The 115,343-nt window shown below is 31.8% G+C and carries 97 protein-coding genes, 1 tRNA gene and 1 other annotated feature (2 of these 99 only partly in view); of the genes, 89 read left to right on the top strand and 9 right to left on the bottom strand.

Translation table 11 applies throughout. The features are described 5' to 3' along the window. The 4 genes from rpoC to B5X49_RS03550 all read left to right on the top strand — a co-directional run. A protein-coding gene (rpoC, locus tag B5X49_RS03565; RefSeq protein ID WP_045750090.1) for a DNA-directed RNA polymerase subunit beta' crosses the window boundary here: on the top strand, positions 1 to 1,686 show its end. The gene continues 2,439 nt to the left of window position 1, outside the view; 1,686 of the gene's 4,125 nt are visible here — the last part of the coding sequence; its start codon lies off the left edge, out of view; it ends in the stop codon at positions 1,684 to 1,686. Positions 1,687 to 2,112: 426 nt separating this feature from the next. After that, positions 2,113 to 2,802 carry an InlB B-repeat-containing protein gene (locus B5X49_RS03560; RefSeq protein ID WP_045749785.1) on the top strand — a complete coding sequence of 230 codons (690 nt, stop codon included), beginning with the start codon at positions 2,113 to 2,115 and terminating at the stop codon, positions 2,800 to 2,802. A gap of 113 nt (positions 2,803 to 2,915) precedes the next feature. Next, positions 2,916 to 3,518, top strand: coding sequence for a hypothetical protein (locus B5X49_RS03555; RefSeq protein WP_045749784.1), 603 nt, complete (start codon positions 2,916 to 2,918; stop codon positions 3,516 to 3,518). 174 nt (positions 3,519 to 3,692) lie between these two features. Continuing rightward, positions 3,693 to 3,962 carry a GNAT family N-acetyltransferase gene (locus tag B5X49_RS03550; protein ID WP_045749783.1) on the top strand — a complete coding sequence of 90 codons (270 nt, stop codon included), beginning with the start codon at positions 3,693 to 3,695 and terminating at the stop codon, positions 3,960 to 3,962. A gap of 28 nt (positions 3,963 to 3,990) precedes the next feature. Here B5X49_RS03550 and B5X49_RS03545 read toward each other — a convergent pair whose 3' ends face one another. Continuing rightward, complete coding sequence (locus tag B5X49_RS03545) at positions 3,991 to 4,509, bottom strand: hypothetical protein (protein ID WP_045749782.1); 519 nt, start codon at positions 4,507 to 4,509, stop codon at positions 3,991 to 3,993. A 237-nt stretch (positions 4,510 to 4,746) separates the two neighbouring features. On the opposite strand from B5X49_RS03545, the gene rpsL reads away from it, so the two are divergent. The 22 genes from rpsL to B5X49_RS03435 all read left to right on the top strand — a co-directional run bounded on the left by rpsL (position 4,747) and on the right by B5X49_RS03435 (position 24,361). Next, a complete protein-coding gene (gene rpsL, locus B5X49_RS03540; RefSeq protein WP_045749781.1) occupies positions 4,747 to 5,190 on the top strand; it encodes a 30S ribosomal protein S12 in 444 nt (147 codons plus the stop codon). A gap of 58 nt (positions 5,191 to 5,248) precedes the next feature. Then, entirely contained in the window at positions 5,249 to 5,719 is a 471-nt protein-coding gene (rpsG, locus tag B5X49_RS03535) for a 30S ribosomal protein S7 (RefSeq protein WP_045749780.1), read from the top strand. 17 nt (positions 5,720 to 5,736) lie between these two features. After that, the gene (gene fusA, locus B5X49_RS03530) at positions 5,737 to 7,809 is read left to right on the top strand and encodes an elongation factor G (RefSeq protein WP_045749779.1); all 2,073 of its coding nucleotides are present in this window, start codon (positions 5,737 to 5,739) and stop codon (positions 7,807 to 7,809) included. A gap of 86 nt (positions 7,810 to 7,895) precedes the next feature. Continuing rightward, on the top strand, positions 7,896 to 9,080 hold the full coding sequence (gene tuf, locus B5X49_RS03525; protein WP_045749778.1) for an elongation factor Tu: 1,185 nt from the start codon (positions 7,896 to 7,898) through the stop codon (positions 9,078 to 9,080). Between the two features lie 90 nt (positions 9,081 to 9,170). Continuing rightward, positions 9,171 to 9,926 carry a TatD family hydrolase gene (locus B5X49_RS03520; RefSeq protein WP_045749777.1) on the top strand — a complete coding sequence of 252 codons (756 nt, stop codon included), beginning with the start codon at positions 9,171 to 9,173 and terminating at the stop codon, positions 9,924 to 9,926. 1 nt (position 9,927) lies between these two features. Beyond that, the gene (locus B5X49_RS03515) at positions 9,928 to 10,683 is read left to right on the top strand and encodes a hypothetical protein (RefSeq protein ID WP_079560655.1); all 756 of its coding nucleotides are present in this window, start codon (positions 9,928 to 9,930) and stop codon (positions 10,681 to 10,683) included. Next, positions 10,680 to 11,768: a S1C family serine protease gene (locus B5X49_RS03510; RefSeq protein ID WP_045749775.1), complete on the top strand. Its 1,089-nt coding sequence runs from the start codon at positions 10,680 to 10,682 to the stop codon at positions 11,766 to 11,768. The genes B5X49_RS03515 and B5X49_RS03510 overlap by 4 nt, the downstream gene beginning before the upstream one ends. A gap of 1 nt (position 11,769) precedes the next feature. Beyond that, positions 11,770 to 12,219 (top strand): CinA family protein, encoded by a 450-nt coding sequence (locus B5X49_RS03505; protein WP_045749774.1) that lies wholly within the window; start codon positions 11,770 to 11,772, stop codon positions 12,217 to 12,219. Between the two features lie 106 nt (positions 12,220 to 12,325). After that, a complete protein-coding gene (gene rpsF, locus B5X49_RS03500; protein WP_045749773.1) occupies positions 12,326 to 12,613 on the top strand; it encodes a 30S ribosomal protein S6 in 288 nt (95 codons plus the stop codon). A 2-nt stretch (positions 12,614 to 12,615) separates the two neighbouring features. Further along, a complete protein-coding gene (ssb, locus tag B5X49_RS03495) occupies positions 12,616 to 13,044 on the top strand; it encodes a single-stranded DNA-binding protein (RefSeq protein ID WP_045749772.1) in 429 nt (142 codons plus the stop codon). A gap of 14 nt (positions 13,045 to 13,058) precedes the next feature. Further along, on the top strand, positions 13,059 to 13,298 hold the full coding sequence (gene rpsR / locus B5X49_RS03490) for a 30S ribosomal protein S18 (RefSeq protein WP_045749771.1): 240 nt from the start codon (positions 13,059 to 13,061) through the stop codon (positions 13,296 to 13,298). Between the two features lie 92 nt (positions 13,299 to 13,390). Beyond that, positions 13,391 to 15,850: a 50S ribosomal protein L9 gene (rplI, locus tag B5X49_RS03485; protein ID WP_052670126.1), complete on the top strand. Its 2,460-nt coding sequence runs from the start codon at positions 13,391 to 13,393 to the stop codon at positions 15,848 to 15,850. A gap of 1 nt (position 15,851) precedes the next feature. Beyond that, entirely contained in the window at positions 15,852 to 17,201 is a 1,350-nt protein-coding gene (dnaB, locus tag B5X49_RS03480) for a replicative DNA helicase (protein ID WP_045749770.1), read from the top strand. Positions 17,202 to 17,391: 190 nt separating this feature from the next. Continuing rightward, a complete protein-coding gene (locus tag B5X49_RS03475; RefSeq protein WP_045749769.1) occupies positions 17,392 to 17,964 on the top strand; it encodes a chromate transporter in 573 nt (190 codons plus the stop codon). Further along, a complete protein-coding gene (locus B5X49_RS03470) occupies positions 17,945 to 18,511 on the top strand; it encodes a chromate transporter (protein WP_045749768.1) in 567 nt (188 codons plus the stop codon). Before B5X49_RS03475 ends, B5X49_RS03470 begins: the two co-directional genes overlap by 20 nt. A 14-nt stretch (positions 18,512 to 18,525) precedes the next feature. After that, complete coding sequence (gene prfA, locus B5X49_RS03465; RefSeq protein WP_045749767.1) at positions 18,526 to 19,590, top strand: peptide chain release factor 1; 1,065 nt, start codon at positions 18,526 to 18,528, stop codon at positions 19,588 to 19,590. Beyond that, positions 19,587 to 20,435, top strand: coding sequence for a peptide chain release factor N(5)-glutamine methyltransferase (gene prmC, locus B5X49_RS03460; RefSeq protein ID WP_045749766.1), 849 nt, complete (start codon positions 19,587 to 19,589; stop codon positions 20,433 to 20,435). Before prfA ends, prmC begins: the two co-directional genes overlap by 4 nt. Further along, complete coding sequence (locus tag B5X49_RS03455; RefSeq protein WP_045749765.1) at positions 20,432 to 20,977, top strand: L-threonylcarbamoyladenylate synthase; 546 nt, start codon at positions 20,432 to 20,434, stop codon at positions 20,975 to 20,977. The genes prmC and B5X49_RS03455 overlap by 4 nt, the downstream gene beginning before the upstream one ends. A gap of 69 nt (positions 20,978 to 21,046) precedes the next feature. Next, on the top strand, positions 21,047 to 22,867 hold the full coding sequence (gene typA, locus B5X49_RS03450; RefSeq protein WP_045749764.1) for a translational GTPase TypA: 1,821 nt from the start codon (positions 21,047 to 21,049) through the stop codon (positions 22,865 to 22,867). A 209-nt stretch (positions 22,868 to 23,076) separates the two neighbouring features. Next, positions 23,077 to 23,523: a ribose 5-phosphate isomerase B gene (rpiB, locus tag B5X49_RS03445; protein WP_045749763.1), complete on the top strand. Its 447-nt coding sequence runs from the start codon at positions 23,077 to 23,079 to the stop codon at positions 23,521 to 23,523. Beyond that, positions 23,520 to 24,146: a uracil phosphoribosyltransferase gene (gene upp, locus B5X49_RS03440; protein ID WP_045749762.1), complete on the top strand. Its 627-nt coding sequence runs from the start codon at positions 23,520 to 23,522 to the stop codon at positions 24,144 to 24,146. The genes rpiB and upp overlap by 4 nt, the downstream gene beginning before the upstream one ends. After that, positions 24,146 to 24,361 (top strand): DUF1146 family protein, encoded by a 216-nt coding sequence (locus B5X49_RS03435; protein WP_045749761.1) that lies wholly within the window; start codon positions 24,146 to 24,148, stop codon positions 24,359 to 24,361. The genes upp and B5X49_RS03435 overlap by 1 nt, the downstream gene beginning before the upstream one ends. Here B5X49_RS03435 and B5X49_RS03430 read toward each other — a convergent pair. Beyond that, positions 24,344 to 24,946: an IMPACT family protein gene (locus B5X49_RS03430; protein ID WP_052670125.1), complete on the bottom strand. Its 603-nt coding sequence runs from the start codon at positions 24,944 to 24,946 to the stop codon at positions 24,344 to 24,346. The genes B5X49_RS03435 and B5X49_RS03430 overlap by 18 nt on opposite strands. 101 nt (positions 24,947 to 25,047) lie before the next feature. On the opposite strand from B5X49_RS03430, the gene B5X49_RS03425 reads away from it, so the two are divergent. Both B5X49_RS03425 and B5X49_RS03420 read left to right on the top strand, forming a co-directional pair. After that, the gene (locus B5X49_RS03425) at positions 25,048 to 26,196 is read left to right on the top strand and encodes a CCA tRNA nucleotidyltransferase (protein WP_045749760.1); all 1,149 of its coding nucleotides are present in this window, start codon (positions 25,048 to 25,050) and stop codon (positions 26,194 to 26,196) included. Between the two features lie 2 nt (positions 26,197 to 26,198). Beyond that, entirely contained in the window at positions 26,199 to 27,098 is a 900-nt protein-coding gene (locus B5X49_RS03420) for an HD domain-containing protein (protein ID WP_052670124.1), read from the top strand. A 102-nt stretch (positions 27,099 to 27,200) separates the two neighbouring features. On the opposite strand, the gene B5X49_RS03415 is transcribed toward B5X49_RS03420, so the two are convergent. After that, positions 27,201 to 30,413: a hypothetical protein gene (locus tag B5X49_RS03415; RefSeq protein WP_045749758.1), complete on the bottom strand. Its 3,213-nt coding sequence runs from the start codon at positions 30,411 to 30,413 to the stop codon at positions 27,201 to 27,203. Positions 30,414 to 30,584: 171 nt separating this feature from the next. On the opposite strand from B5X49_RS03415, the gene B5X49_RS03410 reads away from it, so the two are divergent. The 12 genes from B5X49_RS03410 to B5X49_RS03355 all read left to right on the top strand — a co-directional run bounded on the left by B5X49_RS03410 (position 30,585) and on the right by B5X49_RS03355 (position 40,595). Then, positions 30,585 to 31,355, top strand: coding sequence for an MBL fold metallo-hydrolase (locus B5X49_RS03410; protein ID WP_052670123.1), 771 nt, complete (start codon positions 30,585 to 30,587; stop codon positions 31,353 to 31,355). Next, complete coding sequence (gene rlmH / locus B5X49_RS03405) at positions 31,352 to 31,795, top strand: 23S rRNA (pseudouridine(1915)-N(3))-methyltransferase RlmH (protein ID WP_045749757.1); 444 nt, start codon at positions 31,352 to 31,354, stop codon at positions 31,793 to 31,795. Before B5X49_RS03410 ends, rlmH begins: the two co-directional genes overlap by 4 nt. A gap of 82 nt (positions 31,796 to 31,877) precedes the next feature. Beyond that, positions 31,878 to 32,417: a large conductance mechanosensitive channel protein MscL gene (gene mscL, locus B5X49_RS03400; RefSeq protein WP_045749756.1), complete on the top strand. Its 540-nt coding sequence runs from the start codon at positions 31,878 to 31,880 to the stop codon at positions 32,415 to 32,417. Continuing rightward, a complete protein-coding gene (locus tag B5X49_RS03395) occupies positions 32,404 to 33,252 on the top strand; it encodes a DegV family protein (protein WP_045749755.1) in 849 nt (282 codons plus the stop codon). Before mscL ends, B5X49_RS03395 begins: the two co-directional genes overlap by 14 nt. 266 nt (positions 33,253 to 33,518) lie before the next feature. Next, positions 33,519 to 34,541 carry a 3-deoxy-7-phosphoheptulonate synthase gene (gene aroF, locus B5X49_RS03390; protein ID WP_045749754.1) on the top strand — a complete coding sequence of 341 codons (1,023 nt, stop codon included), beginning with the start codon at positions 33,519 to 33,521 and terminating at the stop codon, positions 34,539 to 34,541. After that, a complete protein-coding gene (locus B5X49_RS03385; RefSeq protein ID WP_045749753.1) occupies positions 34,538 to 35,368 on the top strand; it encodes a prephenate dehydrogenase in 831 nt (276 codons plus the stop codon). Before aroF ends, B5X49_RS03385 begins: the two co-directional genes overlap by 4 nt. Continuing rightward, positions 35,352 to 36,350 carry a 3-dehydroquinate synthase gene (aroB, locus tag B5X49_RS03380; protein ID WP_045749752.1) on the top strand — a complete coding sequence of 333 codons (999 nt, stop codon included), beginning with the start codon at positions 35,352 to 35,354 and terminating at the stop codon, positions 36,348 to 36,350. The genes B5X49_RS03385 and aroB overlap by 17 nt, the downstream gene beginning before the upstream one ends. 1 nt (position 36,351) lies before the next feature. After that, complete coding sequence (gene aroA, locus B5X49_RS03375; protein WP_045749751.1) at positions 36,352 to 37,593, top strand: 3-phosphoshikimate 1-carboxyvinyltransferase; 1,242 nt, start codon at positions 36,352 to 36,354, stop codon at positions 37,591 to 37,593. Next, positions 37,590 to 37,844 carry a chorismate mutase gene (locus B5X49_RS03370; RefSeq protein WP_045749750.1) on the top strand — a complete coding sequence of 85 codons (255 nt, stop codon included), beginning with the start codon at positions 37,590 to 37,592 and terminating at the stop codon, positions 37,842 to 37,844. The genes aroA and B5X49_RS03370 overlap by 4 nt, the downstream gene beginning before the upstream one ends. Then, entirely contained in the window at positions 37,841 to 38,620 is a 780-nt protein-coding gene (locus B5X49_RS03365; protein WP_045749749.1) for a shikimate dehydrogenase family protein, read from the top strand. Before B5X49_RS03370 ends, B5X49_RS03365 begins: the two co-directional genes overlap by 4 nt. After that, positions 38,617 to 39,603: a chorismate synthase gene (locus tag B5X49_RS03360; RefSeq protein ID WP_045749748.1), complete on the top strand. Its 987-nt coding sequence runs from the start codon at positions 38,617 to 38,619 to the stop codon at positions 39,601 to 39,603. Before B5X49_RS03365 ends, B5X49_RS03360 begins: the two co-directional genes overlap by 4 nt. 14 nt (positions 39,604 to 39,617) lie before the next feature. After that, positions 39,618 to 40,595, top strand: coding sequence for an aromatic acid exporter family protein (locus B5X49_RS03355; RefSeq protein ID WP_045749747.1), 978 nt, complete (start codon positions 39,618 to 39,620; stop codon positions 40,593 to 40,595). A gap of 61 nt (positions 40,596 to 40,656) precedes the next feature. On the opposite strand, the gene B5X49_RS03350 is transcribed toward B5X49_RS03355, so the two are convergent. Then, complete coding sequence (locus B5X49_RS03350) at positions 40,657 to 41,883, bottom strand: hydroxymethylglutaryl-CoA reductase, degradative (RefSeq protein WP_045749746.1); 1,227 nt, start codon at positions 41,881 to 41,883, stop codon at positions 40,657 to 40,659. Between the two features lie 105 nt (positions 41,884 to 41,988). Between B5X49_RS03350 and B5X49_RS03345 the strand changes: the two genes are divergently transcribed. The 19 genes from B5X49_RS03345 to B5X49_RS03255 all read left to right on the top strand — a co-directional run bounded on the left by B5X49_RS03345 (position 41,989) and on the right by B5X49_RS03255 (position 66,441). After that, on the top strand, positions 41,989 to 43,134 hold the full coding sequence (locus B5X49_RS03345; protein WP_045749745.1) for a hydroxymethylglutaryl-CoA synthase: 1,146 nt from the start codon (positions 41,989 to 41,991) through the stop codon (positions 43,132 to 43,134). Positions 43,135 to 43,365: 231 nt separating this feature from the next. Further along, the gene (locus B5X49_RS03340) at positions 43,366 to 44,487 is read left to right on the top strand and encodes an ABC transporter ATP-binding protein (RefSeq protein WP_045749744.1); all 1,122 of its coding nucleotides are present in this window, start codon (positions 43,366 to 43,368) and stop codon (positions 44,485 to 44,487) included. Continuing rightward, entirely contained in the window at positions 44,471 to 45,310 is an 840-nt protein-coding gene (locus B5X49_RS03335) for an ABC transporter permease (RefSeq protein ID WP_045749743.1), read from the top strand. Before B5X49_RS03340 ends, B5X49_RS03335 begins: the two co-directional genes overlap by 17 nt. After that, entirely contained in the window at positions 45,307 to 46,161 is an 855-nt protein-coding gene (locus B5X49_RS03330) for an ABC transporter permease (RefSeq protein WP_079560650.1), read from the top strand. Before B5X49_RS03335 ends, B5X49_RS03330 begins: the two co-directional genes overlap by 4 nt. Next, complete coding sequence (locus tag B5X49_RS03325) at positions 46,158 to 47,297, top strand: extracellular solute-binding protein (protein WP_045749742.1); 1,140 nt, start codon at positions 46,158 to 46,160, stop codon at positions 47,295 to 47,297. The genes B5X49_RS03330 and B5X49_RS03325 overlap by 4 nt, the downstream gene beginning before the upstream one ends. A gap of 175 nt (positions 47,298 to 47,472) precedes the next feature. Next, the gene (locus tag B5X49_RS03320; protein ID WP_045749741.1) at positions 47,473 to 48,645 is read left to right on the top strand and encodes an aminoacetone oxidase family FAD-binding enzyme; all 1,173 of its coding nucleotides are present in this window, start codon (positions 47,473 to 47,475) and stop codon (positions 48,643 to 48,645) included. A 44-nt stretch (positions 48,646 to 48,689) separates the two neighbouring features. Beyond that, complete coding sequence (locus tag B5X49_RS03315; RefSeq protein WP_052670122.1) at positions 48,690 to 50,633, top strand: ATP-dependent DNA helicase RecG; 1,944 nt, start codon at positions 48,690 to 48,692, stop codon at positions 50,631 to 50,633. A 26-nt stretch (positions 50,634 to 50,659) separates the two neighbouring features. After that, on the top strand, positions 50,660 to 51,664 hold the full coding sequence (gene plsX, locus B5X49_RS03310) for a phosphate acyltransferase PlsX (RefSeq protein WP_045749740.1): 1,005 nt from the start codon (positions 50,660 to 50,662) through the stop codon (positions 51,662 to 51,664). Beyond that, positions 51,657 to 52,331 (top strand): ribonuclease III, encoded by a 675-nt coding sequence (rnc, locus tag B5X49_RS03305; protein ID WP_045749739.1) that lies wholly within the window; start codon positions 51,657 to 51,659, stop codon positions 52,329 to 52,331. The genes plsX and rnc overlap by 8 nt, the downstream gene beginning before the upstream one ends. Continuing rightward, positions 52,312 to 52,923 (top strand): hypothetical protein, encoded by a 612-nt coding sequence (locus tag B5X49_RS03300; protein WP_045749738.1) that lies wholly within the window; start codon positions 52,312 to 52,314, stop codon positions 52,921 to 52,923. The genes rnc and B5X49_RS03300 overlap by 20 nt, the downstream gene beginning before the upstream one ends. Beyond that, complete coding sequence (gene nth / locus B5X49_RS03295; RefSeq protein ID WP_045749737.1) at positions 52,923 to 53,576, top strand: endonuclease III; 654 nt, start codon at positions 52,923 to 52,925, stop codon at positions 53,574 to 53,576. Before B5X49_RS03300 ends, nth begins: the two co-directional genes overlap by 1 nt. A 182-nt stretch (positions 53,577 to 53,758) precedes the next feature. Next, positions 53,759 to 54,982 carry a helix-turn-helix domain-containing protein gene (locus B5X49_RS03290; RefSeq protein ID WP_045749736.1) on the top strand — a complete coding sequence of 408 codons (1,224 nt, stop codon included), beginning with the start codon at positions 53,759 to 53,761 and terminating at the stop codon, positions 54,980 to 54,982. Between the two features lie 259 nt (positions 54,983 to 55,241). Beyond that, the gene (locus tag B5X49_RS03285; protein ID WP_052670121.1) at positions 55,242 to 57,074 is read left to right on the top strand and encodes an ABC transporter ATP-binding protein; all 1,833 of its coding nucleotides are present in this window, start codon (positions 55,242 to 55,244) and stop codon (positions 57,072 to 57,074) included. After that, positions 57,067 to 58,905, top strand: coding sequence for an ABC transporter ATP-binding protein (locus B5X49_RS03280; RefSeq protein WP_045749735.1), 1,839 nt, complete (start codon positions 57,067 to 57,069; stop codon positions 58,903 to 58,905). Before B5X49_RS03285 ends, B5X49_RS03280 begins: the two co-directional genes overlap by 8 nt. A 99-nt stretch (positions 58,906 to 59,004) precedes the next feature. Beyond that, on the top strand, positions 59,005 to 61,077 hold the full coding sequence (locus tag B5X49_RS03275; RefSeq protein WP_045749734.1) for a hypothetical protein: 2,073 nt from the start codon (positions 59,005 to 59,007) through the stop codon (positions 61,075 to 61,077). A 39-nt stretch (positions 61,078 to 61,116) separates the two neighbouring features. After that, positions 61,117 to 61,542 carry a flavodoxin gene (locus B5X49_RS03270; protein ID WP_045749733.1) on the top strand — a complete coding sequence of 142 codons (426 nt, stop codon included), beginning with the start codon at positions 61,117 to 61,119 and terminating at the stop codon, positions 61,540 to 61,542. Between the two features lie 60 nt (positions 61,543 to 61,602). Further along, positions 61,603 to 64,539 (top strand): DNA polymerase III subunit alpha, encoded by a 2,937-nt coding sequence (gene dnaE, locus B5X49_RS03265; RefSeq protein ID WP_045749732.1) that lies wholly within the window; start codon positions 61,603 to 61,605, stop codon positions 64,537 to 64,539. Positions 64,540 to 64,541: 2 nt separating this feature from the next. Then, positions 64,542 to 65,777 (top strand): aminopeptidase, encoded by a 1,236-nt coding sequence (locus tag B5X49_RS03260; protein WP_045749731.1) that lies wholly within the window; start codon positions 64,542 to 64,544, stop codon positions 65,775 to 65,777. A 103-nt stretch (positions 65,778 to 65,880) separates the two neighbouring features. After that, entirely contained in the window at positions 65,881 to 66,441 is a 561-nt protein-coding gene (locus tag B5X49_RS03255) for an NADPH-dependent FMN reductase (RefSeq protein ID WP_045749730.1), read from the top strand. A gap of 47 nt (positions 66,442 to 66,488) precedes the next feature. Here the strand turns inward: B5X49_RS03255 and B5X49_RS03250 are convergent, their stop codons facing one another. Continuing rightward, positions 66,489 to 67,412, bottom strand: coding sequence for a lactonase family protein (locus B5X49_RS03250; protein ID WP_045749729.1), 924 nt, complete (start codon positions 67,410 to 67,412; stop codon positions 66,489 to 66,491). Positions 67,413 to 67,610: 198 nt separating this feature from the next. On the opposite strand from B5X49_RS03250, the gene acpP reads away from it, so the two are divergent. From acpP to B5X49_RS03230, 4 genes are all read left to right on the top strand, one after another. Beyond that, positions 67,611 to 67,844, top strand: a complete 234-nt coding sequence (acpP, locus tag B5X49_RS03245; protein ID WP_045749728.1) for an acyl carrier protein — start codon at positions 67,611 to 67,613, stop codon at positions 67,842 to 67,844. Positions 67,845 to 67,957: 113 nt separating this feature from the next. After that, entirely contained in the window at positions 67,958 to 70,375 is a 2,418-nt protein-coding gene (leuS, locus tag B5X49_RS03240; RefSeq protein ID WP_343285819.1) for a leucine--tRNA ligase, read from the top strand. Between the two features lie 195 nt (positions 70,376 to 70,570). Continuing rightward, on the top strand, positions 70,571 to 73,159 hold the full coding sequence (gene adhE / locus B5X49_RS03235; protein ID WP_045749726.1) for a bifunctional acetaldehyde-CoA/alcohol dehydrogenase: 2,589 nt from the start codon (positions 70,571 to 70,573) through the stop codon (positions 73,157 to 73,159). A gap of 129 nt (positions 73,160 to 73,288) precedes the next feature. After that, positions 73,289 to 74,038, top strand: a complete 750-nt coding sequence (locus B5X49_RS03230) for a hypothetical protein (protein WP_045749725.1) — start codon at positions 73,289 to 73,291, stop codon at positions 74,036 to 74,038. A 40-nt stretch (positions 74,039 to 74,078) separates the two neighbouring features. On the opposite strand, the gene B5X49_RS03225 is transcribed toward B5X49_RS03230, so the two are convergent. Genes B5X49_RS03225 through mnmL form a run of 3 tightly spaced genes read right to left on the bottom strand, consistent with a single transcriptional unit; the run spans position 74,079 to position 76,256 of the window. Beyond that, positions 74,079 to 74,810, bottom strand: a complete 732-nt coding sequence (locus B5X49_RS03225) for an epoxyqueuosine reductase QueH (RefSeq protein WP_045750083.1) — start codon at positions 74,808 to 74,810, stop codon at positions 74,079 to 74,081. Beyond that, complete coding sequence (gene mnmM, locus B5X49_RS03220) at positions 74,804 to 75,334, bottom strand: tRNA 5-(aminomethyl)-2-thiouridylate-methyltransferase MnmM (RefSeq protein WP_045749724.1); 531 nt, start codon at positions 75,332 to 75,334, stop codon at positions 74,804 to 74,806. Before mnmM ends, B5X49_RS03225 begins: the two co-directional genes overlap by 7 nt. Next, on the bottom strand, positions 75,312 to 76,256 hold the full coding sequence (mnmL, locus tag B5X49_RS03215; protein WP_045749723.1) for a tRNA modification radical SAM protein MnmL/YtqA: 945 nt from the start codon (positions 76,254 to 76,256) through the stop codon (positions 75,312 to 75,314). Before mnmL ends, mnmM begins: the two co-directional genes overlap by 23 nt. Positions 76,257 to 76,412: 156 nt before the next feature. Here mnmL and B5X49_RS03210 point away from each other — a divergent pair, with 156 nt between their 5' ends. The 9 genes from B5X49_RS03210 (at position 76,413) to B5X49_RS03170 (ending at position 89,459) form a co-directional block, all read left to right on the top strand. Beyond that, a complete protein-coding gene (locus B5X49_RS03210; RefSeq protein ID WP_045749722.1) occupies positions 76,413 to 77,177 on the top strand; it encodes a DUF1189 family protein in 765 nt (254 codons plus the stop codon). 9 nt (positions 77,178 to 77,186) lie between these two features. After that, a complete protein-coding gene (locus B5X49_RS03205) occupies positions 77,187 to 81,698 on the top strand; it encodes a PolC-type DNA polymerase III (RefSeq protein WP_045749721.1) in 4,512 nt (1,503 codons plus the stop codon). A gap of 53 nt (positions 81,699 to 81,751) precedes the next feature. Then, positions 81,752 to 82,531: a Bax inhibitor-1/YccA family protein gene (locus B5X49_RS03200; RefSeq protein WP_143228537.1), complete on the top strand. Its 780-nt coding sequence runs from the start codon at positions 81,752 to 81,754 to the stop codon at positions 82,529 to 82,531. Beyond that, positions 82,527 to 82,734, top strand: a binding site (T-box leader). Its footprint overlaps the gene before it by 5 nt. Before the next feature lie 51 nt (positions 82,735 to 82,785). Next, entirely contained in the window at positions 82,786 to 83,799 is a 1,014-nt protein-coding gene (gene pheS, locus B5X49_RS03195) for a phenylalanine--tRNA ligase subunit alpha (RefSeq protein WP_045749719.1), read from the top strand. Further along, the gene (gene pheT / locus B5X49_RS03190; RefSeq protein ID WP_045749718.1) at positions 83,799 to 86,156 is read left to right on the top strand and encodes a phenylalanine--tRNA ligase subunit beta; all 2,358 of its coding nucleotides are present in this window, start codon (positions 83,799 to 83,801) and stop codon (positions 86,154 to 86,156) included. Before pheS ends, pheT begins: the two co-directional genes overlap by 1 nt. Before the next feature lie 69 nt (positions 86,157 to 86,225). Then, complete coding sequence (gene rlmN / locus B5X49_RS03185; RefSeq protein WP_045749717.1) at positions 86,226 to 87,242, top strand: dual-specificity RNA methyltransferase RlmN; 1,017 nt, start codon at positions 86,226 to 86,228, stop codon at positions 87,240 to 87,242. 15 nt (positions 87,243 to 87,257) lie between these two features. Further along, on the top strand, positions 87,258 to 88,211 hold the full coding sequence (gene rsgA, locus B5X49_RS03180; protein WP_045749716.1) for a ribosome small subunit-dependent GTPase A: 954 nt from the start codon (positions 87,258 to 87,260) through the stop codon (positions 88,209 to 88,211). 13 nt (positions 88,212 to 88,224) lie between these two features. Next, complete coding sequence (gene rpe / locus B5X49_RS03175; protein WP_045749715.1) at positions 88,225 to 88,857, top strand: ribulose-phosphate 3-epimerase; 633 nt, start codon at positions 88,225 to 88,227, stop codon at positions 88,855 to 88,857. After that, on the top strand, positions 88,857 to 89,459 hold the full coding sequence (locus tag B5X49_RS03170; protein ID WP_045749714.1) for a thiamine diphosphokinase: 603 nt from the start codon (positions 88,857 to 88,859) through the stop codon (positions 89,457 to 89,459). The genes rpe and B5X49_RS03170 overlap by 1 nt, the downstream gene beginning before the upstream one ends. 45 nt (positions 89,460 to 89,504) lie before the next feature. Here the strand turns inward: B5X49_RS03170 and rpmB are convergent, their stop codons facing one another. After that, positions 89,505 to 89,693, bottom strand: coding sequence for a 50S ribosomal protein L28 (gene rpmB / locus B5X49_RS03165; RefSeq protein WP_045749713.1), 189 nt, complete (start codon positions 89,691 to 89,693; stop codon positions 89,505 to 89,507). A gap of 306 nt (positions 89,694 to 89,999) precedes the next feature. Here rpmB and B5X49_RS03160 point away from each other — a divergent pair, with 306 nt between their 5' ends. The 17 genes from B5X49_RS03160 to B5X49_RS03080 form a co-directional block, all read left to right on the top strand. Then, on the top strand, positions 90,000 to 91,688 hold the full coding sequence (locus B5X49_RS03160; RefSeq protein ID WP_045749712.1) for a DAK2 domain-containing protein: 1,689 nt from the start codon (positions 90,000 to 90,002) through the stop codon (positions 91,686 to 91,688). 84 nt (positions 91,689 to 91,772) lie between these two features. Further along, a tRNA-Leu gene (locus tag B5X49_RS03155) sits at positions 91,773 to 91,858 on the top strand. A gap of 657 nt (positions 91,859 to 92,515) precedes the next feature. Beyond that, positions 92,516 to 92,956 carry a hypothetical protein gene (locus B5X49_RS03150; protein WP_045749711.1) on the top strand — a complete coding sequence of 147 codons (441 nt, stop codon included), beginning with the start codon at positions 92,516 to 92,518 and terminating at the stop codon, positions 92,954 to 92,956. Between the two features lie 544 nt (positions 92,957 to 93,500). After that, entirely contained in the window at positions 93,501 to 94,064 is a 564-nt protein-coding gene (locus tag B5X49_RS03145) for a hypothetical protein (protein ID WP_045749710.1), read from the top strand. 217 nt (positions 94,065 to 94,281) lie between these two features. After that, positions 94,282 to 94,899: a hypothetical protein gene (locus B5X49_RS03140; protein WP_045749709.1), complete on the top strand. Its 618-nt coding sequence runs from the start codon at positions 94,282 to 94,284 to the stop codon at positions 94,897 to 94,899. Between the two features lie 11 nt (positions 94,900 to 94,910). Next, positions 94,911 to 96,476 (top strand): phosphodiester glycosidase family protein, encoded by a 1,566-nt coding sequence (locus tag B5X49_RS03135; protein WP_045749708.1) that lies wholly within the window; start codon positions 94,911 to 94,913, stop codon positions 96,474 to 96,476. A gap of 7 nt (positions 96,477 to 96,483) precedes the next feature. Beyond that, positions 96,484 to 97,881 carry an FAD-binding oxidoreductase gene (locus tag B5X49_RS03130; protein ID WP_045749707.1) on the top strand — a complete coding sequence of 466 codons (1,398 nt, stop codon included), beginning with the start codon at positions 96,484 to 96,486 and terminating at the stop codon, positions 97,879 to 97,881. Positions 97,882 to 97,978: 97 nt separating this feature from the next. Beyond that, positions 97,979 to 98,824, top strand: coding sequence for a MurR/RpiR family transcriptional regulator (locus B5X49_RS03125; protein WP_045749706.1), 846 nt, complete (start codon positions 97,979 to 97,981; stop codon positions 98,822 to 98,824). A gap of 144 nt (positions 98,825 to 98,968) precedes the next feature. Then, entirely contained in the window at positions 98,969 to 100,117 is a 1,149-nt protein-coding gene (gene anmK / locus B5X49_RS03120) for an anhydro-N-acetylmuramic acid kinase AnmK (RefSeq protein ID WP_045749705.1), read from the top strand. Between the two features lie 12 nt (positions 100,118 to 100,129). Further along, entirely contained in the window at positions 100,130 to 101,425 is a 1,296-nt protein-coding gene (locus B5X49_RS03115; protein WP_045749704.1) for a family 4 glycosyl hydrolase, read from the top strand. Next, positions 101,426 to 102,637 carry a glycoside hydrolase family 10-like protein gene (locus B5X49_RS03110; protein ID WP_045749703.1) on the top strand — a complete coding sequence of 404 codons (1,212 nt, stop codon included), beginning with the start codon at positions 101,426 to 101,428 and terminating at the stop codon, positions 102,635 to 102,637. Positions 102,638 to 102,639: 2 nt separating this feature from the next. Continuing rightward, positions 102,640 to 106,638, top strand: coding sequence for a glycoside hydrolase family 10-like protein (locus B5X49_RS03105; RefSeq protein ID WP_052670120.1), 3,999 nt, complete (start codon positions 102,640 to 102,642; stop codon positions 106,636 to 106,638). Between the two features lie 4 nt (positions 106,639 to 106,642). Further along, positions 106,643 to 107,683 carry a serine hydrolase domain-containing protein gene (locus tag B5X49_RS03100; protein ID WP_052670119.1) on the top strand — a complete coding sequence of 347 codons (1,041 nt, stop codon included), beginning with the start codon at positions 106,643 to 106,645 and terminating at the stop codon, positions 107,681 to 107,683. Between the two features lies 1 nt (position 107,684). Beyond that, the gene (locus B5X49_RS03095; protein ID WP_045749702.1) at positions 107,685 to 110,699 is read left to right on the top strand and encodes an Ig-like domain-containing protein; all 3,015 of its coding nucleotides are present in this window, start codon (positions 107,685 to 107,687) and stop codon (positions 110,697 to 110,699) included. 146 nt (positions 110,700 to 110,845) lie between these two features. Continuing rightward, a complete protein-coding gene (locus tag B5X49_RS03090) occupies positions 110,846 to 113,257 on the top strand; it encodes an Ig domain-containing protein (protein ID WP_045749701.1) in 2,412 nt (803 codons plus the stop codon). Positions 113,258 to 113,458: 201 nt separating this feature from the next. Continuing rightward, positions 113,459 to 115,039, top strand: a complete 1,581-nt coding sequence (locus B5X49_RS03085; RefSeq protein WP_045749700.1) for an extracellular solute-binding protein — start codon at positions 113,459 to 113,461, stop codon at positions 115,037 to 115,039. A gap of 81 nt (positions 115,040 to 115,120) precedes the next feature. Next, positions 115,121 to 115,343, top strand: the start of a protein-coding gene (locus tag B5X49_RS03080; protein WP_052670118.1) for an extracellular solute-binding protein. The gene runs 2,693 nt beyond the window's last position; the window shows 223 of its 2,916 coding nt (coding positions 1-223); the start codon lies at positions 115,121 to 115,123; the stop codon falls past the right edge of the window.

The raw sequence follows: 115,343 nt of genomic DNA, 5'->3' as shown, positions 1-115,343 counted from the left end.
CTTAAGAACTTAGGATTTAAATACTCTACCGTTGCAGGGATTACGATTTCATTTGCAGATATCAACGTTTATACTAAAAAGGCAGCATTAATGGAAGATGCATTAGAATCTGTTAACCAAATTGAAGAACTTTATGATGAAGGTATCTTATCAGGTCCTGAACGTAAACGTAAAGTTATTGAAGTTTGGACAAACGTTAGAAATGATATCCAATCTGGTATTATGAAGGAATTCGATAAGGATAACAATATCTTTATGATGAGTGACTCTGGTGCCCGTGGTAACGTCTCTAACTTCACGCAATTAGTTGGTATGCGTGGTCTGATGAGTAACCCTAAAGGGGAAACCATTGAAGTACCTGTCCGTTCATCATTTAGAGAAGGTCTAACCGTTTCTGAATTCTTCATCTCAACGCACGGAGCTAGAAAAGGTTCTACCGATACAGCGTTAAAAACAGCTGAATCTGGTTACTTAACACGTCGCTTAGTCGACGTTTCACAAGACGTGATTATAGTTGAGGAAGACTGTGGTTCAAACCATGGTGTCTATGTTGAAGCAATTACTGATGAATCTGGTAAAGAAGTTGTTCCATTATACGATAGAATTTATGGTAGATTTGCAGCTAAAGATTTAGTTCATCCAAAAACTGGTGAAGTATTAGTTTCTAGAAACGAATTAATCACTGAAGAAATTGGACAAGCAATTATTAAAGCAGGTATTGATAAAGTTGAAATTAGAAGTATTATGACATGTAACTCAAGTCATGGTATTTGTGCGAAAGACTATGGTATTAACCTAGCAACGAATAAACACGTTGAAGTAGGGGAAGCTATTGGGGTTGTTGCAGCTCAGTCTATTGGTGAACCTGGTACTCAGTTAACCATGCGTACATTCCATACCGGTGGGGTTGCTGCTGGTGCCGATATTACACAAGGTCTACCTCGTATTCAAGAATTATTTGAAGCACGTAATCCTAAAGGTAAAGCATCTATCTCTGAAGTAAACGGTAAAGTCCGTGATGTTTCTAGAAGAGGTGGTTCTACAATCCTTACAATTACAGATGCAGCAGATAATGAACATAAATATACACTTGATCCAAACATTGAATCCTTAGTTAAAAAAGGACAAGATGTTGTTGCTGGTCAAAAATTATCCAGTGGTTCTATTAATCCTAAAGAACTCTTACGTGTTACAGATGTTATGACTGCTTCTAATTATATTTTAGAAGAAGTTCAAAAAGTCTACCGTGCACAAGGGGTTGAAATTTCTGATAAACACGTTGAAGTTATTATTCGTCAAATGCTAAGAAGAATTGCTATTGTCTTAGAAGGTGATACAAATATGCTTCCTGGAACTGAGGTTTCAGTCGATGAATTCAGACGTGAAAATAAAGAAGTCTTAAGAAACAGAAAGAGACTTGCTGTAGGTAGACCAATCTTACTTGGTATTACAAGAGCATCTCTAAGAAGTGATTCCTTCTTATCTGCTGCATCCTTCCAAGAAACAACTCGTATCTTGACTGATGCTGCAATTAAAGGTAAGACAGATGAATTACATGGATTAAAAGAAAACGTCATTATCGGTGGATTAATCCCTGCTGGTACAGGTATCTTACAAGAGAAGTATTTCGATTATGATAAACCTGAAACAAAAGAAGTTGTTTATGATGATTTCGATCAATTTTAATCAATAAAAACAGATTTGAGACCTAGGGTTTAAACGACCTAGGTCTCATTTTTTATGATTTTGTTTGACTTATATCCGTTTTATCTTATATAATGAGGGTGAACTTAAGTTAAAAGGACTTTAACGAAGGTTTAAAAAAGGATACTTTATGTGAGGGAGACATATAAAGAAACCGTTACTGGTTTTTTTGTCTCCTTTTCTTTTGTTGGAAAAGGTGTATCCATTTGAATTGTTAATAGATATAAATTTATATAAATATATTACTAAAAAAGATTTAATAGGTTTTAAAAAATATAGATATTAGACATCTAGAAGTTGTTCCTCATAGTGAAATATTATAAAAATTTTACACTAGGAGGAATGTTTATAGATTAAAAAAATAATTATGCGATTTATACATACTAATAAGTACCGGGGGATATGTTTATGAAGAAGATAATGATTTTGTCGTTGATTGTATCGATATTTAGCTTGGTGGGTTGTTTTAATCATGAGCAGGTTTTTGAATCTGATTATTTTACGTACTCCATCTATTCTAATGAAGTTGTTATATTGGGATTAACTAATTTAGGTATGGAACAAGAAACATTGATTATACCTAAAGAGATTGATGGATATGCAGTAACATCATTAGGAACGGAATCCACTCTAACATCTAGAGCTAAAGGCCATATATATAGTTTAAACTTAAAAAGGATTTATTTACTAAATCCTATTTATATTTCTACCTACGTTTTTGATTTACCTGAGTTAGAGTATATATTTAGTTTATATTATATGCCTGTTAGTTTATATTTGGTTTATGCTGGGGAAGAGGCTAAGTATTTGGATATTACATACTCAAGTCATATTCAAAAAGAGTTTGAACTGAATTATGCCGATTTGAGATATCGTTTGAATATCCATTCTGATCAACTTATGGATACTTACTTAATAGATTATTATGAGAATGAAATCATTGGTTATAAACCATTAGACCCGAGCCTAGATGGACGTGTATTTCTAGGGTGGTATAAGGATGTAGAATGTACGATACCTTGGAATTTCGAAGAAGATATCGTCATTTTTGATGACTTAAATACAGAAACACAGCTATATGCAAAATGGGATAAGTAAAAAAATGATTCAACTATCTAGAGTAAAGGTCATTGACCTTCTAAGTGGTAAGATAAACTAAGATTATGAAGGAGTTAAGCATATGCATGATATAATAATGAAGAGGTGACATGATGAAAAAAGACACATTAGGATTTATCCTTTTAGGAAGTGCATTTATATTATCCATCATTGCAAGAATATTATGGATGAGTGGATTAGGGTTTGTGGTAATAATGAGTAGTGAAGCCCCATATTTATTAACGTATATTGATAAGTTTTTATTAATATTTGAAGTCATAGGTATTATCCTTATACTGATAGAGCATCATAAAAATTCATGGGTACTTATCATGGGTTTATTACTCTTACTCTCAATTCCTATGAGTGCAGCTTTTGGATGGTGGCAATTAAGAGATATCACATTTGACAGTGAAGTTAAAAACAATTTAATGATTTCTTATATTGATTATTTAGATTTATTGATGGTGGCATTTGTATTTACATTCTTTAAAAAGGTGACACCTTTTGGAAGAATTGTGATGTATATTTATTTAGGAGCAGCAATCATGGTACGATTTATGTCTTTAGTCCTACCAAACTTATTGAGTCAGACCCAATTGGTTCAGCAAATTTATATGATTAATTCCGTCTCACATTTAGTGATATATACCATATTAACAATACTCATGGTTGTGTTATTTGATATGTCACTTGACCCAGATAAAGTCAAATAAGTTGAAATAACTCAATAAATGTATTAAAATAAGGTTATCAACTCGTGATATTGTCAGATACATCGACTACAGGGGAGAGAGTTCGGTGTATCTATTATCAATGAAAAGAAGCGATTCATGCTTCTTTTCTCTTTTTAGTGAAGTATAATAGAAGTATAGAAAGGTGTGATGAACATGTTTTTATTTGAAGAAGGTAGATTTTATCAATTAAATCAAGAGGATAAAATGATCGCAGAAGTAACATATCAAACAAAGGGTCATGTATTCTACTTAGATCATACATTTGTAGACCCAAGTCTTAGAGGGCAAGGTATTGCTAGAAAACTTGTCGATGAGGTGGTCTCATTAGCAAGAAGTAAAGGTTATAAAATTAAACCTGTTTGTCCATATGCATTAAAATTATTCATCGAAGATCCATCATATGGAGATGTTTGGGATAAATAAAAACATAAGGGAAGCCATTGGCTTCCCTTTACTTTTTAGATTGAGTAACAGTTATTCGACCATCAAGTAGATAATTGATATAAGGAACTAAATCGTCTTTATCCCCTTCAAATAAGCAACTGATTGGTAAAATAAGTAAATTGTTGAAATGTGTATGAATAATCAGATGAGTATTAAATGAATCAACTTTATATATTCTATCATAGTAATACAGTGTATCATTTAAACGTCCATCATCATCTTGATGAACACGAATATAATCTTTTTCAAAAGTGATTGTATATATGGATGTATAAATATGCTTTGCATGTAGTAATGACTGCTTGAGATTGTTTTTAGGTGATTGTATAATCAAATATGGAAATAGTATTCCAAATGCTATCCATAAATATCCAACTATGGAAGTTAAATCATCTTTGAGTTCTAAAAAAGCAAGTAAGCCAAAGATAACAATAAAAAATATGCCTACTTTGATTGAGTTTTTTCTTAACTGAGATAAAGCTAATAGGTGTGCTTGATGTAAATCTGTAATAATAAACTTAAACATTAAAATATCCCCTTATATAATATCTTATATTATAACATGCATGTATCTAAAGATATGTTATTTTTTGTAAGGTAAAGTAAATTTTAGTATAATTTTATTGACAAAAAGCAATCAAAAATATATAATAGAACAGGTGTAAAAAATATTTACATTTCAACGATAACATCTTGGCTTCACAAAGCCAAAATATCAATAATGAAACACCTGGAAATGTGTTTCAAGAAAGGAAATTAGAAAATGCCTACCATATCACAATTAATTACAACTCAACGTTCTGACAAGAAGTATAAGAGTAAATCACCTGCTTTACAATACGGTTTTAATACCTTAAAGAAAGCTGATTCAAATTATGCATCTCCTCAAAAACGTGGTGTATGTACTCGTGTTACAACTATGACTCCTAAAAAACCTAACTCTGCATTACGTAAATATGCTCGTGTTAGATTATCTAACGGAACTGAAGTAACAGCTTATATCCCAGGCGTAGGACACTCACTACAAGAACACTCCGTAGTGCTTGTTCGTGGTGGACGTGTGAAGGACTTACCAGGGGTAAGATACCATATCGTACGTGGAACCTTAGATGCTACTGGTGTTGCAAACCGCATGCAGGGTAGATCCAAATACGGTGCTAAGCGTCCAAAAGCTGGTAAAGCTGCTGTACCTGCAAAGAAAAAGTAATTTAAATATTACAAACAAAATCTAAACAAGAAAAAACGAAAGGAAGAAGGTGAACAATATGCCACGTAAAGGACACATCGTAAAGCGTGATGTATTACCAGATCCGATTTATAATTCCAAATTAATTACTAGAATTGTTAACACAATTATGGAAGATGGAAAAAAAGGAACTGCACAAAGTATATTATATGGTGCGTTAAATCGCATTAAAGACCAAACAGGTCGCGAGCCAATTGATGTTTTCAATGAAGCTTTGAATAATATCTCACCAATCTTAGAAGTAAGAGCTCGCCGTATCGGTGGTCAAAACTATCAAGTTCCAGTTGAAGTTAGACCAGAAAGACGTCAAGCACTAGCTTTAAGATGGTTAGTACAATATGCAAAACTACGTCATGAAAAAACAATGGAAGAAAGACTTGCAAAAGAAATTTTAGATGCTTCACAGGGACAAGGTGCCTCTGTTAAGAAGCGTGAAGAAGTACACAGAATGGCAGAGGCGAATAAAGCATTCGCTCACTACCGCTGGTAAGAAGGGATTGTGAAATTATGCCACGTCAATATTCATTAAAAATGACTCGCAATATCGGTATCATGGCTCACATTGATGCTGGTAAAACAACAACTACAGAACGTATTCTTTATCATACTGGTAAAATCCATAAGATTGGAGAAACACATGATGGTGCTTCTCAAATGGACTGGATGGAACAAGAACAAGAACGCGGGATTACAATTACTTCTGCGGCTACAACTGCTGTTTGGAAAGAACACAGAGTAAACATTATCGACACTCCAGGACACGTCGACTTCACAGTTGAAGTTTCTAGATCACTTAGAGTTCTAGATGGAGCTGTTACTGTAATTGATGCACAAGCGGGGGTAGAACCTCAAACAGAAACTGTTTGGAGACAAGCTACCGAATATAAAGTACCAAGAATTGTTTATGTTAATAAAATGGACAAGATTGGTGCAGATTTCAAACATGCGATTAAAACTTTACACAGCCGTTTAGGTGTTAAAGCAAACGCAATTCAATTACCTATTGGAACTGAAAATGATTTCAATGGTTTAATTGACTTAGTTACAATGAAAGCTTATCACTACCAAGGTGATGCAGATGAGACAACAACTGAAATTGAAATCCCTGCACACTTACTTGACCAAGCTAAAGCTATGAGAATTGAATTAATTGAAGCTGTTGCTGAATATAATGATGACTTAATGAACATCTATTTAGAAGGCGAAGAAGTTTCAGTTGAATTACTTAAAAAAGCAATCCGTACAGGTGTTTTAAAAGTAGAATTCTTCCCAGTTGTAGCAGGATCAAGCTTTAAAAACAAAGGTGTTAGAAAAGTATTGGATGCAGTTATTGACTATTTACCATCACCACTTGATATTCCTGCAGTTGTAGGACATACATCAGAAGGTGTTGAAGTACTTCGTCATGCAGATGACAGTGAACCATTCACTGCATTAGCATTCAAAGTTATGACAGACCCATTTGTTGGTAAGTTAACATTCTTTAGAGTATACTCTGGTACAATCAAGAGTGGATCATATGTACAAAATACAACAAAAGATACACGTGAAAGATTCGGACGTATCTTACAAATGCATGCGAATAACCGTCAAGAAATTGATGAAGTATACGCAGGAGATATTGCAGCAGCAGTTGGTTTAAAAGTTACTACTACAGGTAATACATTAGCACTTGAAAATGATGATATTATTTTAGAGTCTATGAACTTCCCTGAACCAGTTATTGAAGTTGCAGTTGAACCAAAAACTAAGAATGACCAAGATAAGATGGGACAAGCTTTAGCGAAATTAGCTGAAGAAGATCCAACATTTAGAACATATACAAATACTGAAACAGGTCAAACGATTATTGCAGGTATGGGTGAATTACACTTAGATATCTTAGTGGATCGTATGAGAAGAGAATTTAAGGTTGAAGCAAACGTTGCTGAACCTCAAGTATCTTACAGAGAAACAATTACAGTTCCTGCTGAAATTGAATCTAAGTTTGTTCGTCAATCAGGTGGACGTGGACAATATGGACACGTTGTCATTGATTTCGAACCAAACCCTGGTAAAGGATTTGAATTCGTTGATAAAATTGTTGGTGGTGTTATTCCAAGAGAATACATTCCATCCGTTCAAAAAGGATTAGAAGAAGCATTAGGTGGTGGTGTTTTAGCTGGATTCCCTATCGTAGACATTAAAGCTACATTAAAATTCGGTTCATACCATGATGTTGACTCATCTGAAATGGCATTCAAAATTGCAGCAAGTATGGCGTTAAAAGAAACTAAGACTAAAGCGCAAGCTGTTATCTTAGAACCAATCATGGACGTTGAAGTAGTAACTCCAAATGACTATGTTGGTAACGTTATTGGTGACTTAACTTCCCGTCGTGGACGTTTAGAAAGCCAAGAAGGAAGAGGAAATGCGATTGCAATTCGTGCATTCGTACCACTTTCTGAAATGTTTGGTTATGCAACAAGCCTTCGTTCAAATACTCAAGGACGTGCTGTATTCGTGATGCAATTTGATCATTACGAAAGAGTACCTAAGAGCATTCAAGAAGAAATCATTAAAAAACGTGGTTCTAACTAATCCACTTCACAAAAAATTAGTTATATGATAAAATAAAAAATAATAGATTATTATGTAAATAATAAATTATAGGAGGATTTTGCGTCATGGCAAAACAAAAGTTTAACAGAACAAAACCCCATGTTAACATTGGTACTATTGGCCACGTTGACCATGGAAAAACTACATTAACTGCTGCTATTACTTCTGTATTAGCAGGTAAAGGTTTAGCTGACAAGAGAGACTATAGTCAAATCGATGCTGCACCTGAAGAAAAAGAACGCGGTATTACAATTAACGCGTCACACGTTGAGTATGAAACATTAATCAGACACTACGCACACGTAGACTGCCCAGGACACGCTGACTATGTTAAAAACATGATCACTGGTGCTGCGCAAATGGACGGAGCTATCTTAGTTGTTTCTGCTGCAGATGGTCCAATGCCTCAAACTCGTGAACACATCTTACTTTCACGCCAAGTTGGTGTTCCAAAGTTAGTTGTATTCTTAAACAAATCTGACTTAGTTGATGACGAAGAGTTACTTGACTTAGTTGAAATGGAAGTAAGAGAATTACTTTCAGAATATGATTTCCCAGGAGATGACATTCCAGTTATCCGTGGATCAGCTTTAGGTGCTTTAAATGGTGAACCTCAATGGGTTGCTAGAGTAGAACAATTAATGGAAGCTGTAGATACTTATATCGACAATCCAGTTCGTGCTACTGACAAACCATTCATGATGCCAGTTGAAGACGTATTCACAATTACAGGTCGTGGTACAGTTGCTACTGGACGTGTAGACCGTGGTATCGTTAAAGTTGGTGACCAAGTTGAAATCGTTGGTATCCGTGATACTCAAACAACTACTGTAACAGGTGTTGAAATGTTTAGAAAATTATTAGACCAAGCTGAAGCTGGGGATAATATTGGTGCTTTATTACGTGGTATCGACCGTGCAAACATCGAACGTGGACAAGTATTAGCAAAACCTGCTACTGTTAAACCACATTCTAAATTCACTGCTCAAATCTACGTATTATCAAAAGAAGAAGGTGGACGTCATACAGCATTCTTCTCAAACTACCGCCCACAATTCTACTTTAGAACAACAGATATCACAGGTATCATCACTTTAGGTGAAGGTACTGAAATGGTTATGCCAGGTGATAACGCTGAAGTTACTGTTGAATTAATTCACCCAATTGCACTTGAAGAAGGAACTAAGTTCTCTATTCGTGAAGGTGGAAGAACAGTTGCATCAGGATCCGTTGTTAAAGTTCTTGAATAATTTCACATTTTAGCAAATTCGAAGGACTTCTTTAAGAAGTCCTTTTTGTTATATGATATAATTTATCAATAAGGATATGGTGAATGATCAATGATTGATACACATGCTCACTTAAATACGATCGAATACATCAATGATTTAGATGAAGTCATCCATCGTGCTAAAAATGTTGGAGTAGAAAAGATTATTTTGGTTGGTATGGATTTAAAACATAATCAAAAAGCATTGGAACTTTCTTTAGAATATCCAATATTTTATCCAACAGTTGGGATACATCCTTGTTCAGTTGATGAAGAATCATTAGATGATTTATATGAACTTGCAAAAAATCCTAGAGTTGTTGCAATTGGAGAAACAGGAATTGATTTATACTGGCGACAAGATAACTTAGCGCTACAACAAGAAGTATTTAAGAAACAAATAGAATTAGCGATTCAACTGAATAAACCGATTATTATTCATACAAGGTCCTCATTTAATGAAGCATATGAAGTGATAAAACCTTATAAAGGTCAAATTAAAGGTGTATTTCATTCATTTTCATCGACATTAGAGGATGCATTAAAAGTGATTGAGTTAGGTTTATATATTGGAATTTCTGGTGTTGTCACCTTTAAAAAAGCACTTGAAATTAAACAAATTGTTGAACATATTGATTTAAAACATATCCTATTAGAAACGGATTCACCTTATTTATCTCCAAGTCCTTACAGAGGTAAAAGAAATGAATCTGCATATACGCATCTGATCTTAGAAGAAGTTGCAAGAATCAAACAAATAGATCCTAAAATTGTAGAAGATATCACAAATGAGAATGCTAATAAATTATTTAGATTGGAGTCATAATATGAAAAAAATAACAACCTTATTACTTGTTTTATTACTAGGATTCGTACTGGTTGCATGTGATGCAATTAATGAATATGTAGAATCCGTTAGACCTGAAGTTTTTGCGCCTGAGGTAACATTAGCTGAAGCTGAATTTATGGCGATGATTGATATATTAGATGATGCATCGGTTGCTATTAGCAATCAACGTATGTTTGATAGTACGTTTGAAGATCGAAAAGCGTCAGGTGTTGTTGTTAAAAAAACAACAGGACAGTTAAATCAAACATACTATGCCCTCACATCTGATTATGCTGTTAAAGATTCATTAACAGTTACAGTTTTTGTAAGTCCAACGGAAAGTGTTACAGGTAATGTTTTAAATCCGGATTCACTTATCTATGAATCCAGTATCAAAGTGATTTCATTTCAAACGAATAAAGCATTAGAAGTTGTTGAGTTAAAGAGTTTTGATGAAGATATTTTAAGTTTAAAATCTAGAACTATTTTCTCTATTGCAACACCGATATCCAATGCGTATTATAATATTGTTACCAATCCAGCAAGTATCATGGGTATTCAAGGTGAAATGATTATTCATGGAACCAATTTAAATCAAGGTACATTAGGTTCACCACTTTATTTAAAAGAAACCGGTGAATTAATTGGAATCAATGTAAAATATTCAACCACTGCAGGAGGTCGTCCTGAGGTCTTAATTAATGAAGCACTCTTCATTAATCATGTTATAGAAATCGTGGAATCCTTCTTATGAAAAAGATAAGTATGGTGATTCTTGCCTTACTCATCATCTTAATTCAAGGTTGTGCAGTGGGTCGGATAGAGCATGAAATCAGAGATGTTCCAACAGAAACAAGTTACCATGAGTTAGTAAGCTTATTAAGTGAAAGTACAGTTGCACTTCATGGTTATGATATGGAATTTTATTTAGGTTTAGGTAGTGGACTCATCTTCGAACAAGAAGATTTAGGAGACGGGTCTTATATGTATTATGTATTAACCAATTTCCACGTTGTTGACCGTATGAGCCATGTTAAGGTTCATACTGCAAAAAACACCGTAGAAATGGGTGATATTTATGGTATTCCTACGGAAACACCTAGGGATTATGATGATGTAGCAGTGGTTAGATTTATCAGTCAAGAAGTATATCCTACAGTTGATATACTACCATTATCAGAAGATAAAAATATTTATGTACAGTTAACGAAGGGTCAATATGTCTTTGGATTAGGAACTCCAGTCGATGAAGATAACTTTAATCTATTAACCAATTTAGGTGTCATAGCAGATTTAAGTGACCGCTTCATTACGCATACTGCAAATATTAATCCAGGTAATTCAGGTGGACCACTATTTAGTTATGATGGTACATTCATTGGTATGAATACACAAAGAGTAGAAGTTATTAATCAAGAAACAGTTTATTTGGTGAGTGAATCAATTCATGTCAATCATATTGCTAAAGTGATTAAGAGTTTACTAAAAAGCATCAAACCAAGATTAGGCATTCAAACACTTCCATATGAAGTATTTACAACTGTTAATTATCAAGAAGCCTACGGAGAACGTGCAGCTGGTTTTGATCCATTTGATAAAGTACCAAGAAATGAAGTCGGTATTGTCGTTGCAGACACTTCAAGTACGAGATCAAGTTATGGTAAGTTATTACAATACGATTTAATTAAAAAAGTAAATGGCAGTTCGATCACGACAACTGAGGATTTATTAAGAGAACTTGGGACTATTCAATATGGTAATGTATATACATTTGAAGTTATCAGAAAGAATTCAGATACGGGAAATTTTGAAAATATTGAGGTTGAAATAACAATATAAAATGAATGAACTCATTGAGTTATTAATTCAAAAAAACTTAAAAATAGCAATTGTTGAATCCATGACAGGTGGAAGACTAGCTTATGAATTTGTGAAACATAAAGGCGCATCCTCTATTTTTCAAGAAGGATTTATTCTTTATAGTAATGAATCTAAATCCAAGTATTTAGAGATTCCTTTAAAGGATATCGAAAATTATGGGGTTGTATCAAATTATATTGCACAAAAAATGGCAGAGCGTATGCATCAATTAACCAACCGAGATATTTCAATATCTGTTACAGGTTATGCCAGCGATAGATCGCCTAATGAAGCCTATTTCTCAATTTATTATAACAATGCAATCACAACAAAACATATTGTATTTAAAAGCACTGATAAACGTGAAGAAAACATTTTAAAAACAGTTCAATTGATTACTGAAAACTTAAAGGTTTTAATTAAAAAATAATTGAATTTTTAGATGCATCATGATATAATAGGAAAGCATGTAAAAATGCATAAAAAAATAGATCCTTGTCAGAAATGACCAAGAAGACCAAAAGGAGGAAACAAAGATGAAAAAGTATGAACTCATGTATATTGCTAATCCTCAATTAGACCCAGAAGCGCTTAAGACTTTGATTGCTGATTTAAACAACGTTGTAACAAACAACGGTGGCACAATCTTAGCTTTAAAAGAAATCGGTTTAAAAGATTTAGCATATGAAATCAACAAGCATAGAAAAGGTTACTATGTTTGGATGTTAGTTGAGACTACACCAGAAGGTATTGCTGAATACAAACGTGTTATTCAGATTACTGAATCAGTGATTCGTCATATTGAAATTAAAGAAGGTGAATAATTATGATTAACAGAGTAGTTCTTATCGGAAGAATTACAAAAGACGTAGATGCAAGATCCACAACAAGTGGCATTTCTGTTGTGCAATTTACTGTCGCAGTCAATCGTAATTTTAAATCAGCTAACGGTGAAAACGAAGCAGATTTTGTTCAATGCGTTGCATGGAGACAAACTGCAGATTTCATGAAAAATTATGTTAGAAAAGGCGCTTTATTAGGCGTTGAAGGTCGTATCCAAACTAGAAATTATGAAGATACCAACGGCAGAACAGTTTATGTTACTGAAGTTGTTGCAGATTCTGTACAATTATTAGAATCTAAGGATGCTTCTACTAGAAGAGGATATGAAGATACCAGTAGTCCATCAGAACCACAAGATGATTTCTTTGAAACATCTAAAAAATTGGTTGCTGACGATGACTTACCATTCTAGAAAGGATAAATAATATGCAAGATAAACAAAGACGTGGTGGATTTAGAAAACGTAAAAAAGTATGTTTCTTTACAACAAACAAATTCACTCATATTGACTTTAAAGACGTAGACTTACTTAAGAAGTTCATTACAGAACGTGGTAAAATCTTACCAAGACGTGTAACAGGTACTTCAGCTAAATGGCAAAGACCTTTAGCACAAGCAATTAAACGTGCGCGTCATATGGCATTATTACCATTTGTAAAAGAATAATTAGATATAAGTTATCCCCAAATAATGGGGATAACTTTTTATTTATAATCTTAGATTATATGATATAATTTTATATAAAGTGAGGTAGTTTAATGAAAAGAATATATCTACTTGTTACTTCGATCATCTTATGGGTTATCTTTTGGATCGGTTGTTTCCTATATTTATTTACCGATCTCCTAGATTCTATTGAAAGCATTGAACTTATTTTAATCCTTGGTACATTCACATTTTCAATCATTGTCGTTGGCATGATTCTTTTTGTCTTAATATCACAATATAAGTCTCAAATTAAAAATTTAACCAACCGTTTAGCAAGATGGAGCAAATTAAGTCCTAGAGTCAATCAAGTAGGAGACGATGCATTCCATGAACTACCTATTGGTATTTTAATCTTAGATGATGATCAACTTGAGATAAAATGGGTCAATAACTATGCTAAAAAGATATTTGAAACAAAACTTGTCGATAAGCAAGTTTCTGAAATTTCTGAAAGCATGGCTGAATTTATTAAGACGAACCCTAAGGACCCTGTAACTATTTCAGTTAAAGACCATAAATTTGAAGTCATTTATAAACAAGAATTAAAGGTTTTATATTTATTTGATGTATCTAGCCGTGAAAAAGCTAAAGAAGAATATATCAGTCATTTACCTGCAATTGGTATTATGAACTTAGATAACTTCGAAGATAATATGGCGAACTTTGATATTTCAGAACAATCGAGTATTAAGGGTGAATATTTATCCACCATTGCAGATTGGGTAGAAAATTATAATGGATATTTAAAACCGTATGGTGATAACCGTATGGTCATGTTAGTTAAAAGAAAAAAATTAGAAGAAATGATGAGTAAACGTTTTGATATTTTAGAACGTATTAGAGATATTTCTTTAAAATATAATATTCGAGTTACAATCTCTATAGGGATTGCATCTTGGGATTTAGATTATGATGAGTTATCAGATTATGCACAAAATGCGATTGAACTTGCTGAAAAACGCGGAGGGGATCAGGCGGTTGTAAATATTCAACATCAAAAAATTGCTTATTTCGGTGCGAAACTAGAATCCATTTCTAAATCAAGTCGAGTTAATGCGAGACAGTCTGCTCAAACGATTAAAGATTTATTTGATCATGCGGATCAAGTCTTTATTATGGGTCATGACCAAACAGATTTAGACTCCTTTGGATCGATGATTGCAACCTTAAAGATGAGTTTATCATCTCCGGATGTTGCAAGTTATTTAATTATAGATGAAGAGAAACTAGACCCAACAACAAGTGATGTTTATAAGATTTTAAAACAAAATAAGAGTCAGGCATTAAAACATGTGATCACCACAGAGTCTGCTTTAAATAAAGCAACCAAAGATACTTTATTAGTCATTTTAGACACTCAAAACTCAGACATTGTTCATAGCCGTGAACTCTTGAGTTTAAACCTAAAAACAGCTATTATTGACCATCACCGAGGAAATGAAAACTCTATTGATGGAGACTTTACGTTTATTGATCCAGGTAGTTCATCAACAGTAGAACTCTTAATGGAACTCCTAAGTTTTTATCCAAGAGAAGTTTTAATTGATCCACTAGAAGCATCCATCATGTATGCAGGACTCATTGTAGATACCAATACATTTACATACCGAACCAATGCACGTACATTTGAGGTTGCATCTAAGTTAAAAGACTTTGGTGCAGATACCATCATGGTTAAAACTTGGCTAAGAAGTGATTTAAACAGAATCATTTCACAAAACAATTTATTAAGTGGTATTGAAGTATATTTAGACCGATTCGCAATCGTTAAAACCAACCAAATTTATGAAGATAGAGCATTTATTGCTCAAGTATCACAAGCATTATTAGAAGTTAAAGATATCGATGCAGCATTTACAATTGTTAATTTAAGTGATCATCTTGTTGGTATTTCAGCAAGAAGTTACGGCGGGATTAACGTACAAGTGATTATGGAAGAAATGGGTGGTGGTGGTCACTTAAACAGTGCTGCAACCCAGATTAAAGATGTAACAGTAGAAGATGCATACAAGCAATTAAAACATATATTAGAGTTAGAGTACGGAGGAGACAATACACCTATGAAAGTTATATTATTAGAAGATGTGAAGGGTAAGGGTAAGAAAGACCAAATTATTGAAGTTGCAGGAGGATATGCAAATTATTTAATTTCTGCAAAACAAGCACTACAAGCAACTGAAGAAAACTTAAAACAACTTGAAAAACAAAAAGAAGAACTTCGTAAAGAAGAAGAAAAGTTGATTGCTTTAATGAAAAAGATTGCATCTGAAATTGAAGGTAAATCTGTAACATTAACCATTCAAGTAGGTCAAGATGGTAAACGTTTTGGTTCTATTACTTCTAAACAAATTGTTGAAGCGTTTGAACAAAAACACCATATAGCTATTGATAAGAAAAAACTAGAATTACAAACAGATATTACATCAGCAGGTATATATCCTGTTGTAGTATCTTTAGATAAAGGTATTAAAGCAACATTTGAAGTCAATATTATTGAAAGAAGAGATTAATATGGCCAGTCGTATTCCAAATGCTGTTGATGCTGAAAAATCAGTATTAGGAGCAATATTTCTAGATAGTAGAACCGCTCCAAATATCTTTGATCAAATTCATGAGTCTGATTTTTTCTTAAGTCAACATGCAGTAATTTATCAAGCGATGAAGGATCTTTTTAATAGTCGTAAAGATATTGATTTGACTTCTGTTAAATCAACCTTAGAACATAAAGGTCAATTAGATACAGTCGGTGGTTTGACCTATATTTTAGAGTTATCTGAATATACAGTATCTGTTTCTCATATTGATACTTATATTGAAATTGTTAAAGACTTATCCTTAAAAAGAGATGTCATTAAAATTACTCAGGAACTTGCAACTAAAGGACTTACAAGTGATATTGAATCGGCTGAGTATTTAGATGCTGTTGAAACTGCTGTTTTAAGTTTGTCTCAAAGAAGAAAAGTAGGTGCATTTAAACCTATTCCTGAAATTGTTCAAGAAGTTCGAGAAAAGATGCATCATCTACATAACAATAAAGGCGATGTGACTGGTTTAAAGACAGGATTTACAACACTGGATAAATTTACAAATGGTTTTCAACCTGAAGAACTTATTATTATTGCAGCAAGACCTGCTGTAGGTAAGAGTGCTTTTGCGATGAATCTAGCTTTAAACTGTGCGACTAAAAATAAAAACGGTAAAGCAGGTGTTGCAATATTCTCACTTGAAATGAGTAATGAACAACTTGTTACACGTATGATTTCTAGTATGTCTAATATTGAAAACTCAAAATTAAGAACAGGTTTTTTAACACCACAAGAGTGGAGAAATTTTGAAACATTCACTGATATATTAAATGAGTATCAAATATTTTTTGATGATTCATCATCATCCAATATTAATGAAATTCGTGCGAAATGTCGCCGTCTATCACAAGAAGGTAAACTAGATTTGGTCGTTATTGATTACTTACAACTGATTCAAGCAGATATGAATAAAGGATCGAATAGACAAGAAGAAGTTTCAAAAATATCTAGAGCTTTAAAACAAATGGCAAGAGAATTAAAAATTCCTGTGGTTGCATTATCTCAATTATCCAGAGACGTCGAAAAGAGTGCAGATAAAAAACCTACACTTGCACATTTAAGAGAATCTGGTTCGATCGAACAGGATGCCGATATTGTTATGTTTATTCACCGTGATGAATACTTTAATCCGAAACAAGAAGGTGAACAATCTGGACATACTGAGTTATTGGTTCGAAAAAATAGACAAGGTCAAATTGGGGATATTAAATTTATATTCTCACCACAGTACTCCAGATTCCAAGAACAATCCTCAGTGGATGAGTCTCAAAACTAATCCATATGCATGAACTTTTAAAGGAGGTATTTAAGACACATATTGTGTATCAAAATACCTCCTTTTATTTTATTCATAGAGTCAAGTTATCTCAATATATAAAGACGAGATTATCTTTCAAAAAATATACCAAAAAGAGTCGGTTTATGGTAAAATAGTCAAGCATTATGGCATCAGGAAGGGTGTATTTATGATTAAAAACCCATATTTAGATATTTTTATCACATTTTTTAAAATTGGTCTCTTCACGTTTGGTGGAGGGTATGCAATGATTCGTGTGATGGAAAAAGAAGTGGTTGAAAATAAGAAATGGATCGATGAAAAAACAATGCTTGATTTGGTTGCAATAAGCCAGTCCACACCAGGACCATTTGCAATCAATGGCGCAACATTTATTGGTTATCAACATAAGAAGTTTTGGGGTTCAGTACTCGCAACATTAGGTGTTGTATTACCATCCATGACAATTATTATTCTGATTTCTATTTTCTTAGTTGCATTTAATGAAAATATGTATATTCAAAATGTTTTAAAAGGTATTAATGCAGGTGTATCTGTGTTAATTTTTAATGCATGGTTTCGTTTAACGAAACAAGCAGGACTATCATTTACAAATATCGTGTTAATGATCTTAGGGTTTGTAATATCTTTCTTCTTCCCTGAGTTTTCAATTATTTACCTGCTCATATTAACTGCAATTTCAGCAATTGTATTTGGATATGTTTTTAAAGGAGTCATTAAAGATGATACTAGAACTCCTTAAACTATTCTTCATATTCTTTAAAATAGGTATTTTCACATTTGGTGGTGGATATGCAATGATTCCACTCATTCGTACGGAGATTGTTTCTAACGGATATTTAACCATTCAGCAAGTCGATCAATTCATCGGTATTGCAGAGTCCACTCCCGGACCTTTCGCAATCAATATTGCAACATTTGTGGGGTATAATTCATATGGGTTCTTGGGATCTATTCTTGCAACCTTAGGTGTTGCACTGCCATCATTTATTATTATTTTACTAATTGCATATTTTAGTGCTAAAATATTAAAGTCCAAGCCTGTTCGATCTGCATTAAACTGGATTAATCCACTAACCATAGGGCTCATACTTTCTGCAGGATTACAAGTGTTTTTAGAAGCGAATTTCAAGGGACTCTTACATTCAACAGAGATTGAAATTGATTATATTGGCTTAGGTATATTCTTCGTTGCACTCACACTTTCACTCATCTTTAAAAAGGTGAGCCCAATTATATTAATTGTTATTTCAGGAATTCTTGGACTCATCTTTTATTCCATCTTATAAAAAGAGGTACATATATGTTTGATAGACTAAAATTAATTAAAGAAAATTATTTAAAACTTCAAGAGAAACTTTCATCAGGTATTTCTGATATTAAAGAACTTACTAAGTTAATGAAAGAATCTAAAGGTTTAGAAGAAACTGTAGAAACATTTGATATCTATGAATCTGTTTCAAAAGAACTTGATGATCTTAATGAAATGATTGATATTGAAGATGACCCAACACTTCTTGAAGAAGCTAAAAATGAGTTAAATAAGTTAGAAGTTAAAAAAGATGAATTAATTGAAAAGTTAAGAATTTTATTGTTACCTAAAGACCCAAATGATGATAAGAACGTTATTATTGAAATTAAAGGTGCTGCAGGTGGTGATGAGGCAAACATCTTTGCTGGAGATTTATTTAGAATGTACTCTAAATTAGCAGAAGCTAAAGGATGGAAAATTAGTGTTACAAATATCTCTCATGGTAGTAGTGGTGGTTTTACAGGTATTGAGTTTGTTGTATCCGGTGAAAATGTGTATAGTTTCTTAAAATATGAATCTGGTGTACACCGTGTACAAAGAGTACCACTTACAGAATCTCAAGGACGTATTCATACCTCAACAGCTGTTGTACTTGCATTACCTGAACAAGATGAGATTGAATATGATGTCAAATGGGAAGATATTCGATTTGACACATATAATTCATCCGGTGCAGGTGGACAATCTGTTAATACCACGTATTCTGCAGTAAGATTAACACATATACCAACAGGTGTTGTTGTAACATCACAAGAGGAACGTTCACAACACGATAATAAAGACCGTGCATATAAATTATTAGTATCTAGAATTTATGATCAAATCATGCAAGAGCAATTAGAAAAAGAAGGACAAAATAGAAAAGCTTTAGTTGGACGTGGTGAACGTAGTGAAAAAATTCGTACGTATAACTATCCACAAAATAGAGTAACAGACCATAGAATTGGTTTAACTCTGAATCGTTTGGATGTCATTATGGAAGGTCGAATTGATTTAATTATTGAACCACTGATTAATGAATTCCAAAAGGAAGCTTTAAAGGGTGAACAAAGTTGAAACTCCAAGAGTTACTGAAAAAATATGAGAAATTAGCACATAAATATCAATTAGATGAACATGCAGTTTCTTGGATGATTATGGAGTTAAGCGAGATGCAAGCATCCGAATTTTACTTAAACATGAATCAAGAAGTCAGTTTGAGTCTAGAAAAAAAGATTGAGGATGCATTTAATCAATATCATCAAGAAGAAATCCCTGTTCAACATATTTTAGGTTTTTCATACTTTTACGGATATAAATATATTGTTAATAATCAAGTTTTAATTCCAAGAAGAGAAACTGAAGAGTTGGTTGAAGAAGTCCTCATGATTTATGATACATATTTTAATGATCAAAATGTGGATATACTAGACCTTGGAACAGGAAGTGGAAACATTTCTGTTACATTATCACTTGAAACTAAAGATGCATCTGTGGATGCAACAGATATTTCAGAAGAGGCATTAGAGGTTGCTAGAAAGAATAATCAAGTGCTTGGTGGAAATGTTGAGTTCTTCATATCAGATTGGTTTTCAAATGTTCAAAAAACTTATGATATCATCGTTGCTAATCCGCCTTACATACCACAAAATGAGGCCGTAGAACGCACTGTTTTAAATGAACCACATATTGCACTATTTGGTGGTACAGACGGTTTAAAACCTTATGAAATCGTTTTAAGTCAAGCAAAAAATTATATGAAGGATAAGGCTTTGATTGCATTTGAACATAGTATGTATCAAAGTGAAAATATTAAAGCTTTAGTTGAAAAATATTTTACGGATGCAGTCATTATTCAAAAGAAGGATTTACAACAAAGAGATCGTATGACATTTGTTGGCATAGGTGGTGTACTTAAATGAATGTAATTATATTTCCTACAGATACAGTTTATGGGATGGGAACATCTTATAAAAATAAAGTAGGCATTAAAAGAATTTATGAGATAAAGGGTAGAGACTTTAATAAGCCTCTAGCCATACTAATTAGCGACCTAGATCAAATCAAAGAGGATGCATATATTCATGAAAGTGCATATAAGCTAGCATCTAAATTTTGGCCAGGTGGACTTACAATGATTTTAAAAAGTAAAGAAGCATATGCATTAGAATCAGGTGAAAAAACGATTGCTGTTAGAGTTCCTAACCATCCAACAGCAATAAATTTAATCCATCAATATGGACCACTTAAAACAACATCGGTGAATTATTCAAATGAAGCACCTATGAATGATTATGAATCTATTGTTAAAGTTTTTGGAAATCAAGTGGATAAAGTTTATGTGAATCATGAAAAAATTTCCACAGTCTCATCAACCGTTCTTGATTTAACCCAAGAAGAACCTGCTATTATACGCTTAGGAGAAATAACTTTAGACGATATTCAACAAGTTCTACGAAAGTAGGACTTTTTTTTAGGGAAATAAAAGGAATTATGATAAAATGATAAAGGCTTAAAAAAGGATGATAAAAATATGGAAATTAGAAATGTCGCAATTATTGCACACGTTGACCATGGTAAAACTACTTTAGTTGACAAATTATTACAACAATCAGAAACGTTTAGAGAAAACCAAAGCATGCAAGAGCGTGCAATGGATAACAATGATATCGAACGTGAAAGAGGAATTACAATTTTAGCAAAAGCAACCTCTATTCAATACGGAGATTATCGTATTAATATTATGGACACACCAGGTCACGCGGATTTTGGTGGAGAAGTTGAACGTATTATGAAACTTGTGGATGGTGTTTTACTTTTAGTCGATGCTAAGGATGGGGTTATGCCTCAAACGAAGTTCGTTTTAAGAAAAGCATTAGAAGAAAAGTTAAAACCGATTGTTGTTATTAACAAAATCGATCGACCTTTTGCAGACCCTAGAAAAACAGTTAATCAAGTGTTTGACTTGTTTATTGATTTAGGTGCTACAGAAGAACAACTCGAGTTTCCTATTGTTTATGCATCTGGTTTATTAGGTTTATCTAGTTTTGATATCGAGTTTTCAACGGCTAAAAATATGAAGCCATTACTGGATACAATCATTAACCATGTTCCAAAACCGAATGTGGAATTAAATGGACCATTATTATTCCAACCAGCATTAATCGATTATAACGAGTATGTTGGAAGAATGGGTATTGGTAAAGTGTTCCAAGGTACATTAAAAGTTAATTCTTTTGTATCTTGTATCAGACATGACAAATCTGTTGAAAACTTTAGAATTCAAAAATTATTTAGATATAATGGATTAAACAAAATTGAAACAGATGAAGCTTATGCAGGCGATATTGTTGCAATTGCTGGGTTAGCAGACATTCATGTTGGAGATACCATTACTGAGGTTGGTCAAACATATCAATTACCTTTACTACATATTGATGAACCAACTGTTCAAATGATGTTTTTAACGAATAACTCACCACTTGCTGGTAAAGAAGGTAAATTCGTTACAGCAAGTAAGATTGATGAAAGACTTTATAGAGAAGTTCAAAAGGATGTATCTTTAAAGGTAGATCGTTCAAGTGGTTCAGAAACATGGATGGTTTCTGGTCGTGGAGAACTTCATTTGGGTATTTTAATTGAATCCATGAGAAGAGAAGGTTTTGAGTTTGCAGTATCACGTCCTAAAGTTATTTTTAAGGAAGTCGATGGACAAACACTTGAACCATTTGAAGAAGTTCAAGTAGATACACCTAATGATTATGTAGGTTCTGTAATGGAATTACTCGGTAACCGCCGTGGTGAAATGATTAAAATGATTCAAGGTGTACATGAATCCAGATTAATCTATCATATGCCATCACGTGGTTTAATTGGTTTAATGACTCAGTTCCTAACTGCTACTAAAGGATATGGTGTTTTATCTCATATGTTCTTAGATTATAGACCAATGATTCAATTACCAGTGGGTAATAGAGAAAATGGTGCATTAATTTCTATGAGCCAAGGTTTAACAACAGCATATGCGATTGGTCATTTAGAAGATAGAGGACAATTCTTTGTTGAACCTCGTGTTCAAGTCTATGAAGGAATGATTGTAGGTATTCATAATAAAGATAATGACTTGGTCATTAACTGTATTGAAGAAAAGAAATTAACAAACATGCGTAGTGCAGGTAAGGATTCAACAACTGTATTAAAACGTCCGATTGATATGAGTTTAGAGGCTTGTATGGATTTTATCAATGATGATGAGTTAATTGAAATCACACCTAAATCAATTCGTTTAAGAAAACGTTACTTAACTGTACAAGAACGTAAACGTCAAACAGTTAAAGAAAATTTAAAAGCTTAATATTAAAAATGGAAGATTTTAAACATCATATATGGATGTTTATACTTCCATTTTATTTAAAGAAGATTGAATTGAAATGAATCATGAACTTAAAGATTTTAAATATGTAAGAATCTTTCTACGATGTAAAATTTATAATCTTTTTGTTATGTAATGCTTACTTATCAACCCTATAAATGGTATAATTTTAGAAAAGGAGACTGTAGAAGATGAAAATTGTAATTGGTGCTGACCATGCAGGATTTGATTTAAAATCTGAATTAGTTGAATATTTAACAAAAAAAGGACATGAAGTTGTTGATTATGGAACAGATTCTGTTGACAGAGTGGATTATCCAGATTATGCACGTATTGTTTCAATGAATGTTGCATCAAAAACCGTTGATTGCGGAATTTTGGTTTGTGGAACTGGTATTGGAATGAGTATTGCTGCAAACAAGGTAAGAGGTATCAGAGCTGCATTAGTCTATAATGAATTAACAGCAAGACTTGCTAAAGAGCATAATCACGCAAATGTAATTGCATTAGGTGCTAGAACACAATCACTTGGAGAAGCAAAACTGATTGTTGATACATATTTAAATGCGCATCACGAATCTAGACATGAAACAAGAGTATCAAAAATTGCTAAACTAGAAGAGGAAAACAAACGATGAATAAAGTAGTTATATTAAATCACCCATTAATTGATCATAAGATGTCAATCATTAGAGACAAGAACACATCATCTAAAAATTTTAGAGAAAATGTTGGAGAAGTTGGTGCTTTAATAACCTACGAACTCACCAAAGATTTAGAAACTGTTGATAAAGAAATCGAAACACCGATTCAAAAAATGACAGCTAAAGAATTAAAAAAACCAGTCATTATTGTACCTATTTTAAGAGCTGGATTAGGTATGGTGGATGGTATTCATAATATCATACCAAGTGCTAAAATCGGACATATTGGTTTATATAGAGATGAAAAAACACTACAACCCGTTGCATACTATGCTAAATTTCCAAATGAAATTACAACAGGTGTTGTCATTGTTGTAGACCCGATGCTTGCAACAGGTGGTTCTGCCTCTGCTGCAATCAAAACACTTAAAGAGCGTGGAGCAACAGATGTTAGATATGTTGGGTTAGTTGGATGTCCAGAAGGTATTGAAAGACTTCAAAAAGATCACCCTGATGTACCTATATTCTTAGCAGCACTGGATGAAAGATTAAATGAGTTAGGGTATATAGTTCCAGGTCTTGGAGATTGTGGAGATAGACTCTTTGGTACAAAATAATGAATGACGTGACCAAATATATTATATTTTGGATTGTATTCTTAAGTTCATTCTTTGTAACATTTAAAACACTTCAAGCCATCGAGCTTGAAAGAATATTTAAAAAATACCGCATCTTTGAAATCAATGCGGCATACTTAATTCTAACGATATTAACCAGTTATTTATTGGGTAAGTTTATATTAGATATAATAGAATTATTTCCAGGGAACTAAAACTTCTTTAGTTCCTTTTTTTTGTATTTTTTTAAATAAGTATTCATGAGTTTCTAAAAGGGAGAAGTCATCTTCAAAGGATAACTCATAGATACAATCCTCTAAATAGACTTTATCGGTAATAAGGGATTCAAAAAGCTGATCAATTTTAGCAATTTTTTCATAAGTAAATACGACTTCATAAATGGTTTTAGTGACCTTTTTAGAGAGTTTGGCATCATTTAGCGCTTCTTTGGTTGCTTTAGCATATGCACGGATTAATCCACCGGCACCAAGCTTAATACCACCAAAGTATCTTACAACGACTGCAAAACAATTCGTTAATTGATGATGGTTAAGAATCTCAAGTATTGGAACACCCGCTGTTTTGCTGGGTTCACCATCATCATTAGAACCTTGAGAGTTTTCAAACACATAAGCAGTACAATAGTGTGTCGCTTTAGGGTATTCTTTTTTGATTCTTTTTAAAATAACATCCATATCTGATAAAGAATGAATAGGTTCTATAAAAGATATAAAAATAGATTTATCAATTTCTATTTGAGATTGTACCAATTCATTTAAATAATACATGTAATCACCCATAAAAAGTATAACATAATTCGTGGTAACCTTTTAGAAAATCATATAATTTGATATAATATGTTAGATATAGATTATGTTTTTAAAATAGAAGAGGCGATGTCATGAGTTTAAGTATAGCAAAGAATATTATTAGAGATTTAAAAAGAAACGGATATGATGCATATCTAGTAGGTGGCGTAGTTCGTGATTTTTTAATGAAACAAAAATTCAATGATATCGATATTACAACAAAAGCAAAACCATTTGAAGTTATGAAATTATTTAAAGCAGTTCCAAGTGGTATTAAATACGGTACGGTAACTGTTTTATATGATAATGTTCCATTTGAAATTACAACATTTAGAAAAGATGGTCCAACAACAGACTTTAGACACCCAGATTCTGTGATATATTCCGATGATGTTAAAGATGATGTTTTAAGAAGAGATTTTACGATTAATGGTATTTTAATGGATGAAAGACAAAACATCTATGACTATGTAGGTGGTCAAGATGATATTCATCACGGAATCATTCGTACCATAGGTAATCCGGATGAACGTTTTAATGAAGATGCATTAAGAATATTAAGAGCTTTATATTTTGAATCCAAATTAGGATTTGTCATTGAAGAAGAAACGAAGCGTTCGATGGAAAGAAATAGACATCTAATTGAAATGTTAGCAATGGAACGTGTTCATACTGAAATGATTAAAATTCTTAAAGGTAAACATGCTAAAAAAGCACTACAAACAATGATTGACACTGGTATACATCAAATGTTACCTGGTCTTGAAAAAGGAATCTTACATACAGTAACACTTCCTGAGATGCCATTTGTTGATACGTTTTTTGCAATGGCATTTACTTTAAATCAAGGTGTGATTCCAAGTTCATGGACTTTCTCAAATGTCCATAAACATAAATATTTAAAAGCAAGTGAAGTTGCATTAAAGTACCCGAACCATATACCAGATGAAGCACTCTATCAATATGGTTTAGAGATTTGTCTTTTAGCAAACAAAGTTAATTTCAACTTAGGTAAAGTAAAATACTTGTCCAAAAAGATTACGGAAACTTATGAATCATTACCTGTAAAATCTGAACTGGATTTAGCTCTTACATCCAACGATATATTAAATGTTCTAAATAAAAAACCTGGTGCTTGGTTTGGTCAGTTAAAAAAAGAAATGGTTCTTGAAATACTAGGAAAAAGATTAAAAAATACTAAAGAAGACCTTATAAAGTATTTAGAAAGTAAGAAGGTATGATGATGGAACAAGTTATTGGAAAAATTGAATCTATCAATAAAGGGCCTAATTATTGTAATACATCCATTACATTAGAAGATAAATCACATTTTAATGTAAAACTTAATTTAAATGATGATTTATTACTGACGATTGGGAAAATCTATGTTTTTGAATTAGATCAAGTCATTAAAGATGAAGTGACTCAATATAAAGCTAAGAGCTTTAAACGAATTGAAGAAACATCCATGGATAAAGATGAGTTAAACCGTTTATATTCAGTTTTCTATGAATATGCACCAATCCCATTAAAAGAAATTAAAACTCAAATCGAAAGTTACTTAGATGCAATTAAAAATCCTATACTAAAAGCAGTTACCCATGAAGTATATGAGGCTTTTAAAGGAAGATTCTATATTCATCCAGCAGCAACCAAATTCCACCATGCATATGTTGGAGGACTTGCATATCACACCTTAACCATGTTACAACTTGTAGATGCAATGTTAAAGGTATATGATTATTTATCAAGAGATCTCTTATATGCAGCAACACTATTACATGATGTTTCTAAAATAGATGAAATGACTGGTGTGGATGGTGAGTACACAACAGAAGGATTACTGCTTGGCCATTTAGTTATGGGAAGCATTGAAGTAGAAAAAGCAGCTGAGAAATTAGGATTTGAGAAGAGCGAAGAAGTATTATTACTGAAACACTTAATAGTATCGCATCATGGACAATTAAATTTTGGTAGTCCTAAGAAACCTCAAACAGGTGAGGCATTACTACTTTGGTATATTGATTCCATTGACTCTAAGTTTACAGAACTAAAAACTTCATTAGAAGCTACAAAACCAGGCGAGTTTACACAAAGTGTCGCAGTACTGGATAAAATGCGTTTCTATAAACCTAAATTATAATAAGAAACTAGAGCAATCTAGTTTTTTTATTGCCAAATGAGGTTGAAATCCATAAAAAAAACCATCCAGTTTTAAATTGGATGGTTTAGATTGTTTAGTAAATTATCCGTGTAATACTGTGAAGAAGTCGCCATATACTTTAGCATATTCTTCGTTATAAGCACGGTCATAGATTGTTGTACCAGTTCCATCTACACCTTCGAAGTAAGCATAGTTGAAGAATTGGTTAAAGTTAGCTTGACGTAATACTTGTAATCTTGTATCCATTGCACCTGTGAGTTGAACATCATTTTCAAAAATGTATAAGAATGCAATTTCAAGTTGTACATAAGAAGAGTTATACATTGTATTTGAGTTGATTGTTGCAAAATACTTAGTAATTGTAGTTTGTACAGAAGTAGGTAATGTTACAACACCTGTTTCTTCTTTAGACTCTTCAAGGTAAATCATGATTTGTTCCCAAGTGATGTCACTTGAATCATTATTGTAACCAACTAATTTCTTGTCAGTTTCATATGGATTGTCAATCTTAGAAGTATATTCTGCTTGTTCAGAAGTAGATACTGCTTCTAATCTTGCTGATTCTGGGTGTACATAGCTTGTAGCAACGATTAAGTGATAACCAAATCCAGAACGTACAGCTGAATTACCATCAGCAACGATTGTGTTGTCTGTTGTAATTAATGCTGGTGCGTATAATGGTAACATTGCATTTGCACGTGCAACCATTTCTTCTTTAGTTGGTTCTTCACCACCAACCACTTCAGTTACTTCAGCCTTAATATAATTTGCAAGTTTCATTGCATATTCATAGAAATCTACATCAAGTCCTGATTGTTGAGTTGGGAAGTTTGTTTGGTTAGAAATTTCATTTAATGCTTCATATTTTAATTTAAATCCAGCTTTTTTGAATGGAACCCAGACATCTTCACGGTTGAAGCTATTGATATAGTCTTCAATTTCTTGTGGAGTTGGGTTTGCAGGTAATGTTACACTTGATAATTCATAACGTGTACCATTGCCGTAAGCAGTAACAACTGCTTGTAAACCAGCTTGGATTGTTGAAGATAATTTAGCACGTTTGTTAATTTCAGTAATAAATGCTGGTAATAATGCTTCTAATTGATCACGTTTAACTTGTTCTAATTCATTTGGATTATCTGGTTGACCATCATTGTCAAGGTCTGTATAGATTAATAAGTGAGACGCTTGAATTGCAACTTGGTTGTCGCGAACATTTTTAGCTAATTGAGCAAACTTAGAATAAATGTTATCGTTTAATGTATTTCCTTCAAAATGAACTGTTAAGTCTTCTTGGAATAATTCTCTTAATGTTGTTTGAACATAGATTTTGTCAATTGCATCAGCAGTTGCACTACGTCCATCTTGTGCCCAAGCACCGAATCCAACTAATAAGAAGTTATCAAGTCCCATTGTTGCAGGGAATCCAGCAGAAGCATATTGATCCGCTAAGAATGGATTTACATATTGTGTTTCAAGTTGATTTCTAAAATCAGCCATATCTGCTTCAGTAATTTCATCACCATAATTTCCTCTTAATTTTCTCATTAAGACAATATCAAGTGCTGTAGATAGACCAAGTGTTTTTTCTAATCTGTTGAAATATTCATCAACAGTTAAGTCAACACCATTAACTGTAGCTAATACATCGTTACCATTGAAACCAGTAGAACCTTTATATTCTCTTTGGTTTTTGTATAGTTCACGGATGATTGGATCATAAATATCAATTGTAGCTTCGTTTAATTTTGTATTTACTTTTTCATTAATATAAGCAGTTGTTAATCTTTGTTCAACTAATGCTTCATATGCTTCAGCTTTTAAGCTTTGTGCATGAGGATTATCAGCAAATACAGTTTCATCTGGGTTAGATTCATCTAATACATCATCATCATCTGTACGGTTGTCATTGAATAAGAATAATAGATAAGGTGTACCACCGATAGTTTGTACTTGACGTGAGTATGGTTTAGCATATGCATTACCATCTTCATCTTGTCCATTACCACCATCATATAATACATCTGAGTCCATGTTATAGACTTGGTTTCTTAATTCAGTAGCGTTTGCTAAGATAGGAGAAGTATATTCATAAGTGAATGCTTCCTCTAATTCAGCTCTAGTGATTGTACCTGCGATGTAATCTTGAGCATAAGTTGTATCATTTAAATCATCATAGATTTGTAAGAATACTTCTAATACTTTGTTATCTGCTGGAGAATCATTTAATAATAACTCAGCATCATCTGTTGAGTTTAGAACGTATTTGCTATAGTATGTAGCAAATTCTGGAGTTCTATAGTCGATTGCCTCAAAACTTCCAGCAACAAATTGTAAATCATTAACTAAGATATCAGAAACTTTTTGATGATATGGTTTCCAGTTAGCATCACCACTACCAGCGTTTAAAATATCAATAACAGCTTGGTCTGAGATGTTTGGAATTTGGTACCAATCTCCACGTGAGTTTGATTTAATAGCGTATTTGTAACGAGCAGTTTCTTGTTCTACGACGTTTTCAAATTTAACAATTAAAACAGAAGTGTCATAACGACCTGCAACATTATTTTTGTAATGTGTTACAGCATGTGCTTCTGAAATATAAGCAGCATTGTCTTCATCATTAATTTCACCTTCTAAACCTGATCCAACTGCAGAACCTAAAATGCCTTTAGCATAAACTTTCTTAGCGACTGCAACTTCATATTGTGCAATTATTGCATCAATAACCGCTGCATATGTTGGATAAGCAGTTTTATTTACGTAACCAAAAACGAAATCAGCTTCTTCATCAAAATCAACTGCTTCAGCTCTTGCAATCACATCAGCAACAACTGCATCTAAGAATGCAATTAGGTTTGCTTTGTTTACTTCAGGATTCGTGATAACAAATGAGTCGGCAAATGAAAGAATTCTTCTAGCTGTCATACCATCTGTATAATCACTAATTGCTTTTGGTGTCACTGTTGCAGATGAGAAGAGCGCTGTATTGATTTCTTGTTCAAATGCCGTTACCTCAAAATCGGTTAAATCTTCTGTGTTGATTTCAACATCAGAGAATACAATTTCATCAATGTAAGATGTAAGTCTATTTAAAGACGATGTTCTTAATTGATTATATAGTTGTCTTTCGGTTACAGTATAACCGTTAATGTCTAAATATGTATCATCACCTAATGTGCCGTAAGGCGTACCCGTGGTTTCACCACAAGCAACTAGGATGAGCAAAGAAACGATGGCTAGTAAAAAAATAGCGATTTTCTTAGCAGGAAATAATGTTTTTAATATATTCATGTATGCGTTTCACTCCTTAAATGTGTTTAAAAAAATACAGCACATATAATATAGCATTTTTTAGCCGCTAATGCAACCGTTTTTTAACATTAATGATATTTATATCATGGATAAAAAGACCGCTTACATTGAGATATGAAACTGTGTTACAATAGTGTTAGGTGAAAAAATATGGAAATTTTTGTATTAGCTTCAGGGTCAAAAGGTAACATGACATATGTTAAAAATGATATAAAGTCTTTCTTTGTAGATGCAGGCATCAATTTAAAGAGTATTGAATCGAAAATGCAAGCCTACGGTGAGGATATTAGTCAGGTAGATACTTTACTCATAACACATGAACATTCTGATCATATTATTGGTTTAAAAGCGTTACTTAAAAAAGGATTTATTAAACATGTTTACTTAACAAAAGGAACGTATCAAGCACTCAGTTTGGATGTTAAAACATTACTACCAGAAAAGCACATCATTAAAGCAGATGTTCCTTTTAAATTATTTGATTATGATTGCTTACCTATTATGTTATCGCATGATGCGAATGAACCTGTAGGATTTAGATTCGATTGGAATGATAAAAGATTTGTATACTTAACCGATACAGGATATGTAGATGCATCGTATATGGATGTATTAAAAGATGCAGACGTATATCTTTTAGAATCCAATCATGATCCTAAAAGATTACTAGATTCTAGAAGACCATTTCAATTAAAACAACGTATTTTAGGTATGGATGGACATTTATCGAATGAAGATGCTGCTTTACTCATTAATAAACTAACCAAAAATAAGAAAGCAACATGGATTGTTGCACATATTAGTGAGGAATGTAATCATCAGTTTGATATTGAAAAAGCAATCGTTGACCATGTTGAAAATTTATTAAATATTCAAGTGGTATTTGCATCTCAAGAGGCATTAGAAGGAATTAAAATATGAAAATTAAAATAATTTGTGTGGGGTATTTGAAACAAAAACCATTAAATGATTTAATAGCTGATTATAAAAAACAGATTAAAGATATAACCATACTTGAAATTCCTGATGAGAAGGAATTACAAGGTATGAAAAAAGAAGGGGAACAAATCCTTAATAAAATATCTAAAGATGAATATGTGATTGCCTTAGCGATTGAAGGGAAGAAAATGACATCAGAAGCATTTGCATCTGTATTAGATAAAGTAACCACATTTCAAACACCACAGATAACCTTTATTATTGGTGGTTCTTTTGGATTAAGTGATGAAGTCAAAGAACGATCAAACATGTTACTGAGTTTTTCAGATTTTACATTTCCGCATCAACTGATGCGTCTCATGCTTATTGAACAAATTTACCGTGCCATATCCATTTTGAAAAATCATCCTTATCACAAATAATTATCTAATTTTAAGTATTAAACAACGTATTTTGATATAGTAGAAATATAGAGTAATGTTTTATCAAAGAAAGGAAATCAATATGGGAAAAAAGGATAAAGTAACAACAAAAGAACTAGCAAGTGGTTTTGTTGCAGGTTTTAAGAATTTTATCATGCGAGGAAACGTCATTGATATGGCAGTGGGTGTCATTATCGGTGGTGCGTTTGGTAAGATAATTACCAGCCTTGTAAATGATGTCATCTTACCACCGATTGGTGTTTTATTAGGGGGTGTAGAGTTTAGAGATTTACAATGGTTGATTAGTCGTAAACCTATTTTAGACGATGGCGGTTCACCTGTTTTTGTCAATGGTATCCAACAATTTACAGACGTTTATATTCGTTATGGTAATCTGATTCAAATTATCTTAGAGTTTTTAATTATTGCTCTATGTATTTATTTTGTATTATATTTCTTCATTAAACGTAAAGAAAATGAAGCAAAAATATTAGCATTAAAAGAAAAACAAGAAAATGAATTAAAAGAAAAAGAACCTGTTGTTAAAGAAATCCCTGAAGACATTAAACTTTTAACTGAAATTAGAGATCTACTTAAGAGGGAATCGAATGAAAAAGTATAGAGTCATTGTTTGTTCTAACTCTGCAATTGATTATTTGGATTATCCAAAAGATATTGATGTATTTAGAAGTAAAATCCATTTTGGAGATGAATCTTATAATGATTTTACTGAACTTAGTGCAAAAGATTTCTATCAAAGAATAAGTGAACATCCCAATGATATTCCAAAAACAAGTTATGTATCACTAGGATATGTTACAGAACATTTAGAAGCACTACAAAAAGAAGGGTATACTGATTGTTTAGTCATCACAATTGCTAAACCTCTATCAGGTCTTCATGATGCCATTAAGCATCTTTCTAAAGATATGAAAATTAAAGTACATGTCTATGATTCTAAAACATTAGCTTATCCAGAAAGTCATATGGCAATACAAGCGTATCAAATGTTTAAATTAGGTGCTAATTTAAAAGAAGTATTGAGTGTTTTAGATTTTATCAGAGACCACAATAAAATGTATTTTGCAGTCGATACATTACTTTATTTAGTTAAAAACGGTAGATTATCTAAATTAAGTGGTACATTAGGTACGTTCTTAAAAATCAAACCGGTTTTAACACTAGATAGCGAAGGTAAAGTTCAAACACTTGAAAAAATTAGAACGACTAAAAAAAGTTTAATGCGTATTGTTGAACTATATTTAGAAGATACTAAAGATAAAGACGTTATAACATTTATATCACATGCACACAATGATCAAGCAGTAAAAGAAATTACAGATATGGTTAAGAAAGTGTATCCTGAAAGAGAAATTATTTCTACATATCTCACACCTGTAGTCGGTGCACATTGTGGACCAAAAGCAATTGCAATTGGTTATATTCAAAAACAATAAACAATTTTTATTGTAAATGATTTTAAATTGTGATAGTATATAAACAAACTTCAATGAAAGTTGGTAACATCATGATTCATTTAAATTCTTATTATTACTTCTATCACATGTAAAAGGTTTTGCATCACACCAATATGCATTCCTTTTTATAGTTTTGATTAAGTAAACAATAAGGAATGTTACCCAAGCATAAGCAATCAATGATTATGACTCCTTAAGGGCACAGACCTTAAGGAGTTTTATTTTTAAGAAAGAGAGATAAATATATGATTGTACAAATGAAAAAAGGTGCCCAAGCAAAGGACATCAAATATCTTCAAGATTTTTTAATAGAAAAAGGTTTTGGTATCAAAGATGCCTCAAGCGATACGCTATGTTTGTTTGGTATTTTAGGAGACGTTAAATCACTGGATATGGATCAAATTAAAGTCTTTCCTGGTGTAGAAACTGTCACGCGTATTTCTAGTCCTTACAAATTAGCAAGTAAAGCTTTCAAGCAAGATCCAACGATCATCACATTAAAAAATGGTGTCCAAATTGGTGGGGACGAATTTGTTGTGATGAGTGGTCCTTGTAGTGTGGAATCTAGAGAACAATTAGAAATTATTGCAAAAGCAGTTAAAGAAAGTGGTTCCCGTATTTTAAGAGGCGGTGTCTTTAAACCAAGAACAAGTCCATATGCTTTCCAAGGACTTGGTATTGAAGGGTTAAAGATGATGAGAGAAGTTGCAGATGAGTTAGGTATGGCTATCGTAACAGAACTCATGGGTACAGAACATATTGATGCATTTGTAAAGTATGCAGATATCATTCAAATTGGTGCTAGAAATATGCAAAACTTTGACCTTTTAAAAGCTGTTGGGAAAACAAAAACTCCGATTTTATTAAAAAGAGGTTTAAGTAATACGATTGAAGAATGGTTAATGAGTGCAGAATACATTATGGCAAGTGGTAATGAACAAGTCATTTTATGTGAAAGAGGTATTCGTACATTTGAAAAATACACCAGAAACACATTAGATATTTCTGCAGTATTAGCCGTACGTGAGTTATCACATTTACCAGTGATTGTAGACCCTAGTCATGCGGCTGGTAAATGGGAAATGATTGAAGATCTTTCACTTGCTTCCCTTGCTGTTAGAGCAGATGGTATTATTGTTGAAGTACATCATGAACCAGAAAAAGCTTTATCGGATGGTGCACAAAGTTTGAAACCTAAGAAATTTGAACAGATGATGGAACGTTTAGAAAAACTCTCAACGGTTCTTGATAAAAAAGTAAGACGATGAAAGTTTTTATAGTAGGACTTGGCTTGATGGGGTCAAGTTATGCAGAGAAACTCAAGATAAAAGGATATGAAATTTTTGGTATCGATAAAGATATATCCATCCAAGAAAAAGCGTTTAAAGATGGCGTTATTAAAGGATTTAGAATGGATGATATGTTGGATTCAGAACTCATTATTTTAGCTTTATATCCAAAAGAAAATGTGAAGTTTGTTGAAGACCATCTTAAGTATTTTAACCATCAAATTCTAACAGATATTTCAGGAACTAAAACACATCAAATGGATTCTTTAGAAAAGATACTTCCTAAGTCCATTCGATATGTTTCTCACCATCCTATGGCTGGAAGAGAAAAATCAGGATATGACAATCGTGATATCCAAATGTTTGAAGGAGCAAACTTTTTAATCATTGATGAAGACCCAACGGACCGTTTAGAAGTTTCTATAATTAAAAAGATGGCTATGGATTTAGGATTTAAAAAAATCACCAAAATATCTAAAGAAAAACATGATCAATTAATCGCACACACATCACAGTTAACTCATTTATTAGCAGTGAATCTGATGTTAATTGATAACTTAGAAGAAACTAAAAATGCAACAGGAGATTCATTTAGAGATTTAACGAGAATTGCTAAAATCAATGAACGTATGTGGGCACAATTATTTATTGATAATAAGAACGTATTAATTGAAACTGTTGACCGATTTATTGAGAGTTTAGAATCTTTAAAATCCAACATTTTAAATGAAGAACAAGAATTATTAGAATCTAAACTTAAAGCATCTAAGGAAAGGAGAATTAAATTCGATGAACATTCCACTTAATGATTATGTCATACAAATTGAAGAAGGTCTTTTATCTAAAATCAATGAGGATATAAAGACATTTTATGAATTTAGAGAACTTTTTATTTTGACAGATGAAAACCTTTTTAAGCTCTATGAAAAAGAATTAAAAAAAGAACTTAAGGATTTTGATTTAAAATTTGTAGTAATACCTGCAGTAGAACAATCCAAATCACTGGATACCTATGCAAAATCTATTAATGAATTGATTGGGTTAGGTATTAAAAAGAATCATTTACTTATCGCATTTGGAGGTGGGGTTGTAGGGGATTTAGCAGGTTTTATAGCAGCTACTCTTTATAGAGGTGTACCATTTATTCAAATACCAACATCACTACTAGCGATGGTGGATTCATCCATTGGTTCAAAAACAGGTATTGATATTTTAGAAGGTAAAAATCTAATTGGTGCATTTAAAAATCCACTTAAAGTGTATATAGATCCATTATTATTAAAAACCTTACCAAAAGTAGAGTATAAAAATGGATTAGCTGAAGTGATTAAGGCAGGTTTAATTGGTAATAAGACATTATACGAATATGTTAAAGTACATGATACATTAACACTTGAAGAAATTATAATGGCAATCAAAGTTAAAGTAGATATTGTTAAAAAAGATCCTTTCGAAAAAAATGAACGCATGTTCTTAAATTTTGGACATACCTTTGGACATGCTATTGAAAGACATTATGATTATGCCATTAAACATGGTGTTGCAATTTCATATGGTATGTTATTTAGTTTAGAAATAGGTACAAAATTAGGTATTACAGAAAAAGGTTTATATGAAGAGGTTAAAGATATTTTAATGCGTCTTGAACTTGTTAAAGAACCATTGTTAGATAAAACATTATTTACGAAGTATTTTGCAAATGACAAGAAAAACTTAGCAGATGGTCTAAGATTTATATTTATTGAACAAGTTGGTCAACCTAAAATTCAAAAAGGAGTGAAGTTTTAACATGATTACTATAACTCCAAGCGCATTAAGTGGTTCAATTAAAATTGTCTCTTCCAAATCTTTATCACATCGCTATGTAATTGCATCAAGTTTAGCTAATGGTTTATCTCAAGTTTATAATATCTTAGATTCCGATGACTTAGTTGCAACTAAGAATGCTTTAATTCAACTGGGTGTTTGTATACAAAATCAACAGATTCAAGGTGGTATGAAGTTAGAAAAACCTGTAACAATCGATTGTAAAGAATCGGGCTCTACATTAAGATTTTTAATACCCATTGCCATGTTATTTGATCAAGAAGTTACCTTTATTGGTGAGAATAAATTACCATACCGTACACTACAAATGTATGAGGATATGTTTAAAGAAAATTATCTTTTTAAACATGATGAGGATAAATTCTTACCGCTAACTGTCAAAGGTCCTTTAAAAAGTGGTACCTTTGAATTAAGAGGGGATGTAAGTAGTCAATTTATTACAGGTCTATTATATGCATTACCTTTATTAGATGGGGATTCTAAAATTGTGATAACAACAACATTAGAATCTATCGGATATATTCATTTGACCTTAGATGTGTTAAAACAATTTGGTATACAAATTGATTTTAAAGATAATGTTTTTTATGTTTCTGGTAATCAAACCTACCAAGCAGGCTCTTATGAGGTTGAAGGAGACTATAGTGGTGCTGCATTTTTTATTGCAGCAGGGATAATTGGGGAAAAATTAGAATTAAAAGGACTTAGAAAAGATAGTTTACAAGGCGATCAAGAAATGATTGACTTTGTGAAACAAATGGGTGGAAAGATTCTTGAAATTGAAGATGGTTATGAAGTTTTACCATCAATTACTAAAGGAATTACAATTGATATCGGACAAACTCCTGATTTAGGACCTATTTTAATGGTTCTTGCAGCATTATCTGAAGGAAAAACAACCTTTTTAAATGCATCAAGACTTAGAATTAAAGAATCTGATAGATTAGAAGCAATGATCCAAAATTTAACTATCTTAGGTGTTCGTGTGGAATCATCTAACGATAGTTGTACAATTTATGGGGTTAAATCTTTTTTAGGTAACAAAAAGGTATCTAGTTTTAAAGATCACCGTATTGCTATGGCAATGGCAATTGCCTCCATTCGAGCAGAAGGCCCGATAACGATTGATGAGGAACATGTAGTTTCTAAAAGTTATCCTTCATTTTTTGAAGAATTTAAACGTTTAGGAGGATCTTTTAAATGAGTTTAGTAGATTTTAGAAAAGAGATTGACTTAATTGATCAAGAGTTGGTTCAACTGCTTGAAAAAAGGTTTTTAATTGTACATCAAATAGGTCTATTAAAAAAAGAATTAGGATTACCTGTTTTTGATCCAAAAAGAGAAAAAGAAGTTTTAGAATCTAAAGGAAAACTGATTACCAATAAAGAACATTTAGCATATTATGAATCTATATTTAAGTTGATTATGGATATTTCTAAGGACATGGAAAAATGATACATCTTGGACTGATTGGATATCCACTTACACATTCAAAATCTCCAAGATTACATCAAGAAATAGCATTATTAAATCATATAGAGATTAAGTATGATTTATATCCATTAAACGATATAAGTGAAGTTAAGACTTTAATCAAACAACTTAAAGAGGGTTTGATTAAAGGATTTAATGTAACCATTCCTTATAAAGAATCGGTAATCTCTTATGTGGATCAATTAACGGATATCGCTAAAAAAATAAAAGCAGTCAACACCGTTTATATCAAAGATGGCAAGATCATCGGAGATAATACAGATTATGATGGGTTTAAATATTTATTTGAATCATTTCATGATAAGTCTTATCAAGAAATAGCGATATTGGGTACCGGTGGTGCTGCACTTGCTTGTTACCATGTATTAAAGGATTTAGGTTATCATCCTTTAATGGTTTCAAGAAATAAAGTTATGGCTTCAAATCAAGTATTTGATCAAGTATTATCTTATGAGGATCTTTATAAGAGGCATGTAGATTTGATTATTAATGCTACCCCAATTGGAATGTATCCTAAAGTGGATCAATCACCTTTGGAATTATATTATGTTCAAGATAAAGCAGTTATTGATCTTATTTATAATCCGGACATTACATTAATGATGAAACATGCTAAAAGAGCAATCAATGGGCTAGGTATGTTAATTGTTCAAGGGATTGTTGCACAAAATCGTTTTATCGATAAAACAAGTGATTTAGATCTATATATAAAGCAGTTGAAAGGTGTGAACTTATGAACACATTTGGTACATTATTTAAAGTAACATTATACGGAGAAAGTCATCAGGAAGCCATTGGCTGCGTGATAGATGGTGTTTTACCAGGACTTAAAATCGACTGGGAATTGGTTCAAAAGGATCTCTTACTTAGAAGACCTGGAGCTGTTGGTACTACACCTCGAGTTGAAAAGGATGAACTCCACTGTACATCAGGTATTTTTAATGGATTTACAACAGGGTCTCCAATGCATGTAATGATCAAAAATGAAAATGTTATTTCAAAGGATTATTCACATTTAGTATCACAACCAAGACCAGGTCATGCTGATTTTGTAGCTGCTAAAAAATATAATGGTTTTCATGATTACCGTGGTGGTGGACGTTTTTCAGGTCGTTTAACAACACCTATTGTAGTTGCAGGTAGTATTGCCAAACAAATGTTACCATTTGAATTTAGTCACGAACTGATTTCAATTGGTGATTTAAAGGATATGTCTTTAATCGATAGTTATTTAAAAGAAATTACGCAACAAGGGGATTCTGTGGGTGGTGTAATTCAAGTAACGGTTAAGAATATGTTGGTTGGATTAGGTGAACCTAATTTTTATAAATTAGATTCAATGATTGGTCAAATGATGTTCAGTATTCCAGCAGTTAAAGGTGTTGAAATAGGAACAGGGTTTGATGGAAAAACATTAAGAGGTTCAGAATTTAACGATGTATATCTTGATCAAGAAGGACATACTAAAACCAATCATTCAGGTGGTGTATCGGGTGGTATTTCGAATGGTAATGATTTAGTTGTTAAAGTGTTTATTAAACCTACAAGTAGTATCGGTAAAGAACAAGTTTCTTTTAATCAAGAAAAAGATGAACTGACTAACTTTGAGGTTAAAGGTAGACATGATGTAGCAATTGTTAGAAGAGCAGGAATTGTTCTTGAAAATGCTTTAGCGATTGTATTAGCTGATTTATATTTATGGAATAAAGTATATCAATAAAAAGGATGATAAAGATGGATTATAAAAGTATCTTACATACAACATTTAAATTAGTAATCGTTGGTGTTGTTTCTGCAACGATTGCATATCTGTTTAACTTAAGAGATTACCTTTTGGTTGGTATGTTAGGTATTTTATCGATATCACTCACTAAAAAAGACACGATTTTAAATGGTGTGAAAAGGTATTTAGATGTCTTGTTAGGTCTTTTATTAGGAACGATTATTTTTCTTACATTTGGATATGTATTATATAGTTTAGTGATATTTTTAGTACTATATATTTTATTATCCTATATCTTTAAAATTGAAATAGGATTAATTCCAGGTTTGGTCTTGGTGCGATATGTTTATCAAATTGGTTCATTTGAAACAAGTGCTTTATTAAGTGAAATTGGTATGATTTCAATTGCTCTTATTGTAGCGGTTTTAATCAATTTGGTATACCCTGAATTTTCGATGAAGCAAATTAGAAAAAGTCTATCTGAAATTGATCAGATGTTAAGAGATCATTTGTTCATGTTAAGTTTATTTTTAATTCAAAAGGATCATGAAGTAGAAATTATGAAGCATCATCAATTACTCAATGAACGTATCTTGATTCGATTTGAAAAGGTCGAAAAAGAAGATAAAAATCTCATATTTTCTAATGATCATCGATTCCTTGCATATTTGTATATGAGACAGAACCAATTAAATTACATCAATCAAATGTATGATGCCGTCAAACATATTCAAGTCATTCATCCTTATATGGAAAAAATATCCATATACATTAAAGAATTAGTTTCAGATATTGGAACAGGCGATAAATCTGGTCATCAACAAATGAAACTAGATGCACTTAAACAATCGTTTAAAAATGAGGCTTTACCCGAAACGAGAGAAGCATTTGAAACAAGAGCATTACTCTATCAAATGATTTTAAATATAGAGTCTATGTTAGAACTCAAAAGCAGATTTCATGTAACATATCCACGCTTTATCATTTAATTTAAAATATATGAAAAAAATGTAGTAACCACTAAAAATTATAGGTTACTACATTTTATTTTTATAAGGTATTTAAGAATTGCTTAGCAGTTTCTAGTGTAATATCTTTAACTTCTAGTAAATGATTGACAACATCTTGAACTTGATGTTCTAAAGCGCCCGCCTCAATAGCAACATTTCTTGCATGAAGTCTCATATGGCCTTTATTAATACCATCTGTTGTAAGTGCATAAATTGCAGCAAAATTTTGAGCAAGACCCAAGGAAGCCGCAACCTTCATTAATTCTAATGCACTGTTGACACCTAAAATCTTTCTTGCTAATCTCACTTTAGGTAATGTACCCATTGAACCACCGACAGTACCAACAGCTAAAGGAAGTGTAATCTCTCCTCTTAACATCGAATCTTTTTCAACCCATTTGGTTAAAGGAAGATACTGACCTGTAATGGAAGCATAAGCATGCGCTTGTGCCTCAACACTTCTTGTATCATTACCTGTTGCAAGCATTAATGCAGTAATTCCATTCATGATACCTTTATTATGTGTTGCTGCACGGTATGGGTCAATGGAGGCATAAAGATATGCTTTTTCAATGTCTTTAGCAATAACTTGACTATTTTTTAAATGACTAGGGTTAATAGTTACAGAAACGGTAATTAAGGATTCTGTTGCAAGATTGGATAGAATACTCATTAAAACCTCTGCATGAAAATCTACAGTAATATAGGTTGCAATAGATTCTAAAATAGTATTGATGGTATTTGCTCCCATGGCATCTAATGTATTAATATATGCGTAGAAACAAACAAAATCATAAGCTTTTTCTTCAACTTTAAAATCCACTAAGCCTCCACCTAATTCATGAATCTTAGGATGTGCTTTAAATGCCAAATCAAACCATGTTTTAGAATGATCATTTAAATATTTCACAAGGGATGCTTTATCTGTTACATTTTTAAATATGATTTGACCAATATTTCTTCTTTGGATGGATTCAACTTTAAATCCACCATTTCTTTTAATAATTTTTGCAGCATGAGATGCACCTGCAATGACCGATGGTTCTTCGGTTGCCATTGGTATATGGTATGTTTGACCATCAATTAAAAAGTCTGGTGCAACACCCATTGCAACTTCAAATGTTGTGACATAGTTTTCAATTAAGTGGTCAAAAACAATATCATCAGCTTTGATATTTAGTGTATCGTCGAAACATCCGATTTCTTTTAAATCATCAATTCTTTCAGATCTTGTTTTCTTGTAAAAATTTTTTAGAGATTTGTCCATAGTTACCTCACCTTTGATTGTATTATAGCATGTATATAAACGATTTTTAGCGGATTTGTGTTATAATTTTAGTTACTAATCCTAAAGATATGAGGAGCATATGATATGAAGGTAGGAATTAATAAAATTTCCTTTTACGTACCTAAACATTATTTAGATTTAAATACACTTGCTAAAGCAAGAGGGGTTAACCCATTAAAATATATAAACGGTTTATATACAGAAAAAATGGCAATTGCATCAGAAGATGAAGATATCGTCACCATGGCAGCAAATGCTACTAAAAACATATTAACAAATGAAGATATTGAATCCATTGATTTGATATTATTTTCAACGGAGTCAGGCCTTGATTATAGTAAAGCTGCATCAACACATTTAATTTCTTTATTAGGTTTAAAAAATAAAACAAGAGCATTAGAACTTAAACAAGCATGTTATAGTGCAACAGCAGCGCTTTATTTTGCTAAAGGCCATATTTTACAAAATCCAAATTCTAGAGTTTTAGTCATTGCATCGGATATTTCAAGATATGGACTTAATTCAAGTGGAGAACCTACACAAGGTGCAGGAGCTGTTTCTATGATTATTTCTAGAAACCCTAAAATCATGGTACTAAATAATCAATATGGACTATACTCAGAAGATGTTTATGATTTTTGGAGACCGAATGGATTTGATTTTGCATGTGTGGATGGAAAGTTTTCTAATGAAACATATAAAAAACTATTTTTAGAAACGTTTGGTTCTTATAAATCACAAACCAATGTTGACGTGAATGATTTTACTGCAATCAATTTCCATATACCTTATGGAAAACTTGCATTAAGAAGTTTACAACTTGTTGCCAATGAAAAAGAACAACCAAAACTATTTGAAAACTTTGATGCATCTATTAAATATAATAAAGTAGTTGGAAATATATACACCGGATCCTTATTCTTATCCTTAATTTCATTACTGGATCATGCAAAATTAAAAGCAAAAGACTTAATTGGATTATTCTCATACGGCTCAGGTGCAGTTGCAGAATTTTTTACAGGAACAATTGTTCCAGGATACAAAAAACATATTGAAAAAACACTTCATAAAAACATCGTAAAAAGACGTGTAAAATTATCGATTGCTGCTTATGAAAAAATGATTGAACCTATTGGTAGTTTTGATCAAGTATTAAATCATGTTACAGATGGATATTTCAGATTAGAAAAAATAGAAAATAATCAACGTTTTTACGTAAAAACAACCTAAAAGGGTTGTTTTTTTTATATTTATTTAAGTTTTAGAAGTATATATAATCATCAAATAAATCATAAAAAATATCAATATAGATAAGTTTTTTCGGTAATGAAAATGGTGTAAATTTTACGTCATTTTACGATTTAGAATTATTTATAAATTTTGTAGATTTTTTTGATATACTTTTTGAAAAAAAGATATATAATGATTAATCGTAATATAAAATATATGGAGGAATACTAAGTGAACAATAACGTGCTAATTGAACTATCTCACGTTGTAAAAAAATTCGAAGATGATCTCATTGTAAAAGATCTCAGCTTAAAAATTTATGAGAATGAGTTTATAACTCTTCTTGGACCATCAGGTTGTGGTAAAACAACAACTTTACGCATGATTGGTGGATTTGAAAAACCAGATTCTGGTGAAATTATAATTAATGGGAAAATCTTTAATGACTTGCCACCATACGCAAGACCAATTAATACGGTATTCCAAAAATATGCTTTATTCCCACACTTAAATGTCTTTGATAATGTGGCATTTGGGTTAAAAAACAGAAACAAAAAATATCTATTAAAGTTCTTTAATATTGATGCAAGCTTACCATCCAAAGAACAAAACAAATTAATTTCTGCTGCAATAAAAAAAGCAGTAGAAGAAGCATTAGGGTTGGTTAAACTGACAGGCTATGAATCTAGAAAAGTCAACCAAATGAGTGGTGGACAACAACAAAGAGTTGCACTTGCTCGTGCACTTGTTAATAAACCACAAATTTTATTATTAGATGAACCTCTTGCAGCTCTTGACTTAAAGTTAAGACAAAACATGCAATATGAACTTAAAGAAATGCAAAGAAAATTAGGCATCACTTTTATCTTTGTCACACATGATCAAGAAGAAGCTATGACGATGTCTGATCGTATTGTTGTTATGAAGGATGGTATCATCCAACAACTCGATACGCCCAAACATGTTTATAATGAACCAGTGAATCGATATGTTGCTACATTTATCGGTGAATCTAATATTATTGAAGGAACTTACTTTGAAAAAGAACAAGTTGAGTTCTTAGGTGTATTATTTGATTGTGGTAAATATCCTTTTGTAAATAAAGAAAAAGTGGATGTTGTCATTCGTCCTGAAGACTTTGACGTTGTTCCACTTAAAGATGCAAAACTCGTTGGTAAAGTCGTATCCAGTATCTTCAAAGGTGTTCACAATGAATTAGATGTTTTAGTAGGGGATTATAAATTGATGGTCAACACCTATGAAAACTATCAAGTAGGCGATCAAATTGGTTTAAAGATTGACCCATATGAAATTCATATGATGAAGGTATCTGAACATGAAGAAACCGTTTAGTAAATTATCCATACCTTATGTTGTTTGGTTGTTCTTACTTGCACTCATTCCAATGTTTGTCATGTTATTCTTATCGCTTTCTTATACAGAAGGGTTAAGTTTAGATAATTATGAATTTAATTTTAGTTTTTATCAAGCATTATTAGAACCATCCATTCAAACAGCATTTTTTAACTCATTTTATTTTGCAATTCTAACAACTTTAATTTCATTTGTTTTAGGATATTTAGTAGCTTATACAGTATTTAGATCAAAAATTAAGAATAAGTTCTTAGTTTTAGCAATCTTTATTTTACCTATGTGGTCCAATCTTTTATTAAGAACTGAGGCTCTTGGCAATTTAATGAATGAGAATAATATTATTACAGATATTTTGTCCTCAATGACTCAAACAGACATCTTATTCCCAGTATTTAAAGGGACTGAAGTAGCAGTTTTAGTAGGACTCGTATTAACATATTTACCATTTATGATTTTACCGATCTATACAGCTTTAGAAAAGATTGATTATGCACTTGAAGAAGCAGCACTTGATTTAGGATTAACAGACTTTCAAAAGTTTATGAAAGTTGTCTTTCCACTTTCATTAAAAGGTGTAGCTACAGGTTCTATCCTTGTGTTCTTACCTGCAATGAGTGGTTTTGCAATTCCAGAGATTTTAGGTGCAGGTAATATCTTATTAATTGGTAATGTGATTGAACAATCATTTAGATATATGGATTATAATTTAGGTTCTCTACTCTCAATGATTATCCTGATTATCATTTTTGTAAGTATTTTATTTGTTTCTAAGATTGATAAGGAAGGAGAAACATTATTATGACGAAATACCCTGTAGCTTCATTAGAAGAATATGGTTATAAAGATTATAGAACGTTTAAAAAAGTTTGGTTAATCTTAAGAAAAGTATTTGTTTCTCTGATTGTATTTTCATTATATATTCCAATCATTATTTTATTAATTCAATCTGTAAACTCAAGCGCTAATGTCAATCAGTTTGATAATTTCACATTAGACTGGTATGTAAATATGCTTTCAAATCGTAGTTTAAGAAACGCGATTACAAATACATTATTAACAAGTTTTATTGCAACTCTTTTAGCAACAGTACTAGGAACTTTAATGGCAATTGGTATTCATGCATTATCAAAACGTAAGAGACAACAAGTAGTCTTACTAAATAATATCCCAATATTGAATGCGGATATTGTATCAGGTATTTCACTGATGTTAGTCTTTTCATTACTCTTACCCATTTTCCCTTATATTTTTGGACCGGTTACTTTAATACTTGCACATTTATTCTTTACATTACCTTATGTTGTATTAAGTGTTTTACCTAAACTTAAAGAAATGGATCCTAATTTAATGGATGCTGCACTGGATTTAGGAATTAAACCTTATAAAGCATTAGTTAAGGTTATTGTTCCTGCAATTACTGCGGGTATATTTTCAGGTATGTTATTAGCTCTTACAATGAGTATTGATGATTTTGTTATTAGTTATTATACAACGGGTAATGGATTTGATAATTTATCTATTTGGATTTATGGATCTATTGGTAGAAAGAGTTTAACACCATCCGTTTATGCATTCTCAACACTCTTGACACTTACAACACTTGGATTATTAACGGTTTATCAATTATTTGTTAAAAGAGGTAAAAAGAAATGAAAAAACTCTTTATGATGATTTCACTTTTACTCGTAACAGTGATTCTAAATGGATGCACAACCAATCAAAAACTATTAATCCTTAACTGGGGTGAATATATTAATGAAGATTTGGTTATATTATTTGAAGAAACATATAATGTGGAAGTTTCTATTTCTATTGCAGATAGTAATGAGTTATTCTATTCTAAAATCAAATCAGGAACAACTGCTTTTGATTTAGTATTACCATCGGATTACATGATTGAAAAAATGAAACGTGAAGGTTTAATTCAAAAAATAGATTTTACGAAGTTAAGTCATTATGATCGAATTGATAACCCTTATATGAAGGGTTTAGAAGGTATCATGTCTACGATGACTGAAGGTTCTGATGAATATTTTGTACCATACTTTTGGGGTACATTTGGACTGATGTATAATCGACGTATTACAGGTTTAGAAACAGCTTTAGAAACACATGGTTGGCAAGCATATTTTAACCCAGATTTAAGACCTACAAATAGAGTTGGTATGTATGATGTTGCACAGTATGCATATGCTGCAGCATTATTAAGCCACAACCTAGACCCAAATGGTTTACCAGATGATATTCAAGAGGGTCAAACAAAAACAAATATCACTTTAGCTAAAGAAACACTTGTGGCAGCAAACTTTCAAGTGTTTGCAGATGATGCACTTAAAAAAGATATCCAAGCTAATAATTTAGACTTGGCATTCGTTTGGACAGGTGACTTTTTGGATATGCTTTATGTAGATTTAGATGAAGGTATGGCATATGATGAAAAATTATATGATATCTATATTCCTGAAAATACAATGGCATTTATGGATGCATTTGTCATACCTACAAAAGCTAGAAACACAGATTTAGCACATTTATTTATTGATTTCTTCTTAGACCCTGCAAATGCATATGAGAATGCATCTGTAGTTGGATATTCAACACCTCTTTATAATACATACTTAGAGATTACAACGTATGAAGGTGATGATGAATGGTTAAACAATTGGTCTCGTGCATATTTGGATTATTATCCAGATAGCGAAACCTTTAGAGGTACGCCATATGCTAGTTTTGAACAATCTGTGATGGCACAATTAAATCTCATGTTAAACGATGTTAAAACGACTTAATCCATCATTTTAAATACAGGATTTAAAAACTATTTCGTATAGAGACACTTAGATGTTAAGTGTCTCTATTTATTTAATATGATATTTAAAAAAACGTATGAACAACATAAAGATTCAAAGAAAACCAATATTTATAGGAAATCTTATATAATAGTGGATAGAAAGGGTGAAGCATATGAATCCCATTATCGTTATTGGTGGTGGACCATCAGGTATGATGGCTGCAATAAGTGCCAAAACAAACCATAAAAACTTAGATGTATTCTTAATTGAACGTGGTAAACAACTAGGAACTAAGATGAAATTAACCGGTGGTGGTCGATGTAATGTCACTGCAAATATGGAAGTTGATGAATGTATTACATATATTCCAAAAAATGGTAAATTTTTATATAGTACACTACATACTTTTGGACCTAAAGATATTATGGCTTTTTTCGCTAAAATGAATTGCCCATTAAAAGAAGAAGACCATGGACGTATGTTTCCAGTAAGTAATAAAGCTCAAGATATTGTGGACGCTCTTATTAGACGTATCCAAGAATTAAATATAAATGTGTTACTCAATGCCTATGTCAAAGATATTGACGCATCCCATAAACTGGTTATACTGGAAGATCAAAAAATACCTTATCAACACTTAATTATTGCAACAGGAGGTATCACATTACCTCAAACTGGTTCAGATGGTTCAGGTCATCTGTTTGCTAAAAGTGTGGGTCATGAAATTACAAAGTTAATACCTGCGGAAGTACCTTTAGTATCCAATGAAAAATTTATCCATGAAAAAACACTTCAAGGATTATCTTTTAAAGATGTTTCATTGATGGTTTATAAAAATGAAACGAAAGTTAAAAAAACAATTACTCATGATTTACTGATAACCCATTTCGGATTATCAGGTCCAGCAGCATTAAGAGCGAGTTTCTATATATTAGAAATGTTAGAAGAAAAAGATACACCTGTAAAGGTTGCAATTGATTTTATGCCAAAGGTATCTTTAAATCAACTTGAGGCTGCAAAAGATGGTTTAGATGATTTATTTAAAGAGCATAACATACCTAAAAGACTGATAGATTTCTTAAAATCAGAAGATACAAATTACTTAAAACTATTAAAAAACTTTCCAATGACAATCTATACAACAAGAGGATTTCCTGCTGCATTTGTAACTAATGGAGGTGTAACAGTTAAAGAAATTGATCCAAAAACCATGCGTTCAAAAATGAATCCGTTTATCTCTTTTTGTGGAGAAGTGATGGATATTAATGCGTATACAGGTGGTTTTAATATTACATCTGCTTTTTCAACAGGTTATACAGCAGGACTTAATATTTCACTAGATTAATATACCATCAATAGATTTCTAAATCATGGTGGTATAATAAAAATATGAATAAAGATCTAAAAGATATCCATGGTGTGGGACCTAAAATCTTAAGAAGTTTTAGATATAAAGGCATATGGAATACATATGACCTTATTTCATATGTACCCAAATCATATGAAGATTTTGTTGTACAAAATTTAAAGGATTTAAAACATGGTGATGAGGTTACACTACAAGGATATATTGCAGATGCACCTAAACGATTTAAAAAACAAGTGGTTGTCTTAAAATATCCGTTGAAGGTAGAAAATTCTATTGTAGAGTTAACGATATTTGGACGTCCATACCTTGAAAAAGAACTACAAGTTAATCAAATGGTTTTAGTCAAAGGTAAATATAATTTCTTCAAAAATGAACTTTTAGTAAGTTTTATTACAAAAGATATTAAAACACCGATATTAAAACCTATTTATCAAATTGATGAATTACATGATAAAGTTGTTTCTAATATCATTCAAACAATATTTGATGAACAAGTTGTTGATATTTTTGAAACACTTCCAGATGAGATCATTCAAAAATATCAACTTATACAAAGAAAAGAAGCATATTATCATCTACATTTTCCATCTTCTATGGAAATGCTTAAAAAAGCACAATATCGTTTTAAAGTCGAAGAAGCCTTCTTTCATTCTTTAAAATATCTACATCAGTTAACACCTAAACATCCTAGAAAATCTATTGAATATCAAATTCAATGGATAAAAGAAATGATTGGAAGAATACCTTATCAATTAACACTTGATCAACAAGAAGCAGTCAATGACATCTTTAGAGATTTTAAACAAGAAGTGAGTATGTACCGTCTGATTCAAGGCGATGTGGGTACAGGTAAAACAAATGTTGCATTTATAGGGATGCTTGGTATGATCAATGCCGGATATCAATCAGCATTGATGGCACCTACTGAAATACTTGCTAAACAGCACTATGAAAATTTTACTAAACTGTATCCGGATATTCTATCTGTATTTATTACATCGCAGTCTAAACAAAAAGATCAAATATTAAAAGATATTCAAACAGGTGTATATAAAGTTATTTTTGGTACTCATATTTTAGGTTTAAGTGTTGAGTTTTCAAATTTAGGATTAGTCATTATTGATGAACAGCATAAATTCGGTGTAGAAATTAGAGATCAACTGATTAAAAAATCTGTAACAAAAGATACACTTTATTTAACAGCTACGCCTATTCCTAGAAGTTTATCACTTTCGTATTTTGGAGATTTAGAAATTAGTAACATTAAACAAAAACCTAAACATAAACTACCGATACAAACAATGATTTTCTATGATGAACCCATAGATGAAATTATTAAGTTGATTAAAGAGTCTCAATCTATAAATGAACAAACATTTATTGTAACACCTTTAATCGAACAAGGATTAAAGGGTCCATCAATTGAATCGATGTTAGATATTTTAAGAAATGAATTAGAACATGAACATCTTTATGTTATACATGGACGTCTAGATTCATCTGAGGTGGATACAATCTTAGCTGAATTTATATTAAATCCTAAAGGTGTATTGCTAGCAACCACGATGATTGAGGTAGGGATTGATGTTCCTAATGCGACAAAAATATTTATTATGGGTGCAAACAACTTTGGATTATCTCAATTACATCAATTAAGAGGTCGTGTAGGTCGAGGAAAAAAATTAGGAAAATGTTATTTAGTAACAGATAAATCTGACCATGATCGATTAGAGTTTTTAGTATCAACAGAGGATGGATTTTTATTAAGTGAATATGATTTAAAATTAAGAGGTCCAGGTATATTTTCTAGTTTTATACAAAGTGGACAAACAAAATATCAATTCATTGATATGATTCAAGATTTAGATATTTTAAAAAGAGTTCGTAAAGATGCAGCACGATATGCCAAACAACTCGAAAAATATCCGTATTTAAAAAATAGAATTAACAAGTTAGTGATATAATCATTATTAGATGATGGAGGTATACTATGATTCATTTAGCAATCGATGCAATGGGTGGAGATTTAGCACCAAAAGAAATTATATTAGGAAGTTTGGATGCTTTAAAAGCATATCCAAACTTAAAACTAACACTTTTTGGTGATTTAGAACTGATGAAACCCTATTTGGTAACGCATGAAAGATTATATACAGTACATGCACCAAAGTTCTTTGACATGGGGGTTAAAGACATTGGTAGAAATACATTAAGAAACGATAAAGATACATCCATGATTATGGCTATGAACTTTGTTAAAGAAGGACATGCTGATGGTATAGTATCTGCAGGACCGACACAAGCACTGATTTTTTCATCTTTTTTCTTAATTAGACCTATGAAAGAAATGAGTAGGGTTGCTATTGCACCGATGATTCCATCGGTTCAAGGTAAACCGACGATTCTTTTAGATGCTGGTGGAAATATTGATGCAAAACCTGAGCATTTAGTGGATTTTGCAGTATTTTCAACCGTTGTATTAAAAGAAGTATATGGACAAGTGAATCCTTCTGTTGGACTCATTAATATTGGGACTGAAAAAGGTAAGGGGAGAGAGATTGATGTTGAAACATTTAATCTATTAAGTGAACATAAAGGTATAAACTTTTATGGTAACTTAGAACCTAAAGAAATTTTAACAAGTGATGCTCAAATATTACTTTCAGATGGTTTCACAGCAAATATTGTAATGAAGACGATGGAAGGTACTGCTAAAGCAATGGGTACAATCTTAAAAAGAGAGATTAAATCAAGTTTAATCTCTAAATTAGCAGCTGTCTTATTCATGAAAAAACAATTAAAGAACTTTAAAAAAGCGATGTCTGCAGATGAAGTTGGTGGTGCTTTAATTGCTGGACTTGAGCATGTAGTTGTCAAAGCACATGGTTCAAGTGAACGATACGCTTTTATGAACGCCATCAGACAAGCCAAGCAAATGGTTGAATTTGATGTTATTAATAAAGTGAAGAAAGCATTAGGTAGTAAGAATGAATGAGTTGTTTGAAAAATTAAATATTAAACCCAAACAAATCAAATTATATGAAATGGCACTCACACATACATCTTATGCACATGAAAATCAAGTAGATCATAACGAGCGTTTAGAATTTTTAGGAGATGCAGTTATCGAGATTTTAATGAGTGATTACTTATACCATAAAGATCAAAGAGATCAAGGAGTTCTAACCAAAAAAAGAGCTCAAAGTGTTAGAGAAGAGGCATTATACCTCTATGCTTGTGAAATTGATTTGCCTAAATATATGAAATTAGGAAATGGTGAAACAGAGGCTAAACAAAGTATGGTAGCAGATGCTTTTGAGGCGTTGTTTGCTGCTATATATATTGATTTAGGTTTAGAAGTTACAAGAGAGGTTTTTAATCGATTAGTTATTCCACATTTAAAACTTGTAGAAAGTATTAAAGATTATAAAACACAACTTCAAGAAATGATTCAACTAGAAAGAAAAAGTATTACGTATAAAACGGTTAAAGTGGGAGGACCTTCTCATAAACCAATTTTTAGATCTGAAGTACATTTAGAAGATAGTATTTTATTAGGGATTGGCATGGGTTCATCTACTAAAGAAGCAGAACAAAATGCTGCAAGAGAAGCGTTAAGTAAAGTTGTAAAGGGAGCGTCAAATGATTCAAAAGTTATTTGAAGACAATTTTTTAGAAATTGATGCATTACTAACTAAAGAGTGTAAACGATTGAAACTTTCTCCAAATGAATTGGTGATTTTAAAAACACTATTTCAAATGTATAAAAGAAGGGTTTTTTCAATCACGAGCATTTCAAGAAAAATAGAATTATCAACTGATGATATAGGAAAAGCAGTTGATAAATTAATTTCTAAGGGATTTTTAAATTTATCACTTGAAACTAGAAATGAAAAAGAAGTAGAAGTCTTTGATGTTTCAGGAACCTTTCAAAAAATTACAGATCTTTATCAAGCAGACTTAAAACAAATTGAATTTGAACGTGTTCAGACTAAAATTGGTGAAACCATTGAGCGTTGTGAACATTTATTAGGTAAGTCATTATCAAGTTCAGAATTAGAAATTATAAAGTCATGGTATGAACAAAATCTTTATACACATGAAAGTATTATTTCTAAAATTGAGACGATTGGTCATTCGGGGAGATTCTCTATCAAATTTTTAGAAAGAAATCTCAATCAACAAAAACTGAATCAACATCCATCGGATGAAAAAGCAGAACGTACGATTGATGATATATTTAAGGCAATTTAATGACAAAGAGTCAGCGTATATTCTTTAGTCATTATTTAGAAGAACTTTTCCCTGATGCTAAAGCAGAACTCAACTTTACCAATCACTTTGAATTAATTGTTGCTGTTGTGTTAAGTGCTCAAACAACAGATATAGCAGTTAATAAAGTAACAAAAGAACTTTTTAAAAAGTATCCAACACCCAATGATTTAATGCATGCTGATATCCAAGATGTAATGCGTTTGATTCAATCTATTGGGCTATATAAAACAAAAGCTAAAAATATCATTGAACTTTCAAGACTACTTGTCATAAATCACCAAGGTGTTGTACCTAGTGAGAGAAAAGACTTAGAAAGTTTACCTGGAGTTGGAAGAAAAACAGCAAATGTTGTCTTATCCAATGCCTTTGGTATACCAGCTTTAGCTGTAGATACGCATATATTAAGAATCTCTAAAAGACTAGGACTAGCAGATGAGAGTGATGATGCATATCAATCAGAGATGAAGTTAAATCAACTTTTTGATCAAAGTATGTGGCATAAGTTACACCATCAACTGATATTTTTTGGACGATATCATTGTAAGGCTCAAAAACCTAATTGCGATGTTTGTCAGATGAAAGATGTATGTAAATACTATAAAAACACTTATTTGAAGCCATTGAAGGCATAAAGATGTAAGAAAACTTACATCTTTTTATTTGAAAAGCCTTAAATATTTTAACTTTTAAGTATTTTTTTTACATTACTCATTTAGAATACTTTATTGGTTTAGGAAAATTCCATAAGATTTATAAAGACTTCTCACCTATAATACAACACGGCTAATTTTATAACGAAAAAAGAGGAAAAATCATGTATATTCATATTGGCTTTATTAAAAATCAGTTAAGGTTAAGAAAACATTTACCGACAATGCAACAAGATGTTGGTTCTATTCTCAAACATCACAGAAAAGAGATGGGATTAACGCTTGAAGAAGGTGCCGAAGGTATTTGTAGTGTAAGTTATTTATCTAAAGTAGAAAATAACTTAATACACCCTAGTGATAAATATATTGCATTATTTGAAGAAAAATTTAAAGTTGATTTAAAAGAAAAACCAAGTCGATTGGAAGAAGATATAATAGACTTTATTATTAATAAACATTTTTATGATGAACCCATTCAAGTAGACTTAAAGTTTATGAGTGGTTTAGACTATAAATCTAAACTGAATCAATTAATGTACTTAACTATAACAAATCAGGTTGAACGTGCGAAAAAGCAGTATATGGAATTAATGCCTTATATTAAAAACTTAAATACAAAAGAACTCAAATTATTTTTATACAGTATGGCATTATTACTAACAAAAGAAGGACGATTAAAGGATGCTTTTAGTGTTCTGAATTTGGACATGCCCTATAAGATGGATTGTTATTTAGGATGCTTGATGATGAAAATGAGAATTATGTTAGCAACCAAAATGAACAATCATCCCTTTATTCTATTAAACTATGAACAAGTGGTTGCATACTTAATTGATCATGAGTATTATCATATTGCCCATGAACTTAAATACGATTATATAGTATATTTGGTTCAGTTTATAACACTTGAAAATTTAGAATACATGTTAGATAAATCACTCCATTTAAAAGATGAGCAGAAAAAATACGTTTTAGCAAGATATCATTTTTTAAATGGTTCATATGAAGAAGCATATCCAATCATTCAAGGTTTAGAACTATATGATATTAACTTCTATAATTTATCCATCCAAATTCTAAATAAGATAGGTGATAAAGAAGCATTAAAAAAACTTATATCTTCTCAAAAGTATAAAGATAATATTCAAATGAATTTGATGAGTTCTTATTTGAATGAGAAATATTTTTCAAGAAGACTTACAACAACAAGTTTTATTAAAAATCAAATTATGAAAATAAATGATTTACCTGATATGATTGATCAACTACATTTTTGGTACGAAGAATCATTAGAAAATTTCAAAGCACATGGCTTTTATAAAGATGCTACTCAAATGGGACACTTAATTTATCGAAAAATTCGCGATTTATCGCTAACTGAGTATTGAAATATATTTTTCTTGTGATACAATAAATATGGTCAAGTTAATAATTTTAACTAAATAAAATGAATAGGAGGTAAAGTTGATGTTAAAAAACACTTTGATACTATTCATTATAGGTGGCTTAAACTAGCAGTTTAAGACTATAATGAAGGTGAATTTTTTATGGTTACCCTTCATTCATGTATATTTTTTTATGTGCATTTATAGACGAGGGTAACACCTCGTTTTTATTTATTTTTACGCACATGATAAGGAGCGCAACATGAAATTTATATCATTACTCAAATTAACTAAAGGACATACATGGGGATATATTGTATTATTTATATTAACTATATTTCACCGATTTTCATATTCTTATGTACCTTTATTTACGCAATACTTAATTCGTACACTCTATGTTTATATTGATCCAGTCAATATAGATATGAATCCAGTCAATTTTCCAGGATTTGTTACTGATTTCTTTCAAAGTGGACAAACAGTTATTGAAATTGCATTATATGTAGCCATAACTTTAATATTCTTTCAAGCTTTTAGATACTTGATGATGTATTTTGAACTCTATCTTAGAGGACGTATTCAAGAAAGTATTGCTAAAAACTTAAGAGTTAAGTTATATGATCACATTCAAAACTTAAGTTATAAGTATCACAATAACTCAGATAGTGGAGATTTAATCCAAAGAGTAACATCCGATGTAGAAACAACTACAGGATTTATCGTATTACAATTGATGCAATTGGTAGGACTTGTTGCATCGTTGTTAAGTGGAGTTTTCCAAATGTATTATATTAATCAAACCATTATGTGGATTTGTTTAGGGGTTATTCCACTTTATGCAGTTTCTTCATTATTCTACTTTATGAAGATAGAAAAAATATTTGATAAAGTAGAAAAAGATGAATCTAGCATGATGACTGTCATTCAAGAGAATGTCAGTGGTAATAAAGTTGTTAAAGCATTTGCTAATGAACCTTATGAATTGGAAAAAATGGAAGTTAAAAACTTGCAATATACGAAGAGTAACATTAGAGCAAATAAAGTTGTTGCCATCTATTGGGGTTCAATGGATTTTGTATCTATGTCACAATATGCCATTATTACAATCCTTTGTATTCATTATGTAAGAGAAGGAATAATGGATGGAGCAAGCTTTATTGCATCACTTATGTTAATTGGGTTACTTGTTTGGCCAATTCGTGGTTTAGGTCGTTTAATCAATGAATTTACAAAAGCGTTTGTTGCTATTGGAAGAATTAATCATATTTTAGATCAAAAGACTGAATTTGAAGAAGATGGTCAATTAGAACCTGAAATTAAAGGTCATATTATATTTAATAATGTAAGTTTTAAATTTGATGATGATCATAAATATTTATTAAATAATGTAACATTTGAAATCAAACCGGGTCAAACGGTTGCATTTATCGGTAAAACCGGAAGTGGAAAGTCAACGATTATTAATATCTTGATGCGTATGTATCCTTATGAAGGTTCAATTACCGTAGATGGTGTTGAGCTCAAAGACATTAAAAAACAACATATTAGAAAATATATTGGAGCTGTATTACAAGATCCGTTCTTATATTCTCGAAGTGTGTATGAAAATATATCAATTACCAATAGAAATGCTTTGGATGAAGAAATTAAAAAAGCAGCAGTTACAGCTGCATTAGAAAAAGATATACACACATTTAAAAACGGTTATGAAACCATGGTGGGTGAAAAAGGTACCACACTATCTGGTGGACAAAAGCAAAGAGTTGCTATTGCTCGTGTCTTAGTTAGTGAAAAACCGATATTAGTATTTGACGATGCATTATCTGCTGTTGATAATAAAACGGATATGATGATTCGTCAAGCATTGAATGAAAAGACATTTAAATCAACAAATATTATCATCACACACCGTATTACAACAGCAAAAGAAGCAGACCAAATTATTGTGTTAAACGATGGAACAATTGAGGCTATTGGAAAACATCAAGAACTTGCACATAAGGAAGGTCTCTATCAAAAACTTTGGGGTATCCAAGGTCGATTAGAAAAAGAATTTTTAGATATGATTAAGGAAGGTGAATCGCATGCATGATCAAGATCAAGAAGATGTATTAAAAAAGATCAAACTTCCAATTTGGGGTAAATTGTTAAAAATTATCCTAAGAGATAAAGCAAGTTTTATTATTATGATTAGTTGTGCAGTATTTCTAGCGTTATTAGACGCTTTAACGGTTGTACTAACCCAATACGCACTGGATGAATTTATAACCAACGGTAACTATCAATTCTTTGATTTATATGGAATTATCAATATAGCACTTGCTATTGGATTTGGTTTAGGGGTTTGGGGATTTATTTATCAAGGTGGTAAAATTGAGGCACGTGTGAACTATACACTGAGAAAAGAAGCATTTAGAACACTACAAAGATTACCATTCTCATATTATGATCAAACACCACAAGGGTGGATCATGGCACGTATGACAAGTGATGCAAGAAGATTATCTAATATCATATCATGGGGACTTGTAGATTTAATTTGGTCTGTGTTATTAATGATTTTTACATTAACAATTCTTTATATTTATCATTTTTATTTAGCTTTGATTGTAACAATTGCATTACCAACAATGTTTTTAGTAACACTTCTATTTAGAAAGAAAGTTTTATTAAGACATCGTCAAGCAAGACATTTTAACTCGGAGCTAACAGCTAAATATAGTGAAAGCTTCCATGGGGCAAAAACATCTAAATCACTAGTTATTGAAAAAGATAACCTATATGATTTTAGTCAAGTTGCTGGAAAGATGTATAAGGCGAGTGTTAAAGCAAACGGACTTTCTGCGATGTATACTTCAGTACTTTTGATGGCATGTTATTTATTTGTTGCAATTATTATGTATACAGGAACTATATTTACAGTAAACGAAATGATTTTAATTGGTACACTTTATTTATTCATACGTTCAACAGTAAGCTTTTTTGACCCAGTCATTAATCTTTCAAACTTTGTGTCACAACTCCAACAAGCGCAAGCATCAGCAGAGAGAATACTTGATTTAATTAATACAGAATCTAAAATTCAAGACCGTCCGGATGTTGTATCTAAATATGGAGATTGGTTTCATAAAAAGAAAGAAAACTGGGAAGAACTTAAAGGTGATATTGAGTTTAAAAATGTAACATTTTACTATAATCAAAATGAAATTATCTTAGACCAGTTTAATTTAAAGATTAAAGCAGGTATGAGTGTTGCATTAGTAGGACATACAGGTAGTGGTAAAACAACAATTGTGAATCTAACCTCTAGATTCTATGAACCTGTTGAAGGTGAAATTCTTCTAGATGGTATCGATTATAGAGAAAGAAGTATTTCTTGGTTACATGAAAAATTAGGTTATGTTTTACAATCGCCACATCTTTTTTCAACAACGATTATGGAAAACATTCGATATGGAAGACTTGATGCAACAGATGAGGAAGTTATTGCTGCAAGTAAATCCATAGGATTACATCCATTCGTTGAAAAGTTAGAGAAACAATATGATACGAATGTTGGTGAAGGTGGTAACCTTCTATCAATGGGACAAAAGCAACTCATTTCCTTTGCTAGAGCTATTTTAGCAAACCCTAGAATTTTAATTTTAGATGAGGCTACCTCATCGATTGATAGTGAGGCGGAACATTTAATTCAAGATGCAACCAAGTCTTTATTAAACGGTCGTACGAGTTTAATTGTTGCTCACAGATTATCAACAATTGTAGAATCTGATTTAATAGTGATGTTAGATACAGGAAAAATTACAGAAATGGGAACACATGAAGAACTCTTAGAAAAAAGAGGTGCATACTTTGAATTATATAAAAACCAATTTATGGCTGAAAAATCAAAGAGTTATGATCAATTAGTTTCTGAGTTATAAGTTATGTAGAGAAGTGATACGTATGAAATTACGTTCACTTCTTTTTTAATAAAAGTCAAAAATCACTTAAATCCATATTATGTATTGAGGTGATATATTATGCAGATTTTATCGTTACTCTTGAATGTTGCAATTATATGGAGTCAAACGGAGGTAATTATACCGTTAAATGATTCACTTGAAAGTTATAAGTATGAACCTTACGCTAGTTTATATATTGATGATGAACGCATCGATGACCCACTCATGTATTATGAATATGAGGTTAACCATACAACGTTCAAAGTGATTAATACGAAACATGTTGGAACCTACACTGTTTATTACCGTGTACATTTTCCAACATATGGGTTTGAATCTACAGAATCCATCCAATTTGTTGTCAAAGACTTGATTTTTCCAATCGTTACGCTTAGAGAAGAAATTGTTTTAGAGGTTTTTTCTAAGCCACCAGATTATCTAAGTTACTTACTCATAAGTGATAACCATACCCCAAACACTAATTTATTAGTCAACATTCGCTCAAATGATGTGATATATAATCAAATTGGTACTTATCGAATTAGTTTTAGTGTTACAGACCAATCCTTAAATGAAACGGTATTTCAAACAAATGTACGCATCATAGATTCAATCAGACCCATAATTAAACAAAAAACATCGGTTATAATTAAAGTGAATGAAATGATCTTGATTGATAAATTTTTTACCTTTGAAGATAATTATGATAAAGCATTAAAAATAGAGCTCATTGATACAGGTATCAATTATCAAAAAAGTGGGATTTATTCAGGAAAACTCATTGTAACCGATCAATCACTCAATCAAACAACTTTAGTTTTTGATGTTCAAATTGAAGATTTAGAAGCACCAAAAATAATTTTAAAGACTCAGAGTATGACTTATAATGTACATGATACGATTACACTTGATGAACTTAGAAGTTATATTTTAAATGTATCCGACAATCAAGATAGTATGGATGTAGCTGATGTTGAAATCATAAGTTATATAGATTCAAACTTTTTAGGTACTTATGAAGTCTTTTATCAAGTCAAAGATCAAAGTGGACAAACAGGAATATCTAAATTAACAATACACATCAAAGATTTAGAAGCACCTGTTGTGGAATTAATGCATGAAATCATAGTGGATGTGAACACATTAGAGCCTTATGTCTATGAGTATTTAAAAGTGACAGATAATTATAATGAATTAAGTGAATTACAGTTTTCAAAAACAGGGACAGTTGACATGTCTAAAATAGGTAGCTACCGTGTGATTGTAACGGTTAAGGATTTGGCTAAAAACGAAACCATATTTCCAGTGATTATTAAAGTTCTTGACCGAGTGAGTCCAACCATTGAGGGTCCTACGTTGATTGAGGTTACAAACTTTTATAAACCACTCTATGAATCCTTATATAAAGTGACTGATAATTACGATAAAACACTTAAAATGATGATTAAGGATGAACATGTTAACTATCAAGAAATAGGAGCGTATCAGGTTCAAATCATTGTCAGTGATGCATCTTTGAATCAAACCAGTATCTTTGTAGATATTCATGTAAAAGATGATATCTCACCAGAACTCATTTTAAAAAATGTGCAAGTGTTTATATCCGTTTTTAGTGAACCAGTTGATTTACTAGAATATGTTGAGAGTGTCTCTGATAACTATGATTTGGATTTAGATATCGTAGATATTGTTATAACTGGAACTGTTGATTATCAAAACATAGGATTATATAAAGTAACATATCAAATTATGGATCAATCCAAAAACATAGGTACCAATCAACTCTATATCCATATTAAGGACTATGAAGCACCCATCATACATGTATCCATGAAAGAATTAAAGGTAGGAGATAAAATTTATCTTCCTGATTTCTTTTTGGTAACAGATAATTATGATGGTGATATTACACATCTTTTAAAATTTACACCAGGGTATATTCCAACACATCAAGAAGGTCATTATGAAGTGATTGCTTATGTCTATGATAGTTCGGGGAACTATCATGAAGAAAAGGTTATGATTACTGTATTACCAAATGATGATATTTACTTGTATTTAACATATATGGGTGGGTTTATTGTCATCGTGGGAAGTATATCATTATTCTATATCTATAAGAAAAAGCGTGAAAAAAGAATACAATTCTAGTATAATATGTATGAAGAAAGAAAAAGGAACGTGCATATTATGGCAATACTTGTTGTTTATTGGACTGGTACAGGAAATACAGAAATCATGGCTGAAAAATTACATGAGGGTATCTTAGAAGCTGGTGTCGAAGCTGATTTAAAACAGATTGATGATTGTTTACCTGATGATGTATTAAATTATGATAAGGTTGCAATTGGATGTCCTTCAATGGGAATTGAAGAATTAGAACCTGAAGAATTTTTACCTTGGTATGATGATGTAGAACCTATTTTAGGTGATAAACCACTATTAATTTTTGGTTCATATGGTTGGGGTGAAGGTGAATGGATGGATTATTGGCAAGACAGAGTTAAAGGTCTTGGACTTAATTTATTTGAAGAAGGTATCAAGATTAATTCAACGCCATCAACAAAAGAACAACAAATGATTAAAGAAATGGGTATGCGATTTGCATTAAAATAGTAAAAGGATAGAATTATCCTTTTTTACTAATGTATAATAGGTATATGAGGTTATTGATTAATGGTAGGTAGTCTGTATATTCAAAGTGAATACTCCATGAAGAATTCAACGCTTAAACTTGAACGTTTGTTTCAGCTTGCCAAAGAAAGTGGTTGGGATTTTGTTGGAATTGCAGATGATGCTAATCTTCATGCTTTATATAAAGCATTAAAATTATCAGAAAGTTATCAAATTCCTGTAATCATAGGAATGAGACTAAGTTTAAAGGTAGAAGAAAGTTTGGTTGATTTTTTATGCTATGCCAAAGATTCAACTGAGCTCAAACATTTAATCTATTTATCAAGTTTAATTTCAATGAATTCTCGTTTAGAAATCGACGATTTACTGGATGAATTAAAACAAGTCACGCTTGTTTTACCAAGTATACAACCTATCTTTAATGACATAACAGATATTGATATATTAAAAGATAAAGTTTTAAAAATCATCAAATTAATACCTACGATACACTTTGGTTTATCGCTTCAACATGAGTTTAATCAAATATCTCATGTATTTTATGAAATAGCTAAGACATATAAACGATTCATATTACCTACACATCAAATGAACTATGCATCACAAGAAGAAAAAAGAAGTTATGATATTCTAAAAAGTATTGAAAATACGCAATATGTAGAAGAGATTTCATCGAAAGCATTCATGAATGCTTTCGAATTAAGAAAATTGTATAAGGACTATGGCTTTATGTTTGAACATATGGATAGGTTGTTTGGTAAAACAACATATGATTATGTTCATCAAACATTTGACCTTCCAAAATATCCTACTGTAAAAGATACAACGAGTAAGGATTATTTAAGTGCATTATCAATATTAGGACTTAAAAAAAGATTATCTAAACAACAATATGCATCCATAGAGATATATCAAAAACGATTGTTATATGAACTTGATGTGATACATCAAATGGGGTATGATGATTATTTTTTAATTGTCTATGATTTTGTCAGGTTTGCTAAAACAAACGATATATTAGTTGGACCTGGAAGAGGAAGTGCAGCAGGAAGTTTAGTTGCATATTGTTTAGGAATTACAGAAGTTGACCCAATTCAATATGATTTATTATTTGAAAGATTTTTAAATATTAATCGACGCACCATGCCAGATATTGATTTAGATTTCCCAGATCATAAAAGAGATAAAGTTATCGAATATGTGATGCATAAATATGGGAAAAAGCATGTCGTAACTATATCTACTTTTACAACATTTGCACAAAAATCATCCATCAGAGATATTGCTAAAATCATGAAAATTGATTCACAAAGAGCAGGAGCAATTCTAAAGAGTTATATCAATAATCATTTAGATGATACCGATTTTGAAGCTGTTGATTTGATTCAAGTTTCAAAGTCGATTGAAGGTTTACCAAGACAAACAGGAACACATCCTGCGGGTATAATAATTTCTCATGAAGATTTAAGCCATCATATTCCATTAATGACTGGACCTAAAGAAGTTTTACAATCACAATTGGAAGCATCCGATTTAGAAGCGTTAGGATTTTTAAAGATTGATTTTTTAGGGTTAAAGAACTTAAGTATTATAGAAGATGTTTTAAAACTAGAAAACTATCCGATTAAGTTAAGTGATATTCCACTTGATGATCCCTCTACATATCAATTATTAAAAGATGGAGATGTGGATGGAATCTTTCAATTAGAATCATTTGGTATGCGACAAACCATAAGAAAAATGAAACCAGATAAATTTGAGGATATTGTTGCATTACTCGCATTATACCGACCGGGTCCAATGATATTTATTGATGAATATATTGAAAGACTACATGGTAAACCATATGAGGGATTAGATCCATCCATTGATGATATTTTAAAACCAACGTATGGAATCATTATTTACCAAGAACAAATCATGAAAATATTAAATGAGTTTGCTGGATTTAGTTATGCTGAGGCAGATATCATTAGAAGAGCTATTTCTAAAAAGGTTCGTGAAGTGATAGAAAGTGAGAAAATCAGATTCATTCAAAGATCGAATGAAAATGGAAAAGACGCTCATTTGGCTGAAAAGATATATGATGCGATTGAACGCTTTGCAGATTATGGATTTAATCGAAGCCATAGTGTTGCATATGCATTATTAGCGTATCAAATGGCATATTTAAAAACACATTATAAAGCATCATTTATGGCTGTATTAATGACGAATGTTGCACAAAACAGTGAACTTATTAAATCTTATATGGAAACACTTCATTTAAATGGTATCGATATGTTACCACCCGATATCAACCTGAGTCTTGATCAATTCATTGTTAAGGGTCAAACACTAATTGCACCCCTTACCATGATTAAAGGTATTGGACCTTCATTGGTTCAAAAAATTAAAGTTATTAGAGGTGAAAAACCCTTTGTGGACTATCAGGACTTTAAACAAAGAACACACGATACCTTAAATGAAAAAGTCGTTGAATCCTTAATTTATAGTCATGCACTTGATGGTTTTGGATTGACAAAAGCTAGTCTTATTCAACAATTGGGTTATCAAACGTTTGGATTTGAAAGTTTCATTAAAGATTTTAAAGAGAAAAATGAAGTTGAATTTGATTTTGAAGTACTCAAAGAAAAAGAATTTGAAGTTTTTGGATTTAATATAAAATATAAACATAATCCAATGATTCAAGAACTTCATAAAAAATATAACATTAAGTCATTCAAATTAGAAGATGAACATGTAAGGACTATAGGTCGTATCACTAAGGTTAAAGTCATAGAAACAAAACAAAAACAAACCATGGCCTTTATTCAATTTGAATCAGATTATACAGTAGAACTGATATTGTTTCCAAAAGCTTATGAACAATATGAAAAACTGTTAAATGAGCCTTATGTGCTTGTTGAAATATCAAAAAACAAAGAAAAAACAAATAATGATTATATAATAAAACATATAGAGAAAGTGAAGGTATAAACATGCCAAATAATATATTATTAGAAAAATATGCAAAGCTTGCTGTTGTTACAGGAGCGAATGTGCAAAAGGGTCAACTTGTTGTTTTAAGAACAACAACTGAGGCTGTAGAATTAACGAGAGAAGTCGCTAGACAAGCGTATATTGCAGGTGCAAAAAGAGTCCATATCATCTGGGCAGATGAAAGAGTTTCAAAATATGCTTATGATTTTGCACAAACTGAAGACTTAAAAGAAATGCCAAATTGGCAAATAGATCAATATAAATATTTTGTTGAACATAACGCAGCATTTATTTCTATTGTATCTCCAGTTCCTAATGTATTAGCTGGAGTTGACTCTAAGAAAATGCAAGATGTTTTAGTAGCTACCATGAAACCTATTCAGTTTTTTAGAGAACATACAATGGGTAATAAATCACAATGGACAATTGTTGCTGCATCCAATCCTAGTTGGGCAGCAAAACTATTCCCAGATATGCAAGTTAGAAATGCGGTTGAAAAACTATGGGATGCAATCTTTATGGCTTGCCGTGTAACAATTGATAATGATCCAATTAGTGAATGGAAGAAACATAATGCTTATTTAAGTAGAAATAATAAGATCTTAAATGATGCAAACTTTAAATCTCTTCATTTTACAAATAGTTTAGGAACGGATTTAGTAGTTGAACTCATCAAAGACCATGTTTGGGCTGGTGGTGCAGAAACGGCTGGTAATGGTGTTATATTTAACCCAAATATACCAACTGAAGAATCATTTACAATGCCTTATAAATTTGGTACTCAAGGTAAAGTTGTTGCAACTAAACCATTAAACAATCAAGGAAGAATTATTGAAAACTTCTGGTTAGAGTTTAAAGATGGTAAAGTTGTAGACTTTGATGCTGAGGTAGAAAAAGAAGCTTTAGAGAGTATATTAGAGTTTGATCCAAACTCAAGATATATTGGTGAAATTGCTTTAATTTCTCATCAATCACCAATATCTAATACAAATATTTTATTCTTAAATACTTTGTTTGATGAAAATGCAAGCTGTCATATGGCATTAGGTAGAGCATACCCAATGAATATTAAAAATGGTAACCAAACACCTATTGAAGAATTAGAGAAAAAAGGTTATAACAACTCAATGAGTCATGTAGACTTTATGTTTGGTTCAAGTGATATGAAAATTGTTGGTACAAAATATGATGGTTCTAAAGTATTAGTCTTCGAAAATGGTAATTTTGTGATTTAACACAATATTATTTCGAAATCGAAGCAAATCACTGGCATATATTTCGAATTCGTAATATCATAGGTATAGTAAAAAAATATTACATACAAGGAGATTTACGAATATGTCATTAAAAATAGGTATTATTATAGGTTCTATTAGAGAAGGTAGAGCAGGATTAGATGTTGCCAAATGGGTTTTAGAAAAAGTTCAAGCAATCGATACAGCTTCAACCTATGAATTAGTTGATTTAAAATCATTTGATTTACCATTCCTAGGTGCAACACCTACAGAATCACAAATCAAGGGAATTACTTCATGGAGTCAAACAATGAGTCAATATGATGGTTATATCTTAGTAACACCAGAATATAATCATGTTGTACCAGGAGCACTTCAAAATGCATTCCAATTCTTAAAACCAGAAGTTGCTAATAAGGCATTAGCATTTGTGGGTTATGGTTGGTTAGGTGCTGCAAGAGCAATCGTTGGATTTAGAGCACATTTAGCATATCAACAAATTGCTTTAACACAACAACAAATTAATCTATCATTTACATCTGATTTTGCAAATCCAGGAACTGAAAATCAAACATTCACTCCAGGTGCATGGCATGATGCTGAACTGAACTTGTTAGTAAGTCAATTAACAGGTTGGTCAAAAGCTTTAAAAACTTTAAGATAATTTAGTAGGTATAAAAAAACGCCAATATCAAATTGGCGTTTTTTGTATTATGGAATAAAGAAAATACAACTTGGTTCTTGTACAGGAATTGTTTTCTTAAACTTTAGCTCTCCTGTATTGGAGTTTCTTTCAAAGATTGCAACATTATTAGAATGCATATTACCAACAACTAAATGTGACTCATCAAGTGAAAGATTAAAATCTCTAGGGTGTTTTCCTTGAGTGTTATAGATCTTTTGTTGTTTTAATGTACCATCATCTAATACTAAGAAGTGGGTAATTGCATCAAATCCACGGTTGGATACATAAAGGTGTTTTTGGTTATTGGATAAACGAATAGCAGCACTTGAAATTCCTGGAAAATTTTTGTCGATAGTTTTAAATTTTTTAACAAAATCCAACTTTTCATTATAGACATAGATTTCATGCGAATATTCAGTTAAACAATAAACATATCCTTTTTCTGAAACTACTAAATGTCTTGGTCCAACGCCTTTATGCAGTGTTAATTCTTTTTTAGGTATAAGTTTTAAGTTTTCACCTACAGAATAAGTAAATACGGTATCTAAACCTAGATCAACTGCAAAGAGTGTTTGACTTTTTTGATCATAATACACTTGATGTGCATGTGAACCAGTAGGATAAATCAGAGTTTGAATCTTTTTAGTTTGAGTACCATCGAATTTATATGTAGAAATTTGTCCTACATGGTAATTTGCTGTAAATATCATTGCTAATGTAGGTTCATAGAAAATATGTGCGGGACTATGTGCTTCTGAATGATCTTCATAAACAAGAGTTTGATCCTGATATATTTCAATACCTCCTCTAGCAATTGTAAATAAATGACCTTCTTGTAAAGTAAAATAAGTTGGATTAAATAATCTCATATGTAAAGAGACTTTATCCTCATCAACTAAGTAAATACCTTCGGATAGATTTTTAGTATAAGTGCCAACTAAGTATTTCATTTGTATTCCTCAACTTTCGTTATATATTATATCATGTATGAATACATTAATGAAATAGACAAGCAGAAGAGTTCAAAGCTAAAGTGATAAAAAAACTTTGATGTTAAAAATATTTTAGTATCAAAACGATGGACAAAAAATATTTTATGTTATAATGTATAGGTACATAATTGTCAAAACTGTAGGAGGTTTTTATACATGGCAGAAGTATTCGATAAAGTAAAACAAATCATCGTTGACGAACTAGCAGTGGATGAGGCTTTAGTAAAGCCTGAAGCAAGATTAGTTGAAGACTTAGGAGCAGATTCAATTGATGCAGTAGAATTGATTATGACAGTAGAAGATGCATTCTCTATTGAAATTTCCGATGAAGTTTTACAAAACATCAAAACTGTGAATGACTTGGTATCATATATCAAAGACAATCAATAGTAAATAAATTAAATCTCCTAATGGAGATTTTTTTTATTTTAGATAGGGCTTTTATCATTGAAAAGAGTTCTTAAATTCTATATAATAGAATGTATGAGAAAGTAGGTAAGCATATGATATATTATGACTATCAAAAGATAGAGAAGAAGTGGCAAAAACATTGGTTAGACTTAAAACTGTTTAAGACTAAAACTGATCGTTTTCACCCTAAATATTATGTGTTAGATATGTTTCCATATCCTTCAGCATCAGGACTTCATGTAGGACATATAGAAGGGTATACGGCAACGGATATCGTATCTCGTTTTAAAAGAATGCAAGGATATAATGTATTACATCCAATGGGATGGGATGCATTTGGTTTACCATCTGAACAATATGCATTAGCAACTGGTAAAGATCCTAAATCATTTACATATCAAAACATTAGTAATTTTAAACGACAAATTATAGAAATGGGTAAAGGTGTTGACTGGGATAAAGAACTCGCAACAACAGACCCTGAATACTACCGCTATACACAGTGGATTTTTAAGCGTCTATATGAAAAAGGTTTAGCTGTTTTAAAAGATGTTGAAGTCAATTGGTGCGAAGGTTTAGGCACTGTATTAGCAAATGATGAAATTGAAATAGTAAATGGCCAAATGGTTTCTGAAAGAGGTCATTATCCAGTTATTAAAAAGCCAATGAGACAATGGGTTTTAAGAATTACAGAGTATGCGGATAGATTATTAGACGATTTAAAACTTGTAGACTGGCCTGAAAACTTAAAAGAGATGCAAAGAAACTGGATTGGTAAATCCAGTGGTGCAATCATTGATTTTAAGATTGCAGGATCTGATGATTCTGTAAGTGTCTTTACAACAAGACCGGATACCATTTATGGTGTTACTTATGTTGTATTATCACCAGAGCATCCACTTGTATTAAGTATTACATCCGATGATGAATTAGAAACAGTAAAAAAATATATTGATCAAACCAAAATGAAATCCGATTTAGACAGAATTGCAGATAAAACAAAGACAGGTGTTTTTACTGGTGCATTTGCTAGACACCCATTAACTAATCAGTTGATACCAATTTGGATTGCAGATTATTGTTTAATGAATTACGGAACAGGTGCAGTTATGGCAGTTCCAGCACATGATGAAAGAGACTATGAATTCGCAATCAAATTTGGTCTTGAAGTTATTGAAGTGATTAAGGGTCAAGGTGATTCACCATTTACTGGGGATGGTATTCATCATCATTCAGGTATAATTGATGGCTTATATAATGATGAAGCCATTGAAAAAATGATTACGCATTTGGAAGCTAGAAAAATTGGTAAACGACACGATACATATAAATTAAGAGACTGGGTATTTAGTCGTCAGCGCTATTGGGGAGAACCTTTCCCTGTTTTATATGATACAAATGGAAATATATCATTAGTTCCTGATGATGAATTACCACTTGAATTACCTTACTTAGAGTTTATTAAACCAAGTGGAACAGGCGAATCTCCTCTTGCTAATGCACTAGATTGGTTATATCCAGAAATTGATGGTAAGAAATATAAAAGAGATACCAATACCATGCCTCAATTAGCAGGTTCAAGTTGGTATTATATTGCATATATTTTAAAATCTAATTTAGGATATCTACCATTAGATAGCCAAGAAGCTAAACAAGTTCTGGATCAGTTTTTACCAGTGGATTTATATGTAGGTGGTACTGAACATGCTGTTGGGCATTTACTCTATGCTAGATTTTGGCATAAGGTATTTTATGATTTGGGATTTGTTAGTTCTAAAGAACCTTTTATGAAATTAGTGAACCAAGGTATGATTTTAGGTGAAGATCATTCTAAAATGAGTAAATCTAAAGGGAACTCTGTTTCTCCAGATGATTTTATCTTAAGTCATGGAGCGGATGCTTTAAGATTATTTGAAATGTTTATGGGTCCCTTAGAATCTGAAAAACCTTGGAGTAATGATGGGTTAGAAGGTGCTAAAAGATTTTTAGATCGAGTATGGAGAATGTTTGATTTTGAAATCAAGGAAGACAATGTTTCAGAACTTCAAACAATTTATCATCAAACGATCAAAAAAGTAACTGAAGATTATGAAAAGTTAGCCTTTAATACTGCAATCTCTCAAATGATGATTTTTGTTAATGAAGTATATAAAGTACAATCCATTGGTAAACATCAAGTTCGTGGATTCTTAAAACTTCTTAATCCAATTGCTCCACATATGACTGAGGAATTAAACCGTGAGATTTTAAATCATCATGAAGAACTTATTTACTCTGAATGGCCAATATATGACCCTGCTTACCTCGTTCAAAATGAAGTTGAACTGGTTGTACAAGTCAATGGTAAGTTAAGAGCGAGACTTCAAATTAAAAAGGATTTACCAGAGGCTGATGTCAAGAGTCTTGCATTAAATCATGAAAATGTCTTAAGACATACAGAAGGTTTTGAGATAGTTAAAGTGATTGTAATACCTAATAAAATTGTAAATATTGTTGTTAAAAATTCATAAAGATTAAATCTATTGAAAAGGTACTTTGGAATACAAAGTACTTTTTTTCTATTTAAAAACACCTATTTAAAGCCATTTATTGACTTAAAATTAATGAAAACGTGTTCATTATAACTTTACTTTCTTTTTATATTTTATTTTAGTATGATGTAGGTATACAAACGTTACTAAAAAATAAATAAGGAGAATTCCAACATGGAAAAAAAGACAATAATCTCAAACGAGGTTGATTCTTTAGTCATGGGTGCAAAAGAAGCACTCCATGAGTATCTATCTTTTTCTCAAGAAAAAATAGATACAATTGTCGCAAAAGTGTCTGTTGCAGCAATTGATGCACATGGTACTTTAGCAAAACTTGCAGTCGATGAAACAAAACGAGGGGTATATGAGGATAAAGCAACCAAAAACCTTTTTGCAGTTGAATATGTCATTAATCATATGCGTCATTTAAAAACGGTAGGTATCATTTCTGAAAATACAGTAACAGGTATTACTGAAATTGCAGATCCCGTAGGTGTGATATGTGCAGTAACACCTGTAACAAATCCAACATCAACAACAATTTTCAAGTCTCTTATTGCACTCAAAACTAGAAACCCAATTGTTTTTGCATTTCATCCATCTGCACAACAATCCAGTAAAGAAGCAGCTAGAATTATTAAAGAAGCTGCAATAAAAGCAGGGGCTCCAAAAAACTGTATTTCTTGGATAGAAAACCCAAGTATTGAAAACACCAATCTATTGATGAATCATAAAGATGTATCAACCATTCTTGCAACCGGCGGAAATCAAATGGTTAAAGCTGCATATAGTTGTGGGAAGCCTGCACTTGGTGTAGGTGCTGGTAATGTCCCTGCTTATATTGAAAAATCAGCAAATATTAAGCAAGCAGTGAATGATATTGTCATGTCTAAGGCATTTGATAATGGTATGGTGTGTGCATCAGAACAAGCAGTAATCATTGATGAAGAAATCTATAAAGATGTTTTAGATGCATTCAAACAATGTCATGTACATTTTTGTACAAAGGAAGAAAAAGCATTAGTTGAAAAATTACTATTCCCAGATGGTAAAAAACTGAATGCGGTAGTTGTTGGACAAAGTGCTTTTGATATAGCTAAAATGGCTGGATTTAGTGTATCACCTAAGACAAATATACTTGCAGTCAACTGTTCAACAGTAGGTGAGGTTGAACCACTTACGAGAGAAAAATTATCACCAGTATTAGCAGTTTTAAAGTCTAAAAACTTTGATGAGGGGTTATACTTATCTGAAAAAATGGTAGAACTGGATGGACTTGGACATTCTGCAGTCATTCATACAAACCATAAACCATACGCTAGAGCATTTGGTTTAAAATTAAAAGCTATTCGTATCATTGAAAATTCTCCTGCTACCTTTGGTGGAATCGGTAATGTTTATAACCGATTTATACCGTCCTTAACTTTAGGTTGTGGATCTTACGGCAGTAATTCAGTATCTGATAATGTCAGTGCGATTCATTTACTGAATATTAAAAGAATAGGGGAAAGAAAGAATAATATGCAATGGTTTAAAATACCTTCTAAGATTTATTTTGAAAAAGACTCAATTGAATATTTAAGACAAATGCATGATGTTCATAAAGTCATCATTGTTACAGACCGTGTGATGGTTGATTTAGGATATGTAAAAAAGGTAACAGACCAACTTTCCTTAAGAAGAAACCATGTAAGTTATCAGTTATTTTGTGATGTAGAAGCTGATCCATCCATCGAAACAGTGATGAAGGGTTATGAGCTTATGAAGTCATTTAAACCAGATACGATTATTGCTATTGGAGGGGGTTCTCCAATGGATGCTGCTAAAGCTATGTGGTTGTTCTATGAACATCCAGAAGTAGATTTTAACGATTTAAAACAGAAATTCATGGATATTAGAAAACGTGCATTTAGATATCCGGAATTAGGAAAAATGTCTAAATTAGTATGTATTCCAACAACAAGTGGAACAGGTAGTGAAGTTACACCTTTTGCAGTAATTACGGATACAAAAGAAAGTAAAAAATATCCACTTGCAGATTATTCCTTAACACCAACCGTTGCAATTGTAGATCCTGCACTCACATTAACTCAACCAAAATCTGTAACAGCAGATACTGGAATGGATGTATTAACACATGCTGTTGAATCTTACGTTTCAGTACTTGCAAATGATTATACAGATGCACTTGCATTACAATCCGTTAAAATGGTTTTTGAATACTTAAAAAGAGCATTTGATAATGGGCAAGATTTTGAAGCAAGAGAAAAGATGCATAATGCATCTACCATGGCTGGTATGGCATTTGGTAATGCATTCTTAGGTATTTCACACTCAATGGCACATAAGGTTGGAGGACGATATCATATTCCTCATGGTCGTATTAATGCAATACTACTACCACATGTAATTATGTATAATGGAGAAAAGCCATCCAAATTATCAACATGGCCTAAATATAAATTTTATCAAGCAGATCAAAAGTACTATCAATTAGCACTCGCTATTGGATTAAAACCTAAAACAGTAGAAGAAGGTGTTAAGATGTTTGCAAAAGCATGTTATGAACTTGCTCAATCCATTGGGATACAAATGAGCTTTAAAGCTCAAGGAACTGATGAAGTTGATTTCATGGAGCAAAGTTTGAATCTTGCATATTTAGCATATGAAGATCAATGTTCTACAGCTAACCCAAGACTTCCACTGGTAAAAGATATGAAAGAAGTACTAGAAAAAGCATTCCGTGGGGATGAAATTATATAATTTTGATAAAAAGCATAAGTTGTTTCAGGCTTATGCTTTTTGTTTAATATAGAAACGCTTTACGATGTAAAATCAAAAGTGATTTAGTAATACTTTGTATAATGGAATTATAAATGGGGGGGGATTTAAATGGTTTTAGCACAAGCAAGAATGTATGATTTAGTTGAATCGATAAAAAAAGATCCAAATATCTTATGTTTATTAGGTTTAGGTAGTATGAGCGAAACAAATCGTTTGGATAATTTTTCGGATATGGACTTCTTTTTAATTGTTAAGGAAGGCACAAAGGAAACATATTTAAGTGACTTATCATGGTTAGCAGTAAAAACAATCGTATTTAGCTTTAAAAATTCAGATGACGGGCATAAAGTAATGTTTGAGGATGGTGTATTTGCTGAATTCGCAATATTTACAGAATTAGAAATACAACAAGCTAGATTTTCAAAGGGATTAGTATATTACAAAAAAGATGGATTTAATGAAGATCTCATTCGACCTAGATTTGAACCTAAAAAACGAATAATCAATGTAGATTATCATGTTAATGAAGCATTATCAAATATACTCATCGGTTTAAAAAGAGCAAAACGAGGCGAACTTTCTTCTGCTACAACCTTTATACAAAGTTATGCATATGAGCTGGTTTTAGGATTATTTACGAAAGTATTTAAAGAATCTGTCGTACAAATTGATCCTTATGTTTTAGAAAGAAGAATAGAAAATAGATTTATAGAGTCTAATGATTGGATTGCTAATATGAGACAAGGATACTTAAGAAATAAAGAATCAGCACAAACCATATTAAAATTCTTAATGAAGTATTTTAATCCAAATCATGCAATGGTTGATGAAATAGAAAAACTTATAAAGTCACTTTAATAAAAAATAGAACTTGTTCAATATAGGGAACAAGTTCTTTTTATAAGTTCTTTAAAATATCCTGGATTTGATCAATTGCTTGACATCTAACAGCTTTTAAATCAATTCCATGTTGCTTAGCTGAAAATACACATCCACAATAGCACTGACGATATATATCGTATTGTTTAGAAATTTCAATACTTCGCTTAAAGCCATTTCTTTTTTTAAAATCACTAGGTAGATAGGACACACTGTAGATGGCTTGAACATCATAGCCTATTTGGTTGATTGTTTGACTATTTTTATGTGGAGATAGGGTTAATGCACTACCAAAATAATCATAACCATGTTCCTTAGCGTATAATGCAGCTCTGTCTAAACGCATTTCATAACAATAATTACAACGTTTGCCACCTTCAATTTCAAGTTCTAAATGTTCTTTATAAACATTTTCAATAAAGGTTTTTGGTTGATATGTGTCTTCAATGAACTTTACATTTAAACTGTGTGTATTATTAAAATCATCGATAAATTTTTTTTGTGATAACGAACGAAGTTGATACTCTTCAATAGGGTGAATGTTTGAATTAGAGAAGAAGATTGTTAAGTTACAAAGTTTGGCTATTTGTTCTAAAACAACGGTAGAACATGGTGCACAACAAGTATGCATCAGTACATTTGGCTTTATATTCTCTTTTTCCCAATTGCTTTTTATCTCTAAAAACCTAGTATCAAAATTAACCAAGTGTTTCGAGTCATTTTCTTTTATGATTTGATTAAAGTTCATGATGTATATTTCCAAAAGAAAATGACAGGTGCATCTTTTTTAGTCATGTGAGGTAGTTTATGTACTTCATATGAGATTTCTTTTTTATCTAAGTAAGACTGAAGAGCGACATATTCCATTAGACCTTCATCATGACCAGGATATGCAACTACTAAAATAAAACCTTGTCGTTTCTGGTGTAATTTATCAATTGCTTGGAGTGTTGTTTCATAATGTGTTTTAATTTTTTTGTCACTATTAGGTAAATAACCTAAATTAAATAATACACCATCATAATTAGGTACAGTATCTGTCACATACACATGGGATTTTAAATAGTAATAAATATTTGAATAATCTTTTAGTAATGCTTTGGATGTGTCAATGGCTTCTTTTTGAATGTCAAAAGCGTGAATTTCTTTGACTAATGGTGCTAAAAATAATGAATCATAGCCATTACCTAGTGTTGCATCCACTAGGATTGAGGATTTATTAATTTGAGATAATAGGATTTGGTGAGACAACTCAACCATTGTTTTCTTTCTCATAGTAATCACCTTGAAATAAGTTTAACTTTCTTAACTTTTTATCAATTTGGTTGGATACAACAAACTTTTTCTTTGTCCAAAGTGGTGCAATTAACATGTCTTCAGGTGCATCTCCTGTAACTCTGTGTACAATAATATCTTTTCTTAACCATAATAATTGATCTACTGTAATATCTACATATTCATCAAGTGTAAGTAAGTGCCACGGGTTTTTTAAATAATCATAACCCATTTTTGTTTTTTCCATCAGATGTAACATATGTATTTTAATACCTTGAATAGGTAATGTATTTAGATGTTTAACAGTATCTAACATCATCTCTTTAGTCTCAGTAGGTAAACCGTTAATGATATGTACGACTACCTCTAAACCACGGGCATTTAGTTTTTTTACGGCATCATCAAATGTTTTTAAATCATGTGCTCTGTTAATTAGATCACTAGTTTTTTGATGGATTGTTTGTAATCCAAGTTCAACTTGAACAGGCATTCTTTGATTAAGTTCAGCCAGATAGTCTAATACATCATCAGGTAATGAGTCTGGTCTTGTTCCAAGAGAAATCATGACAATATTTGGATCAAGCGTGATGGCTTCCTCGTAAATTTCTTTTAATCTTGGTAAGGGGGCATGTGTATTTGTATTCGCTTGAAAATAAGCAATATAGTAACCATCTTGCCATTTTTTATGCATTTGTTCTTTAACAAGTGCAAATTGTTTCTTTAAAGGATCATGTTTATCACCTGCAAAATCCCCTGAACCCATCCAAGAACAAAACGTACAACCACCAGATGCGACAGTACCATCAATATTCGGACATGTAAAACCAGCATTTAAAGCAACTTTAAATACTTTCTTTTGATATTTTTTACGATAGTAATTATTTAACGTGTTATAGTGCTTTTCAGCTGTTATTAAATCCATATGATCACCAAACTATATTCTATCATAAAATAAGCAGTTTATATATTCAAGATATGGATGTATCGTATAGATTGTGGATTTAAAATAATTTGGAAAAGTCAAGACTTACTTATCATTATTAACCGTGTTATAATTAACATACAAAGGAAGTGGACAATGTATAATCGTTTTAAAACTGGATTGTTAAAACCAAGTGAAATTGGCAAATATTTTAAAGACTCATGGTTACGCGTATGGGCTTACTTTTTTATGTTGGTTTTGATTCAAATACTACCCTTTACTGTATTTGTCATGGTTCAGGATGGTTTATCTGTTGATGAATATCAAACGATAGAGTCTAGTTTTAGAGAACATTTAAGCGGAAACCATTCTATACAAAATGGTTTATTAGTGATTCCTTCGGAATCTCTTAATGAACCCAGGTATTTTGTTATGGATGCATATACGATTGGAATAATTAATACACCCAGTCAACAATTGAGTGGTTTAAATATTACATTTATTGATGAGGGTGTTAGATTTAGTGTTTCTACACTATATAGAAAGTACTATTCTTATGAATCATTAGGTCTTCATGATTTTGAATTCAATGATTATAGTACATTAAATGTCCAAAAGTTTATGCGTGCAATCAATACGATTGTTAAAGATAATCAAGTATTTTCTAAAGGTTTTTCGTTAGGTGTATTGATTGCATCCACTGTGATTGAATTACTTTTTATTAGTTTTCTAGCATCTAGTTTTACGTTCACTATAATTCCTTTTAAGGTCAGATACAAAATTGCAGTTTATGTATCCACTGTTTATGTTATAGGTAGTTTATTTGCACTTGTGCTTTACACAAGTTTGATTCAACTCATAGGAATGATTGCAGTCATTGTTTATATGAGAATTGCATTATCAAAATTGATGGTTTTATGAGGAGTTTACATGTCTAACAAATTTGATTTATTTTTACAACAAGCACAACTCAATACATATCCAATGAACTCAGCGAAACTTGAACAAGTCATTGTATCTAAAAGAAATAAATCTTTGATGTTTATGATTACATTTGATGAATTACTCGCACCCAATCAAATGAGTTTGTTTATCAATCAATTAGAGACTTTCTTTAAAAAGCCTGAGATTGTAGAAAAAATTGATTATCAATTTAGGTATAAGAAAATTGATTTAACCGCACATCACCGTGCATATTTTGAAATGGTTGTTCACCGTGCAGGAGAATTTTTCCCACCACTGCTTATTTTTAAAAATTATCCTGTTGACTTTATGAATGGTACATATTCAATTAGTATCGATAAAGACAGTAAAGGATTAAAAAAATATTTTCCAGACTTAATGAGATATTTTAAGCAACTAGGAATTGATGTATCGTTTGAATTGAAACTAAGTGAGGTATTAACTCCAGTAACTGAAGAAGTAAACCGATATATTGATGAACAATTTGAATCTTTAGAAAAGCTTGTGAAAACACCAGATACAATCATTTTAGATCAAAAGACAACATTCAGTAGAAAATCATCTCCTCAAGCTGTTGGAATTAAAGAGATTCCTGCAACAAATTATGAACTTGATAAATACAAACACGAAAAAGGGGATGTAAACTTTTTAATCGAAGGCGAAGTTTTTAAGCATGAATTTAGAGAACTTAAAAATACAAATCTTTTAACTATTTCAATTTTTGATCAAGATGATGCAATTACGGTTAAAAGATTCGTTAAAGCACCTAAGGACATACAACTTGCAAAAGAGATTAAAGTAGGAGATGTAGTTCAAGTTTCAGGAGATGCACAGTATGATACATTCCAGAAGGAAGTTGTTATTTTTGCACGTGCATTTTATCAAATAGAACGTCCTAAAAAACAAGAACGTACGGATAAAGCAAAAGAAAAGAGAATTGAATTTCATATCCATACTAAAGCATCTCCAATGGATGCAGTAACAAGTGTAGAAGATTATGTTGAGACACTTGAAAAATGGGGACATGAAGCATTTGCAATTACAGACCATAATGGGTTATATGCTTATCCAGATATACATAAAGCAACGAAGGGTAAGAAGATTAAACCGATTTATGGAGTTGAATTAGACTATGTGGATGATGAAGCTTTTAAAATAGCTTTTGATTATCCAAATGATTTTTCATTGAAAGATGCAACCTATGTAGTCTTTGATATAGAAACAACAGGTCTTTCACATACAAGAGACAAAATCATTGAAATTGCTGCATATAAAATTAAGAATGGTTTTATTGGAGAACGTTTTGAGGAGTTTGTGGACCCTGAGGAAAAATTATCTGATTTAACCATTCGATTAACCAATATTACAGATGATATGGTTCAAGGTAAAGATACAATAGATAAAGTATTACCTAGATTTTTAGAATTTATTAAGGGGTCAGTTTTGGTTGCACATAATGCATCATTTGATGTTGGATTTATCTATGAACAATCCAAAAAATTAAATTTATCACACGAGATTTTCCCAGTAATTGATACACTTAATATTGCAAGATACTACTATAACTCAACCCAAAAAGATAAAAACCATGCAAGGTTTTATAAAACAGATTCGGGTAATATTCCTGATTTAAAACGATTTAATTTAAAGGCTGTAACGAAGTTCTTTAAAGTCAATTTAGATGCACATCACCGAGCAATTTATGATGCTTATGCAACAGCAGAAGTCTTTTTACATATGTTAACAAATTTCTATAAAGAAGAGATTGTTACATATTTTGAATTAAATGCGAGTTTAGATATGGATGAGGTTTGGAGACATCCAATTCCAAAATATGCATTAATTCTCGCTAAAAACCAAAAGGGTTACAAGAATTTATTTAAGTTAATATCGGATGCGTTAACTACACATTTTGATGGTGGTGCTAGATTATTAAAAAGTGTTTATGAAGAGTTAAAAGATGGACTATTAATTGGTAGTGGTTCAGAATTTGGTGAAGTATTTGAAGCGGCATTAAATTTAAATACAGAAAGACTCAAAGAAGCTATTGAATTTTATGATTATATCGAAGTACATCCATTACCTGCATATCAACATATCATTCATGAGTTAGGACCACTAGGTAAAGAGGTTTTACAAGCTGCAATTAAGTCAATTATTGAAATAGCTAAATCATTAGGTAAAATCGTTATTGCAACATCCAATGCACATTACCTCAATCCGGATGATAAAAAATATAGAGACATCTATATTCATACGAAATCTGTAGGTGGTGGACTTCATCCACTTGCAAACTATGAAGTATCACCTAATCAACATCTATTAACAACTCAAGAAATGCTCGATCAATTTCATTTTCTAGATCCAGAAACGGCTTATGAAATTGTTGTAACAAACACAAGAAAACTAAATGATATGATTGAACCGATTCAAGCATTTCCAAAAGAGTTGTATTCAATATCAGATGATGCTTTTAAAGATACATTAGGTATACCAAGCATTCAAGTGCATGTTAAGAAGATGGTTTATGATAGAGCACATCAGTTATATGGAAACCCTGTACATCCTTATGTAGAAAAAAGAATTGAAAAAGAACTTAAAAACATTATAGAAAATCAATTTGCACCGATATATTTTGTATCGCATTTATTAGTTAAAAAATCACTTGATGATGGATACTTGGTAGGTTCTAGAGGATCCGTTGGTTCTTCTTTAGTAGCGACTTTATTAGACATTACTGAGGTTAATCCGTTAAGACCACATTATCGTTGCCCTAATGGTGATTATTCTGTGTTTAAAATGACCGATGAAGAAATCTATGAAAAAGGTGTCGATAAAATAGATGAACCTTATGTGGAATTATTAAAGCATGTGGGTTCAGGATATGATTTACCTAACGAAACCTGTCCTATTTGTGGTGCACAGCTTGTTAAAGATGGGCACGATATTCCGTTTGAAACTTTCCTTGGATTTGATGGAGATAAAGTTCCGGATATTGATTTAAATTTTAGTGGAGATTATCAGTCTAAAGCACACGAATATGTAAAAGAATTATTAGGGGAAGATTATTCATTTAGAGCTGGAACGATTCAAACCGTTGCAGAAAGAAATGCATATGGTTATGTAAAAGGGTATTTAGAATATTTAGGAAAAGAAGCAAGATCTGCATACATTGAACGTATGGCTAAAGGAATAGAGGGAGCAAGACGATCAACCGGTCAACACCCAGGTGGAATCGTTGTTGTTCCTAAACATAAAACAATTTATGATGTTACACCTGTTCAATATCCTGCCGATGATGTTAATTCGTTATGGAAAACTACACACTTTGATTATCATTCATTTGAAGATAACTTATTAAAATTAGATATATTAGGCCATGATGACCCAACCATGATTAAATTCTTGATGGATTATGTTTATAAACACCCTAATGATTTTCCATTTAATAGAGCACAAGACATTCCACTGGATGACCATGAAGTCTATAAACTTTTCCAAGGCACTGATGTATTAGGATTTAAAGGTGATGAAGTATATGGAGATATTGCTAGTTATGCAATTCCTGAGTTTGGCACAGGTTTTACGCGACAAATGCTTCAAGATACAAAACCTAAAACATTTGCTGGATTGGTTAAAATATCTGGATTATCTCATGGTACAGATGTATGGCTTAAAAACTCACAAGAACTTGTATTAGGTAAAACACAATTTGGAAAAATTTCTTTTGATGATGTCATTGGGTGTCGTGATGATATTATGGTTGAATTATCCGCTAGAGGTATGCCTGCAAATAAAGCTTTTGAGATTATGGAGTTTGTTCGTAAAGGAAAACCTTCAGCTAACCCTAAAAAATGGTCAGAGTATGAAGCATTGATGAAGGTTAGTAAAATACCTGATTGGTATATTTGGAGTGCATCACAAATCAAATATATGTTTCCAAAAGCACATGCTACAGCTTATGTGATTATGGCTATGAGAATTGCTTGGTTTAAAGTACATAAACCATTACTCTTTTATTCAGGCTTCTTTAGTAAACGAGCAGTTCAATTTGAACACGATACAATGGTTGCCGGATATAATGCAATAAGAAACCGAATTAATCATTTAAAACAAACCAATAACTTAACCGCTAAAGATGAAGATGTATTAGTTACTTTATTTGTTGCTCTTGAAATGACAAAAAGAGGGTTTAAATTCTTACCAGTACATATCAAAAAGTCAGAAGCGTTAGAATTTGTTATGGAAAAAGATGGACTTAGAATGCCTTTTGTCTCTATAGATGGACTTGGAACACAGGCTGCAATTGATGTTGTGAATAACCGTTTAGAGCGTCCATTTAGATCTAAAGAAGATGTAAAATCTCGAACTAAATTGAATAAAACAGTCTTTGAAAAATTAGACCTTATTGGATCATTTGATGAGCTAGAATCATCAAATGGTGAAATTGAAAGCGGTTTATTCGCCTATAAATACTAATTGTATAAAATTACACATATTAAGTACTTTGAATATAAAATCATTATAATTCATTGTATAATAACGGTGAAAAAGATAAAGAGGTGAATCAACTTATGCGTAGTTCAAATCCGGTTTTTACCAATCTTGAAAAACAGCAATTTTCAACAGTAAGTGAAACAGCAACAAAAAATGGTGTAGCACTTAAAACATTATCACTTGTAGTAATCTCATTAGTTACAGGATTCTTTTCACTTCAGATTGCAATTATTGCCCCTGAATTTACTTTAGGTATTGCAGCAGTATCTGGAATTGTTTCATTTATAGCGGTTTTGATTGCAACATTTAACCCTAAAATAGCTGGCATAATGAGTATCATTTATGCTTTATTCCAAGGTTTATTATATGGACTCATTACGCATCTATTAGATGCAATGTTCCCAGGAGTTGCATCGATTGCATTGTTAGGTACAGTTATTGTATTTGTTGTGATGTTTGCACTTTACCAATCTGGCTTATTAAGAGGTTCTCCATTACTTAGATCTGTCGTATATGGTGCATTAATTACAATATTAGTAGGGTCTTTAGTAGCAACCGTTATTTCATTAGTAAATCCAGTATTTATAAGTTCAATTTACTCATATGAATTAGCAATTGGAATTTCATTATTCTTAATCGTCATGGGAGCATTTATGCTAACATTAGATTTTGAAAGAGCTGAACAAGTTGTAAATTCTGGTCTTCCAAAAGCGTATGAATGGATCGTTGCATTAGGTTTTATGGTAACATTAATATGGATATACTATAATATCTTAAGATTTGCTGTATTAGTGATGGGTAGAAATAATAATTAAAACTAAGATATAACAGTAGTAAACCATTAAAAACATGGGTTAAGCGAGAAGTGATTGGTGAAAAGACTTCCAAAATGTTAAGGGTTGAATTCGGTTATGGAGTGGAAAGGTAAAATCTTTCCCGTTACTCGCGTTAAGAGAAAATGAGTGCTAGAGCAATCTAGAACTAAGGTGGTACCACGAAATATACATTCGTCCTTAGAGTATTTATATACTTTAAGGACTTTTTATTTTTAAAAACAAAGGAGAGAACTATGAAAGAAAAAATTGAACAATTGATTATAGATTTGAAAAATGAATTAAATGAGCATCATGAAATGGAATCCGTTGAAGCTTTAAGAGTAAAGTACCTTGGTAAACAAGGATTACTTACTCAAATGATGCCATTGATTAAAACATTACCGAATGAAGAAAAACCATCTTTTGGTAAATGGATTAATGATGCTAAAGTTGCATTAGAAGGTTTAATTTCTGATTCGAAAAACAAAATCATGCTTGAGGTATTGAATCAAAAATTATCTAATGAAAGTATTGATGTAACATTACCTGGTTTAAATCTTAAAAAAGGTAGTCTTCATCCACTGTCCTTAGTTGTTGAAGATTTAGAAGATTATTTCATAGGATTAGGTTATAAAGTTGCTGAAGGTCCAGAACTTGAACACGATCATTATAATTTTGAAATGATGAATTTAGCAAAGGGACATCCTGCAAGAGAAATGCATGATTCATTCTATGTGACTGAAAATACACTACTTAGAACACATACATCTCCGATTCAAGCAAGATATATGGAACAAGCAGGTGGATTACCGATTGCAATTATTGCACCAGGAAAAACCTATCGAAGAGACCCAGATGACCGTACACATAGTCATCAATTTATGCAATGCGAGGGGTTAGTCATTGATAAAAATATTAGTTTTGCACAACTCAAATCAACACTGCTTAACTTAGCTAGACATTTATTTGGTGAAGAAAGAGAAATTAGACTTAGACCTTCTTACTTCCCATTTACAGAACCTTCTGTTGAGGTTGATGTATCTTGGACAGTTACAGAAGGTGAAACCAAATGGATTGAGGTTTTAGGTGCAGGTATGGTACATCCTAATGTATTAAAAATGGGTGGGTATGATCCTTTAGTTTATCAAGGTTTTGCATTTGGAATTGGAATTGAAAGAATCGCAATTCTTAAATATAAGATCGATGATATTAGACAGTTTTATACCAATGATTTAAGATTCTTAGGTCAGTTTAAAGGAGAAAGATGATGTATATTCTTGAAAACATATTAAAAAAGTTTATAGATGTTCCTAATAATTTATTTGAAATTACCAACCAGAACATGATTGAAGTTGATGAATACAGTTTATTAAACACTTCTTCAAACTTAGTTATAGGTAAGGTTATTTCATGTTTGGATCATCCGAATTCTGATCATTTACATGTAACGAAGGTCGATGTTGGAACTGAGATACTAGATATTGTTTGTGGTGCATCGAATGTTGCTTTAAATCAATATGTAATTGTTGCTAAAGTTGGGGCTATATTACCAGGGGATTTTCAAATTAAAGCAGCCAAAGTACGTGGTGAATCATCCAATGGAATGATATGTTCTTTAAAAGAATTAGGAATGGATGAAAAATATATTCCAAAAGCTTTTAGTGATGGTATATTTTTCTTTGATAAAGAAATGCCACTTGGAGATAATCCTTTCAAATACTTAGGGTTAGATGGTAAAAAACTATTATTAGGTATGACACCTAACCGAGGTGATTTATTATCTCATTTAGGATTTGCATATGATCTAGCATCTATAACAAATCAAAAAGTAAACATCCCAAAATCCAGTTTTAAACCTGTTAAGCCACATCATGGTATGAAAGTATCCATTCAATCAACAAACTGTTTAGAATACCGTTTGGCAGTTTTAGATGTGGAAGTTAAAGAGTCACCACTTTGGTTAAAAAACGCTTTAATAGAAAGTGATATTCGACCAATCAATAATGTTGTTGATATTACAAACTATGTATTAATCACTTACGGAACACCACTACATGCTTTTGATTTCAATAAGGTTCAAAGTAAAGAAGTTTTAGTAAGACAAGCAAAACCCAAAGAAGAAATTCAAACGCTAGATGAGGTTAAACGTGTTTTAAGTGAAGAGGACATTTTAATCACTGATGGTAAAAATGGTATTGCCTTAGGTGGTGTGATGGGAGGACATTTATCTAGTATAGATGACCATACACAAAAAATTATTTTAGAAGCTGCACTATTTGATTCAAAAACAATCGAAAAAACTTCAAGAAGATTAGGATTAAAAAGTGATTCATCCCTTCGTTATGAGCGCGGTGTTGAAAGAAGTCGTGTTGCTCTTGGAATGGATAAAGCGATTGAATTACTTATTGAACTAGCGGATGCTAGACTTTATGAGGGTATTGAAGTTGCAAGTTTGGAAGAAAAACAACCTACATGGATTGAGCTATCTATTGAAAAGAATAATAGTTTACTTGGAATTGACCTTACTTTAAAAGACATCGTTGATATCTTAAAACGTTTGAATTATGAAGTTGAAACAATCGATTCAGATAAACTTAATGTATTACCTCCTTCTTACCGTAAAGATATTTTAATTCCTGCAGATGTATCTGAGGAAATTTTAAGAATATATGGGTATCAACAAGTCAAATTAGTTAACCTTAGCTTATCTCAAATGGGCGGATTATCACCTAAACAAAAGAAAATGCGTAGTCTAAAAAAAGAACTTGTTGGATTAGGATTTAATGAAGTGATTAACTATAGTCTTATTTCACCAGAGGATGTCTTGGATTATCCTATAGTTGGTGAGACTGTCTCTTTACTCATGCCAATGAGTGAAGATAGAAAAGTACTTAGACAGTCATTGATCCCTGGATTAATAGATCATTTAAATTACACTTTAAAGCGTCAAATGGAAAATATCACTACGTTTGAGATTGGTCACGTTTTTGCTAAAGATGTTGAAAAGAATCATCTTGGTATTTTGATGCAAGGAAATTATATTGATAAAAACTACTTGCAACATCATTTACCAGTGGATTTCTATGTTTTAAAAGGTGTTTTGAATAAAATTGAAACACTTCTAGGTGTGTCACTAAAGTATGTTAAAACAAGCGATATTAACGCATTACATCCAGGTATTCAAGCTAAGTTATTACTAAAAGATCAAGTAATTGGATATATGGGTAAACTACATCCAAATATAGAGAAAGCACATGATGTATATGATGCATTTGTTGCTGAGATTGATTTATCAATGATTTCATACGAGAAAGATACACTGGTGTTTGATTCTATCTCTAAATATCCTTCAATTACAAGAGACTTATCGTTTGTTATTTCTAAGTCTCATGCGATGCAAGATGTATTAGATTTAATCTATCAAACAGCTAGAAAACTCATTACCGATGTAACACTTTTTGATGTGTATGAAGGTCCAAATGTTGAGGCGGGTAAAGTGTCTGTTGCAGTTTCTATTACGTTTAATAATAAAGAAAAAACATTAGAAAAAACGGATGTAGAAAAAGCATTAAAATCTATTCGAAATCGTTTGGAATTTACGTTTAAGGCATTTTTCAGAGAATAAGAGCAAACGCTCTTTTCTTTTTCTAAAAAATGTATTTTCTAGTATAATAAATATGAAGGTTGTGAGTATATGTTAATTTATGATTTAACTTATGATGAACTCGAAATGTTCGTCGTTGAAAATAAATATCCGAAATATCGTGCGGATCAAGTGTGGAATTGGGTGTATCGTCAAAAAGTAGATTCTTTTGATGAAATGGTCAATATTCCTTTAGAATTAATCGATTTATTAAAGGCATCTTTTAAATTTGACTCTATGGAACTTGTTATTAAGAACGTCAGTGAAGATGGCACAATGAAGTTCTTATATGACTTACATGATGCAAATTTAATCGAAACAGTTTTAATGAACCATCACTATGGTATGAGTGCTTGTGTAACAACACAAGTCGGATGTAATATCGGGTGTAGTTTTTGTGCATCAGGTATTTTAAAGAAGAAAAGAGATTTAACAGCAGGAGAAATTGTTGCTCAAATCATTAAGACTGAAAAAGACTCAGGTGTGAGAGTTTCTAGTGTTGTCATCATGGGTATTGGAGAACCATTTGATAATTATAAAAATTTTGTTAAATTTATTCAAATTATCAATCATCCAAAAGGATTAGCGATTGGAGCAAGACATATTACTGTTTCAACATCTGGTTTAGTACCTAAGATTAAAGAGTTTGCTCATTTAGGCATTCAAGTCAATTTAGCGGTAAGTTTACATGCACCGAATAACGAGATTAGAACAAAATTAATGAAAATTAATGAAAGATTTCCTGTTGAAGAAGTGATTGATGCAATCAAGTACTATATTAATGTAACTAATAGAAGAGTTACAATTGAATATATTATGATCCAAGAGTTAAATGATTCTGAAGAAACAGCTTTAGAACTTGCTAAACTCTTACGTGGTATGAATGTTTATGTCAATTTAATTCCTTATAATAAAGTTAAGGAAGCACCTTATGAAAGAAGTGTTTTAGAACGTCGTGAAGCATTCTTTAATGTACTTAAGAAACATAAAATAACGGCTGTATTACGTAAAGAACAAGGCCATGATATTAATGCTGCATGTGGTCAACTTAGAAGTCAAAACTTATAATAGGTGAAATCAATATTGAATAAAGCACTTATCATTAAATTAATTGGTGGATTGTATACCTTTAAAGATCTTTATACAAAAGAAATATATGAAGGATATGCAAAAGGTAAATTTCGAATGGTCCGTGTTGAAAAGGACTCTTCATTTAATAAGAATATAACCAAAAAAACTAAAAAAGATGTTAAAAACATCATACTTAGTCCTAAAGTTGGTGATTATATTTCCTATACGTTTGAATCGAATCAATACATGATTACAGAAGTATTGGAAAGAAAAAACGAACTCAGTAGACCTGATATATCAAATATTGATCAGGTTTTATTGGTTTTTTCTGCAATCCGACCGGATTTCAGTTTTAACTTACTCGATAAGTTTTTAGTGATTCTTGAATCGAATCACTTAAAACCTGTACTCATCGTTAGTAAGATTGACTTAATTGATGAGCCAACATTGTTGGAACTTAAAAAGAATTTATCTTACTATGCATCTTATATGGATATTCATTTTGTAAATAGTAAAGCACGTATTGGACTAGATACTTTAGAACATATTTTTAAAGATCAAATTACAGTACTTGCAGGTCAAACAGGTGTTGGTAAATCTACACTGATGAATGCACTTATCCCTGAGCTTTCTTTAAAGACTCAAGAAATATCAGATGCACTTGGAAGAGGAAAGCATACAACAAGACATTCTGAACTCTACGCATTTGGTGGTGGATATATTGCAGATACTCCAGGGTTTAGTAAAATCGAATTTAGTTTTTATGATGAAAAATTACTCAAGGATTATTTTGTAGACTTTAAAGAGATTTCTCATGAATGTAGGTTTGGTTCTAAGTGTTTACATATGAGTGAACCCGATTGTATGGTAAAATCATATGTTACAAATGGTTCTATTCTAAGGTCTAGATATGAAAGTTATGTAAGCTTTATGAATGAATTAAAAACAAAAAAAGAAAAATATTAAAGGAGGGCATTTGATGAAAGTAGCTCCATCGATTCTAACAGCAAATTTTGTAAGACTAGAGGATGAATTAAAATCCGTAGAAAAAGGTTCAGATTATATCCATGTCGATATTATGGATGGTCATTTTGTACCTAATATTAGTTTTGGACCAGCAATTGCAGCTCAAATTGGTGAATTAACTAAATTACCAATGGATATTCATTTAATGGTAGAATATCCGCTTAATTGGATTGATAAGGTTAATTTTCCAACAACGGAATTTATCACTGTTCATGCAGAGTGTCACCGTTTTGCAGAGAGTATTCGACGTATCTTATATATTGGTAAAAAAGCAGGTTTATGTATTAAACCAAGTACAGATGTTGAATTTATCAAACCTTACCTTGCACAACTTGACTTAGTATTAGTCATGGGTGTTGAACCAGGTTATGGTGGTCAAATGTTTATTCAAAGTCAATTAAAGAAAATAGAAGAACTTGCTAGATTGAAAGAAGAATTTGGATATCGTTATGAAATTGAAGTAGATGGCGGTATCAATGTTTCAACTGCTAAACAATGTAAAGATGCGGGAGCAACCATGGTTGTTGCAGGTACTTATATCTTTAACTATGAAGATAGAGAAGAACGTATTCTAGCATTAAAATAATGAAAACTGTATATATTATTACATATCCAGTACCGACGAATATAAAAAAATTGATTGATTTTAACACATCAATTTTTTTGATTGTAGTTGATCAAGCTATGGATTATATCGGGGATTTGAAGAAAGACATCCATTGTTGGATTGGTGATTTTGACTCCACTAAGACAAAAGATTTTTCAAATGAATTAATCACTTTACCTACTGAAAAAGACATAACCGATACAGAGGCTGCAGTTTTATATGCAAAAACATTAAATCCTTCTAAAATCGTTATTTTAGGTGGTATAGGTGGTAAAAGATTTGAACACGCCTTATCCAATATGATCTTATTATCCAAATATGATGATTTAGAAATCATAACCGATGATTCATCTATGAAGGTTTTAGGAGAAGGTATACACCAGATTGATTTTAAGGGTTATGTAAATATTTTTTCAGTGGAATCATCAAGGGTTTCACTCAAAGGTTTTAAGTATCCACTGCAAAACTATAGGATGAAAATAAATGATAACATCGGTATTTCTAATGAACTTGTTGAAAGAATAGGATTTATTGAAGTTCTTGAAGGTAAAGTTTTGTTGATCCTAACAAAAGAGCAATAAAAAAAGGCACATCTTTATGCCTTAGTTTATCTACCTATGGTTAAATTATGCACGCTCTAAGTTTAGTTTTTTCAAAGCTTTCGCTGAAATCTTAACTTTTCGGACGTTTCCGTCTTCATCTTTAATACGAACTGTTTGGAGATTTGCTTTCCAAGTACGACGGCTCGCATTCAGTGCGTGACTGCGTTTATTACCAAATGATGTAGTTTTACCAGTTACATAGCATCTAGCCATAATATCACTCCTTTATTGCCTTATTAATCTTAACATAATAATATTTAAAATGCAATAAAAAAAGAGGGTAAAAAAACTTTTAATTTTTAAACTTCACGTCTTTTTATTGAAAATAATGCAATTTGTAAAACTGTGGTATAATATCGTTAGAAATAATAGATTTATTAAATATTGCATTTAAATAAATTTATGATATACTAATAAACGTTCAAGATGGGTTTTACCCTGTTTTGTATCCTACCAAAAATATAAAATAAAATTTAATCAATCATTCGTCTACGCTTCTAGATGAATCGGAGGAAAGTTATGTCAAACAAGAAGATCAGTGGTGAACTGTTTAAAAAAATGGTTACCAATGGTGCGATTCACTTAAAGAACAATCATAAAGAAGTGGACCACCTTAATGTGTTTCCGGTACCAGATGGTGACACGGGAACAAATATGCAAATGACAATGATGGCAGGTGTTAAAGAAGTTACTGCTAATCAGTCAAGTTCAATCGTCGATGTTTCAAAAATATTATCTAGAGGATTATTAATGGGAGCTCGTGGAAACTCAGGGGTTATTTTATCTCAGTTCTTCCGTGGTGTTTACTCAGAAATATCTAAAATTAATAATGGTTCAGTTACGATTAAGGAATTTATCCAAGCATTAGTGGGTGGATATCAGATGGCATACCGTGCAGTTATGGATCCTGTTGAAGGAACAATTTTAACGGTTGTCAGAGAGTCTGCTGAACGTGTTCTAAAAGAACAAAAGAATTTGACATCTATTGAGGATGTATTAAAGGTTTATCTAAATCAAGCTAAAGAAACTTTAATTAAGACGCCTGAATTATTACCTGTTTTAAAAGAAGCAGGTGTTGTGGATTCTGGTGGTGCTGGATTCATTAAAATCATTGAAGGTATGTTAATGGCACTTGAAGGTCAAATACTTTCTGAGCAAGAACTACAATCAGGTGCATTAAGATCTAAAGGTGATGAGGCTTATGTAGGTGCTCATAATTTAGGTGAAATTGATATTAAATTCGGATATTGCACAGAGTTTATTGTTGAATTATTTGATTGGGAAAATTTTGATCAAAATACAATTAGAGAACCACTTGAACAAATGGGTGATTCATTAGTTGTTGTTACAGATGAAGATTTATTAAAGGTGCATGTACATACAAACCAACCAGGGGTTGCTTTAACACTTGCACAAAAATTTGGTGAAATTAAAACTGTAAAAATTGAAAACATGCGTCAACAACATGAAAATATCACTGGACAAGACCATAGTGATCATCAACATGAGCATAAAGAACCACATTCTAAAGTCGTTAAAAAACCGCGTTCAAAATACGGTATTATTGCTGTAGCACAAGGTGAAGGCATTAAACAAGCATTTATTGAATTAGGTGTTGATTATATTGTAGATGGTGGACAAACAATGAATCCACCAACAGAAGACTTTATTAAGGCGATTGAAGAAGTTAATGCTGACAATGTTATTATATTACCGAACAATTCTAATATTATATTAACAGCTGAACAAGCATCAAAGCTTTCAGAAGGCTCTAATGTATCCGTTTTAAGAACTAAAACAGTTGCTCAAGGATATACTGCATTAATTTCATTTGACCCAACAATTACATTGGAAGAAAATACTGAAACAATGCATGATGTCGTAACTAATATGAAATCCGGTGAAGTAACTTACGCTGTTCGTGATACAGAAATGCACGGTGTTCAAGTTAAGAATGGAGATTATATTGGTATCTCTAAATCTAAAATTATTGTTTCATCTAAAGAACGTCTAACTACTGTTTCTGAATTGTTAAGATCACTTGTTAATGAGGAATCTGAAATCATTACCATCTTTGTAGGTAATGGCGTAGAACAAGAAGAAGTTGATGAAGTTATTGAATTTGTTGCATCGATCAATGAAGATTGTGAAGTTGAAACGATAGAAGGTAAACAGGACGTTTACTCATATATTATCGCCGTTGAATAATAAATAAATTTGGTGCTCGTAAGAGCACCATTATTTATGTTTAATATTGATTTTTACACATTTAAGTGTTATCATGTTTATCGAGCTCGGGTGGTGAAACGGTATACACGCTACCTTGAGGTGGTAGTGGGAGAAATCCTGTGAGGGTTCAAATCCCTTCCCGAGCACCATAGTTATGTTGTTTGACTACGCTATAATAATGTCTTAATAAATCCATCTATAGAGTGATAAAAACGATAAGAGAGACTGATTACTGTCTCTCTTTTATCTTTTTGTAATCATTTTTATAGAATGCTGAGTAGGCGATTGAATCTCAAAATCATATAAACTCCATATTAAAATGGGTACTGAATAAGCTACCGAACTTCGAAATCTACTAAAACTAATACTTGACATCTAATGAATTATTATAGTATTGTGGATTTTCTACATATATTAATCAGAGCCATTTCTGTGAATATCAAGAATAAAATTCAAGTATTGTAATATATTTGTTATAAACAAAAAACATATCTATATAAGGTGGTCAAAAAATCATGTATAAACTTAGAAATACAATATTATCATTTCAGCATCAACTGTATTTTTATTAATTGTAGCAGTATTATTTATTACAGCTTTTGAAAATCCATCAAATTTAAAAGAATATACAGGTATTGTTGTCCAATTCAAGCAAAGAGATTAAAAATGGCATAGTAATTACAATAATAAAATTATAAATTATAGAATCACTGGATTACGTTTGAATAGTATGCTAAAATTCAGTTAAATTAACTGGTAATCATTAAAAATACTATTACAATTAGATATATTAGGAGATACCACTCATGAGAAAAAAAGTTTACAGTATCACAATAATTACAGCAATACTTTTGCTAGTTATTAGCTTTATCGTATTATCAAATAGAACTACAGAAGGTATACCTCATGGTATATATTTTAGGTTGGATGAAGGTGGAAGTATGATAAAGGATGGATTTGAAAGTGGGTGGAGTATTAAAAATAAAGAGGCGGAACATAGATATCTTACTTATAGAATCAAAAATATTGATGGAGTCATTTACTTTGAAATTGAGCTTTTAGAAGAAGATGGATATTCAAGTCAAGTGAGCGGACTATATAGATATAAAGTTCAATATGATGACAAAACTAAGATTCTGGTTGTAACAATGCATGCAGACTCCGTAGGAAATCCAAGTGTAGTACCAAATAGTGAATTTGATTTGAAAGAATTCCAATTTAAAAAATCAGGTTTCAGTATAGGTTGATTAGTTTTATTGATGATTAAAGAATTATAAAAAATATACGAGGCGAAAGTATAATGAAAACTTTTGAATTAATTAAGAATTAAAAGAAGAATTTAGTGTCTGTTTTTACATTAACGTTTCCCAAACTATTTTTTTAGGATCGAAAACACCACTATTTCATGGTCATTTAGATCAGGAACAGTTTTTGGATTTGTTTGAAGAATCAACAGGTTTGTCAGTGACTAATAAGATTTACCAAGTAGAAAAGAAGTATTGTATGAATGTTGTGAGTAGTAACTATAATTTTTGTACGGCAACATACCCACCTAGATTTATCAATTAAAATTTGGTCATGGTTTTCCATTGTTTACCTGCCATTACTCGGATTTACTAGATTTTTCCTGACTTGATATTTTCACAGTAGTTCACTTTATTTAGATTATAAATTACCAATTCAGTTAAGGTGAATAGAAACACTATTTTTGAGATATAGTTGTGTCCAAATATTAGATTGAAGGTATAATAGAAGTATATTCAAGATAAAGATAAGGGGACTTTTTATTTTATGAAAACAAAGGGATTCATAAACCAAATGGGTATGTTTTTTGATAACCATAAATATCATCTTTTTATGATATTATTTTCAATTCTAGCATTACTCTCATTTTTACTTTTACCAGTGTTATCTCAATCACCAGGTGGACCTGGTAAACATGAGTATACTGGCTGGGAGATGATATTTGGATTTGTTATGCCAGGTGCTGGTAGTTGGGAACCCAATCCTGGAGACGAATTATTAAGGACAGGTATGGGCTTTTCATGGATGTTAAGCTTGATTCCAATTTTAATCTGCTTATCCATAATCATTAACATACTAAATATTTTTGATTTTCATATAAAATATGACGCTCATTTAATCTTAGTAACTTTAATCATGATACTGGTACTTACTCTAACTAGCATATATTGGATCAACTATCAACCAAACATCCCAGAAGGAACCACTTTAAATCCGATTTCTATAAATGAATTAAATTTATATATAGGTGGATATCTGAGTGTAATGTGTTCTTTTGTTGCCGTAACTATAGCGTCATATCAAGTATATAAAACACGTTTGAAAAAATAACATTTCAACATTAATAAGATTATTAAAAAGACATTTTATGGATTAAATAGAATGTCTTTTTTATATTTATAAAAAGAAAATTGAGCAAAAATATAGCATAAAATAAGTTGATAACATAGTTTAATCACATATTAAAAATTTTTTTCATATTCATGTATATTAAAATAGACATAAGAAAGCGTTTTTATTACTTTTTTAGAAAGAAAGGAAAGAGAAAATGAAGAAAATTTTAATGAGTATGATGGTTGTCATGTTGTTATTTATGGCTGCTTGTACACCGGCTCCTGTAGAAGAAGAACCTATAGAAGAACCCATCGAAGAAAATCCAGATGAGGTTTCATTTAATGAAAGAATGAGTTTTCTTGAAGATAATAATTTTGAACTAGAAATCAAAATTACAGATCATCAAGATTTAGATGATACGATTGTCATGATGTATTTTGATGGTACAACGATTCAATATGTCGACGGATCATATGAAGCATATTATGATATATCAGCAGAACAAGCAAAACTATACGAGAAAAAAGGTGATACCTTTGAAGTTAAAAACATGAATTTTAACCAAAGTGGATTACTATTCTATGGATTTGAGTTTGACATGTTCTCAAAAATTAATGTAGATCAGTTTGTTTTAAAACAAAATCAATATGAAAATTTAGATTCATTTATAGCCTTAGGCGATGGTATAACAGATATCAATAATTTAGCAGTTTATTTTAATGAAGCAAATTTAGATAGAATCGTATTTGATATACATGTTGGAGAAGTTATTTATCTAGTGACGCTTACTATTAAGGAAGTAGGACAAGTGAATCTTGTCTTACCTGTATAGGAGGAATAAACATGAAAAAATTAATGATTACACTCTTTTTAGCAATGATGTTTGTTTTACTTGCAACGCCAAATGCACATGGTGCAAGTGATTTTAGATTTGTAAATGAGACTAGAGAACGTCGATTTGTAGAAGGTATAGAGCATATCGCTGTTAAGGGTCAATTAACATACAATGGAGAAACAAAGAGTCAGCATTATAATTATTTAGGTGTAAATACACAGACTACAGACTACAACATCGTTACTGTTGATAATTATCAACCATTCGCATGGGGTATGTCTAATCTTTTAGTTCAAATAGATACAGCTAAACAAAGATTTCCTCACCTAGATTTTGTTGGTGGTGTGAATGGTGATTTCTATGATATTAATAATACTGGTCGTGCAAATCAAACACATATCGTCAATTTTGAAGTTATACTCAGAGGTTCAACAGGTAGTTCTCGTACAGCAGTTGGATTTACAGATGATGGAGATATGATTTATGGAACACCTTCATACTTAGGACAACATATTAATATCTTAAATGAATACCGTGAACTTAAAATGAGAATTAAAGTGAACCGTATCAATGCACTTCCTCAAAATGATTTAGAAGTTTCTATCTATCATGATAACGTTGTTAGTGAAATTCCTGATGGATATCATAAAGTGGTTGTTAAAGCATCAGATATTAAAAAAGATGCCAATGATAATAGAAACTATTCAAAAGGTGTAATGGAATCTAGAACCACAGAACCCGTTACAGTTTCTGAACGTTATTTTGTATTAGTTGGTAAAATGTTCCAGGACGAAAATTTAATTACCGATAAGGATACTATTTTAGTGCAAGAATTATTGGGCAATGGTTTTGAAAATGCAAGATTTTCTATGGGAGCAGGACAAATGTTAGTCCAAAATGGAAACGTACTTCATGATCAATTTGAGAGTTTACCATCTACAAACATGGCACATTTTAGACATCCAAGAACTGCTATCGGTCAAAAATCTGATGGTACAATATTCTTCCTTGTAGTTGATGGAAGAGATATTTTAGCAGGTAAAAATGGCGTTAAGTATAGTGAACTTGGAGAACTTATGAAAATGCATGGTGCAGTGGTAGCATTCAACTTAGACGGTGGTGGTTCATCAACCATGGTCTTAAGAAATGAAGAATCTGGAGAATATGATGTATTAAACACATTATCTGATGGAAGAATTCGTTCTGTTTCAAATGGGTTAATTTTTGCAAAAGGTGATTTAGAACCAGTATTTGTTCAAATTCCTTATCCTGATACAAGAACTCCATATGATGCACCAACTGGTTTATATATGGATGAATCAGGAATATTCCATTTCCTTGGTAATGATGAAAATAAACATTATACTTTAAAAATAAATGGAAAAGAAATGTATCTTACAAAAGAAACACTACCATTATTGCTTGCACCAGGTCAATATGAAATTGAAGTTAGAGTTAAAGGAAATGAAACATATAGCACATCCGCATATAGTGAAACATATACTTATAATGTACATAAAGCTGATGTTCAAAGAATATTAGATTTAATGCGTCAAATGGCAAGCGGAAGTTGAGGTTTTTATGAATTATAAAAAAATGGATTCAAATGATTTCTTAGCGTTAACCTCTATTGTAGGTAAAGAACGTATATTTATTAAGGATCAAATTGATGAAAAGTATAGCCATGATCAATTAGGTACTGCAGTCTCTTATCCGGAAGCACATATTCAAGTCAAAGATAAACACGAAGTATCTAAAATTATGAAGTATGCATATCAAGAAAATATCCCTGTTACAGTTCGAGGCGCAGGAACTGGTTTAGTAGGTGGTTCTGTTGCTGTAATGGGTGGTATTCTTTTAGATATGTCACTGATGAATCAAATAATTGAATTAGATAAAATTAATCTCACACTCACTGTAGAACCGGGCGTTAAATTATTTGAAATTTATGAATGTGTAGAAAAAGAAGGATTATTCTACGCACCAGACCCAGGTGAAAAAAGAGCATCAATTGGTGGAAATATTTCTACGAATGCAGGTGGTATGAGAGCAATCAAATATGGTACTACAAGAGAATGGGTTCGTGCACTTGAAGTTGTAACACCTAAGGGTGAACTCTTAAGATTTGGTAGTAAGGTTGTTAAAAACTCTACAGGTTATGGTCTAAAAGATTTAATAATCGGTAGTGAAGGAACATTAGGTATTATCGTATCTGCTACATTAAAACTGATTCCAAAACCTAAATTTACCAAAAGTATGTTAGTAGCTTTTGCTAATCGAGAAGATGCGATTCAAGCATCACCTCGATTAATTAAAGACTATGTTCTACCAACAGCAGTTGAATTCTTTGAAAAACAATCACTAGAATATAATGAGGCATTCTTTGGAACAACAATTGAAAATGGAAGTTTCAATGCGTATTTATTACTGAGTTATGATTCTAATGATGAAGAGTCATTAGATAAGGATTTAGAACATGTTAAAAAGTTAGTTTTAAATCAATATGGAGCACTAGATGCATTCATTATAGATCCAAGTAGTAAACGTAGTAATGTTTGGAATATTCGTGGTGGATTCTTAGAAGCGATTAAAGCATCAAGTGATTTTGTAGATGAATGCGATGTGGTCTTACCACGTTCAGAGATTAGTGGTTTTTTATCCTATGTACGTGAAGTATCTTTAAAACTCAATGTAAGAATTCCTTACTTTGGACATATTGGTGATGGTAATCTACATATTTACTTATGTAAAGATAACGCATCAGATGAAGTTTGGCATGAACGTGTAACAAAAGGTTTTGAGATGTTATACCAAAAAGCATTTGAACTAGGTGGTCTAGTTTCAGGTGAACATGGTATTGGTATTGCAAAGAAGATGTATATGCAAAAATTACTAGGTGATGAACAAATGCTCTTAATGCAAGGTATTAAGAAAGTATTCGATCCTAAGATGATTTTAAATCCTAAAAAGATTGTTTAACATAATATACCAAACAAAAAGCCTATTAAAAATAAAACCGTTTACACTCATGATATAATATAGAAGAAATAGATAAGTGATGAGGTGTGTGAAGTCAATGAGTGTAATGCTAAATATGCTTAAAAATAAAGAAGCACTTAGTATGGCCGAGAGAATTGTTTTAGATTACTTGATAGAAAATAAGACAATCCTGAAGGATTTTAGTGTTGAAAAAATTGCGGAAGCTGCTTATACATCACCCGCATCTGTTGTTAGAATGTGTAAGAAGCTAGGATATAAAGGGTTTAAAGATTTTAAAATTGATTTTATTTTAGCAAATTCAAAAGTAGAAATACCCGAGACCTCTGAATATACAGATATTATTTTGATTAAAGATCAAAATAGTGGTAAAAAAGCAATCGAAAATAATATTAGAGCATTAGAAGAAACGATAAAACTATATGATGAAAAAACCTATACTAAAGCAGCATCCTTAATTATGAATGCTAGAAAGATATTAATCTTTGGTAAGGGATCGAGTTACTTAGTTTGTAAAGACTTAGAAATGAAGCTTAGAAGAATCAATAAATTTTGTATCGCACAAGGCGAATCCCATGATCAATTAGTCGATGCATCATTTATCAACAGTAAGGATGTTGTCATATTTGTTTCTAACTCGGGTAAAACAAAAGAAATCGTTTCTGCTGCTTTACTTGCTAAAGAAAACAAAACACCAATTATTGCGGTTACAAGAATTGGTTCAAGTATTTTAGCAGATATTTCAGATGTTGTGCTTTATACATCTGCATTAGAATCTGAGTTTAGAAGTGCGGCAATGACTTCAAGAATTTCTCAAATGTCAGTCATAGATGCACTTTATGCAAAATGTGCATATACAGATATTGACAGATCCATTCAAGCACTAGAAACAACCTATCGAACATTTAAAAAATTTAAGAGATAGTACAACTAAAGAACGTAGTGATACGTTCTTTTTTTGACAATTTTTTTCTATTTATGAAAGAAACAAACAAAAGATAAGCGCTTTCATCGATATGAAAAAAAATCATATATAATGAATTCGTATTAAACTTAGTGAGGGAAAATCATGAACACATCTAAGTTGGCTTGTGGAATCATGAGTGGTACATCTTTAGATGGTATTGATGTTGCAATAGCATCTATATCGGGTAGTGGATTAGAAACGAAGATTGAATTTATATCGGGTAAAACATATCCATATCCACGTGCAATTTATGAGAAAGTTAAACTAGCAATTGAAGATAAATTAAGTATAAGAGACCTATCCAGTCTCAATTTTGAATTAGGTAAACTATATGCGGATGTCGTTAAGGATTTATGTTCTTTAAATAAAATACAGACAAGCTCATTATCGTTTATTGCTTCCCATGGACAAACCATTTATCACCAAGCATATGGGGATGAATCAAGAGCTCCATCTACACTACAAATTGGACACGGTTCGGTTATTTCTAATCTCACTCAAACCACGGTCGTATCAGACTTTAGGGTTGCAGATATGATTGCAGGTGGTCAGGGTGCACCTTTAGTACCATTTGTGGATTATTGTTTATTTTCTGATCCGAATAAAAATAGAATTCTTCAAAATATTGGTGGTATTTCAAATATAACCTTTTTATCTAAATCACTTAAAAAAGAAGATGTCTTAGCATTTGATACAGGTCCTGGAAATATGATGATAAATCGTGCGATGGAAATATGTTATCAACTACCTTATGATGAATCTGGAAAAATTGCAAGAACAGGTAAAAATATTGAGGCATTATATAACGAAGTGATGCAACATCCATATTTTTTATTATTACCACCAAAATCTACAGGTAGAGAATCATTTGGAGTGGAATATACAGATCAACTGATTAGAAAATATGCATTTGAAAAACATGAAGATATCGTACATACATTCACACGTATTACAGCTGATAGTATCACTTCATCCATAAAAGATTTTGTTTTAAAGAAATCATCTGTGGATGAATTAATTATTTCAGGTGGTGGTGTTCATAATAAATTTTTGGTGGAGTTAATATCCAAAGGATTACCGGGTATTAAAGTATTGTCCACGGATGATATCAATTTCTCAAGTGATTTTAAAGAAGCGTTAGCATTTATTATATTAGGCAATCAAACATTATTAGGATTAACATCCAACTTAAAAGAAGCAACAGGCGCAGTAAAAAACGTTATATTAGGAACTGTTTCCTACTATACATAAAAGAGGTATATTATGTCAGTAAAAACTAAAATCACCGTCATCGGAGCAGGCTCAAGTTATACACCTGAAGTCATTGGAAAAATCATTGACTATCAGCATACGCTTAAAGTTGATGAGATATCCCTACTCGATTTAGAAGATAATCTAGATAGATTAAAAATCATTCATCAATATAGTCAGCGTATGATTGAAGCTAATAACGAGACCATTAGAATTTCATATACCCTAGATAGAAAAGAAGCATTAGAAGATGCAACATTTGTTTTAATTCAAATTAGAGTAGGTAAAATGGAAGCTAGAATATTTGATGAAACCATACCATCACTCTATGGACTATTAGGTCATGAAACAATCGGTATTGGTGGAATGTTTAATGCATTAAGAACTGTACCAGTTATTTATGAAATTATTGAGGATGTTAAAAAATATGCCCCTAAGGCTTGGGTCATTAATGTTTCAAACCCATCAGGTATTATTGCTGAGGCAGTATACCGATTCTCAGAATTTGACCGTTTCATAGGCATTTCAAGTGATCCGAATCAAGCAACCAAAACACTTCAACAAAAACTGAATGCTTCCCCAGGGGAAGTCGTTCCTTATTTTGCAGGACTGAATGACTTATCATTTATCTTAAAGGTCTATCACCATGGTAAAGATAAACTTGATAGTTTAATTGAAGAAGGTTATAGCCCTTATAAAGAAGGTATGGAATCTTTAATATTTAAAGATATGCGATTATTCTCACATCCGAATTTAAGATATTACTATCATCATGATGAAATGCTTAAAGCGTATTTAGACGATATGAAAAAAGGATCCATTCGAGCTAAAGAGGTCGTTTCAATTGAACAACAATTGTTTGAAAAGTTTAAAGATGAAAAAACGATTGATTTACCTAAAAATATGGATCAAAGACTTGGTAGAAATTATGCAGATACAGCTATAGGTATTATGGATGCAATTAAGAATAATACGAAAGCCTATCATGTTATTAATACAGTTAACCGTGGTCATATCTTAGGTATTCCTGATGAATGTGCAATAGAAATTACAAGTCGAATGACGAACCGTGGACCGATTCCTGTTCATATTGGTGAGTTACCATTACAAGTTAGAGGAATTATTCAACATTTAAAAGCATATGAAGAATTATTATGTGATGCAATATATGAAAGAGATTTAGATAAAGCATTACTAGCAATACAAACACATCCACTTTCTAGATCATTTAATCAAAATAAAGTGACATTTAAAAAATTAGTAGAAGCACATGAAAAACATTTAACTTATTACAGGAAGGATTCATAAATGAAATTATTTAAGTATCATACAAAAGAACCAATGACATACTATGAAACAACCAATCAAATAGAAATACCGGATACGTATCAACAAAAAGATGTTCGTGCTTTTTGGGTATCTAATGTATTAAATATTGATTTACCAACTGTTAATGATCCGACATACAAAGAAAAAGTTATTGAAATGTTAGATACAGCACTAGCTTATCAAATAAATGCAATATTCTTTCAAGTTCGTACTACAAACGATGCATTCTACCAATCTAAATTAAACCCTTATTCAAGATTTCTAACAGGAAGTGAAGGAAAAGCACCTTCTTTTGATGCATTGAAATTTGTTATTGATGAAGCAAAAATTAGAAACATTGAAATTCATGCATGGTGTAATCCATACCGTGTCAGTATGAAAAATGGTTTATCAAAGATGGAATATTTAGAGACATGCGATGATTTAAATTTTGCTAAAAAACATCCAGAATTTGTTATTACAGATAAAAATGGTCAACTCATATTAAATCCGATGAAAGAAGAAGTTAAATCATTTATTGTAGAATCCATGAAAGAAATACTTGAAAATTATGATGTTTCAGGTATACACTTTGATGATTATTTTTATCCATATGCTGGATTAAGTGAAACAGACAATGACTTAATGGACTTTGAAAATAGAGCAGATAAATCGCTTGATTTGGATGCGTTTAGAAGATTTCATATTACAGATGTGATTGATCAAACAAATCAAATGATGAAAACACATTTTCCAAACAAACGTTTTGGAGTTTCACCATTTGGAATATGGAAAGTTAAAGAAAGTGATCCATTAGGATCTAATGTATCACCTAAATGCAGTCAATCATTTGATAATCAATATGCGGATAGCTATGATTGGGTTAAAAGAGGATTAATTGATTATATTGTTCCACAACTTTATTGGGATTTTGAACATCCATTAGCACCATACGGAGATTTATTATTATGGTGGGTAGACCTTTGTAAAGATAGTTCTGTTGATTTATATATCGGACATGGTGCTTATAGATTAGGTGAAAAAGGTGGATATGAAAACAAATTTGAAGTTGTTAATCAATTGAAATTTGCTAATCAGTTTGAAACCGTTAAAGGAAACATTTTCTTTACATATAAAACATTTATTGAAAAAGATAAATATGAAAAAGGAATGGACGAAGTTAAAAAATTATTAAACCAAGAGAGGAAATAAGGATGAAAAAATTAATTACATTATTATTTTTATTATTCATGACGATCACCCTTATCCCGCAGAATGAAACACATGCTTTACCTGTAGGAGAAGTTATTGGAGATAAAGGAGAATTACGAGCTACCTGGATTTCTCACTTCATTGGTAGTATGCCAGCATACAGCAATGAAGCAACATTTAAAACACAAGCTCAATCATTATTTAATACATTAGAATCTTACAAGATTAATGCAGTGATTGTGCATTTTAGAACGCACAATAATGCGTTATATGATTCTGATTTAAATCCAAGAGCATCTTGGTTTTCAGCAGTAGATTTTAATACATTTGATCCAATGGAATATTTAATTGAAGAATCTCATAAAAGAGGGATAGAATTTCATGCATGGTTAAACCCTTATCGTGTATCTACAGCTATGCAAACAGGCGTTGTACCCGCAAGCAATCCTCAAAATGATCCAGCTAATTTATTATCTTATAACGGTGCAACGATACTAAACCCTGCATTACCAGCGGTAAGAGCGTTTGTTGTTGAAACAATTGAAGAAATATTAGAACGATATGATGTGGATGCCATACATTTTGATGATTATTTTTATATGAATTTAGGAACCAATGGTGGGAACATTATTTCTGAACCCGATCAAGCTCAGTTTTTAGCAAATCCTATGGGATTTCCAAACACAAATGCTGGTAAAGCAAATTGGAGAAGAGAACAAATTAATTTATTTATTGAATCCGTAGATGCTGCAATTGATGCATTTAACACCAATAATGATCGATATGTTCAATTTGGTATTTCACCTACTGGTATTTATAAAAACGGTGATGGCGTTGTCACTTATGATCAAAATGGTCATGCAATTACAACAGGGTCTAACACAACAGGACAAACACACTATTCATCTTATTTATTTGCAGATAGTTTAGAGTGGATTAATCAAGGTTGGTTAGATTATATTATGCCTCAAAGTTATTGGGCAATTACACACCCTGCAGCAGGTTATCACAATGTTATGGGGTGGTGGGATAAGGTAGTTAAATATTTACCAGTTAACCTTTACTCAGGTATTGGCGTTTATATGGCAAATAGTTCAACTGAAACCTATAGTTGGAAAACAGATAATTTAGAATTTGTTAAACAATTGAACTTTTTAGATACACTTGAAAATACGCAAGGATTCAGTATTTATAGTTATAACTTTGTAAGAGATGCATATTTTAATAGTAATTCAATGGCGACCACGCAAATGAATCAAGCAAAAACAGCGCATTTAACAGATTATGCGGTTTTGCCTGAATTAAAAAGTATGGATCCTGTGAGATTACCTGCTGTTTCTAATGTAAATTACGAAGCATCATCAGGTACACTTTCATTTGATGCACAAGCAGATGCGAAGTTTTATTATATTTACCGTTCAACCAATCCATTAACCTATGAATCCAGTGAAATCATTGATGTTATTTCAAATGATGGAAATGCAGTTATCAATTGGTTAAATGACAACCAAAATTCATACTATTTTGGTGTAAGAGCATTATCCAATACCAATCATTTAAGTCCAGCATTTGAAAGTGATGTCGATAGTCCAACCATGACGATTGATGGTGATTTTGATGGTATTAAGTTTACATCAGGTGTGACATTATCATTTTCTGCAACCAATCCAGTTTATTATAGTTTAAATGGTGAAACTTGGAATTTATACACAGAACCTTTAACATTTAACTCAAATGGTAGTTATACTGTACTATATAAAGCAGTCGATCAAAATCAAAATGAATCCAATATCTATTCAGTAAGTTTTACAACTGCTATAGTAAATAACTCTGTTCCAACAATTAATGTGACAGGTACCTTATCAGGTACTAGTTATTTATCACCTGCAACTGTTACAATCACTGCACCTTCAAATGAAATTTGGGTAAGAATTAACCGTGGCAGTGTGGGACCTTGGGAACTTTATGAAGGGCCGATTGAATTAACCGCTGCTGGTAACTATGCTGTATTTGCAAAAACAGTCGACCCAGGTGGTGTGGAATCCGAAATTGTTCAAAGAAACTTAACGATTACAACATTATTTGATGATCCAGTATTAGAATTTGCAGGGGATGGAATAGATCCTTATTACAAATGGATTGAAATTACATTAGACTTTGACCCATCAGCACCTCAACCAAGATACCGTATGAATGGTGGTGCATGGCAAACCTATACTGAACCGATGTTATTTGAACAACCAGGTAACTTCTTAATTGAATATAGAAATGGTTCAACTCAACCTATTTTTTCTAAATCATTTGTTATAGTTGAAGACCCAGAAGATCCAATTATTTCGATTGAAGGTACTCAAGAAGGGTTATTCTTTATCGATGAGACAACGCTAACAATTTTAAAACAAGATGAATTTGATACAATTTCTTACAGAATTCATAATGGAACGAATTGGACAAATTGGTTAACATATGATGCACCACTTCAATTTAATCAAAATAGAGATTTTACAATTGAATATAAAGCAATCAATCGTGCAGGTATTGAAACAGAAGTATCGGATGTTAGAATTCGTGTAAGAATTCCTGCGGTTGAAGATAATCCTTTTGTTATTAGAAATGGTGAAAATGTATATTACTACAATACAACAACACCGGTTGCACTTCCTACGACTTATGCAGAAAAGACAGAAGAAGTTCGTGCAGTTTGGGTAGCAACGGTTTCTAATATTGATATTGCACTATACCAAAACGAAGCACAATATAAAGGCTTAATTGATAATATGTTAAATCGATTAGAAGCTTTAAACTTTAACACATTATTCTTCCAAACAAGACCAATGAATGATGCATTCTATCCTTCTGAGTTTGCTCCAATATCTAGATTCTTGTCAGGCACTGAAGGTACTTCAGTTGATTTTGATGTGTTTGAATACTTAATCATAGAAGCACATAAACGTGGAATTGAAGTACATGCTTGGTTAAATCCTTACCGTGTAGCCAGTGGTACAGGAAGTAAGGAATCACAACTTGCATTACTTCATGACAGTAATTTTGCTAAACAAAATCCAGATTATGTAATTCAAGATAGTAATGGTGCACTCATATTAAATCCTGGTATACCAGAAGTTAGAGATTATCTATATGATGTTATTGATGAATTAATGACAAATTACAGAGTGGATGGCGTTCACTTTGATGATTATTTCTATAGTTATAATGGTACGCCCAATGCAGAAGACCAATTTGCATTTGAAAACTACAATCCAAACGGTTTATCCTTAGATGATTGGAGACGTTCTAATGTGAATACATTAGTAGAAACGATTTTTAATCAAGTAGAAACATTTAATGAAGCAAATGATATGCATGTAAAATTTGGTATTTCTCCATTTGGAATTTGGAGAAATAAAACAAGTGATCCACTAGGTTCTAACTCTCAAGGACTACAAAGTTACTCTGCTCAATATGCAGATACGAGACTTTGGGTAAAAGAGGGTTGGTTACACTATATTATGCCTCAACTTTACTGGCCATTTAATCACTCAACAGCAAGATTTGCTGATTTAGTGGATTGGTGGGTTGATGTGGTTAAGGATACTTCCGTTGATTTAATTGTGGGTCAAGGTTTTTATCGATACGCAGAATCCAGCAACAACTGGCCAGATGAATCTGAGTTTTTAGAACAACTCAGATATATGTCACAATACAGCGAAATTATTGGTAGTTCTGTGTTTTCTTATAAGACATTAAATTCAAATCACACATTAGTAACGCAAGCACTTGAAAGATTAAGTCAACATTACTGGACAAAAGATGTCACACATCCATGGGAAACACATATGCATGATGATCCAAATCCGGAACCAGAGCCTGAACCAGAGCCAGAACCAGAACCAGAAGCTCCAGCACAAAATTTTAATATGATCATCATTATCAGTGCAGTCGCAGGAACAATATTAGCGATGAGTGGAATTATCTTTGTCATCGTTAAGAAGAGACCATAGTTTCATGAAAAGAATTAGAGATTTATTACAAACTGCAATCATGGATTCTAGATTTCCAGGTTGTCATTATGCAATTGTCACAAAAGATAATGTAATGGTTGATTATATTGGATACAAGTCTTTGTCTCCAACAAAAGAACCTTTAAAAGGTAATGAAATATATGATATTGCATCATTAACTAAGGTGATTGCAACCACATCAACGATCATGAAGTTAATTGAGGAAGGTGTCATTACCTTAGACCAAAAAGTTTCAACGTTACTACCTAGATTTAAGCATCTTCATATTTCGATCAAGCACTTACTTACACATCAGTCTGGTTTACCAGCTGATGTGAAAGGTGCATCGAAGATTCCAGATGAAACATCGTTATTTAATATTATTTATGATATGGACTTAATTTATGAAACAACAAAAGATGTTGTTTATTCTGATATTGGATTTATTTTATTAGGAAAAATTATAGAAACTGTCACAAATAAACGATTAGATCAAGTGGTTACTGAAAAAGTACTTAAACCATTAAAAATGACTGATACAAGTTATCAACCATCAGTTGATCGAACAGCACCTACAGAATTTAGAGATGATTTAGTTTTTAAAGGATTGTTAAAGGGTCAAGTTCATGATGAAAAAGCATTTTTATTAAATGGACTTGCAGGTCATGCTGGATTATTTTCAACTGCATTTGACATTGGTAAATTCATCAAAGCAATACTCAATGATGAATTTATATTATCACCTGAAATGACTCGAATGTTGTTTGAACCACAAATAACAACCGATCATGGTGGTGTATATGTTTGTAGAACATTAGGCTGGTTAAAACCTTATCGTAAAGGATTTGCTGGTGATGAACATGATTTTTTTGAAACTATAGGACATACAGGATTTACAGGATGTCATATGTTTATAGACAAAAAGAACGGTGTTGGGTTTGTTTTATTAAGTAATGCCGTACACCCTAAGAGAGAATTAAACGGTATCATTGGTTTACGTAATGAAATTGGTAATTTAGTTTATCAAATAACGGAGGATTTATAGGATGAGAAAAATATTTGTTTCACTTTTGATGCTCATGACAATTATGACTGTTGCTGCTTGTACAGATGCGGTTGCCTTAACGTTAACAGTATCTGATACAGAAGTATCAATCAAAGAGGGTGAAACGTTCCAACTTGAAGTTGAAACGAATGATCCAGAAGGTTATGTGTTTGAACTTTCAAATTCAAATGTTGCAAGTATTAGTGATGAAGGTTTAATCACGGGCTTATTACATGGTACAGTTGAATTAAGTGTTATCAGTCAATCAGATGAAAATTTATTTGAAACTGTAACCATTACTGTGACAAAAGATGTCACAATTGATGTTGCAGAAGTTCATGATGTTTTGTGGGTTGGTTTAACCATTGAACTTGAAGTTACATCAAATGATACTTATCAAATGAGTTCAAGTAATGAGCAAATTGCAACCGTTTCAAATGATGGTTTGGTTACGGGTGTTTCTAGTGGAGAAGTAACGATTACTGTTACATCTGTTTTAGACAGTAATGTTAAAAAATCGATTACTTTAACAGTATATGATCAAGTACAATCCATTGTATTATCAGGTAGTGCAAAGGAAAATGTTGGTACGTCTAGAAAACTTACAGTGAACCTTTTACCAACAATAACACCTCCACTTTTAAACTGGAGCGTCAGTGATCAAGATATTGCAACAATTGATGATGAAGGTAACCTATCATTTCTTAAAGAAGGTGTAGTTACTGTAACTGCAACTTCAGTGACAAACGATGAAGTTACATCATCATATGAAATTGAAGTATTCAACGAAGTTGTAATTGATGCATCTAAAGGTAGTGGTGATGAAGTTACAATTGATGGACTCACATTTAAATTTGGTGAAAGATTATTTGCAAATACAGAAGCATTAGCAGATGCTTTAAGTGAAGGATTAACTGTCAAATTATATGATGGTACATATGATCAAGCTATAGAAATCAATGATGCATCCATTCAATTTATTGGCATGACAGAAGCAGTTAGATGGACTAAAAAAATAACTGTGGATGCAGAAAATATTAAGATTGATAATATTTTATTTACAGAATTAGGATCCATTGAAGCAACAGATCTTGCGAGTGGATTAATCATTACAAAATCTAGTTTTGAGAATTTAAATACTGAAGTGGATGCTGCAATTAAAATCCAACAAGCAAGTCATGTAACTATCACTGAAAATATATTTACAAATGTTAAACAAGCAATCTCAATTTTAGATATTAAAGAAGGACTTCAACTCTTATCTAAGAATATTATTTATGGTGTTGAGGATGCAATTTATGTTGAAGGTTCAACGTATGATTCAACAGCAAAATTACATGTATTAAGAAATGATGTAACGGATGCACTTCGTCCAATAACTGTATTACTAAAAGATGATATGGAGGCCATTGTTCGTTTCAATGCATTTAATGATTATGAAACGTTTGCTGCTAAATCTAATGTAGTATCTGATGTAGATTTTACTTTAAACTATTGGGGTAGTGAAACATTAGATTTAAATGATTTTATTGACATTGAAGAACGTATGTTACTTGGAAATTATGCGACTAAACAAGCAATTATTCTAGAAAAAGATTATGATCCAGAAATTCCGGTCTTTGTCTTTATTACAAGTCAAATTGATGCCCTTCAAGTCAAAGAAAATCAATTGATTCAATTTGAATATTTACCATATGAATTAAACAATGCTAGATTCCGTTTCATTACGGATGATAGTGAAGTCTTAATGATTGAACAAACAGGCATGTTGATACCTAAACGAAGTGGTTCTGCAACAATTACTGTGAGAAGTTCTCGTGCAAGTAGTGTTCAAGCATCTATTTTAATTGAAGTAACGACAGATCCAGGTATTGATTTTGTACCATCAACAAATACATCCGCATTACTTGTTGGAGACCCAATTACATTAGAAGCTACACCTTTCCCAGTTACAATAAGTGATCAAACAGTGATTTATGAATCATCAAATCCATCGATTGCAACAATTGATAGTGAAGGTGTTGTAACTTCCCTTCAAGCAGGTTCAGTTATTATAACTGCAAAACTACAAAGTGATCCACTTGTTAAATCTGAGTTTTATTTAACTTTCTATAGTTCATTAGATGAAAATAACTTATTAGATTTACTGACTCAAAATCAAGTATCATTTACAGAACACCACCGTTTCTTTGCTATTGGTAATGGATTAACTTATGAATATAGTGCATATGAAAGTGTATCGTTATTCTATTTTGATGAAATTGAAGTGAATACAACCAAAATGATTCCTGACCAGTATAAGGGTGGCCGTGTAAGACCGGGTACTAAGAAGAGTGCAATCCCTGCACCATATACATCCTATAATCCGGATAATGTCTACTGGATTACAGTCCATGACACAGCCAATACAGACCCATCCAGTAGTGCATTATCACATGCAAATTACTTATTAGGTCAAGCAATAGCAAATGGGGCACAAGTATCTTGGAATTACACAATTGATGACTATGAAATGTATCAACATATTCCTGAAGATGAAGTGACTTATCATGCAGGAGACGGATCAAATCTTGTCGGACAAGGATCTTATTTAGGTGGTGGTAATAGAAATGCGATTTCTATTGAAATGAACGTTGGTATGGGAGATGATTTATATCGTATTTGGCAACGTACTGCGAAGTTCTCTGCGCAAGCATTAGTACGTTATAACTTACCAAGAGAACATATTAAATTCCATCAACATTTCTCAGGAAAACATTGTCCAAATACCATGTTAACTGCAGGTTTGGATCCTAAATTCCAAAAAATGGCCGATGTGGAATATAAAGTTGCATCAGAGTTTTCAGATGCTGAGATTAGCTTTGTATCCAGTAATCCTGAGATTATTGATCATGCAGGACGTGTCATTCAAATGCCTGATCATGCAACCAATGTATCTTACACAATTACTGTATTGGTAAATGGTATAGAATCAAGTCGTACATTTAATGTATATATTCCAGGAACCATTCGTTAATCTGTGAAAATACTGAAAAAAATTATCAAAAGTTAAAAATATAGCGCTGTAAACTGGTCATTAAGTTGATAAAGTTGACAGCGCTTTCATTTAGGACTAAAATTGAAGTACATGTTTAAAATAAAAAGAAAAAGGGAGTAAAAAAAATGAAAAAAATTACAACATTATTATTGTTGTTATTCGCAGCACTTGTGCTTGTAGCACCTGCTTACGCTGCTGAAGAAGGCGAAATTGTTGACATCTATCCATATGATGATCCAAATGCTTTATACGGACCTTCAACACCATTCACTTTAGTGGGTGATTCTAATTGGGACGTAACATACTTAGGACGCAGATATAATATCGTTAGAGGTGGTGCACGTTTCGCAAATCTATTTACAGATGCGAATGCGGATGGTGTTTTCCAACCTACAGAGTATGGTGCTGTATCATGGAACGCATTTGCTGTAATGACAATAAACGATGGAGATTCTGATGTTGAATTAACAACAGCATCTGCTCGTACAGATATCACTTCAGTTGTTCACCGCTTATACTCATATTTTGATGAAGATGGAATTCTACAAATGTTTGAAGACCACATCTTTACTTACTATATCCATAATGACGGTGCTGACGTAACAGATAATGCAGACTGGAGATTTGCTACTGAAGCTGAAATTGATGCTTTTGATGCAGCTGAAACTCCTGCAACTGAAACACCAAACACACGTTTAACTCAGATTAGAATTATTCGTGATGATTCAGATACTGATGGTTATGTTATGGAACCTCTTGGTTACTTAACTTGGAGAAACCCAGACCTATCTGCTTTACCTGAAAATGAACAATCTCTATTATTGGATTACACACCTAACCACGTTGTAATTCCTGCTGGTTGGACTGTAGTATCATTTGGTACAAACGACCGTGGTGCTTACTCTTCAACAGACTGGATTAAACAATTCCCTTATGCAATTGCAGAAGGTAATGAAGAAGCTATGTTAGTTGAATATGATGCTCCAAAACCTGAATTTGCTGGTTTAACAGCACTTGATGATGATGGCGCTTCAGCTGGTGTTCAAATGATCGTTGAATTCCAAGAAGAAGGATTTGATTTAGCAAATACTGTTTCTGTTTCTTGGATTGATATGTTTGATGATACAACTGGTTTAATCATTAACCAAACTAAGAAATTAAGTTATAAAGTTGAGATTTTCCAAGATGATGTATTACTTGAAACAATTAACTTTGCTTATGACTCCGAAACAGATACATATACTCCAGATAAAGCTTTATCTGTAGTGGATTCAAGTGTATTTGGAGCAGGTTATAAAGCAGTATATTCTGCAAGTCATCCTGATGGAAAAACTACTGAAATCAATGTAGATATCGCTGTTGGTGTGTTGCCTCCAAGATTTGAAGGTGTTGCTGACAGATTCGTTGAAGAAGGTGTTTATGTAGACTTATTAGGAGCAATCACTGCTAATAACGGTTATGGTGTTGATTTAACAAACACAATCGAAATTACAGTTCCTCAAGGTTTCAATTATTATTCTCCAAAACCTGGAACATATGAAATCGACTTAGAATTTACTTATAACGTTTTTATCGCAGGTATTCCTACTGAATTAACAATCGGTACAACAACTTATGATATCGATATGACTAAAGTTAATACTGTTACAAACGTAAGCGTATTAAACTATGGACGTTTTGCAGTATTCACAGATGCAACTAAATTTAACACAGTTGGTTCTGGTTATGGTTCAGTGTTCTTAGTTGCAGCTGCTGATGGTACATTAAAAGAATGGTTTGACAGATATAACTGGAACCATATGACTTCAACTGGTGTTGTAGTTAAAGATCAAGCTCAATTTGATGCTTGGAGAACAGGTCTTACATTAGCTGAAGGTGAATTCGTGGTTGGTATGCACGGTTCAACAAATACAGCTGGTTTAAGAAACTTAGCATTTGGTCACCCAATTTCATTTGTAATGGGTACTGAAGATTTCGAAACAGATCTTGTAACTCAAGCATCTTATACATTAACAGTTGATGATAAGACAGCTCCAAGTCTATTTGTAGTAGATAAAAACTACGCAGTAGATGCTGACAAATTTACAAGTGTAAACGCTGCTATCTTAGCAAACGTTGTTGCATTTGATAACTTTGACAATCAAGCACAATTAAGTATCTATGTTTCTGCTAATGGTGGTATGACATTAACTGATGGTAAATTAACTCCTGGTACATATAATGTTGTTGTATCTGTTGATGACCGCGCTGGTAACTCATCTGATGCATCATTTACAGTTACAGTTAAACCTGCAAAACCTACTCAAGAAGAAGTAGATCAAAAAGTGGATGAAAAAGTTGACGAAGTTGAACAACAAATTCCTGTGGATGTAATTACTCCAGATGAAGTTGATGCAGCAATTGAAGCAGCTATCGAAGAAGCTTTAAAGAATCAAGAACCTGGCGTTAACGTTCTAACTGCAGTTCTTATGTCACTCGGTGCAGCATTGTTATCATTCGGTGGTGCAGCATTACTATTCTTCTTAAAGAAAAAATAAGAAAGTAGATTAAACGGAAAAGCCCAGTTCAAATAAATTGGGCTTTTTCTATCATTATGGGATTTATTGTAAGCGTTTGAAAAAGATTTTAATAATATGAAAAATTAGGGGTATTTCCGAGGTAATTAAAATAAATATACTACGTATATAGTATAATTAACTTGAAATATCGTATAAAAAAATAAACTAAGAGGTATAAATATGAAAAAAATATTTAGCATCACAGTGCTACTTGCTCTAATATTTACATTAGTTGCTTGTGGACCTGCAGATACACCACCAGTTAATGACGATGCAACTGCGACAATCTCAAATGTAGGACCAGTCACAATTAATGTGGGTGATACATTTGATCCATTAGCAGGTGTTACTGCAACAGATACCGTAGATGGTGATATCACATCTCGTATTGATGTTACAGAAAATACAGTATTAACAAATACAGCAGGAACTTACACAGTTAAATACGCTGTTGTCGGTTCAGACGGTAAAACAGTTACTGCAACACGTACAGTTACTGTAACTCCAAACCATACAACACCTCCAACAGAAATCGTTATTATGCATGGTGCACCTTATGAAATTGACCCATTTGACCCAGCATATTCTGGAAGAGAACAACAAGCAAGACAAAACAAACAACGTGAAGTTGAAGGTCGCTTAAATGTAAAAGTTGTTTATAAAGCATATCCAGCAAACGCACCTTGGGGACCAGATAGAGTCAATGCAATCATTCAGGCATCTGTATCCGGTTCACCACTTGCAGATATTTACTGGACAACATCAGACTGGACACAACAATTAGCTAAGGGTAATGCGATTGTTCCTGTTGATAAATATATGTCAACTCATGGATCAAATATCAGTATTCCGGCTAGAGAACTTGGAACATATAACGATAAATTCTATGCATTCTCAGTGAATAAACCAACTGTTGATGTTGGATTATACTATAACGCAGATGTAGTAGAAGCATTAGGAATTGACAACCCATCTGAATTATTTAATGCAGGTACATGGACTTGGAATGATTTCCAAGCATGGACTCAAGCAGCAAATGCTGCATTACCAAGTTTAGGTGATGATTATTCAGTTTTAGGTGGTATTGTAGGCGTTTATGCTGAAAACATGGTTCCTTTAAATGGTGGTGCACTCATTAATGCACAATCTGGACGTGTAGCATTCCATCAAAATCCAGCTTTACAAACATATGATTTCATTACAAATCTTTATAACTCAGGACTATTTGAGGCAACACCTACTTATGATGCAGGTTCAGCACAATGGCAAGCAGGTAAAGTTTTAATGCATCCAGGAAGCTTCTGGTTCTTAAATGCTGAAAACAGATGGAAGAACTTAGCATTCAATTTAGGATTTGTACCATTCCCAGTTTCTAACACATATACTGGTGAATATGTATCACCAATTAGTGGTGTTGCAGTATTCAATTTAGCAAGTGGTTTAAGTGCTGCTAAAGAAGAATTAGCATTCCAAGTATGGAATGAAATTCAAATGTGGAAAACAGATGAAGAATTCAGAGATGAATTTGAAGTTACATTAATTCAAAGATTTAATGATGAAGCATCCATTGAAGCTTATCTAAGCATCTTTGATAAGACAACACTCGATTTAATTAATGCATTAGGTATCTCAAGATACGGTGCAAATGGTTGGACCGCGGCAATTAATGTCGGTATTAGAACAGGTACAGCTAGAACAGAAATGGACAGAATTAGACCAGCATATGAAACAGCGCTCGAAGAATACTTAAGCGGTGTATAGAAAATAGAACTTGGTATGCCTTCCTTAAGTTTTTATCTTATGACTTAAGGAAGGTAATACCATTTTCATTGAGGTGAAACATTGAAAAAGATACATATAATCATTTTAGTCGTCTGCATAGTTTTCATAGGTTTTGTAGTCACAGATGCACTAACAATAGCTTTTGACAAGGATACTTTAAAATATAACCAAAATATTACCGTTGAACAATCCAGAGAAGCAAGTGATGAATCCTATGTCAAAAATTACAAAAACTACGTAGAATCAAAACCGCAACAATTTCCACAAAATAAAGAAATCACTG

Source organism: Acholeplasma oculi (assembly GCF_900166985.1).
Lineage (GTDB): Bacteria > Bacillota_I > Bacilli_A > Acholeplasmatales > Acholeplasmataceae > Acholeplasma > Acholeplasma oculi.
The sequence above is the reverse complement of the archived record's forward strand: the minus strand, read 5'-3'. Positions and strand labels throughout refer to the sequence as shown.

Excerpts from the sequence above, each read along its gene's own strand:
- B5X49_RS03560 (WP_045749785.1), top strand. The coding sequence starts at position 2,113 with ATGAAGAAGATAATGATTTTGTCGTTGATTGTATCGATATTTAGCTTG.
- B5X49_RS03555 (WP_045749784.1), top strand. The coding sequence starts at position 2,916 with ATGAAAAAAGACACATTAGGATTTATCCTTTTAGGAAGTGCATTTATA.
- B5X49_RS03550 (WP_045749783.1), top strand. The coding sequence starts at position 3,693 with ATGTTTTTATTTGAAGAAGGTAGATTTTATCAATTAAATCAAGAGGAT.
- B5X49_RS03545 (WP_045749782.1), bottom strand. The coding sequence starts at position 4,509 with ATGTTTAAGTTTATTATTACAGATTTACATCAAGCACACCTATTAGCT.
- rpsL (WP_045749781.1), top strand. The coding sequence starts at position 4,747 with ATGCCTACCATATCACAATTAATTACAACTCAACGTTCTGACAAGAAG.
- rpsG (WP_045749780.1), top strand. The coding sequence starts at position 5,249 with ATGCCACGTAAAGGACACATCGTAAAGCGTGATGTATTACCAGATCCG.
- fusA (WP_045749779.1), top strand. The coding sequence starts at position 5,737 with ATGCCACGTCAATATTCATTAAAAATGACTCGCAATATCGGTATCATG.
- tuf (WP_045749778.1), top strand. The coding sequence starts at position 7,896 with ATGGCAAAACAAAAGTTTAACAGAACAAAACCCCATGTTAACATTGGT.
- B5X49_RS03520 (WP_045749777.1), top strand. The coding sequence starts at position 9,171 with ATGATTGATACACATGCTCACTTAAATACGATCGAATACATCAATGAT.
- B5X49_RS03515 (WP_079560655.1), top strand. The coding sequence starts at position 9,928 with ATGAAAAAAATAACAACCTTATTACTTGTTTTATTACTAGGATTCGTA.
- B5X49_RS03510 (WP_045749775.1), top strand. The coding sequence starts at position 10,680 with ATGAAAAAGATAAGTATGGTGATTCTTGCCTTACTCATCATCTTAATT.
- B5X49_RS03505 (WP_045749774.1), top strand. The coding sequence starts at position 11,770 with ATGAATGAACTCATTGAGTTATTAATTCAAAAAAACTTAAAAATAGCA.
- rpsF (WP_045749773.1), top strand. The coding sequence starts at position 12,326 with ATGAAAAAGTATGAACTCATGTATATTGCTAATCCTCAATTAGACCCA.
- ssb (WP_045749772.1), top strand. The coding sequence starts at position 12,616 with ATGATTAACAGAGTAGTTCTTATCGGAAGAATTACAAAAGACGTAGAT.
- rpsR (WP_045749771.1), top strand. The coding sequence starts at position 13,059 with ATGCAAGATAAACAAAGACGTGGTGGATTTAGAAAACGTAAAAAAGTA.
- rplI (WP_052670126.1), top strand. The coding sequence starts at position 13,391 with ATGAAAAGAATATATCTACTTGTTACTTCGATCATCTTATGGGTTATC.
- dnaB (WP_045749770.1), top strand. The coding sequence starts at position 15,852 with ATGGCCAGTCGTATTCCAAATGCTGTTGATGCTGAAAAATCAGTATTA.
- B5X49_RS03475 (WP_045749769.1), top strand. The coding sequence starts at position 17,392 with ATGATTAAAAACCCATATTTAGATATTTTTATCACATTTTTTAAAATT.
- B5X49_RS03470 (WP_045749768.1), top strand. The coding sequence starts at position 17,945 with ATGATACTAGAACTCCTTAAACTATTCTTCATATTCTTTAAAATAGGT.
- prfA (WP_045749767.1), top strand. The coding sequence starts at position 18,526 with ATGTTTGATAGACTAAAATTAATTAAAGAAAATTATTTAAAACTTCAA.
- B5X49_RS03455 (WP_045749765.1), top strand. The coding sequence starts at position 20,432 with ATGAATGTAATTATATTTCCTACAGATACAGTTTATGGGATGGGAACA.
- typA (WP_045749764.1), top strand. The coding sequence starts at position 21,047 with ATGGAAATTAGAAATGTCGCAATTATTGCACACGTTGACCATGGTAAA.
- rpiB (WP_045749763.1), top strand. The coding sequence starts at position 23,077 with ATGAAAATTGTAATTGGTGCTGACCATGCAGGATTTGATTTAAAATCT.
- upp (WP_045749762.1), top strand. The coding sequence starts at position 23,520 with ATGAATAAAGTAGTTATATTAAATCACCCATTAATTGATCATAAGATG.
- B5X49_RS03435 (WP_045749761.1), top strand. The coding sequence starts at position 24,146 with ATGAATGACGTGACCAAATATATTATATTTTGGATTGTATTCTTAAGT.
- B5X49_RS03430 (WP_052670125.1), bottom strand. The coding sequence starts at position 24,946 with ATGGGTGATTACATGTATTATTTAAATGAATTGGTACAATCTCAAATA.
- B5X49_RS03425 (WP_045749760.1), top strand. The coding sequence starts at position 25,048 with ATGAGTTTAAGTATAGCAAAGAATATTATTAGAGATTTAAAAAGAAAC.
- B5X49_RS03420 (WP_052670124.1), top strand. The coding sequence starts at position 26,199 with ATGGAACAAGTTATTGGAAAAATTGAATCTATCAATAAAGGGCCTAAT.
- B5X49_RS03415 (WP_045749758.1), bottom strand. The coding sequence starts at position 30,413 with ATGAATATATTAAAAACATTATTTCCTGCTAAGAAAATCGCTATTTTT.
- B5X49_RS03410 (WP_052670123.1), top strand. The coding sequence starts at position 30,585 with ATGGAAATTTTTGTATTAGCTTCAGGGTCAAAAGGTAACATGACATAT.
- rlmH (WP_045749757.1), top strand. The coding sequence starts at position 31,352 with ATGAAAATTAAAATAATTTGTGTGGGGTATTTGAAACAAAAACCATTA.
- mscL (WP_045749756.1), top strand. The coding sequence starts at position 31,878 with ATGGGAAAAAAGGATAAAGTAACAACAAAAGAACTAGCAAGTGGTTTT.
- B5X49_RS03395 (WP_045749755.1), top strand. The coding sequence starts at position 32,404 with ATGAAAAAGTATAGAGTCATTGTTTGTTCTAACTCTGCAATTGATTAT.
- aroF (WP_045749754.1), top strand. The coding sequence starts at position 33,519 with ATGATTGTACAAATGAAAAAAGGTGCCCAAGCAAAGGACATCAAATAT.
- B5X49_RS03385 (WP_045749753.1), top strand. The coding sequence starts at position 34,538 with ATGAAAGTTTTTATAGTAGGACTTGGCTTGATGGGGTCAAGTTATGCA.
- aroB (WP_045749752.1), top strand. The coding sequence starts at position 35,352 with ATGAACATTCCACTTAATGATTATGTCATACAAATTGAAGAAGGTCTT.
- aroA (WP_045749751.1), top strand. The coding sequence starts at position 36,352 with ATGATTACTATAACTCCAAGCGCATTAAGTGGTTCAATTAAAATTGTC.
- B5X49_RS03370 (WP_045749750.1), top strand. The coding sequence starts at position 37,590 with ATGAGTTTAGTAGATTTTAGAAAAGAGATTGACTTAATTGATCAAGAG.
- B5X49_RS03365 (WP_045749749.1), top strand. The coding sequence starts at position 37,841 with ATGATACATCTTGGACTGATTGGATATCCACTTACACATTCAAAATCT.
- B5X49_RS03360 (WP_045749748.1), top strand. The coding sequence starts at position 38,617 with ATGAACACATTTGGTACATTATTTAAAGTAACATTATACGGAGAAAGT.
- B5X49_RS03355 (WP_045749747.1), top strand. The coding sequence starts at position 39,618 with ATGGATTATAAAAGTATCTTACATACAACATTTAAATTAGTAATCGTT.
- B5X49_RS03350 (WP_045749746.1), bottom strand. The coding sequence starts at position 41,883 with ATGGACAAATCTCTAAAAAATTTTTACAAGAAAACAAGATCTGAAAGA.
- B5X49_RS03345 (WP_045749745.1), top strand. The coding sequence starts at position 41,989 with ATGAAGGTAGGAATTAATAAAATTTCCTTTTACGTACCTAAACATTAT.
- B5X49_RS03335 (WP_045749743.1), top strand. The coding sequence starts at position 44,471 with ATGAAGAAACCGTTTAGTAAATTATCCATACCTTATGTTGTTTGGTTG.
- B5X49_RS03330 (WP_079560650.1), top strand. The coding sequence starts at position 45,307 with ATGACGAAATACCCTGTAGCTTCATTAGAAGAATATGGTTATAAAGAT.
- B5X49_RS03325 (WP_045749742.1), top strand. The coding sequence starts at position 46,158 with ATGAAAAAACTCTTTATGATGATTTCACTTTTACTCGTAACAGTGATT.
- B5X49_RS03320 (WP_045749741.1), top strand. The coding sequence starts at position 47,473 with ATGAATCCCATTATCGTTATTGGTGGTGGACCATCAGGTATGATGGCT.
- B5X49_RS03315 (WP_052670122.1), top strand. The coding sequence starts at position 48,690 with ATGAATAAAGATCTAAAAGATATCCATGGTGTGGGACCTAAAATCTTA.
- plsX (WP_045749740.1), top strand. The coding sequence starts at position 50,660 with ATGATTCATTTAGCAATCGATGCAATGGGTGGAGATTTAGCACCAAAA.
- rnc (WP_045749739.1), top strand. The coding sequence starts at position 51,657 with ATGAATGAGTTGTTTGAAAAATTAAATATTAAACCCAAACAAATCAAA.
- B5X49_RS03300 (WP_045749738.1), top strand. The coding sequence starts at position 52,312 with ATGATTCAAAAGTTATTTGAAGACAATTTTTTAGAAATTGATGCATTA.
- nth (WP_045749737.1), top strand. The coding sequence starts at position 52,923 with ATGACAAAGAGTCAGCGTATATTCTTTAGTCATTATTTAGAAGAACTT.
- B5X49_RS03290 (WP_045749736.1), top strand. The coding sequence starts at position 53,759 with ATGTATATTCATATTGGCTTTATTAAAAATCAGTTAAGGTTAAGAAAA.
- B5X49_RS03285 (WP_052670121.1), top strand. The coding sequence starts at position 55,242 with ATGAAATTTATATCATTACTCAAATTAACTAAAGGACATACATGGGGA.
- B5X49_RS03280 (WP_045749735.1), top strand. The coding sequence starts at position 57,067 with ATGCATGATCAAGATCAAGAAGATGTATTAAAAAAGATCAAACTTCCA.
- B5X49_RS03275 (WP_045749734.1), top strand. The coding sequence starts at position 59,005 with ATGCAGATTTTATCGTTACTCTTGAATGTTGCAATTATATGGAGTCAA.
- B5X49_RS03270 (WP_045749733.1), top strand. The coding sequence starts at position 61,117 with ATGGCAATACTTGTTGTTTATTGGACTGGTACAGGAAATACAGAAATC.
- dnaE (WP_045749732.1), top strand. The coding sequence starts at position 61,603 with ATGGTAGGTAGTCTGTATATTCAAAGTGAATACTCCATGAAGAATTCA.
- B5X49_RS03260 (WP_045749731.1), top strand. The coding sequence starts at position 64,542 with ATGCCAAATAATATATTATTAGAAAAATATGCAAAGCTTGCTGTTGTT.
- B5X49_RS03255 (WP_045749730.1), top strand. The coding sequence starts at position 65,881 with ATGTCATTAAAAATAGGTATTATTATAGGTTCTATTAGAGAAGGTAGA.
- B5X49_RS03250 (WP_045749729.1), bottom strand. The coding sequence starts at position 67,412 with ATGAAATACTTAGTTGGCACTTATACTAAAAATCTATCCGAAGGTATT.
- acpP (WP_045749728.1), top strand. The coding sequence starts at position 67,611 with ATGGCAGAAGTATTCGATAAAGTAAAACAAATCATCGTTGACGAACTA.
- leuS (WP_343285819.1), top strand. The coding sequence starts at position 67,958 with ATGATATATTATGACTATCAAAAGATAGAGAAGAAGTGGCAAAAACAT.
- adhE (WP_045749726.1), top strand. The coding sequence starts at position 70,571 with ATGGAAAAAAAGACAATAATCTCAAACGAGGTTGATTCTTTAGTCATG.
- B5X49_RS03230 (WP_045749725.1), top strand. The coding sequence starts at position 73,289 with ATGGTTTTAGCACAAGCAAGAATGTATGATTTAGTTGAATCGATAAAA.
- mnmM (WP_045749724.1), bottom strand. The coding sequence starts at position 75,334 with ATGAGAAAGAAAACAATGGTTGAGTTGTCTCACCAAATCCTATTATCT.
- mnmL (WP_045749723.1), bottom strand. The coding sequence starts at position 76,256 with ATGGATTTAATAACAGCTGAAAAGCACTATAACACGTTAAATAATTAC.
- B5X49_RS03210 (WP_045749722.1), top strand. The coding sequence starts at position 76,413 with ATGTATAATCGTTTTAAAACTGGATTGTTAAAACCAAGTGAAATTGGC.
- B5X49_RS03205 (WP_045749721.1), top strand. The coding sequence starts at position 77,187 with ATGTCTAACAAATTTGATTTATTTTTACAACAAGCACAACTCAATACA.
- pheS (WP_045749719.1), top strand. The coding sequence starts at position 82,786 with ATGAAAGAAAAAATTGAACAATTGATTATAGATTTGAAAAATGAATTA.
- pheT (WP_045749718.1), top strand. The coding sequence starts at position 83,799 with ATGTATATTCTTGAAAACATATTAAAAAAGTTTATAGATGTTCCTAAT.
- rlmN (WP_045749717.1), top strand. The coding sequence starts at position 86,226 with ATGTTAATTTATGATTTAACTTATGATGAACTCGAAATGTTCGTCGTT.
- rpe (WP_045749715.1), top strand. The coding sequence starts at position 88,225 with ATGAAAGTAGCTCCATCGATTCTAACAGCAAATTTTGTAAGACTAGAG.
- B5X49_RS03170 (WP_045749714.1), top strand. The coding sequence starts at position 88,857 with ATGAAAACTGTATATATTATTACATATCCAGTACCGACGAATATAAAA.
- rpmB (WP_045749713.1), bottom strand. The coding sequence starts at position 89,693 with ATGGCTAGATGCTATGTAACTGGTAAAACTACATCATTTGGTAATAAA.
- B5X49_RS03160 (WP_045749712.1), top strand. The coding sequence starts at position 90,000 with ATGTCAAACAAGAAGATCAGTGGTGAACTGTTTAAAAAAATGGTTACC.
- B5X49_RS03150 (WP_045749711.1), top strand. The coding sequence starts at position 92,516 with ATGAGAAAAAAAGTTTACAGTATCACAATAATTACAGCAATACTTTTG.
- B5X49_RS03145 (WP_045749710.1), top strand. The coding sequence starts at position 93,501 with ATGAAAACAAAGGGATTCATAAACCAAATGGGTATGTTTTTTGATAAC.
- B5X49_RS03140 (WP_045749709.1), top strand. The coding sequence starts at position 94,282 with ATGAAGAAAATTTTAATGAGTATGATGGTTGTCATGTTGTTATTTATG.
- B5X49_RS03135 (WP_045749708.1), top strand. The coding sequence starts at position 94,911 with ATGAAAAAATTAATGATTACACTCTTTTTAGCAATGATGTTTGTTTTA.
- B5X49_RS03130 (WP_045749707.1), top strand. The coding sequence starts at position 96,484 with ATGAATTATAAAAAAATGGATTCAAATGATTTCTTAGCGTTAACCTCT.
- B5X49_RS03125 (WP_045749706.1), top strand. The coding sequence starts at position 97,979 with ATGAGTGTAATGCTAAATATGCTTAAAAATAAAGAAGCACTTAGTATG.
- anmK (WP_045749705.1), top strand. The coding sequence starts at position 98,969 with ATGAACACATCTAAGTTGGCTTGTGGAATCATGAGTGGTACATCTTTA.
- B5X49_RS03115 (WP_045749704.1), top strand. The coding sequence starts at position 100,130 with ATGTCAGTAAAAACTAAAATCACCGTCATCGGAGCAGGCTCAAGTTAT.
- B5X49_RS03110 (WP_045749703.1), top strand. The coding sequence starts at position 101,426 with ATGAAATTATTTAAGTATCATACAAAAGAACCAATGACATACTATGAA.
- B5X49_RS03105 (WP_052670120.1), top strand. The coding sequence starts at position 102,640 with ATGAAAAAATTAATTACATTATTATTTTTATTATTCATGACGATCACC.
- B5X49_RS03100 (WP_052670119.1), top strand. The coding sequence starts at position 106,643 with ATGAAAAGAATTAGAGATTTATTACAAACTGCAATCATGGATTCTAGA.
- B5X49_RS03095 (WP_045749702.1), top strand. The coding sequence starts at position 107,685 with ATGAGAAAAATATTTGTTTCACTTTTGATGCTCATGACAATTATGACT.
- B5X49_RS03090 (WP_045749701.1), top strand. The coding sequence starts at position 110,846 with ATGAAAAAAATTACAACATTATTATTGTTGTTATTCGCAGCACTTGTG.
- B5X49_RS03085 (WP_045749700.1), top strand. The coding sequence starts at position 113,459 with ATGAAAAAAATATTTAGCATCACAGTGCTACTTGCTCTAATATTTACA.